The sequence below is a fragment of the Cupriavidus sp. FW305-F7 genome (assembly GCF_058782875.1).
Window position 1 is genome coordinate 228,080 of record NZ_JBYSYC010000001.1, and the last position, 113,587, is coordinate 341,666.

A 113,587-nucleotide genomic window follows, 5' to 3' on the forward strand; every position below is an offset into this window, starting at 1 on the left:
CGCGTATACGCTTACGACTCTCATGCTGGCGGTGTACTTCGGGTACATCCTCACGCTCGCCTTCAACCCGGCGCTGCTCGGACGTCCATTGACGCCGGGACAGCCAATGTCCATCGGCATTCCGATCGGATTCGGCATGTTCGCGATCACCTTCTTCCTCGTCGCCCTGTATGTCCATCGTGCCAACACCGTGCATGACGCGATGATTCACGCGATTCGCGAAGGGGCGGAAAAATGAAGCGACTCTCACTGTTCATTGCATTGTTTTCGGCCACCTTGCCAGCCATCGCCGCCACACCGACGGTCGGCCAGGGGCTGAACGTCATCGCCATCGTGATGTTTCTGGTCTTCGTCGCCTCAACGCTGCTGATTACGCGCTGGGCCGCCAGGAACACCCACAGCGTTGCAGATCACTACGCCGCGGGGGGCAAGATCACCGCCATGCAAAACGGCTGGGCCATCGCCGGCGACTATATGTCCGCCGCGTCCCTGCTCGGCATCTCCGCACTTGTCTTCACCAGCGGCTATGATGGTCTGATCTATTCGATCGGCTTTCTGGCAAGCTGGCCCATTATCCTGTTCCTGATTGCAGAGCCACTGCGCAACCTGGGCCGGTTTACCCTGGCCGACGTGGTCTCCTACCGCTTGCAGCAACGCCCGATCCGCGCGTTCTCGGCGTCGAGCTCGATCGTCATCGTGCTGCTTTACCTGGTTTCGCAAATGGTGGGCGCGGGCAAGCTGGTGGAGCTGCTGTTCGGCTTCAACTACACGGCGGCAGTAGTGCTGGTCGGTGTGCTGATGGTCATCTATGTCTTTTTCGGCGGCATGCTGGCGACGACGTGGATCCAGATCATCAAGGCTGTCCTCCTGCTGGCAGGCGCGGGATTCATGGCGTTCATGGTGCTGGGCCGCTTTGGCTTCAGCCTCAATACCTTGTTCGCCGAGGCTATCGCGGCCCACGGCAAGCACGCCGCGATCATGAGTCCGGGAGGCCTTGTCTCCGATCCGGTCTCGGCCGTCTCCCTCGGGCTCGCGCTAATCTTCGGCACAGCGGGACTACCGCATATCCTGATGCGCTTCTTTACGGTCGCTGACGTCAAGGCGGCGCGCAAGAGCATCCTGTATGCGACCGGCATCGTCGGGAGTGGCTACGCGCTGATCATCATCATCGGCTTCGGCACGATTGCGCTCGTTGCCAACGACCCGCTGTATCACAACGCCTCGGGCGCGGTAATCGGCGGCGTCAACATGGTCGCCGTGCATCTGGCGCATGCCGTAGGTGGCAACGTCTTCCTTGGCTTCATCTGCGCGGTGGCATTCTCTACCATCCTGGCGGTGGTTGCGGGCCTGACGCTGGCTGGCTCATCGGCCATCTCCCATGACCTTTATGCCAAGGTGCTGCGCCAGGGCACGGCGACGGACAAGGACGAAATGCGGGTGTCGCGCATGACGACACTGGTGCTCGGGGTGTTGTCGATCCTGCTGGGCATCCTTTTTGAGAAGCAGACCATCGCTTTCATCGTCAGCCTGACGTTCTCCATCGCCGCCAGTTCTAACTTTCCCGTGCTGCTGCTCTCCATTTACTGGCGCGGGCTGACCACGCGGGGTGCCGTCGTCGGCGGCTCGCTCGGCTTGTTGACTGCGGTGCTGCTGACGGTGCTGAGCCCGACGGTCTGGGTCCAGGTGCTGGGACACGCGAAGGCGATCTATCCCTACGAATATCCGGCGCTGTTCTCGATGCTGGTCGCGTTTGCGGGAATTTACGTCTTCTCTGTGACTGACAAATCCGCTCGCGGCGCGCGGGAGCGCGGTGCCTTCCGCAATCAGCTGGTGGATTGCGAGCTGGGCTTGATCAAGCGTCAATAAGCGGGGGCTGCGGCGGAGTGTCCGGCGCCAGTTCCGCCGGACTCCCATCACCGCGGCGGAGGGCTAGCCGTGCACGCCCGGGCTGATTCGGCATATTCCAATTTATCACTTGATTGGTACAATGGAAGCGGCAACCCCCATCCGGGGCTCTGCACAGGTGAACAAATGGAACGAGGCGCCACCACAGCCAAGCACGGCATACCGGCCAAGCCCGGCAAACGGCTGCTCCCGGAAGAGCGGGAACAGCAGATTGTCCAGAAGGCCATCGAGCATTTCACCCGGAATGGTTTCTCCGGCAGCACCAGGGAGCTGGCGAAGCAGATCGGCGTTACGCAGCCGCTGCTTTACCGCTATTTCGAGAGCAAAGATGCCCTGATTGAGCGCGTCTACAATGAGGTCTTCCAATGGCGGCCAGATTGGGAGCGGCAAATCGCCGACCGGTCTACTCCGCTGGCGCAGCGGCTCTACGCCTTCTACCTCGACTATGCGTCAGTGATCTTGCGCGAGGAGTGGATCAGGATCTTCATTTTCGCCGGCCTGACGCGCGAAGGCATCAACAACAAATACCTCAGCAAGCTTCGCAGCAAGGTCTTCCTGCCCGTGCTGGCCGAAGTCCGGGCAGAGTACGGTATCCCGGAACCGCGCAGCGCCGCCGAGCTTGATGCCGAGGTCGAGATGATCTGGAGTCTGCACGCCGCCATCTTCTATCTGGGCGTGCGCAAATGGGTCTACGGGCTCAAGGTCCCGGCTGACCTGGGCGGCGTTGTGCGCCAGAAGGTCGATATTTTTCTGCAGGGCGCGCCCGCCGTCATGCTGAGCCTTCGGCGTCCGGTCGCCTGATGCCGTCGCATGCCGCATAGCGTAAGCGCATTGCCAGTGCGGATGTCTGAACCGCCTGAACGCCCTCCCGTCAGACCAACGCTTCGTGCAGCCCACCATCAACGAGACGGGAGGCAGGATCTTGTCAACGGCGACAGGCGGCGTGATACGCTTTCCTGAGGGTCCACGCCGATCCCTGCCACCCGGAGTGCTCTGACATGGACAAGCTGCTGGCATTGAGAGTTTTTGTCGAGACTGTCGACGCCAAGGGCTTCTCTTCTGCGGCCAGACGGTTGAGCCTTGCCACCTCGTCCGTGACGCGCATGATGGACAGTCTCGAGGAAGATCTCGGTGCGGTCCTATTGAACCGGTCGACCCGGCAGGTCACGGTATCCGCAGCCGGTGCCGCCTACTACCAGCGCGCGCGAAAGATCCTGGATGCCGTTGCGGAAGCGGACGCCCAGATCGCCGACCGCGGCGACACGCCAGTCGGCCAACTGCGCGTCTCGCTGCCGGTTGCGTTCGGGCGGCGTTGCATCGCGCCTTTTCTGGGCGGTCTGCTGGCACGTTATCCCAAGCTCGAGCTGGAAGTGACGCTGACGGACGAGATCGTGGACTTGCTTAGCGAGCGTATTGACTTGTCCATCCGGCTTGGCAGTGCGGCATCGTTGGATGATGTGGTTGCGCGCCAGATCGGCACGTTCCGCCGCAAGGTAGTAGCCAGCCCGGGCTATCTCCTGCGCCACAGCCTGCCCGCAGCACCACTGGACCTGGCGGGGCACGAGTGCTTGCGGTTCAGCTATGACGTGGGGCAGCAAGTCTGGACCTTTGTCCGTGACGGCGAAGAGATGCAAGTCCCCGTTCGTGGCAACTTCAGAAGCAACAATTCCGAGGTACTGCGCGAGCTAGTGATGTCCGAAGCAGGTATCGCGCTGTTGCCGGACTGGCTTGTCGCAGAAGACATCCAACGCGGAAACCTGACGTCGCTCTTCGATGACTGGTCCGTCAACCCGAACCGCGCCACTTCCGCCATCTCAGCACTCTTCCTGCCCAACCAGCGCGGGTCAAGGCGTATTGGCGCGTTTCTCGACTTTCTTGGCGAGATTCCCGGGCCGACTTATCGGGGCAATACCGCACGGTAGTCCCCCGCCACTGCCAGTGCGAAACACTGGCCATGGTGGCACGGAATCCTGTGATGGTACCCGTACCCGGCGCCTGAACCATCGTGCGCCGTCAAGCACTCATCCGGCAGCCGGGGTACCAACCAACGCAACCTCACCTTGCCGCCCACGCAATGCTTCTTTGCGCGGCAGACCGATTCTCCCCGGATGCACCGGCCCCTACTCTGTGAACCATCTCTTCCGAGATCAGGGCACGCCAGGCATCGCCCTGCCGCCCCGCACTGATCGTACCGACTTGATGGAGATTCACCGTGACCAAGCATCTGATGACCCCCGTTCGCATTGGTAACCATACGCTCTCGCACCGCGTCGCGATGGCGCCGTTGACGCGCTCCCGGGCAGGCCAACCGGGCAACGTTCCAACCGCGATGAATGTCGAGTATTACCGCCAACGCGCCAGCGCAGCACTGATCGTCACGGAAGCAACGCAAATCTCACAGCAAGGCCAGGGCTACGCCTGGACGCCGGGGATCCACTCCGAAGAACAGGTGCAGGGCTGGCGTGCCATCAGTGATGCCGTGCATGAGGGCGGCGGCACCATCTTTCTGCAACTCTGGCACGTCGGTCGCGTATCTCACCCGGTCTTCCAGCCTGATGGTGCGCTGCCCGTGGCACCCAGTGCGCTGCCTGTGCCTGGAAAGACGTTCATTCTGGACGAAAGCGGCAACGGTGTCTGGGGCGACGTACCGGTTCCCCAGCCGTTGACCACCTCGGGCATTCGCGACATCGTGGAGGACTACCGGCGTTCCGCCCGCAACGCCATCAGGGCAGGCATGGACGGGGTCGAGATCCACGCCGGCAACGGTTACCTCCTCGACCAGTTCATCAACTCCAACAGCAACACGCGTACTGACGCCTATGGCGGCAGCATCGAGAACCGGTCTCGTCTGCTGCTCGAAGTCGTCGACGCCGTCATTGCGGAAATCGGGGCTTCGCGGGTTGCCGTGCGGCTGACGCCAATGGGCCGCTTCATGGGCATGGGCGATGACACCCCAGAGGCCACCTTCGGCCACATTGTGCGCGCGCTGAGCGAGCGGCGCATGGCCTACTTGCATCTGGTCGAGCCGGCCATGGTCGGAACCGACAAGGACGATGACACCGATCCGCGCTGGGACGCGATCATTCGGCAACTGCGCACGGAATACCGCGGCGTGCTGATGCTCGCTGGCGGCTACGACCGCGACAGCGCGGAACAGGCGCTTGCCGACGGACGTGCGGACATCATCGCCTTTGGCCGTCCGTTCATTGCCAACCCTGACTTGCCAGCGCGCTTCCGGAACGGCTTGCCGCTGAATACGCCCGACACCGCTTCCTTCTTTGGCGGCGGGGCCAGTGGCTACATCGACTATCCGAGTGCTACCTGAGCCAGGCCTGCGTGGGATGCCTGCCCACGCAGGGAACGCGCGCTACCGGGTATCTTTCAGCTACTGCCCGGGCCGGCGAGTCCGCCCGCCGCCGTGACGCCTCGCGCTCGGCAGGTCGACAACGCCCATGCCGGATATTCCCTGGCGCACTGCGTCGACAAAGAGCCGAAGTCTTGCTGGGAGAAGCGGGCATAGGGATAGATCAAGTACATTGGCAAAGGCTCCGCCTGCCATTGCGGCAGAAGGTGCAGCAGCTCGCACTCTTTGTGAATCTGGCTTCGTGGCGTGCCTGGTGGAAGACATGTGGCGCAAGGCAGACACGCGAACCGTTAAGGCGTCCACGTGGCAAAATTGCTTCACTCGGCCGCCGTGACCAGCTCACTGGTACGACAGTTGCGGAGACATTGGTTCGATGCATCCGGTCCGGAAACACCGGCAGTTATCGACTTGAGAGCGGAACACGGCAGATGAACTCATTGTTTTCCTTCGGCACTGAGACGGGCGTCGGCTTCCAGGTCGCATGGGAGGACGGCGATCGCGTTGTCGGTCGAGGCTGGCTCCTCGGTCCGGAAGGCGAGCCGAAGGCTATGCTGGCTGTGTGGCCCGCAGCCGAGCACCCGCCCCCCTCTACCCTCGCTCGCCTCGCACACGAATACGGCTTGAAGGGTGAGCTGGACGGCAGTTGGGCGGTGCGGCCGCTAGCGCTTGTGCGGGAACATGGTCGGACTGTTTTGCTGCTTGAGGACCCCGGCGGCGAGCCACTTGCCGGGCTACTGGGCGCCCCCATGGAGATAGGTCGTTTTTTGCGCCAGGCGATCAGCATCGCCGCGGCCCTGGACCAGCTCCACCAGCGAGGTCTTATTCACAAGGACCTCAAGCCGGCCCATATCCTGGTGAATGATGCCCTTGGCGAGGCGCGGCTGACAGGCTTCGGCATTGCCACGCGCCTGTCGCGCGAGCGCCAGGGACTGGCGCCACCGGAAGAGATCGCCGGCACGCTGGCCTACATGGCCCCCGAGCAGACCGGACGCATGAACCGGCCAATCGACGCGCGCAGCGACCTGTATTCGCTCGGCGTCACGCTCTACCAAATGCTCACGGGCGCGCTGCCCTTTGCCGCCGACGACCCGATGGATCTGCTGCATAGCCATCTCGCCCGGCGGCCAGTACCGCCGGCGGAGCGGGTACCGTCGATCCCGGCCTTGCTCTCCGCCATCGTGATGAAGCTGCTCGCCAAGACGGCGGAGGAACGCTACCAGGCGGCAGCCGGACTGGAGGCCGATCTACGGCGCAGCCTGACCGCATGGGAAAGCCTGGGACGCGTTGACACCTTCCCGCTTGGCGAGCATGACCTGCCTGATCGGCCGTTGATTCCGGAACGGCTCTACGGACGGGAGCGCGAGATTGAGACCTTGCTCGCTGCCTTCGACAGGGTAGTAACCCAGGGCACGCCGGAGATTGTGCTGGTCTCCGGCTACGCCGGTATCGGGAAGACCTCGGTCGTGCTTGCGTTGCGCAGCGCACTGGCTCTCAGGAATGGCCTCTTTGCCTCGGGCAAGTTCGATCAGTACAAGCGCGACATCCCGTATGCGACGTTGGCACAGGCTTTCCAGAATCTGATCCGCCCACTGCTGGGCAAGAGCGAGGCCGACTTGGCGCCCTGGCGCGCCGCACTGGCGCAGGCGCTGGGCCCGAATGGCGGCCTCATGGTGCCGCTCATACCCGAGCTCGGGCTGATTCTGGGGCCGCAGGCGCCGGTTCCGGAGCTGCCGCCGCGCGACGAGCAGCACCGATTCCAGATGGTTTTCCAGCGCCTGCTTGCCGTCTTTGCCCAACCCGCGCATCCGCTGGCACTCTTTCTCGACGACCTGCAGTGGCTGGACGCGGCAACACTCGATCTGCTCGAGTATCTGGCGACCCAGCCGGAGGTACGCCACGTGCTGCTGATCGGAGCCTATCGGAATGACGACGTCAAGCCCGGACATCCGTTGCTACTGCGATTGTCGGCAATCCGCCAGGCCGGGGGGCGGGTAAATGACATCGCACTTTCCCCCCTTGGGTTCGAAGATGTAAGCAGACTCATCGTCGATGCCTTGCATTGCGCACCTGGGGACGCCGCACCTCTGGCCCGCCTGGTGCAGGAGAAGACTGGCGGTAACCCATTTTTCGCCATCCAGTTCCTTACCGCCCTGACCGAAGAGGGGCTGCTTGTTTTCGATCATCGTGGCGCGCGCTGGTCTTGGGACCTTGAGCAGATTCGGTCCAAGGGCTTCACCGACAATGTGGTCGATCTCATGCTCGCCAAGCTGAGGCGCCTTCCAGCGGCGACCCGTAGCGCCCTGAAGCAGTTGGCGTGTCTCGGTAATGACGCGGCGATCGCTACCCTGGCCATGGTCCAGGATGCCAGCGAGGCGGTGCTGGACGCGGCTCTGTGGCCGGCAGTACGCGCCGGACTTGTGTTGCGTTTGGGAAATACCTACCGATTCCTGCACGATCGTATCCAGGAGGCGGCCTACGCGCTGATTCCTGAAGACGCGCGGCCGGCAGCGCACCTCGCTATTGGCAGACGGCTCGCTGCGGGCACGCCGCCTGAGGCAATAGCAGAGCGTGTCTTCGAGATCGTCGGCCAGCTCAACCGTGGCGCCGACCTTATCACCGCGGCCGAGGAGCGAGAGCAAGTGGCCGAGCTGAATCTGCTCGCCGGCCAGCGCGCCAAGGCGTCCACGGCCTACGCCTCGGCGCTGACCTATCTCACCGCCGGTGCAGCGCTCATGCAGGAGGACGCCTGGAAGCGCCGGCCCAAGTTTGCTTTCGCGCTCGAGTTCCACCTCGCCGAATGCGAATTTCTGACCGGCGCGCCGGCCGCGGCGGACGCGCGCCTGGCCGAGCTTGCGTGCCGTGCCGCCAGCCTCCCCGATCTGGCCTCCGTCACCCAGCTGCGGCTGGAGCTGTTTCTGGCCCTCGGCCAGCGCGAGCGCGCCGTCGAGGTGGGCCTCGACTACCTGTACCGCGCCGGCGTCCAGTGTTCGGCACACCCGACAGATGAGGAGGTTCTGCAGGAATACGACCGGATGTGGCGGCAACTTGGCGACCGCCCGATCGAGGCGCTGCTCGACCTGCCGATGATGACCAATGCGGTCGCGTGCGAGACCATGGATGTCCTGACCGCGCTGATGCTGCCGGCCTGGTACACCGACGTGAACCTGGGCTCCCTCATCATCGGGCGGATGGCAAACCTCAGCCTCGAGCATGGCAACAGCGACGCGTCGTGCCTCGCCTATACCTGGCTCGGCATGCTCCTGGGGCCTCGGTCCGGCGACTACAAGGCGGCATTCCGCTTCGGCCAGCTCGGCCTGAACCTGGTCGAGCAGCGCGGGCTGGACCGCTTCAGGGCCCGCGTCTACCAGGCTTTCGGCGGCCACGTGATGCAATGGACGCAACCCATCCGTGCCGCGCGCAGCCTGGTGCGGCGCGCTTTCGACGTGGCCAGCAAGCTTGGTGACCTTACCTACGCGTCCTTCGCACGCAACAACCTCATTACGCAGTTGCTCGCCTGCGGCGATCCGCTTGCCGAGGTGCAGAATGAAGCTGAGGCCACGATCGGCTTCGCACGCCGCGCGAGCTTCGGTCTCGCCGTCGACCGGGTCACCCCCCAGCTCCAGCTAGCGCGAACTCTGCGCGGACTGACCCCGGTGTTCGGCGTCTTCGATGATGATGATTTCAACGAGGAGCAGTTTGAGCGGTATCTCGATGAGGCTCCGGGCCCCGCCCTCGCCACCTGCTGGTACTGGATCCGAAAACTGCAGGCACGCTTCCTCGCCGACGACCACGCAGCCGCCATAGCGGCGGCGGACAAGGCGGAACGTCTCCTCTGGACATCGCCATCGTTCTTCGAGCAGGCGGAATACCACTTCTACGCAGCGTTGGCGCGGGCCGCATGTTGCGGCACGGCCGCCGCGCCAGAACGGACCCGGCACCTGGAGGCATTGGCCGCCCATCATCGCCAGCTCCTTGTCTGGTCCGAGCATTGTCCGGAGAATTTCGAGAACAGAGCCGCATTGGTTGGCGCGGAAATCGCCCGCCTCGATGGGCGCGAAGTTGATGCAATGCGCCTCTACGAGCAGGCCATCCGCTCCGCGCAGGACAATGATTTCATCCATAACCAGGCACTCGCCAACGAGCTGGCCGCGCGATTCTATGCTGCGCGTGGCTTCGAGAAAATTGCCCGCGTCTATTTGGAGGATGCCCGCCATGGCTATCTCCGCTGGGGCGCCGGCGGCAAGGTGCGGCAACTCGATGCATTGTATCCGCACCTCCGGGGGGAAGAGCGAGCACCCGCACCGACGACGATCGGGGCGCCGGTCGAACACCTGGATCTCGCCACCGTGATTGCCGTGTCGCAAGCCGTGTCCGGCGAGATCGTCCTGGACAAATTACTCGACACACTCATGCGCACCGCGATTGAACAGGCCGGCGCGGTACGGGGACTGCTGATCCTGCCCCGAGGGGCCGAGCAGCGCATCGCAGCAGAGGCTACGACCAGTGGCGATATTGTCACGGTGCAGCTGCGCGACGAGAGCGTGACTGCGACTGCGCTGCCGGTATCGATGCTCCACTATGTCTTGCGCACCCGCGAGAACATCATTCTCGACAATGCCGCGACACAGAACCCGTTTTCCGCCGATCCATACATTCTGCAGCATCATGCCCGATCGATTCTTTGCCTGCCATTGCTCACACAGGCCAAGCTCATCGGGGTGCTCTACCTCGAGAACAACCTCTCGCCACGCGTCTTCGCGCCGAGCCGAACCGCCGTACTGAAGATGCTCGCCTCGCAGGCCGCGATCGCCCTGGAGATTACTTGTTTGTATCGGGATCTCGCACAACGCGAAGCGAAGATCCAGCGCCTGGTTGAGGCCAACATCATCGGGATCTGCATCTGGCACCTGGACGGCCGAATCCTCGAGGCCAATGACGCGTTCCTCCGCATGCTGGGCTACGATCGCGAGGACCTCGCCTCGGCCCCCTTGCGCTGGACGGACCTGACGCCCCCGGATTGGCGCGAGCGTGACGCACGGTTGCTCCAGGACCTTCGGATCAGCGGGACCTTGCCGCCGTTCGAAAAAGAGTTCTTCCGCAAGGATGGAAGCCGCGTGCTCGTCCTGCTAGGGTGCGCGACATTCGAAGAGGGTGGGGACCAAGGTGTCTCCTACATACTTGATCTAACCGAGCGCAAGCGCGCCGAGGAGGCGCTGCACCAGGCACAGGCCGAACTGGCACACGTTACCCGCGTGACGACGTTGAACGCGCTGACCGCGTCGATCGCGCACGAGGTCAACCAGCCACTGGCCGCCATCGTCACCAACGCCAATGCGGCCCTGCGCTGGCTCGCTCGCCAGCCGCCCGATCTCGCCGAGGTGCGAGAGACGTTGGGGCGCATCGTTCAGGATGGCCATCGGGCTGGCGCAGTGATTGGAGGCATGCGTGCGCTGCTTAAGAAGACGGCCGCCGTCACGGCGCGCCTTGACATGAACACCCTTATCGAAGACACGATTGCCCTCATCCAGGGAGAGGTAGGCCGCCATCAAGTCCTGCTCCGGACGGAGCTGGCGCCTGACCTGCCGCCGGTTGTGGGTGACCGGGTGCAGTTGCAGCAGGTGCTCCTGAACCTGATGATGAATAGCATCGAGGCAATGAAAGAGGTGGCAGAGCGGCCGCGGGAACTGCTGATTCGGTCGCGCCTCGACGCATCGGGGGCTGTGCTGGTTGCCGTTCAGGATGCTGGCATCGGGCTGGAGCCGCAAGATCTGGAGCGGGTTTTCCAGACCTTCTTCACTACCAAGGCGGAGGGTCTGGGCATGGGCCTGGCGATCTGCCGGTTGATCGTCGAGGCACACAGAGGGCGGCTGTGGGCGAGCCCCAATGTGCCTTGCGGGGCCGTGTTTCAGTTCACCCTGCCGCCTCAAGACTAGACCGCGGGAGGCTACAGGGGCTCAATGCGGCGCCTCGCAAATGCCGAGTTGCTGTGCCATCAATACAAGCTCGGCAAAGGTGCGCGCCTTCATCTTGCGCATGGCCTGGCCGCGATGAATTTTCACTGTGACCTCGCTGATACTTAGCTCGCTGGCGATCTGCTTATTCAGCAGACCGGCCACCACCATGCGCATGACCTCGGCCTCACGCGGCGTCAGGCTCTGGTAGCTGGCTCGCAGTTCATCCAGCTTACGCATGCCATGGCGGCGATGCTGATCCTTTTGCAAGGCGGCGGCCACGGCATCGAGCAGGTCCTGCTCGCGGAATGGCTTCGCCAGAAAATCCTCAGCACCAGCCTTCATAGCGGCAACGGTCATGGGGATGTCGCCGTAACCAGTCATAAAAATGATTGGGACCTGGATGCCCATTTGGGACAGCCGGGCCTGCAGGTCCAGGCCACTCTGCCCGCGGAGCCTGACGTCGAGCAGAAGGCAAGTGGGCGCGTCCGGGAACGCGAATGCTAGCAGTTCGGCAGCGGATGCGAACAGTGCGACGCGCATCCCGACTGATCGGAAGAGGTTCTCCAACGCGCCGCGAAGCATCGCGTCGTCATCAACGATCAGCACCATCGCTTCATCCCTCGCACTGGTGTCCGCGGTTACGAAGCTGTTGATTGTCAAAGTCTATCTCCAGTGCACTCATCGGTGCGCGGGGTCTGGGCAGGCCCACTCTCGCCACCATGACCTGACCCCGCAAAACTCTCCATTACATCACATAACCGGGATCATGGACTACTTATACCATGGGGTTAGTTCAGTGTGACTGTAGGCGGCTGCCCCGGCGGCCGGCCAGTTTGCAGGCTAACGAACCCGCACGCAGCCCCAATGCCTTCCTACGCCCCAAAGGGTTGGCGAAGCCACTCCCTATTTGCTGTAGCACAGCCTGGCGGCTTCGCGATGAAACCAAGGCAGCGGACGGCTAATACGAATCGACAATAGCGACGGCCGACAGCGCCGACTATTCTTCCCTCAGGTTGCGTTCCGGACACAAACGCCGGTCGCGGCCCTTGTGCCAAGCCGCCCCGACGCGGCTCTGCCCTGGCGGTGATGCCACGGCAGCCTTACTCTCGCCCCCCCAAACAGGAGCAACGCAATGTCGAACCCCAAGCTTGAAGTCCTCACCCCGCAAAACAGCCAGCTGATCTTCATCGACCACCAACCGCAGATGGCGTTCGGCGTCCAGTCGATGGACCGCCAGGCGATGAAGAACAACGTCGTCGGCCTGGCCAAGGCGGCAAAGATCTTCAATATCCCGACGACGATCACCACCGTCGAGAGCGAGTCGTTCTCTGGCTTCACCTATCCGGAACTGCTCGACGTGTTCCCGGACCAGAAGACGCTGGAGCGCACCTCGATGAACTCGTGGGACGACCAGAAGGTGCGCGATGCGCTCAAGGCCAACGGCCGCAACAAGGTGATCGTGGCCGGCCTGTGGACCGAGGTCTGCAACACCACCTTCGCGCTGTGCGCCATGCTCGAAGGCAACTATGAGATCTACATGGTGGCCGACGCTTCGGGCGGCACCAGCAAGGAAGCCCACGACTACGCCATGCAACGCATGGTGCAGGCCGGCGCCGTGCCGGTGACCTGGCAGCAGGTGCTGCTGGAATGGCAACGCGACTGGGCCCACCGCGACACGTATGACGCCGTGATGAAGCTGGTGAAGGAACACTCCGGCGCCTATGGCATGGGTGTCGACTACGCCTACACGATGGTCCACAAGGCCGCCCAGCGCACGGCTACGGGGCACGAATCCATCGCCCCGGTGCCCGCACGCTAAACAGCTGATCAGGAAGAAGATAGTCATCGGCCTACGCACGATTTCCGTGCATAGGCCGATGCAACCAGCGATCTCATTCATCCAGGATTTCGAGCCAACTTTCAGCTAGCCCTAACCATGCAAATAGAACACACCCAGGAACAAGGTCACAACATCGATGCATCGCGCCGGCAACTGCTGGTAGGCAGCACTGTTGGCGCCGCGGCCGCATCGGTGGCGTCGCTTGCCGCACTGACGCCCACGGCCGCGGAAGCCGCGCCGGCCAGCAGCCGCGCCACGAATCAGGGCCACTACGTCACGACCAAAGACGGCACGCGCATCTTCTACAAGGACTGGGGCACGGGCAGCCCGGTGGTGTTCTCGCACGGCTGGCCGCTCAATGCCGACGCCTGGGACGCCCAGATGCTCTTTCTGGTCCAGAAGGGATTCCGGGTGATCGCCCATGACCGTCGCGGCCATGGCCGTTCGGACCAGCCCGCGCAGGGCAACAACATGGACACCTACGCCGACGACCTGGCCGCGCTGCTGGACGCCCTCGACATCAAGGGCGCCACGCTGGTCGGCCACTCCACCGGCGGCGGCGAAGTGGCGCACTACATCGGCCGTCATGGCACGAAGCGCGTGGCCAAGGCGGTGCTGATCGGCGCGGTGCCGCCTATCATGCTCAAGACCGCGGCCAATCCGAACGGCCTGCCGATGGAAGTGTTCGACGGCATCCGCAAGGGCGTGGCGGAAAACCGCTCGCAATTCTACAAGGACCTGACCACGCCGTTCTTCGGCTTCAACCGGCCCGGCGCCAAGGTTTCGCAAGGCACCATCGATGCGTTCTGGGCACAGGGCATGACCGGTGGCCTCCTGGGCCAGTACGCCTGCATCAAGGAATTCTCGGAAGTGGACTACACCGGGGACCTGAAGAAGATCACCGTGCCGACGCTGATCCTGCATGGTGACGACGACCAGATCGTGCCCATCGACAATTCGGCCCGCCTGTCGGCCAAGATCGTCAAGAACGCCACGCTCAAGGTATATCCAGGTGCATCGCATGGCATGTGCGTGATCAACGCCGACCAGGTCAATGCCGACCTGCTGGCCTTCCTGAACGCATAAGCCGAGATGTCCATTACCCGCCGGCACTTCATCGCCTCGGCTGCCGCCCTCGGTGCGGCAGCCTCTTCGGAACTATTCGCCATGTCACCGAACCCGACTCCCGACCTCATTCTCGTAAACGGCAAGTTCGCCACGCTCGACCGTGCCAATCCGCAGGCCGACGCCGTGGCCATCCAGGACGGCCGCTTCGTCGGGGTGGGTACGCGCCAGGACATCATGAAGCTGGCAGGAACGCAGACCAGGGTGATCGACCTGAACGGCCGGCGGGCCATTCCCGGGCTGATTGACAGCCACATGCACATCATCCGCGGCGGCCTGAACTACAACATGGAGTTGCGCTGGGACGGTGTGCGTTCGCTGGCCGATGCGATGCGCATGCTCAAGGATCAAGTGGCACGCACCCCCGCACCGCAATGGGTGCGCGTGGTGGGCGGCTTCACTGAGCACCAGTTCGTGGAAAAGCGCCTGCCGACCATCGACGAACTGAACGCCGTGGCGCCCGACACTCCCCTGTTCATCCTGCACCTCTACGACCGCGCCATTCTGAATGGCGCCGCACTGCGTGCCGTTGGCTACACCAAGGACACGCCGAACCCTCCGGGCGGCGAGATCGTGCGCGATGCACGCGGCAATCCCACCGGCCTGCTGCTGGCCAAGCCCAACGCGACGATCCTCTACGCCACGCTGGCCAAGGGCCCGAAGCTACCGCCCGAGTACCAGAAGAACTCGACGCGCCACTTCATGCGCGAGGTGAATCGCCTGGGCGTGACCGGCGTGATCGATGCGGGCGGCGGCTACCAGAACTATCCCGAGGACTACAGCATCATCGAGGAACTGCACAAGGAAGGCCACCTCACGGTGCGCCTGGCCTACAACCTGTTCACGCAGAAGCCCAAGGAAGAGCTGAGCGACTTCAAGACCTGGACGTCGACCGTGAAGCCAGGCCAGGGCGATGACCTCTATCGCCACAATGGCGCCGGCGAAATGCTGGTCTACACGGCGGCCGACTTCGAGGACTTCCGTGTCGAGCGCCCCGACATGGCGCCGTCGATGGAAGCCGATCTGGAGCCGGTTATCCGCCTGCTGGCCGAAAAGCGCTGGCCGTGGCGCCTGCATGCGACCTATGACCAGACCATCACGCGCGCGCTCGACGTCTACGAGAAGGTCGCCAAGGACATCCCGTTCAACGGCCTGAACTGGTTCTTCGACCACGCCGAGACGATTTCCGACCGCAATATCGACCGCATCGCCGCGCTCGGTGGCGGTATCGCCGTGCAGCACCGCATGGCGTACCAGGGCGAGTACTTTGTCGAGCGCTACGGTGCCAAGGCCGCCGAAGCCACGCCGCCGATCAAGAAGATGCTGGAGAAGGGCGTCAAGGTCGGCGCCGGCACCGATGCCACGCGCGTGGCCTCGTACAACCCGTGGGTCTCGCTGTACTGGCTGACCACGGGCAAGACCGTCGGCGGCATGTCGATGTATCCACAGGCCAACCTGCTCGATCGCGAAACGGCGCTGCGCCTGTGGACCGAGGCCAACACGTGGTTCTCATCCGAAGTGGGCAAGAAGGGCCAGATCAAGGTGGGCCAGCTGGCCGACCTGGCCGTGTTGTCGGCCGACTACTACTCGGTGCCCGGCGACGACATCCAGGACATCACGTCGGTGCTGACCGTGCTCGGCGGCAAGGTGGTCTATGGCGACAGCGAATTCGGCAAGCATTCGCCCGAAATCCCGCCCGCGATGCCCGACTGGTCACCGGCCCGCCATGGCAGCCAGTACCAGCCGCGCCCGCAGGCCCAGGCGCGCGCACTGGCGCTGAACACCGCGTGCGGCTGCGCCAGTTCGTGCGGCGTGCATGGCCATGCACATGCCAATGCGTGGACCTCGAGCGTGCCGACGTCGGACGAAAGCACGTTCTGGGGCGCGCTGGGCTGCTCGTGCTGGGCATTCTGATCTACGTTGACCACATCGGAGAGCGGCCATGACCATCTCGACGCCCCCGCTAGCCACGGCCGGCAACAACACGCACCGGCTGCCCCGCTGGCTGCGCTGGATCGCCCTGCTTTTGCTGTGCGCAGCCTACCTGCAGGGCGGATTGGTCAAGCTGTTCGACTTCTCCAGCGCAGTGACAGAGATGCAGCACTTCGGCCTGTCGCCCGCCGTGCCGCTGGCTGCGGCGACGATTGCGCTGGAGCTTGGTGCGTCGGCAATGATCCTGACCGGCTTCTGGCGCTGGCTAGGCGCACTGGCGCTGGCGGCGTTCACGCTGATGGCCACGTTCCTGGCCAACCGGTTTTGGAGCGCACCGCCCGAGGCGCAGTTCATGATGGCTAACGCGTTCTTCGAACATCTGGGCCTGGTGGGTGGGTTCCTGCTCGTGGCGTGGGATGACCTTCGCACGCGGAGACAACCATGACGCAATCTGCCATCTCGGCGGCCAAGCCTGCATCGGGAGGCACGTTTGCCCCGCTGGCCCAGCGCACGTTTGCGGTACTGTGGGTGGCCACGATCCTCGGTAACATCGGCAGCTTCATGCGGGATGTGGCCAGCGCATGGCTGGCAACCGATCTTTCCACTTCACCGGCAGCGGTCGCCACGATCCAGGCGGCTGCCACGCTGCCCGTCTTCCTGCTAGCGATTCCGGCCGGTGTGCTCTCCGACATCCTCGACCGGCGCCGCTTCCTGATCGTGATCCAGATCGGACTGGCCATGGTCAGCGGCACGCTGATGCTGCTGGCGTGGCGCCAGGCGCTGACGATCGAAATCCTGATTGCGCTGGCGTTCGTCGGCGGTGTGGGTGCGGCGATGATGGGGCCCACGTGGCAGTCGATCGTGCCCGAGCTCGTGCCGCCGAGCACGCTGCGACAGGCCGTGGCGCTGAACTCGCTGGGCGTGAACGTCGCCCGTGCGATTGGACCGGCTACCGGGGGTCTGCTGCTCGCGGCATTCGGCGCGGCTGCCACGTATAGCGCAGACCTGCTCAGCTATGTGTTCGTCATCGCTGCGCTGATCTGGTGGAAGCGTCCCGAAAAGCCAAGCGATCCACTGCGCGAACACTTCTTCAGCGCTTTCAGAGCAGGCTTACGCTTCACGCGCGCGCACAGCAAGCTGCACGTAGTATTGGCGCGCGCCGCCGTGCATTTTGCCTTCGGCAGCGGCGTATGGGCGTTGTTGCCGCTGGTGGCCCGTCAGCTGTTGCATGGCGGCGCCGGCCTCTATGGTGTGTTACTGGGCGCAGTGGGCGCTGGCGCGATCCTTGGCGCGCTGACGATGTCCAGACTGCAGCAGCGGCTCGATGCAGATGGCATGGTGCTGTTGTCCGCGATCGTCACGGCGGTCGTCATGGCGGCGCTGTCGAGCGCACCACCCATATGGCTGGCATTGCCGCTGCTATTGCTGCTTGGCGCGGCATGGATCATGGCGCTGACCACGCTCGGCGGCGCGGCGCAGGCGATCCTGCCGAACTGGGTTCGCGGCCGCGCGCTGGCGGTCTACCAGATGGTGTTCAACGGCGCGCTGGCCGGTGGCAGCCTGGTCTGGGGCTTTGTGGCGCAGGCACTGGGCACACCGCACGCGCTGCTGATCGCCGCGGCGGGGCTGGTCGTTACCGCGCTGATCCTGCACCGCATGCGGCTGCCGGGCGGCGATGAAGACCTCGGTCCCGCACGTCACTGGCCCGAACCGGAGATGGCCGGCGAGATCGCGCAGGACCGTGGTCCGGTGATGATCCTGATCGAATACTGCATCCCGCCCGCCAACCGCGATGCGTTCCTGCATGCGGTCCACAAGCTGTCGGAAGAGCGTTTGCGTGACGGTGCGTTCAGCTGGGGCGTGATGGAAGATCCGGCCAATCCCGAACTGCTGACCGAATGGTTCCTGGTCGAGTCGTGGGCCGAGCACCTGCGCCAGCACCAGCGCGTACCGCATGCCGATGCCGATGTGCAGCGCGACGTAGCCAGCTTCCACGTGGGCGCCGAGCCGCCCCACGTAAGACACCTGCTCGGCCTGGGCTTGCCGCCGGCGTGACGTCGCACCGATTTCCCCCTCTCCAACCTTGTCACATATGAAGCTCTATCTCATCTCCCTTGGCGCCGGCATCCTGGTCGGCATTATCTATGCACTGATGCAGGTCCGCTCGCCTGCGCCGCCCGCAATTGCTTTGATCGGGCTGCTGGGCATGCTGATTGGCGAGCAGGTTGTGCCGCCGGTCAAGCGCATGCTGGCCGGCGAGCCAGTCACCATTGCATGGTTCCGCGGCGAATGCGTCCCGAAGATTACGGGTACACCGCCCAATGCGGACACGGCCGTTGAACCGTCGGCATCCCTCCCCGCGCGTAGCAAGGAAGGGAACCAATAACAGCATGAGTCGCTCCCGAAAGCAGCCCGAAGCACTTGCCAGCCGTACTAACGCAATCGCGCCCCGGCGCATTCACGTCGCCCTGGCAGCGTCTTTGTCCGCGGCCGCGGCACCTGCCGTGGCGGACAACAACGTCGCGATCTATGGTCGGCTGAACACGGCAATCGAGTATGTGACCGTGACCACCGCAACCGACGGCACCAGATTGGGCAATACGGCGCGCCTCACGAATAACCGCTCTGTGTTCGGCATGCGGGGCGAGGAACAGTTGGCCAATGGGATCAAGGCGATCTGGCAAATCGAAAGCGCCCTGTCGGTTGACAACGGCGCTGGGCAAATCGCCGCGCGGGATACCCGGCTCGGCCTTCAGAGCCCGTACGGCACCCTCTTCATGGGCAACTGGGACACGCCATACACAAGTGCAACCAAGAGCTACGACCCGTATTACGCCACCACTGCGGGTTACATGGCGCTGATAGGCAATGGCGCTGCGTCTACCAGCGACAATGTCCAGAACACCAGCTCATTTGATCGACGGCAGAAGAACTCGCTGCACTACCAGTCGCCGACGTGGCACGGCTTGAGCGGCGCCATTGCCTGGGGATTGCCGGAGGAAAAGACCACGGTGCCGCGCAATCCAGCGTTGTATTCCTTTGCCACGGCCTATGGTCACGGCAACCTGAACCTGACGCTTGCCTATGAAATCCACCAGCACTATCAGACCAGCGGACGCAACGACGACGCAATCAAGGCAGGAGTTTCCTACCAGTTCCCATCGACGCGCATCAGTGCCCTGTATGAACGCCTGCACTATCGTACCGCCACCGGAGACCTTACGCGCAATGGCTACTATGTCTCGCTGATACAGGAGTTTGGCCCCGGCAGCATACGCGCCGGCTTCGCCTTTGTCGGCGATGGCACCGGCACAGCTATGGAAACGATTGGATCCGTCCGAAGTGGTTCGGATACCGGCGCATTTCAGGTGACCGTCGGCTATGACTACCCCCTTTCCAAGCGAACCGCGCTATACGCCTACTACAGCCGCATCAACAACCGCAGCAATGCGAACTATGACTTCGCCATCAACAACCTCGGTATCAAGGCTGGCGCAGACCCGCAGACGTTCGCCATTGCGATGCGGCACAGCTTCTGACCGTCCGCTGACCAACCAACGTGAGAGACCGCATTGACACCCACACAGCTTCCTGACGCCGGTCGCCGCGCGGATCTTTCAGGACCGGCGTTCGGCTGCATCCTGGCCTTCGTCGCCGGCTATGTAGACGTGGTCGGGTTCATTTCACTATTCGGCCTGTTTACTGCGCACGTGACAGGAAACTTCGTGATGATCGGCGTCGACATCGCCGGTGATTCTGCGGGCCTGCTCGCAAAACTGCTTGCGCTTCCGACTTTTGCCTTGGCGGTTGCCGCCGCCAGGCTGACCGAGTCACGCATCGTACGGGACAAACAATCGGCACCCTCGCTGTTGCTGTTTGCCGAGGCCTTGGCGCTGGTTCTCTTCATAGTTGCAGGGTTCCACGCCTCTCCCATTTCCGATCCAAGTACGCCTGCAGCCGTCGGCGCCGGCATGCTTGCCGTAGTGGCCATGGGTATTCAGAACTCACTGTCCCGGACGTCCTTGTCAGACCTCGGCCCCACCACGATCATGACCGGAAATACGACGCAAATTATCATCGACCTGGTGGACCTGCCATCCGCATCTGAGGCGGAAGACAAAGCCATACGCGGTCGGCTCAAAAAGATGGTACCGGCGCTCGCGGGTTTCGCATCGGGCGCCGCTCTCGGCGCCCTTGGCTATTCGATGCTTTCGCTCTGGTGTGTAATGCTGCCAGCCGTATTGCTGACGGCGCTCAGTTTCCTGACTTGGCGCAATGGCGCGAACAGCCTGCAGAAGTGAATTGGCAGACGTGTGAATTCGAGACGCCCTCGCCTTCCTCGGTTCACCGCTCTCACATCGCCGCTACCAGTGCCGAACTGAGCAAACAGCATTCCAAAGTCCGCGACCAGGCCGAAGACCCAGCCAGCTGATATGACTCCCGGTGTCAATCGAGATTGGTTTGGTTCAGTTTCACAGTTCCATATTGAGGGGGCCCAATTTCCTGAGGGCGACGTAGCAGTAAGTCTCGACGGTGGATCAGGCTGATATCCGCGGGTTGGCTACCGCATTACAGAGGTCCGCCCAATGAGCCTGCCGCTATCTAATGCCGCAAGTCGGATGAAGTCCGTTGCCTAGCTGGAGCGCGGGTTGCTCGTGGTGCCGGGCTACGCCGCCTTCAGGAAACTGAGATGTTGCTAGGTGCTGGGTTACGTTGCCTCGTTCGGTTCGGCAAGCGACATCGCAAGCCGGCTGATGTCCCAGATGAACCCGCTCAGTTCGCGGGCCACCGCGACCACCGCAATGTTCGGGTTCTTGCCGCGTGTGGCAAGTTTCCGATAGCGCCGGCACAGTCGAGTCTGGGCGTCCCAGGACCGGTCAACGATGGCCTTAGGGATGCCTTCGTGCCGGCGCTGAATCTCGGGGCTCACGCGTGCGGGGTGCCAGTAACTCCAAGCGGCTTCGATCAGTAGCTTTCTTGCATAGCTATTGCCGTTCTTGGTGATGCTGCCCCGCCGTCGTTTTTCTCCCGATGAGTGTTCAGCGGGTGTCACCCCGAGCCAGGCCATCAGTTGGCGCGGATGGACAAAGCGCGAGAGATCGCCCAACTCGGCGAGGATGCCTATCGCCGTGGTGAACTGCACACCGCGCATGGCCTGCAGCCCCAGTACGGCCGGATAGAAGTGCCAGTTGACCACGGCTTCGCGCAAGGCCGCTTCGAGACGGTTGCATTGGGCGAGCCGATCCTCGATGGTCCGTCGATATTCGTCAAAGGCAAGTTGTTGCCACACGGCGTCGAACGCAAAGGCACTGATCCAGCGCCGGTGCGCCGGTCCCCAGTCGGCTCTGCCGGTGTAGCGAACACCGTGCGAGAGCAGAAAAGCTTTCAGCCTTTGTTGGGCCCGCTTCAGATCGTCCTTGGCGCTGACCCAGGCGCGTGACAGATCCCGGAATGCTTCGTCTTCGACGCTGGGCACGTACACGGCCGAGAGGTCACCGGCGCGCAGCGATCGCACGAGCTTGACCGCATCGCGACGATCGGTCTTGACGCGCTCGCCGGGCTTCTTCGGGATCAGCGACGGCGCGCACACCATGCACTCGAATCCCTTCCCTGCAAGCTGCCGGTAAAGGCCATATCCGCATGGGCCCGCCTCGTAGACGATGCGGATCCGGCGCGCTTTGGACTGCAGGCGCTTGCACAGGCGATCGATATCGGCCTTTGAAGTACCGATCTTGCTAAGCAGCTCGACCTCACCCATGCCGATTGCATAGGCGACCGTGATCGAGTCCTTATGGACGTCAAGACCTACATACAAAGTGCTATCGTGTTCCATGCTGGCCTCCGCGCTGGAAATCGCCGGGTGTGGCACTGTCCACACCATGCGGCTCTGGCAGTGATGCTAACCCGCGTTTGATTCCTCGCGGCGGGCCAGCCCTCTTGCCCCCAGGGGAGTCATACTGACTAATACGAACAGACAATGGCCACATCCTGCATCGCCAATTAATCTCTCCTGGCTTTGCAGGATCACGACACGCTGCAACTGACATTGACCTCAATCGGCGTTTGGAAGCCTGTCCGGTCACCTTGCTGTACGGGTCCGGAGTTCGCCCCCAAACAAGTGGTCGGCCATAGCCAGGTCCTGTGTAGCCGGATCAGTGCACTGTGCGACGGACAGTCCTGCGCATCCTGCGCGGGGAAGGGTGACTCATCGGCTGCCCCCTCTGGTTTCGCATCCGTGTACTGATCGCCGGCACGAAGCCCCCCAATCTCCTTCACCAACAAGAAGAATCACGATGAACAGAGACACTCTCACCACGGCTGCGGGCGCACCGGTCACCGACAATCAGAACTCCCAGAGCGGCGCCATTTCGACGCAGCTATGCATGTAATACCTTGGTATGACACGGACAGAATAGCTGGCTGCCTCACTATCGCGGGGGGACTGATTTTCCTGGCCAGCGTGACTTCATCGCAACGTAGCGTGGGACGTGCACCCGAGGAATCGGCGATACCATCGTATGATAGGGTGTGCACAGGTTCGGCGTTACTCTTCCAGCAGAGCAATGCCGGCGCTCAGCGCGTGTTCAAGGAGTCAGTGTGATAGCTCGCCCCACGATCGCAATAGTTGACGACGATGTCGCCGTCCGAAATGCCATGGGGGGGCTGCTGCGTTCGCTCGATTTTGGCGTGCAGTTGTTCGGAGGCGGCCAAGAGCTACTGCGGTGCACTTCGCTGCCTTGCATGTCCTGCGTGATCACGGACGCGCAAATGCCCGGCATGGACGGCTTCGCTTTGATAGAGGCCTTGCGCGCACGCAATCTCGATATGCCTGTCATTTTCATGACAGCATTTGCGCATGAGGGATTCGATCAGCGTGCCAAGGCAATGGGTGCGACGTGCGTTCTTTACAAGCCATTTCAGGACACGGACATGATCCGATGCATTGAAAAAGCAATTCGTCCTCGCAAGACGGACTCTCCTCCATCGTGAGTGTGTCGTGCAGTGGATCGATGAGACGTCCTTACATCACCTTCATCCTCTGCACGCTGCCCGACGCCGTCCCTACGCTATGGTTGCGGTTCCAAGCTGTCTAGGCTGCAGCCGGATGGCAGGCTGCTCATCAGCTTCGGACTCAGAGGGAAGCAGCACGAGACCGAGAGTTTGCGCAAGAAGCACCAGATCGGCGAAACTCCGAGCTCTCATTTTTCGCATTGCCTGGCATCGATGAACTTTGACAGTCACCACGCTGATGCACATGGCGGCGGCAATCTCCTTGTTTGTCAAACCTGATGCGGCATGCGCCATGACCTCACTCTCCCGCGGCGTCAGGGAACGGAAGCAGTCGCGCACTGCAGCCAATCGGCACAAGCGCTCACGCCGCGAGCCCTCCTTCTGTAGTGCCTCCGTGACGGCATCGAGCAGTTCCTGTTCACGGAACGGCTTGGAAAGAAAGTGTTCTGCCCCCGCCTTCATGGCAGCAACCGTCATCGGAATGTCCCCGTAGCCGGTCATGAAGATGATGGGAATATGAATGCCGAGCTCTGCCATGCGGGCTTGCACATCCAAGCCACTTTGCCCCTTCAGGCGCACATCGAGAACCAGGCAACAAGGCGCATCTGGGAAGCCGAAGGCAAAAAGCTCGGCCGCCGATCCGAGCAGCACGGCGTGGATGCCGACTGAACGAAATAGGCTTCCCAGCGCGTTTCGGACCTGCAAGTCATCATCGACAACAAGGACCACCGCGTCGTCCTGCGGCGCTGATTCGGCGCGCATCGGTAATACAGCAGTCACGGTAGGGCCCTCCACGTAGCATCGACATCAGAGGCGCGATCACCCCATGACTCCATGTGGGGAGATACGACGCACCCGACAGCAATGTAGTGTTACGCCAGCCCTTTGGCTTGAACGCGTGTGCGCTCCATTGTCTTTTTGTGCTCAGCGCGGGCCAGATAATGGCTGGCAAGTGCTGGCACCAGGCGTGCCTAGTCCTGCCGACCGCTCCGCCAGTCACCCGGCGTGAGGCCAAGCTTCTTAGAGAAGCTGCGTGTGAGATGGCTCTGATCCGCAAAGCCGCACGACGCGGCAATCCCAGCTATCGGCAAGTCCGTGGTGCGCAGCAGTGCCGCCGCGCGCTCGAGGCGACGCTCCAGCAGCCATTCATGCGGTGTTTTGCCGGTACTCTGCCGAAATGCCCGGGAAAAATGACTTCGGGACAATTGACACGCATCCGCAACCTCGGCAATGGACACGTTTCCGTCGTCCAGCCGCGCCGCGAGGAACTCCTGCGCCCGCGCAAGTATGCGAGGCGAAAGTCGGCCAATGGAGGGAATGCGTCCCCGATTGACACCTCCATAGTGTTCGACCAGGTATGTGCCGATCACGTGTCCGAGTTGATCGATAAACAACCTGCTCGCGCCTTCAGGCCGCGCGAGCGCGGGTAAGAGTGCCTGGGCGAGATGGGCCAGCACGGCGTCCGTCTGCGCCGCGGCATGCCGCAGTTCAAGACCTGCGGGGCAGCCAAGTTCCAGGGCTGTACGCTCCATGAAGGGGCGCGGCAGTTCGATGAGTACGAAATCAAACGTCCCATACATGTCCGCCTTGTAGTCATCCTGGAAGTTCCGCAGATAGATGGAACCTGCCTCGAATGCATGCATGTTCGCCTGATTCGGACGAAAAATGCGTCGACGATGGCCTTCCATCAGAGAGACGCCAACCAGAAACCCTCGTGCTGAAGCTGGGGTCACTACCTGACTCATCCGCTCAATCACGGAACTCTTGCGGTAGAAATTGAGATCGCCGGCGGCAAGCGCCTGATCGTATCGCAATGCCTCCGACAAGCACCCCAATGAGTCGCGCTGAATGGCCGGCTTGGCAGATTCGTGAGTAGATGTGGAGAGTCGCATGGCCAGGTAGTCATGATCGTCGCGCCAAGCCAGACACGACCGGGCGACCTTGCGTTACTGAAAATACCATTGACGCTGGCAGCTCGAAAAGCGCCCGCCTTCCTGCAGTCAGACGACTGCCTGGAGAACATACTATCATCGCCAACTCCGAAGGAATTAAGGCTGCTGATATCGCCCCCCGATCTTCAAGCAGATCGCGACATGCTTGCCGGCCTGGATGCCGAATACGTTACAGACGCGCCAAGCGTGTAGGCCAGTCATACCAGAAGACGATGGAAACTGTGGGCTCATCCGAATAAAGTGCACAAGCCCCAAGTCAACATTTGGCCGCGCTAGCCCGGCACTTGAGACAGACACGGGATGAGCAAACACGGAGATTCCATGAATGGCAACATCTGCTTAAAGACGGCCCAGCTCCAGGCAGCGGCCCATGCCAATGAACAAGACGCGACGTTGTGGCGCTGGTTCTCAGATCAGATGGAAGACCAGATGATGAGCTGCGAACGCAAAAGGGGAGACTGGATCATTTGCGTGGCCGGTCGCGAACTGGCGCGTGACCCGTCCTTCGACCTGGCGGTTCGCGCCGCTCACTTCCTTTGCCGCGCACTGAAAGCCTTGTAGACGAGCCGGTGACGATGTACGCGCTGCGGCTCACAGGGTCGACAATTGGCGCTCTTGCCGCTGCCGGCACCCATTAAGGCCATCGCCTAGTACAACGAGGCAGTACTTTACGGCTGCCGCCGCTACTTCGAAGCTCTCGACGTGGCGTATCGCCGGTGGCCGGTTGCACTTCTTCGGCGGCCACTCTGGCCATCCGGCTTCACCCAGTGCCTTGCATACGCACATGTGATTGGGCGGTCTACGCCGGTCGTCCATTCGTAGGAACCTGCTCTCTATTTGTCGCGCTATATCGCTCGCGCGGCGATTTTCAACAAACGGCTGGTCACCCAGCGACCTTAACAAGGTACGCACTTGCAAGACGATGACGCTCGACGCCGCGGAACTCATGTTGCGCTTCTTCCAAGGGCGATGGACCCACCAGGACAGGGTTCTCTCGCGTCTCGACGAACGGAATTCAATTTTTTTGAATAACTATTGCGGAGATAGGCCGCTCTCTGGGATGTGTCGATCGGTATAGTTCTGCACATGGACAGCGCAACAACGCAGTGTTGCGAATTCGCGCCGGCAACCAAAACTCAAATCGTTGAATCAAATTTTTTGGAGAGAAATCATGTCGAACGCCAAGCTGGAAGTCCTGACCCCGCACAACAGCCAACTGATCATCATCGACCATCAGCCCCAGATGGCCTTTGGCGTGCAGTCGATGGACCGCCAGACCATGAAGAACAACGTCGTGGGCCTGGCCAAGGCGGCCAAGATCTTCGACGTGCCGACCACCATCACCACGGTGGAGAGCGAGTCGTTCTCCGGCTATACCTACCCAGAGATCCTGGACGTGTTCCCCGGCAAGGAAACGCTGGAGCGCACCTCGATGAATTCCTGGGATGACCAGAAGGTGCGCGACGCGCTGGCCGCTGATGGCCGCAAGAAGATCGTCGTGGCAGGCCTGTGGACCGAAGTCTGCAATACCACCTTCGCCCTGAGTGCGATGCTCGAAGGCGACTATGAAATCTACATGGTGGCCGATGCCTCGGGCGGCACGACCAAAGAAGCCCACGACTACGCGATGCAGCGCATGATCCAGGCCGGCGTGGTACCGGTGACTTGGCAGCAGGTGCTGCTCGAATGGCAGCGTGACTGGGCACACCGCGATACCTATGACGCCGTGATGAAGCTCGTCAAGGAACACTCTGGCGCCTACGGCATGGGCGTGGACTATGCCTACACGATGGTCCACAAGGCCGCGCAACGTACTGCAACCACGCACGAGTCGATCGCGCCCGTGCATGCGCCAGTGATTGAGAACTAAACAACTCCAGTCTGCGCCGAAAGCTTTCTGTAGTTTTCGGCGCCATACAACCTTCGGCTGCAACGCCGCCACGGCTCACTGAAAAATGACACACGACAAGAAGATCGCCACAAAGTGGGAAATGGCGGCGTTTGCATTCCTTACCGGCTTTAATGCACACGCCCACACGTCTTCGTCACTGGGCGTTCTCTCAGGCACCCTCGCCGTTTGCGCGCTGATTGCGCGGGCCATGCATAGCTGGGCAGAACAGCCCTTTAACGCGAGCGCCGCTCCCTGGTAAGAAAAGCGCAGTCCTACGGCCACACTTTCATTTCATCCGCCAAAACCCTGCTTCCCGGACGTTTCCCATGGACACCCCATTTCACCAGTTTTCTGACCTGTTCGCCCAGCTCGGCTTGCCATCCAGCAAAGCGGACATCCTTGCGTTCATTGCAAAGCATTCGCCGTTACCGCAAGACATCAATCTTTGGGAAGCACCATTCTGGACGCCGGCCCAGGCAGCCTTGCTGCGCGACGAATTTGACGAGGATGCAGACTGGGCACAGGCCGTGGACCAATTGAATCTTGCGTTGCGCACAACTGCTTGACGGAACGGTGCTGGAGACCTGCTCCAATTCCTGACTGAGGCCAATGCTGTTGCTGCACGGAACCGGTGTATTGACACGAATGCTGCTCCGCTCGCCGCAGGACCCGGCGGCGGTCGAACAGTCGCCGCGCTGTTTGTTTCAGTCTTGTAGCGGTCAAGCAACCCAGGTCCAGGCCACCGACAAGACAAGCGCAACAGCAACGCCTGGTACGGTGGCCCCGACTTCCTTCGTTTCCGAACCCGAAGCCCCATCTGCTTTGCCAAAGGAGAAAGTGAAGAAGACCAGCAAGTAGTAAAGCGCGTCCTCTACCGCAAATGCCATGGCCGAGAGGAAAAATCAGTCGTATCTGTCCCCAGGGACTGCTCAAACTGCGGCAACGCTCCGTATCAGTTCCTTGCCCTGATTCAGCACGTTGCCGATTGCCACGCCTACTTCCCACCACTGGAAGGCTTCGGCGGGGAGGCAATGCTGGTGCATCAACACTGACGCTCCCCGAGGCGTTAGCTCTGGGTCTACCCATGCTGCGGCATTCACGCCAGACAGTACGACAGGCCGGCTGTCATTGACATCGGTTAGACCTCCTTTGGCATCGTCGGTAATGAGGACAAAACCTGCCCCCTCAGGCTGAACGGATACGCCAGGTGCCCAATATGCCAAGGCTGCTAGGAAACAAGGTCCATCTTTGCGACCGGTTTTGGGGTTCTCTGTTCTTCAGGCCTCCGGCCAGTTGGCGCGGAGAAGGAGCTAGGGCAATGCGCCCTGGCGACTGGATTTGCCGAAAAATAAAGTTCGTGGTTGGGCCGCTCGAGTACTACGGCACACGTGCATTGAGCCATGCAGCCTCCGTCATTAAACGCTGGCCAAGTGCCCGGATTCGTCCACGCGCTCGCCGCGCGCACTGCGGTGCGCTGTGAGGCGTCGGCATCCGTTGGATGCCTCGACGAACTCGCCGAAAAATGAAGTCAATCTCATTCTCAGTGAAGTCGCCATAGTTGCGGTAGGCGGTGCGCATTTCTCTTAGATACGCCTCCAGCTCGACCTCCGCCGCCAATGCCAGCGAGTTAGCTAGCAGCGACCGCGAATGCAAGCGCAACCAGCGACGCCGCCAAGGCTTGTAACCCTCGTCGTCCATTTGACCCCCGATACCCGAGCGCCACCTCCATATGCGACCAAGGCGACAGTAGCCATGACCAGATACCTGTGTGGTGCAATATTTGCAATCCATCATAGGCCGCTGCGGCGTGAGCAGCAATCGACAATGCCCGAAAATGGGTCCCACTAACGAGGGGGGCGGGGGAATCTAAAATGTCCACTGAGATGTCGCATGAACCCGACAACCTCGGTCGCTCCATTCAAATCAACTCGTTGTTAGGGCACGCAAGCAATGAGGCCAATCAGGTCCTGATTTCGCAGAACCAGCGGCGCACGTTCGGGAATTGTTCCCGGCAACTCTCAACTATCTCGTTTGACGGCCTGTTCACTCGGCGGTTGTATAAGACGACAGCGGAAATGTAAGTCGACTTTCAGTCGTGGCTGCATCTAAACGTTCCTCAGAACCATATTGCTGCGAGCGTCATGGCGAAGTTCGGGCTGCGTTTCAAGATTGAACGGTCCGCATGCCTAGCAATTTGCTTCGGCTTGCCTTACTCTTAAACAGCTTGGTTGGGTATCTCCGCAACAGCTGCAATCTCCTTCTCTGCGTGGTCGAAAGACCGATTGATAGTGCCCGCTGAGGTTCGCGCCTCACGGGCCTTCTTTTTGCCAGGCTGATTGAGCTTGATGCAAGCTCTACCAATGAATTCGTCAATCGAGTCGCCGGCACATGCAATGCGTTCTCGCGCCGAAGCGTCGAACGAACTCCTTCGATAGCTGCATTTCTTGCGGCATCTCGCCGACGGCGGTGAGTGTGAACCCAAAGCGGGCAAAGAATGCGGGATATTCAGACGTGAGCACCGCAGCCTTGGTGCAGCCATGGGCGCGGGCACGCATCAAGACAGCCCCGACAAGATGAGTGGCAACCTGGTGGCCCCGACACTCCGCTAGAACCGCAACGGATTGGATGATGACCGTCTCGCCATATATTTCACCGCAGGCGCAACCGATTACCTTTTCCCCTAGGACCGCCAGACTGAAGAGGCGGGACAAGTGGTCCATATCGCTGATGGGCAAACCGCAGGAGTGGAGCACCTGCGAGACGGCCTGCATATCTGCAGGGACGGCTGCCCGGATTCGCATGTCTTTTATCATTCTTTTTATCCTGGCCTCCCGACGTGCGTACGACCGATTGAGCGTATCACCTCACAAAGGTGCGCCGTGCATCCGCGCGTCTTCCCGATTTGCTATATCGGCCAGTGTCATACGTCAATGACTGAGGAATATACTGTCACATTTTCTGCCTCTTCATCAAAAGGCGGTCCTGCTAACCACAATAAAAGTCCCCCGAAAGCGCGTCGTGCTAAAGGCTCGCTCTTCTAGACAGTATGTCCTAGTGGAGATAAATTCTTTCACCCGACTGAGTCATCAATGTTCTTCAACGCACATTGCCACTCTTAACTCTGATATAAGTCGGATTAATTTCACATCATAATATCGACGAAGGGCCACATAACAGTTTGCAAGCACTCACTGCGATGAAGAAATAGGAATCTACATTGAGCGCTGCGGAGCCGCGGGTGATGCTCCGGAACGTCTAGTGCGCATCATCGCAAAAATATAGCTGCCAGCCTTACTGGACAAGGAATACAGCCTGATTGGGATGTGCTGAGCACCTATTTATTTGTGGTTTTCGCAGTTATGTATTTTTCATTGCCACTTCCTCAATATCGGGCGCCCCACCCGCCTTACAAATACTTAAACAAATTCATTCCCTGAATCTGCATAAACGACTGCTGCGCCCCCTGCAGCGCTGTCTGCCGCTGGTAATACTCGGTGATCGCCTTCGCGTAATCCAGATCCTGCAGCCCCGACAGCGTCTGCGCATAGGTCAGGTCGCGATTGGACCCCACGTCGTCCAGCGCATCCAGTTCATTCATGCGCGAGCCCACCGATGCGCGCACGGTCAGAACGTTGTCGAGCGAGTTGGAGAACTGGCGCGTGGCGGTGGAGATGACGTTGCCAAGATGGGCCCGATCGCTGTTGTTGGGGGTGGGCTGGCGCAGCGTGTCGATCACCGTCTGCAGGTTGGCGAACATGTCGGTGCCGGCCTTGCTGGCGGGATCCATGGTCATGGTGTCGCCGTCCTTGGGGTCGCCGGTCACGTTGAAGCTGACGCCGGCGACGTCGATATGGGCTGGCGACGTGTAGGCAACGGGGCCCTTCACGACCGGTGCGGGGGTCGTGCCTGCCGACAGGTCGGTGATGGTGTATTCCATCTGGCCGCTGGCATTGGTCGCAAACTTGACCTCCATCGAGAGCCCATAGTTGGGATCGCTGGGGTTCGTGGTCGACACCGTGCCGAACGTGGCGCTGCCGGTGTTGTTGGCATTGCCCTTGACAACATAGCCGGCGCCGCCGGTCACGCTCATGAACACTTCCCGCCCGGTGTTGCCGGCGGGCATCTGGCGCGCCACATCGACCTGCAGCAGTTGCTGGCCGTTGTCGCCGATGTAGGTGCCGGGGCCCGTGCTCTGCGTGAACGGCGCGCTGCCGGAGCGGGTGCCGCCGAACAGGTACTGGCCGTTGCCGTCGTCGGAGTTGGCCAGTCCCGCCAACTGGTTATACAGGCCTTCCAGCGCCGTGGCCAGCGAGCCGCGGTCGGCATCGCTCATGGTGCCGTTGCCGGCCTGGACCAGCAGCGTCTGGATGTTCTGCGTGACGGTGGTCACGGACTGCAGCGCGTTCTCTTCCGCGGCCAGCGCGATATTGGCCTGCTTGCGCGAGGTTGCGTACTGGCCGTTGACGGCCTGTGCCTGGCTCACGCCCAGCGCGCGGGTGGCGCCGACGGGATCGTCGGACGGCGTCAGGATGCTGCGGCCGGTGCCGAGCTGCTGCTGGATATGCAGCAGCGAGCCCTGCTGGTAGTTCATCGAAGCCAGGCCTTGCTGGTACAGGGTGGAGCTTGCAACGCGCATATTGGTTACCTCTTCTGACTCTGCTGACGCTTTTGGGTGCCGCCGCTTACCTGCCGATGCCGATGATGGTGTCGAACAGCGTGCCGGCCGTCTGGATCACCCTGGCATTGGCCTGGTACAGCTGCTGGAAGCGCAGCATCGACACAGTCTCCTCGTCCATGTTGACGCCGGACACCGATTGCTGCGCGGTCTTGATCTGCGTGGTGATGCTGTCCTGCGAGGCCGAGGCGATCTTGACCGACTTGGCGCGCGTGCCGACGTCGTTGACCAGCTGCGCGTAGCCTTCGCTGAAGCTGGACACGCCGCCGATAGTCTTGGCGTTCTGCAGCTTGGCCAGCGCCAGCATGTTGCCGTTGTCCTTGACCGCGCCAGCGTTGCTGACCAGCGTGAAGGTGTCGCCGGCCTTGGGCGTGCCGCCGAAGCTGAAGGTCAGGCCGTTGAGGGTGAAGTCGGTATTGCTGCCGTTGGCTACGCCCACCGGCTGTGGCGCCATCACGGTGCCGCCAACCTTGAAGACGTACTTGTTGAGGCTGCCGTCGAACTCGGCAGTGATATTGGCGGCCGGCAGTGTAAAGCCGGGCGCGACGTTGCTCAGGCTTGCCGTGCCGCTGCCCTTGTTCAAGGCTCCCGCTTCGACGTGTGCCGGCGATGCCGCGGCGATCCTGGCCGGGTCGCTGATCGCCATGTCGAAGCCGGTGGCGGCATTGCGCGTGGGCTGGATCGTGAACGAATCGTTGGTGCCCATCGCCGCATTGATCTCGACGGTGAAGCCGTCGGCGCTGAACTGCAGCGGATAGCTGGCGCCGCCGGCGGGCACCGGCGCGACCACTTGCTGGTTGTCGGAGAGGCGCGTCAGCGTGTAGTTGGTGCCGTCGAACTGCAGCTTGTAGTCGCTGGTGGTCAGGGCCGAGGCATTGGCGATCTTGGCCGTTGCCACCGTGGTTTTCACGGTGTTGTTGGCGTTGGGGATGGCGGTGGCACCACCCAGTGCAAACATGTCGGTGCCAATGGCGCCGTTCAGGTCAATGCCCAGCTCGTGCTGCGCATTGAAGCTCTGGCCGATCGCCAGCGACAGCCGGCCGATGGCGCTCTGCGCCGCGTCCAGGGATTCGGTGCGGAACTGCAGCAGGCCGCCCAGCGAGCCGCCGGTGATCGCGCCCGGCTCGCTCTCGAACACATTGCCGTTGGGCAGGGTATAGGCCACCACGGTACGGTTGGGATCGGCCGCCGAGGCAACCGCCTTCAGCGCGTACGCGTCATTGCCCATCACCAGCGGCTGGCCGTTACCGACGAAGACGTTGTAGGTGCCGCTGTCCTGCACCACCACCTTGGCGCCGACCAGCTTGGTCAGCTCCGCCACGGCCTGGTCGCGCTGGTCCAGCAGATCGTTGGGCGGCTGGCCGCCGGAGGCAGCCTTCAGGCGGGTGATTTCCTGGTTCAGGTTGGCAATCTGCTTGGTATACGCGTTGACCTGCGTGACGGCGGTGCCGACCTGCTCATTGACGCCCGCTTGCAGCTGCTTGAAGTAGTTGCTGGCCGAGCGCACCTGCCCCACCAGCGCCTGTCCGGCCGATAGCATGCCCTGGCGCGCTGCCGGATCGGCGGGGGTGTCGGCCACGGCCTGCACCGCCGCGAAGAACTTCTGCATCAGCGGCGCCAGGCCGCCCTTCTGGTCGGCGAGCAGGTTGTCGATCTGGGCGATCTGGTCCGAGTACGCCGCCAGCGATGCGCTGGCCGAGGTGGCGCCGCGCAGCTGGCCGGTCAGGAACTCGTCATAGACGCGGATCACCGTGGTGGTGTTGGAGCCGAAGCCATAGAAACCCTGGCTGGTGTACTGGCCGCCGGCCGAGGCCACGATGGTGTTCTGGCGCGAATAGCCTTCGGTCGCCGAATTGGCAAAGTTGTGGCCGGTCGTCGTCAGCGCGTTCTGCGCGGTGTTCAGGCCGGAAAGACCAATACTGAAGAGAGACATTGTGCTCTGACCCCGGATGGATGGGACTGCCGCGGCGAGGGCCGGCGGTGGTGGATGTGGAAGTTATCGGCTGGTTGGGGGCGGGACTTTAGGTGTGGAAGTGGCGTTCTCCAGATCCTGCAGGTTTGCTCCCCTTATATGAACACCGCCCGGATGCCAAGGTTTGGGTTAAGTGTTTTGACGTGTTAGGTATCGGCTGCGGTCTTATATCCGGCCTTGTGCGGTGATATGACCGCGGCCTCGATGGAAGTAGCTAGGAACGTCCTAATCTCTCATGGCGGGCTTGGTGGCCCAATGGGGTGGGGCGACGTGCCAGCAGGGCTTCAGCCCAGGCCGGCCGTTTTCTGGATCGGGTCAGCACGATGCGAGCCCCATGGATGAGCAGGCGCCGCAGGTATGGGTCGCCCCGTTTGCTGATCCCGCCCAACTGTACTTTGCCGCCAGAGCCCGACTGTCTTGGCACCAGACCCAAGCTTGCCGCGAAGGCTCTGCCTGAGCGGAAGGCTTGGGCAGAGCCCATGGTCGCCACCAGGGCCGAGGCGGTAATCGGACCAATGCCCGGAATCTCTTCGACGGTCTGCCCCGCGGGATGGCTGCGCAGCCAGTTGGCGATCTCGCGCTCTATTTCCAGGATTTGCTCATCCTCACGCCGGATTTCATCCAGTTGCCGGGCCAAGGCCGACCACAGCACAGGCGGCACGGCGTTCTCAATTTCTTCCCGACGGGCGCGTATTTCGGCCAACCCGGCGTGGCGACCTGCGGTGAAGTGCAGCCCGAATTCGCCCAGCAATCCGCGAAGCTGATTGACTCGCCGTGTACGCGTGTCGACCAGCTCGGAGCGAATCCGGTGCAAGCCCAGCAGAGCCTGCTGGGCCTCAGTCTTTACCGGCACGCTGGGCATCCCCGGTTGGAGTGCAGCCGTCCATATGGCACGCGCATCGGCAGCATCAGTCTTGTTGGTGCGTACGAACGAGCGGACATAGCGCGGATTGAGCATGGTGGCTTGATCCCCAAACTTTGGATCTTGCGCGCCCACCAGTGTGAGCCGCCGCAAGCTTCCAGGGCAAAGTGACCGGCCGGACAGTTGGACAGAAACTGAATCAGCCGGGGCTGGGAGAAGCGTTGGTTATGGATCTGGCCAGTGGAGGGGTCTACCCAATACATCTGGAAAACCGACTTTGCAATATCCAGTCCGTATGTCGTAGCATTCATTCGGGCTCTCCTTACCTCAAGTGATTGGTCGAACTTTCACCTTGGCACATCGATGCCGTCGGTCAAGCGAGAGCCCCTTTGCATTTCCGGCCGAGTGCCTACGCTAGCCCCGAAGGGCGGCGGTGTTCATACCATCTCTCCCGCTTGCGGGAGAGGGGCCGGGGGAGAGGGTAGGCCTGTGCCTCGCGATATCCTCTCTTGCAAGGGACGCTCCTGCCCTCTCCCCCACCCCTCTCCCGCCAGGCGGGAGAGGGGTGCCGCGACCATACGGTGTCAGCTACGGCCGGCGCTAGGGCAACACCCCTGCCCTCAGGCCGCCACCTTCTTCATGATCTTCACCAGCTTGTGCCCGTACGCCGGATCGGTGGCATAGCCCGCGCGCTGCAGGCCATGCGCCGCCTCTTCAGCAGACGCCGCGCTGACCACGCCCGCGTAACGCGGGTTGTTCGTCAGCAGGCGGGCATAGTCGGCACAGGCCTCGTCATACGAGCCATAGGCACGGAACTTCGCCCGCACCTTCTGCGGCTGCCCGTCGACATATTCCGTGGTGGTGATCTCCGCCACGCGCCCCTTCCAGCTGGCGCCGGCCTTGATGCCGAAGACATTGAAGGTGGTAGAGCCGTCGGCGTGCGTGATCTCGCGCTGGCCCCAGCCGGATTCCAGCGCGGCCTGGCCTACGATCAGCCGCGCCGGCACGCCGCTGGCGCGCGCGGCGGCTTCCGCGGGTCCGGCCATGCGGGCGACAAAGGCGCTGACGTGGGCCGGCGCGTCGTCCGGCAGCCGTCCCAGCTTGTCCTCACCCTGGCCGCGGTCCGCGTACCACTGCGGCTGGTACTGGCGCAGGCCGGCCGTGGGATTCCAGTTCTGCCCCGGCACGATGGTACCGAGCGCCGGCAGGTCGGCCTGCTCGCCGGCGTCGGCCGGGACCGCCCCGGCGCCGCGGCTGTCGAGCAGCCTTGCCATCTCGGCATCGGCCGCCTTGCCTGACTCGGCCGGGCTCATGGCGCTCATGCCGGCCGGCATCGCCGTGCCCGTGGCACGCGCCAGCTGGCGCACCATCACATCGGCCAGGCCGATCCCGCGCGACGACATCTGCTGCGCAAGCTGCTGGTCCATCATCGACATATAGAGCTTGCTCTGCTCGTTGTCGAAGAGGCCGTCCTGCGGCGTGGCATCGCGCATGCTCTTGAGCACCATCTGCGTGAACACCGCCTCGAACTGCTTGGCGACGGCTTGCAGCGTATTGGCGTCGGCGCCGCCGCGCGCGCTGTGCTTGAGCGCCTCGAAGCCCTGCGTGTCCAGCGCGAAGCGCTGCGTCAGCTCCGCCGCCTGCGGGGGTCGTGCCGTGTTCATGGTCAGATCACTTCCAGCTCGGCACGCAGCGCCCCGGCCGCGCGCATGGCTTCCAGGATGGTCTGCAGGTCGGCCGGAGTTGCGCCCAGCGCGTTCAGCCCCTTGACCACGGCGGCCAGCGAGGCGCCCGCCTTGACGATCTGCAGCGAGCCGCCCTGCTGCTTCATGTCGATCTGCGACACCGGCGCCACCACCGTCCGCCCTTCGCTAAATGGCGCGGGCTGGCTGATCACGGGTTGCGTGTTGATCACCACCGACAGGTTGCCGTGCGCGACCGCACAGTCTTCCACGGTCACGGCCTGGTTCATCACGATGGAGCCGGTGCGGGCGTTCAGGATCACCTTGGCCGCGGCCTTGGCCGGGGTCACGTCGATGTTCTCTATGCGGGCCAGGAAGCCCACGCGCGCGGCCGCCGACGCCGGCGCACGCACCTGCACCACGCGCCCGTCCAGCGCCGCGGCAACGCCGCCGCCCATGGAGCGGTTGATGGCTTCCACCACGCGCTCGGCGGTGCCGAAATCGGTATCCTTCAGTTCCAGGTTGAGCACGCCGCCATCTGGCTGGAACGGCGCCACCGCGCGCTCCACGATCGCGCCGTTGGCGATGCGCCCCACCGCCAGCTGGTTGATCTGAACCTTGCTGCCGTTGGCCGACGCCCCCGCGCCGCCCACCAGCATATTGCCCTGGGCGATGGCATAGACCTGGCCGTCGGCGCCCTTGAGCGGGGTCATCAGCAGCGTGCCGCCGCGCAGGCTCTTGGCATTGCCCATCGACGACACCACGATGTCCAGCTGGCTGCCGGGCTGCGCGAACGCGGGCAGCGAGGCGGTCACCATCACCGCCGCCACGTTCTTGAGCTGCATGTTCTTGCCGGCCGGCAGCGTGATCCCCAGCTGCGAGAGCATGTTGGTCAGGCTCTGCGTGGTGAACGGCGTCTGCATGGTCTGGTCGCCGGTGTTGTCCAGGCCGACCACCAGGCCGTAGCCCACCAGCGGGTTCTCGCGCACGCCCTGGAACGTGGCCAGGTTCTTCAGGCGTTCGGCCTTGGCAACGGTGGCAAAGGCTCCGAAGGCCACGCCCAGCGCCAGGCTGATCACGCTCAGGCGCAGCAGGCGGGACAGAAAACGGGCGAGCATGGGAGCGGACATGGCGCGGTCAGAACGGAGAAACATTGAGGAAGAAGCGCTGCAGCCAGCCCATGTTCTGCGCTTCGTCGATCACGCCCTTGGCGGTGTATTCGATGCGCGCATCGGCGACCTGCGTCGACAGCACGGCGTTGTCGCCGGTGATCGTGCGCGGATTGACCACGCCGGAGAAGCGGATGAACTCGGCGCCCTGGTTGATGGCCATCTGCTTTTCGCCGGAGACCACCAGGTTGCCGTTGGTCAGCACCTCCAGCACGGTCACGGTGATGGTGCCGTTGAAGGTATTGGCCGCGCTGGCGCCGCCGCTGGCCTTCATGGTGTTGGCGCCGTTGATGCTGGCGTTGCTGCTGCTGTTGAACAGGCCGCTGAGCGCGCGCGGCACGGCGTCGAACGCCAGCGCGGTGTTGCCGGTGCGGCTGGCATTGGTGCCGGAATTCTTGCTGGCGTTGACGTTCTCCGTGATCAGGATCGTCAGGATGTCGCCCACATTGCGCGGACGCCGGTCCTCGAACAGCGGGTTGCCGGCGTAGGACGACTGGTAGATCGAGCCGGAAGCCGGGCCCATCGGCCGCGGCTCTGCGCGCGCGGTGGTGGGCAGTTGCACCAGCGGCTCGCGCGGCATCAGCGCGCAGCCGCCGCTGGCCAGCATTGCCACGCCGGCCAGGCAAACCAGCGCATGCGCGCCTAGGCGGGAAAGCAAGGTGGCCATGTTCACACCAATCAACCCAGTTGCGACAGGCGCTGCAGCATCTGGTCGGATGCCTGCACGGCCTTGCTGTTGATCTCATACGCGCGCTGCGTCTGGATCATGCTGACCAGTTCTTCCACCACGTTCACGTTGGACGCTTCCACGTAGTTCTGCTGCACCACGCCAGCGCCGTTCAGGCCCGGCACGGTGGTGTTGGGCGCGCCCGAGGCATCGGTCTGCACGTACAGGTTCTCGCCCATGCTTTCCAGGCCGGCTGGGTTCATGAAGGTGGCCAGCTGCAGCTGCCCCACCTGCACGTTGGCGCTGGAGCCCGGCTGCGTCACCGACACGGTGCCGTCGCGCGCGATGGTCATCGACAGCGTATTGGCCGGAATGGTGATGGCGGGCTGGATCACGAAGCCGCTGGAGGTCACCAGCTGGCCGTTCTGGTCCACCTGGAACGAGCCGTCGCGCGTGTATGCGGTGGTGCCGTCGGGCAGCGCCACCTGGAAGAAGCCCTGGCCCAGGATGGCCACGTCCTTGGCATTGCCGGTCTGCTGCGGGTTGCCCTGGGTGTGGATGCGCTCGGTGGCCACGGGGCGCACGCCGGTGCCCAGCTGCATGCCGGAAGGCAGCGTGGTCTGGTCCGACGACAGCGCGCCGGGCTGGCGGATGGTCTGGTACATCAGTTCCTCGAACACCGCGCGGCCGCGCTTGAAGCCGTTGGTCGACACGTTGGCCAGGTTGTTCGAGATCACGTCCATCTGCGTCTGCTGCGCATCGAGGCCGGTCTTGGCAATCCAGAGAGAGCGGATCATGGTGGTCCTTGCGTTGGTCCTGGCACGGCGCGCCGTGCCGGTCAGTCATTCAGGTCAGTTGGTCGAGAGCAGCTGGTTGGCGCGCTGCTCGTTGCCGTCGGCGCCCTGGATCATCTTCATCTGCATCTCGAAGCGGCGGGCATTGGCAATCATCTCGACCATGGCTTCGGTCGGGTTGACGTTGCTGCCTTCCAGAGCGCCCGAGATCACGCGCACAGTGGGATCGGCCTCCAGCGGCTGGGCGCCGGGGCGCAGGCGGAACAGGCCGTCATCGCCGCGCGCGATGGCGTCGTTGGGCGGGTTGACCACGCGCAGCCGGCCCACCGGCGCCAGGCCGGCGGAGGCTTCGCCGGGGCCGCGCGCGGTGATGGTGCCGTCGGTGCCGATGGTTACCTGCGAGCCTGGCGGCACCGCCAGCGGACCGCCGTCGCCCATCACCGGCAGGCCGGAGATGGTCTGCACCTGGCCGTCCTGCGCCACCTGCAGCGCGCCGGCACGGGTGTAGGCCTCGGTGCCGTCCGGTGCCTGCACCACCAGCCAGCCATTGCCCTGCAGCGCTACATCCAGCGTGCGGCCGGTGTAGGTCAGCGGACCGGCGCGCATGTCGGCGCCGGGGGTCGAGGCCAGCGTAAAGGCGCGCGTCCCCGCCTCCGGCCCCACCACCGGCACCGCGCGGTACAGGTTGACCTGCGCGCGGAAGGCCGGCGTGGAGACGTTGGCGAGGTTGTTCGATACCGCCGCTTGCTGGTCGAGTATCTGCTTGGCGCCCGACAGGGCAGTGTAGATCATGCGGTCCATGGCGGCGGCTCAGCTCAGCGTGGCGGTCACAGGTTGACCAGGGTCTGCATGACCGTGTCCTGCGCCTTGATGGTCTGCGCATTGGCCTGGTAGTTGCGCTGCGCAACGATCAGGTTGACCAGCTGGCCGGACAGGTCCACGTTGGAAGCTTCCACCGCATTGGAGCGCAGCGTGCCCATGCTGCCGCCGGCCGTACCGACCAGCGCCTGGCCGGAGGCACCGGTGGCCGACCACACGTTGTCGCCCTCCGGCTTCAGGCCTTCGACGTTGCCGAATGCGGCCATCACGATCTGGCCGAGCGGCTTGGTCTGCTCGTTGGAATAGCTGCCGGTGATGGTGCCGTCGCCATTGACCGAGAAGCCCAGCAGGCTGCCCGAGGTGTAGCCGTTCTGGCTGAGCTGCTTGACGTCGTTGTCGGCGCCGAACTGGGTGGTGCCGGTCAGGTCCAGCGCCATCGTCATGGCCTGCGCGCCGTTGGCGGCCGGCTGGGTCAGGGTCACGGCATTGGCCGCGGGCGACTTCAGCGCGCCGGCGTTGTCGAACGCGAGCGTGAGCGGTGCGCCGCCGACCGGGTTGCCGTTGACGTCGGTGACATACATCTTCCAGTCAGTGCCGCCGCCAACAGTGGGCGCGCCCCCTGACTTGGCGAAGTACGCCATCAGCTGCTGCTTGTTGCCCAGCGAGTCATAGACGTTGATCGCCGTGCTGTAGTTGAACATGCTGCTGTCGGGCGCGGGCGTCGTCGCCGGCGGCACGGCTGCCGTCGGGAACGGGTTGGCCGGCACCTTGCTGCGCGAATCCAGCTGGAACTTGGCCGTGATGTTGCTGGTGGCCTTGGGCTCCATCTGCGCGTTGCTGACCACCAGCGGCTGCGGCTGCACACCGGCACCGCCGGCCACGCCGGCGGGATAGCCGGTCACCTGCAGGCCCTGCATATTGGTGATGCGGCCGTCTTCCTGGCGCTGGAACTGGCCGTTGCGCGAGTAGTAGACCGCGCCTTCCGGGCTGGTCAGGCGGAAGAAGCCGTTGCCGTTGGTGATGGCCACGTCCAGCGCACGCCCGGAGGCTTCGATATTGCCCTGGTTGAAGGACTGCACCACCGAGTTCACGCGCACGCCCAGGCCGATCTTGGTGCCCGCGTAGATGTCGGCAAACTGCGCGGCCGATTGCTTGTAGCCAACCGTGTTGGCATTGGCGATGTTGTTGCCAATCACGTCCAGATTGGACGCGGCGGCGTTCAGGCCGCTTACCCCTTGACCGAAACCCATGATTGCTTCCTTTTGACTAGGCTGTCATTGAAGCCGGCCGGCGCCTGTGCGCTGCCGGCACCTGCGTTTTAGAGAATGCGCCGTACGTCGTCGACGTTCGCGGTCTGTCCGTCGCCCAGGTCCACCAGCACGCCGCTGGCGTCGCCGCTGATGCTCTGGACCTTGCCGTAGACCAGCGCCACCGGCTGCACCGAGGTGCCGTTGGCGGTGGCGGTCACCTTGAAGGTGTAGTCGCCGTCGGCCACGGCCGCGCCGGCGTTGTTCTTGCCGTCCCATGCGACGTTGTGCACGCCCGCGGTCTGCCCCTTCATGTCGATGGTGCGCACCACGTTGCCGTCCTTGTCGAGCACGTCGACGGTGACCGCATCCGCGGTCGACGGTAGGTCCAGGCCAAACTTGCCCGGTACGCCGCCTGCCACCGACACCTGCTTGCCCGGCACCATCACGGTATGGCCGATCAGCGCCGCGGAGTCCATGGCGCGGCTGGCGCTGACCTGCGACAGCAACTGCGACAGGGTGGCGTTCATGGTCTGCATGCCGCTGACCGTGCTGATCTGCGCCAGCTGCGAGGTCAGCTGCGCGTTGTCCATCGGGTTGAGCGGGTCCTGGTTGTTCATCTGCGTGACGAGCATGGTCAGGAAGTTGTTCTGCAGCTCGGACGCACTGGCGCTGCCGCTCTTGAGGGCATCGTTGATACCCTGGGTGTTGCTGTTGCTGCCTACCGCGGAGGTGGTTGTCATGTCGGTTCGTTGTCTGCGTGCGGGTGGAGGCGTTGCCGATACAGGCCGGGGCTTGTCACTGGCCGATCGTCAGCGTCTTGAGCATCATGTTCTTGGCGGTGTTGAGCACTTCCACGTTGGCCTGGTAGGAGCGCGAGGCCGAGATCATGTTGACCATCTCTTCCACCGGGTTGACGTTGGGCATCACCACATAGCCCTGGGCATTGGCCATGGGGTGCGTAGGGTTGTGCACCATGCGCGGCGGCGACGGGTCTTCCGACACGCCTCGCACCTGCACGCCGCCGATGTCCGTCTGCCCCGGCGTGGGCGCCATGCCGAACACGACCTGCTTGGCGCGATAGGCCTGGCCGTCGGGGCTGACCACGCTGTCGGCATTGGCCAGGTTGGAGGCGGTCACGTTCATGCGCTGCGACTGCGCGGCCATGGCCGAGCCCGCGACGTCGAAGATGTTCATTGCCGGCATGCGCTCTCTCCCTTACTGCTCGATTTATTGCTGGATCGCGGCCAGCATGGTCTTGATCTTCGAATTCATCACCGTCAGGCCGGACTCGAAGTGCACGGCGTTGTCGGCAAAGGCCACGCGCTCGGTATCCATTTCCACGGTGTTGCCGTCGACGCTGGACTGCAGCGGGATGCGGTAGGCCAGGTCGAATTCCTCGCGCCCCGGGGCCTGCGCGGGCAGATGGCGTATCGAGGTGGTGGACAGCGACATGCCTTCATTGCGGTGGCCGCGTTCGACGCTCTGCGCCAGCGTGCTGGAAAAATCAAAGTCGCGCGCCTTGTAGCCGGGCGTGTCCGCGTGCGCGATGTTGGAGGCAATCACCGACTGCCGCTGGTTGCGCAGGCTCAGCGCTTCCTGCTGGAAACGTAGTGCCGCGTCGAGTCTGTCAATCATCTGGCATCTCCCTGCTCACATGAACGGAGCGAACGACCTTCTTCAGGGTTGCCATCTTAGGCGGCGACCTGTCACGCCAATCGGATGAATAAGGACGGGAAATCCATGCATTTCGGCCTGCCCTCGCGCGAGGGGCTGCCTACAATGGGACCCCGATGACAGATGTAAACGGGCGCGCGGCCAGTCACGGGGCGGTGCGCCAGGCATGCCATCCATGCCGTGCCGTCCTTGCCGGGAAGTCCAGATGAAACAGAATCGCCGCAACGCCCGCAGCCTGGCGCAAGCCCTGCTGGCGGCCTGCCTGCTTGGGCCGGCCGCCGCCGGTGCCGCGCCGGCGCAGGTCATGCCCGTCGCCATGCAGGCGCCGGCCGCGCACGGCCAGCAGCAGGCTGCTTATGCAGGCAACCCCGCTGCCAGCCCCTTTGCCGAAGACCCCGCGCGCGTTGCCGTCGAACGCTTCCTGCTGCAGCAGACCGCCGGCCTGCCGGGCAAGGTCAGCGTGCAGGTGGCGCCGCCTTCGGGCGGCCGCGCGCCGGATTGCCTTGCGCCCGACCCGTTCCTGCCCGCCGGCACGTCGACGTGGGGCCGCGTCTCCGTCGGCGTGCGCTGCGGCGGCGAGCGGCCGTGGGTGCGCTACATGCAGGCGCGCGTGTCGGTGCTGACTGATTACTACGTCGCCGCACGCGCGCTGGGCCCGGGCGAGCCGGTCAGCCAGGCCGATATCGAAGTCCGCCAGGGCGACCTGGGCACGCTGCCACGCGCGGTGATCACCGATCCGGCGCAGCTTGCCGGCGCGGTCACCGCCAACCGTATTGCCGCGGGCTCGCCGATACGCGCCGACCTGCTGCGCAAGGCCATCGCCGTGCGCCAGGGCCAGACCGTCACCGTGGCCGTGGAGGGCGATGCCTTCCAGATCACCAGCGAAGGCAAGGTGCTGGCCGATGCCGCCACCGGCAACACCGTGCAGGTACGCCTGCGCAGCGGCCAGGTGGTCAACGGGCTGGTACGCAGCGGCGACACCGTGGTGCTGCAGTAGCCCACCGTAAGTGCCTTGATCGTGGCCAAAAGACTGGAAACCCGTGGCAAGCGGCATGCGAAAATGCCGCCGAAACCGCTGCGCGGCGAAATCGGGGCGAGCGCCCTAAAGAATTCGCCGGCGCGACCGTAATGCCATAGGAAACCAGCAAGGAACGCCCCGTGAAGATCAACCACACCGCCTCGTCCCGGCCCGCCGACGCCCCCGCGGGCGACGCCGCCGCCCGGCCCCAGGCCGCGCCGGCCAGCGCCGCGGCGCCGTCCGCCGGCCTGAGCGTCAGCCCGCTGGCCGCCCAGGTACGCGACATCAGCGCCCGCCTGATGCAGCCCACGGACGACGATATCGACACCGCCAAGGTCGAAGAGATCCGCCAGGCCATCGCCGAGGGCCGGATCAGGATCGACCCGGGCAAGATTGCCGACGGCCTGCTCGCGACCCTGCGCGAGCTTGGCCAGGCCGAACCCCGCTAGCCCAAATGAACCAGAGCCTGATCCAGTCCCTGCAGCGCGAAACCGAAGGCATCCAGGCCTTCGGCCAACTCCTCGCCGAAGAGCGCGACGCCCTCAAGCGGGGCGACTTCCAGTCCCTGAGCGGACTGCTGACGCGCAAGGTTGAACTGGGCCAGGCCCTGTCCCGCCAGCTCAAGGCCCGCGAAGCCCAGATGGGCACGCTGGGCCTGCGCGCCGGCCCCGAAGGCCAGCTGCTCGGCCGCCAGGTCGACCCGGCCGTGGCCGACGCCTGGCGCCAGCTGATCTTCGCCGCCCGCACCGCGCGCGACGGCAACGCCCTGAACGGCGCCGTCGTCAACGCCCACCTCGACTTCACCCGCGAAGCCATCCAGGCGCTGCGCCAGCATAGTGGCGGGGATGCGGGGTTGTATGGGAAGGATGGGAAGGCTGCGGCTGGAGCGGGTGGGGTGAGTCTGGCAGCGGGTTGAAGCTCTCGCCTGATGTTCCGTTCTTTCCTACCGAAACCCCACCACCAACTCATTGCTGCGCCCCTGCAGCACCGGCACCAGGCTACCCTGCCCCGGCACCCGGAACGCGAATACAAAGCCCTTGGTGGCATCATCCCCGAAGAACGCATCGGTCTTGCCTTCCGCCTGCGGCAGCAGCACGCAGCGCTGGGCATTGCAGAGATAGGCTTGCAGTTCCAGGGGTGGGGTTTTGGCGAAGCTGTAGCGCCAGCGCACCGACGTGATGACCCCTTCTGACTGCGGCAAGACGCCGATGGGCAGGATCGGCGGCGACACAGCACGCTGTCCGCGGCCGTAGAGTGCCGGCCCGTTGACCGATCCGGTCCAGGCGTGGCGGGTGCCGCCCTCGATGGCGGCCCAGGCGCAGGCCGATACGGCAGCCAGCAGGCAGCAAGCGCCGCGCGCGGCGCGGCCCATCCTCTGCATCACAGCAAGCCGCGCAACTGGTTGCGCAGCCGCGTGATCGCCTGGCCGCGGATCTGGCACACGCGCGACTCGGTCACATCGAGCACCGCGCCGATCTCGCGCAGGTTCAGCTCCTGGTCGTAGCACAGCGACAGCACCAGCTTCTCGCGCTCGGGCAGCCGGTCGATGGCGCGGATCAGCGCCTCGCGCATGCCGCTTTCCATCAGCACGGTCAGCGGGTTGCCGTCATCGCTGCCGCCAAGGTGCCGGTCCAGGAAGTCTTCTTCGCCGGAGCGCTCGAAATCCTCGTAGTGCAGTAGCTGGCAACCATAGACCTCATTGAGCAGCAACTGGTATTCGTCCAGCGCCATCTCCATGGCCTCGGCCACTTCGGAGTCGACCGGCGCGCGCCCGAGCTTCTGCTCCAGCCCTCGCTGCGTGCGCTCGATGCGCCGGGTGAACTGGCGCAGGCTGCGCGACTGCCAGTCGTTGGCGCGCACCTCGTCAAGCATGGCGCCGCGGATGCGCTGGCTGGCATAGGTCTCAAAGCGCGCGCCGTGGGTGTCTTCATAGCGCTTGGCGGCATCCAGCAGGCCGATCATGCCGGCCTGGATCAGGTCGTCGATCTGCACGCTGGCAGGCAGCCTGGCGGCCAGTTGCAGAGCGATGCGGCGCACCAGCTGTGCATGCGCCTTGACCACATCGGCCTGTTCGAGCTTTCCCTGGATCGTGTACATGGTGCAATTCTCGTGAATGCTGGATTGCTGGACCGCCACAACGTGGGCGGGGGCTGGCTCAGGGTCTGGTTCGGTGAGATGGCATGACTGGCAGGCTCACGCCATTGCGGCTGCGGGCACGGGGGCGGACGCGTCCGCGCGCAGCGGCCAGGCGCCGATGCCGCCGGCGGTGCGGCGCAGCGCGGTGGTGGCCGGCGCCGCCGGAAACGCCTCGACCACGCAGCGCCCCAGTTGCACGCCGCGCGCCACTAGCGGGTCGGATGGCAACCAGCCCGCGCACAACGCCTCGACGCCCAGGTACTGGCTGGCCGTGCGCGCTAGATTGCGCAGGATTGCCTGCACCGTGGCCTCGCTCGCCGCCATGTTGACGATCAGGTGGAACTGGCGCCAGGCATACAGGTGATGCAGGCGCTTGATGCAGGCGTAGGCGGCGGTGATCGACGCGAGCTCAGGCCGCATTACGATCAGCACATTGTGCGCGCCGCCCGCGAGCGGCGACAGCGCGCCGTCGGCATCGACGCCGGCATCCACCAGCACGCTGCGAAAGCCACTCGCGGCAGCAGCCGACAAGGCGCTGCCCGGCACAGGCCGGCCAGCCGGCAGTACCGACAGCACGCCACCGGGACCGGTGCCTGCAGCAGCTTCCAGCGGCAGGCGGCCTGCGCTGACATCGGCCAGGGTGCCGGCGGGCCTGGCGCCGGACAGCCGCGTGGCGCGCGCCGCGGCAGCGTCTTCGTCGACCAGCAGCACGCGTTCGCCCTGCATGGCCAGCGCGTGCGATAAGCCCAGGGCCACGGTGGTCGCGCCGGCACCGCCTTCGCTGGCGACCACGGCGATACGGCGCGTCGTGCGCGGCGCCAGCATCCGGCGCAGGCTCTCGGCCTGGTCCATGGCGAGGGCGCTCACTGCAGGACCTCCATGGCTTCAGCGGACACGGCGGTGCCGCGGCCCGGATAGTTTTCCAGCACGTCGAGCAATGCCAGCATGCGGCCCATGCCTTCATTGAGCACCGTGCCCGGCACCGGCGCGCCCTGGCGCGCCGTGCGGCCAGCCAGGCGCGCGAGGAAGGCGGGCGCGGCCGCGGTCGGCGCGTGTTCCAGGCGCAGCACCGAGAGGCCCAGTTGCAGCGCGGCCAGCGCGGCGCCGGCGGCGTGGCCGCTTTCGGCGTCCTGGGCGAAGTGGTCGATGGCGTGGCGCAGCGTGCGCAGGCGCGCATCGGCTGCGTCGGTCCACAAGGCCCAGCGCGCCACCTGCGCGGCCTCCTGCGCCAGCGCCGGGTCGCACAGCAGGTAACGGGTATCCAGCAGTTCGCCGGTGGCGCGGTCGGCCAGGCGGGCCACCACCAGGCAGGCATCGATGCCGCCTTCGGGGGTGCCCTTGCCGCGCACCGGGCTGTCCGGTACGCGCACTTCGGCGCTGGCCAGCCAGCGCACGGCTTCACGCTCGCGCACGGTGTCCTCGCCGACGGCGTGGAAGGTCAGCGTGTCGGCCAGCGCATCGAGCTTCCAGGCGGCGCCGGCGCTGACTACGCGCGCGGTCTTGCGAGCGCTGGCCACCCAGCGCTCGCCGGCCTGCTGCCAGCGTGCCAGCATGGCGGCGGACGGTATGGCATCAATCAGGTTGACCACCTTGCGCGCGGCGCTCATGGCGGCGCGCAGGCTGGCGGCATCGGACTCGGCTTCGCCCAGCGGTTGGCCGGCACGGCCGGTCGAGGTCACGGTGGCGGCCAGCGGCATGCCGTCGCGGTCGGCGAACCACAGCGTGTGCTGCATCGGCTGCGGCGTGCGGCGGCCGGGCACGGCCACTTGCAGCGTGGCGGCGCTGGCCAGCACGTATTGCTCGCACTGGCGGGTCACGTCGCGGCAGACCGCTTCGCGCACCTGCTGCGACATGGCGCGCAGGGCCGGGGCGTCGGCGCCGCGCTGTTGCCACAGCGAGCGGGCCAGGTCGAGGCCCAGGCCCGCGCCATTGAGTTCTGCCACGCACTGGCTCAGCGCGTCCGCGCTGTCGCTCAGCGAGCGCAGCACCTCGTCGGCGCCGCCACGCGCGGGCACCTCGTCATCGGTGCCGGCGCTGCGCCGGCGTGCGGCGTCCGCATCGGCAAATACCGAACCGCGGCGCGGCGTCAGGAAGGCGCGCTCCACCAGCGCGGTGCTGTTGGCCAGCTCAAGGTGCTCGGGCACGCGCTGGCCGGTGGAGGCGTAGAACACCGGCAGGCGATGGCGGATCACCACGTCCAGCACCGAGCCCAGGTGGGTGGCTTCGTCCAGCTTGCTGATGATGCAGCCGTCGATGCCGCCGCCATCGGGCGCGGCGTCATGGCGGTAGGCATGCACCACTTCATTGAGGGTATCGCCGTGGCTGGCGCCGTTGAGCAGCAGCACGCGCTGCACCGGCGCGGGCACGCCGGCCAGCATGGCGATCTGTTCCGACAGGCTGCGGTCGCGCTGGCTCATGCCGACGGTGTCGATGATCACCAGGTGCTTGTCCTTCATCGCCGCCAACGCGAAGCGCAGGTCGGCGGCATCCTTCACCGCATGCACCGGCACGCCGAGGATGTCGCCGTAGATGCGCAGCTGTTCGTGCGCGCCGATACGGAAGCTGTCGGTGGTCAGCAGCGCCAGCTTGTCGGCACCGTGGCGCAGCACGAAGCGCGCCGCCAGCTTGGCCGTGGTGGTGGTCTTGCCCACGCCGGTGGGGCCCACCAGCGCCAGCACGCCGCCTTGCGCGAACAGGCTGTCCTCGTCGCCCAGCACCGGCAGCTTGCTGGCCAGTTCGGTGCGGATCCAGCCCATGGCCGCGGGGCGGTCGTAGCCCAGTGGCAGCCGCGCCAGCAGCGTGCGCGCCAGTTGCCCGGAGAAGCCGGCGCCGACCATCCATTCAAACAGGGATTCGCGCAGCGGGTCGCTGGCGGCCACGCCGTGCGCTGCCGCGCTTGCAACCGCGCTTGGGGCAGGGTTGATCCCGGCCAGCTGGCGCTCCAGCATCGCGCGCATCGATTGCAGCTCACCGCGCAGGTCGCTGATGGCGGCGGGCTCAACCACCGGCGCGGGTGGCACGTAGACCTGCGCCGTGGCCTGCACGCTGCCCAGATCCGTATCGCGCATGGCGACAATCTCCACGCCGCCCTCGATGGTGCGGTTGGACAGCACCACGGCGTCCGGACCCATGGCTTCGCGCACCTGGCGCATGGCTTCGCGGCCGTTGGCCGCGACAAACTTGGCTACGCTCATCTATGACTCCTCACGCGCCGATCATGGCGGTGATGCGGATATTGCGGTTGTCCGGCACCTCGGCATGCGACAGCACCCTCAGCTGCGGCATGGTGCGCCGCAGGAAGCGCGCCATCAGCGGGCGCAGCTGCGACGGCACCAGCAGCACCGGGTCCATGCCCATCTGTTCCTGGCGCGTGACCGCGCCCTGGGTCTGCTGCAGCAACGCATCGGCCAGGCCCGGCTCGATCCCGCCACCATTGGTCAGAGCCTGCGACAGCACGCGCTCCAGGCCGGCATCCAGGCCGATCACCTGCAGGTCGGCGTTGTTCGGGAACAGCTGCTGCGTGATGGCGCGGCCCAGCGCCACGCGCACCATCGCGGTCAGCTCGTTCGGGTCGCTGATCTTGGGCGCATGCTCGGCCACCACATCCAGGATGGTGCGCATGTCACGGATGGGCACGCCTTCGTCCAGCAGGTTCTGCAGGATCTTCTGCAGCGCGGTCAGCGAAATGGCCTTCGGCACCAGGTCTTCGGTCAGCTTGGGCGAGTCCTTGGCGATGCGGTCCAGCAGCGCCTGCACTTCCTGGCGGCCCAGCAGCTCGGCGGCGTGCATGTGGATCAGGTGGTTCAGGTGCGTGGCCACCACCGTGCTGGCATCGACCACGGTATAGCCGTAGGACTGCGCCTGCTCCTTGATGCCCGCGTCGATCCAGACGGCCGGCAGGCCGAAGGCGGGGTCGCGCGTGGCCGCGCCCGGCAGCGTGCCGCTGACCTGCCCGGGGTTGATCGCCATCCACTGCCCCGGCATGGCTTCGCCGCGGCCGATCTCCACGCCCTTGAGCGTGATGCGGTAGGCGTTGGGCTTGAGTTCCAGGTTGTCGCGGATATGCACCACCGGCACCAGGAAACCGATCTCCTGCGCCACCTTTTTGCGGATGCTCTTGATGCGGCCCAGCAGCTCACCGTCCTGCGCGCGGTCCACCAGCGTGATCAGGCGGTAGCCCACTTCCATGCCGAGCGGGTCGACTAGCGTGACGTCGTCCCAGCTGGCTTCAGTGGATTCCTGCGCCACCGCCGGGGTGCGCTCCTCGCGCCGCTTGACCTGCTCCTGCGTGGCGGCGCGGCGCGACATATAACGGCCCATCCACACCAGCACGCCCGCCAGCAGCAGGAAGGCAAAATGCGGCATGCCCGGGATGATGCCCATCAGGCCGATGATGCCCGCGGTCAGGTACAGCACGCGCGGGTTGGCGAAAAGCTGGCCGGTGAGCTGCTCGCCCACGTCCTGCTCGTTCGACACGCGCGACACGATCACGCCGGCGGCGGTGGAGATCACCAGCGCCGGGATCTGCGCCACCAGGCCGTCGCCGATGGTCAGCAGCGTGTAGTTGTGCACGGCGGTGCCGAAGTCCAGGTCGTGCTGCACCATGCCCACCACCATGCCGGCGGCAACGTTGATGAACATGATCAGCAGGCCCGCCACGGCATCGCCGCGCACGAATTTGCTGGCGCCGTCCATGGCGCCGTAGAAGTCGGACTCCTGCGCCACTTCGGCGCGGCGCTTCTTGGCGGCGGCTTCGTCGATCAGGCCGGCGTTCAGGTCGGCATCGATCGACATCTGCTTGCCGGGCATCGAATCCAGCATAAAGCGCGCGCCCACTTCGGCGATACGGCCCGCACCCTTGGTGATCACCATGAAGTTGATCACCACCAGGATCGCGAACACCACGATGCCGACTGCGAAGTTGCCGCCCACCAGGAAGTGGCCGAATGCCTCCACCACCTTGCCGGCAGCGTCCGGGCCGGTATGGCCTTCGAGCAGCACCACGCGCGTGGACGCCACGTTCAGCGACAGGCGCAGCAGCGTGGTGAACAGCAGCACCGCCGGGAAGGCGGCAAAGTCCAGCGGCTTCTGCGTGTACATGCTGACCAGCAGCACCATGATCGCCAGCGCGATATTGAAGGTGAACAGGAGGTCCAGCACAAAGGCCGGCAGCGGCAGGATCATCATCCCCAGGATCATGATGATCAGCAGCGGACCGGTCATGGCCTTGAGCTGGCCGGCGGAGCGCAGGCCGGGCAGGTTGAACAGGTTGCTCAGAGCGTTCATTCGCGCATTTCCGGTACGGCGAGTTCATCGGGCACCGGCAGGTCCGCGGGCGCCTGCGGCTGCGGGCCCTGCGAGTAGTGCCAGTGCTTCAGTTGATAGACCCAGGCCAGCACTTCGGCCACGGCGGTATAGAGTCCGGCGGGGATTTCCTGGCCCAGCTCCACGTGGCGGTGCAGCGCACGCGCCAGCGGCGGGGCCGACATCAGCGGCACGCGGTGCTCGGCGGCCAGCTCGCGGATGCGGGCGGCAATATCGCCGGTGCCCTTGGCCACCACGCGCGGCGCGCCCATGCGCCCTTCCTCATAGCGCAGCGCCACGGCAAAGTGGGTGGGGTTGGTCACCACCACGTCGGCCTTGGGCACTTCGGTCATCATGCGGCGGCGCGCCATGGCGCGCTGCTGCTGGCGGATGCGGCCCTTGATATGCGGGTCGCCCTCGCTTTCCTTGAATTCCTGCTTGACCTCTTCCTTGGTCATGCGCAGCTTCTTGAAGTACTCCCAGTACTGCCACGGCACGTCGATGGCCGCCACCACCAGCAGCGACAGCGACACCACCAGGCAGCAATTCATGACCAGGTCGACCATGTGCAGCAGTGCTTCCTGCACCGGCGCATTCATCAGCGCGATGGCCTCGGGCAGGCGCCGCCACAGCACCCAGGCGCCCACGCTGCCCACCAGCAGCGACTTGGCCACGGCCTTGAGCAGCTCCACCAGCGAATGCGCGGAGAACATCCGGCCCAGCCCCGCCAGCGGCGACAGGCGCGAGAACTGCGGCGCGAAGGACTTGCCCGAGAACACCCAGCCCCCCAGCAGCAACGGCGCTGCCAGCGCGGCAACGCCGAACAGGAACAGCAGCGGCAGGAAGGCCAGCAGGCTGTCCCACACCATCATGGAAAAGCGCGACAGCATGCGTGAGGTATCGAACGCCGTTGCCGGCTCGAATCGCAGCGCCCCCTGCATCACCTGGTTCAGGCTGCGGCCCAGATGGCCGCCCAGCGTCCACAGGCCGGTCACGCCGGCAATCAGCATGACGAACGTGGCGAGCTCGCGCGAACGCACCACCTGCCCCTCCTCGCGCGCCTTTTCCAGGCGCCGGGGTGAGGCGGGTTCGGTTTTCTCGAGGTCGCTTTCTTCGGACATCCATGCTCCGTGCGAAGCGGCAGGCCGCTATTCGTCAGCAGGGATTATCGAAGCGGGACAGCCTTCCCATTCATGGGAAAAGGCGGGGGAATTGGGTGTTGTTTGGGAAATCAGGGGCCTGGTGGCGTTAACGGCGCCTGATTGGGAGGACTTTAGGCGTGGATGGGGAGGCGGGCATCGGGAGATGCCCGCGCGAACTACGTCAGGCCGGTCCCCTCACAAAACCAGAGCCATGATAGTCAGTCCGTGCCGTACTTCGGCGACCGCGGCCCATACAGGATGCCGCCAGGCGTACCCGCCGAGAACAGTTGCTGGCTCGTCCTGCCGGCCACCCCATAGGCGGCATCCGACACGCTGCTGATCGCGTGCGCAATGGCCGTCCCGATCAGCGCTCCGATCAACCCACCGCCAGCGTTACCCGACTGATTGTTGGCAGCCGACGCCTGTCCGGTCCAGAGCGTCTTGCCCGTCCTCAGGTCCAGGAGCTTCGCTTCGGCGGCGACAACGGTTGTGCTGCTGACGACCTGGAACTTCGAACCATAGTCGGTCACGGTGATGTACAGCGCGGTGTCCGCGCCGAAGATTTCGCGCAGCTTCGCGGGCGCCACCGCGTGGATGTCGCCCGGTATCGTCAGCCCGTTCTGGCGAAAGGTCTCGTCAACCAGTGCGACCGGCAGCACGTAGTAGCCGGATTCCGCCAGCGGCTGTGTGGCCTGCGACAGCATGGCGTAAGTGGCCTTCACGTCCGGCGAGTTGTTCAGCGGCGGCAGCACCACAATCGAGCGGGGGTGGCTTTCCTTGAAGGCGGCGTAATCCACGTTCTTCGTCGGCGCGGCACAGCCGGCTGCCAGCATGGCGACGCCCAGCAGCATCAGGACGCGATGGAACAGCTTGCTCATTTCTTCTCTCCCTTGCGTTTGACGTTCTTCAGCAGGAAGTCCACATAGGCTCCCGACTCGGGAAACAGCGCCTTCTCGGTCTGGAATTCGCGGACCATTTCGTCATCCTTGCCGATATCGACATACAGCATGCCGAGGTGCGCGTGGTAGCCGGGCGGCGGGGTATTGCCGGCCGCCATGATTTTCTGCAGGTCGCGCTCCAGCACCTCGATCTGGGCTTGCTTCGGTTCGCCCTTGAAGTACTGGTAGACCTGCGGCTGGTAGCCTTCCCACTGATACAGGGGCTTGGCGGGAGCCGCGCAGCCTGTCAACAATGCGCTTGCGACCAGGGCAGGCACCGCCAGGCGCTGCGGCTGGAACAATGTCTTCACGATTTGTCCTTGACTGGGTTTTTGGAATCAGGGGGTGACGGGCTTCCAGGCGCCGCTTTCGATGCCGCTGACCAGATTGGTCACGGCTTCGCGCATGGCGAGGTCGAGCACCTTCCCGTTGAGCGTCGAGTCATAGCTGGACGTGCCGCCAAAGCCGACTACCTCCCGGCTCGACAGCGAGTACTCGCCCGCGCCCTGGGCGGTGAACACGACTTCCGAGGTCGCAATATTGACCACGTTGAGCGCGACCTTGGCATACGCCACCTGCGACTTGCCGCGGCCCAGGATGCCGAACAGTTGCTGGTCGCCGGTTTCCTTGCGGCCGAACTCGGTCACGTCGCCGGTGATCACGTAGTCGGCCCCCTTCAAGCGCTGAGCCTGGCTCTTGATGGCTGCCTCGCGCTTGATCTCGTCCATGTTGTCGCGGTCGAGCACATTGAAGCGGTTGGTCTGTTGCAGGTGCGTGATCAGCACGGTCTTGGCCTGGCCGCCCAGGCGGTCGACGCCGTCGGAGAACACGCCGCGCATGTAGCTCGAACGGTTGTCGAATTTACCGACCGAAATCGGCGTGCGGACGCCGGCGTAGGGACGGCTGGCGCTCTCGACCTTCTGCACCGGCAGCGCCGTGGACGATTCGGTGGCACAGCCGCCGAGCATGGCGAGTAGCCCGGCCGCGGCGACCAGGGATATGGCCGTCACTTTGTTCATGCGATCTTCTCCTTCAGTTGGGTCAACACTACATTCATGCTCTGGCACAGCAGCAAGTCGATACTCCGCCCCGTTCGGGCGGGTGACCGGGCAGCCGGGCGTCACCTCGCTGGTCAGTCTTCGACGGCGCGGGAGCGCAGACGATTCGGCGGCGCCCGCCAGAGGAGGCCAAGGCTAGCCACTGTACCCAGCCCAGTCTGGCGTCGGGATCGGAGGATTCCGAATCGGGTGGCGGACATTTCCGCAGTTCGTCGGGGCAATGTGGCAGCCAGTCCGAGCATGACCTAGGCCGTCGCGCACCCGCAATCCGGCGCCGCAAAGGGCTTCAGCCTAGCGCACGCGAGAAGCTCCACCTACACGCCATCACAATCGTTCACATTCCTTGGGCGCCCAGGGCGCCGGCCCGACAGGAGGTGGAGGTTGACGGCAGCGCCCCGCTGAGGGCGGGGCGCCGATAAACGAAATGCCTTGCCGCGAGGCACGCGCCTGCCCTCACGCCCTGCCCCTATCCCGCAGGCGGGAGAGGGGAGCAAACCGGCGGGAGAGCTCAGCTCACCAGGCTCTCAGAACCCCAGACTGGCCAACAGATCATCCACCTGCGCCTGGTCCGAAACCACGTCCGGCTTGCCCTCCGGACTGATCTGCGGCCCGTTCAGCAGCGTGGCGGCCGGCGCTTCCACGCGGCGCTCGGACGGCACGTTGTCGATCAGCACCTGCAGCAGCTCCTGCTCCAGCGCGCGGATCATGTCCATCATCTTCTTGATGACCTGGCCGGTCAGGTCCTGGAAGTCCTGCGCCATCATGATGTCGAGCAGATGGCTGTTGGTGGCGCGGGCCTGGGCGGGCACCTCGGACAGGAAGGCGCGGGTGTCTAGCACCAGCGAACGGGCGTCGGCCAGCTCCACCGGCTGCTCGAACCAGGCGTCCCAGCGCTTGTCCAGGGTTTCGGCCTGCTGCTCGATACCGGACTGGATCGGCTGCGCCAGCTCGACCGCGTTGAGCGTGCGCTCGGCGGCCTGCTCGGTCATGGCGGCGATGTAGTTCAGCCGGTCGCGCGCATCGGGGATGGCCTGCGCGGCGCGTTCGATCTCCTTGTCCAGGCCGAGCTCGCGCATATTGTCGCGCAGCATCCGCGTCAGGTTGCCGATGCGCAGGATCAGTTGCTCGGCGGAATCATTGCTCAGGGTCGGGGTCATGGAAACGCGCCTCCGCCTCAGCCGCCGAGCTTCTCGAAGATCTTGGTGATCTTCTCGTCCAACGTGGCGGCCGTGAACGGCTTGACCACGTAGCCGTTGGCACCGGCCTGGGCCGCGGCGATGATGTTCTCTTTCTTGGCTTCGGCGGTCACCATCAGCACCGGGATCTTGCCGATACTGGCGTCGGCGCGGATCGCCTGCAGCATGGTCAGGCCGTCCATATTGGGCATGTTCCAGTCCGAGATCACGAACTGAAAGCTGCCATCCTTGGCCTTCTCCAGGCCGGCGGCGCCGTCCTCGGCTTCCTCGACGTTGACGAAACCCAGCTCTTTGAGCAGGTTGCGGATGATCCGGCGCATGGTCGGGAAATCATCCACGACCAGGATCTTGATGCTCTTGTCCACTTTGAGGGCTCCAGAAAATACAGTGTTGGCTTGTTGCCAGGACGAGCGCTGCGCGCCGGCATGCGCGCCCCGCTCGGCCCGATTTCGTTTACACCCGCTGCGCGCGCGTGCCGTATGTGGCCAGGCGTGCCATCACGCGCTGGGTCATCGCCGGCAAGGGCACGACTTCATGCACGCCGCCGGTGGCGATCGCCTCCTTCGGCATGCCAAACACAATGCATGTGTGCTCGTCCTGGGCCAGGTTGTAGGCACCGGCCTCGCGCATGCGCAGCATGCCGCGCGCGCCGTCCTTGCCCATGCCGGTCAGAATCACGCCGATCACGTTCTTGCCGCCATGCTGCGCGGCCGAATCGAACAGCACGTCGACCGACGGGCGGTGGCGGTTGACCGGCGCTTCCTGCGACAGGTGCGCGACATAGTTGGCGCCGCTGCGCGCGAGCAGCAGGTGCGAATCGCCCGGCGCGATGTACGCATGGCCGGGCAGCACGCGCTCGCCGTGCACGGCTTCCTTGACCGTGATGCGGCACAGGCCATCCAGCCGCTGCGCGAACGAGCGCGTGAAGCCGGCCGGCATATGCTGGACGATCATCACCGCGGGGCTGTCGGGCGGCAGCGGCATCAGGAATTCCTTGATGGCCTCGGTGCCGCCGGTGGAGGCGCCCAGGATGATCAGCTTTTCGGTCGACAGCAGCGGGCTGCGCAGCATCGGCACGGGCTCGGCGCCGGCCGCTGTCGGCGCGGCTGGCTGCGCGGCCGCGCGCACGCGGGCGCGCGACGCGGCGCGCAGCTTGTCGGCGATGGTGTGGGTGTATTCCAGCAGCCCGTCGCGGATGCCCAGCTTGGGCTTGGTGACAAAGTCCACCGCGCCCAGCTCCAGCGCGCGCATGGTGATCTCCGAACCGCGCTCGGTCAGCGACGACACCATCAGCACCGGCATCGGCCGCAGCCGCATCAGGCGCTCCAGGAAGTCCAGGCCGTCCATGCGCGGCATTTCGACGTCCAGCGTCAGCACATCCGGGTTCAGGCGCTTGATCAGGTCGCGCGCCACCAGCGGATCGGGCGCGGTGCCGACCACTTCCATGTCGGGCTGGCTGTTGATGATCTCCGTCATCAGGCTGCGGATCAGCGCGGAATCGTCCACGCAGAGCACCTTGATCTTGGCGGCAGTCATGATTGATCGTGCTTGGTTTGGTTTCAGGGAAGCTGGCGCGCAAAGGACTGCCGCGCAAACAGTTCAGGCGATTGCGCCGGCGCCCGGGCCGAGGTGGCAATGGCGCGGGCCAGGGCGCGCTCGTCGCGCGCCACCGAAACCTGGTCGTCCTGCCGCGTCAGGCGGCGTACCAGCGCCAGCCCGCCGACCGGGAAGTAGCTGACACGGCGCGCATGCGGGCCGCGCAGGTCCTGCGCCGCAACGCGGATCTCCTCGGTCTTCAGGTAGCGCAGCACGAAGTCCGCGTTGCGGTCGCCGATATTCAGCGTGGTCATATTGGCCAGCACCGCCCCGCCGCCGAAGACCTTGGCCTCCAGCCGCTCGCGGCGCGCGCCCATCTTGAGCAGTTCGTTGATCAGCACTTCCAGCGCATAGCTGCCGTAGCGCATCGACGCCGACAGCATGCGGTCGGCGCTGCCGTCGTCATCGGGCAGCATGAAGTGGTTCATGCCGCCCACGCCGGCGCTCTCGTCGCGGATGCAGGCCGCCACGCACGAGCCCAGCACGGTGGTCAGCACCACGTCCTCGCGGGTCACGTAGTACTCGTTGGGCAACAGCTTGATGGCCTGCTTGCCGAACTCGCGGTCGAAATATGTGCGCGTGGCAAGGGCTTCGGGCAGATGGGGCGTGCGCATCACGGCCTTCCCGCCCTGGCCGCATCCGGCGCCAGTTCATAAACGGTCTGCCCGCGCAGCTGGAAGGCGCGCGTGACATAAGAGAAGTTCTCCGAGTGGCCGGCAAAGAGCAGCCCGTGCGGCTTGAGCAGCGGCACGAAGCGCTCCAGGATGCGTCCCTGGGTCGGCTTGTCGAAGTAGATCATCACGTTGCGGCAGAAGATGGCGTCGAACTGCTCGCGCATGCCCCAGTCGGGCGCGAGCAGGTTCAGCGGCTCGAACGCGATGGTGGCGGCCAGCTCCGGCTTGACCTTGACCGAACCGGTGCGCGGCCCGGTGCCCTTCAGGAAGAAGCGCTTGAGCCGTTCCGGCGACAGCCGCGCGACCTGCTCCGCGGAATACACGCCGCCGCGGGCCTTGGCCAGCACCTGGGTGTCGATGTCAGTGGCCAGCACCGTGCCGGCACGGTCGCCCAGCGCTTCGGCCAGCGTGATGGCGATCGAGTACGGCTCCTCGCCGGTGGACGCGGCCGAGCACCAGACGCTGTAGGGGCGCCCGGTCTTCCTGGCATGCTCGGCCAGCAGCGGGAAGTGATGGGCCTCGCGGAAGAACGAGGTCAGGTTGGTGGTCAGCGCATTGGTGAAGAACTCCCACTCCGACGAGCGGTCGTCCGCGTCCAGCAGCGCCAGGTACGAGGCGAAGTCCGACAGCTGCAGCGCGCGCAGCCGGCGCACCAGCCGGCTGTAGACCATCTCGCGCTTATGGCTGCCCAGCGAGATGCCCGCGCGCCGGTGGATCAGCGCGCGGATTTTCTCGAAGTCGCGTTCGGTCAGCAGGAAGTCGCGTGCATCGTCGCGCCGCAGGATGGCGCCCGGCGCAAGGACCGACCCGGTCTGGCCGGGAACGCTGGCGGCGGTGCGGAACGGCGTCATGGGATGTGCTTCAGTGGTGCGTGCGCTGGGTCAGGCCAGCTCGGCCTCGACCAGCGCCATCTCCGCGCTGGTCATCAGGCGTTCGATATCGATCAGCACCAGCATGCGGCCGTCGATGGTGCCCAGCCCGGTCAGGTGCTCGGTTGAGATCGACACGCCGAACTCCGGCGCGGGCTTGATCGCATCGCCCGTCAGCGTCAGCACGTCGGACACGCCATCCACCACGATGCCGACCACGCGGCCGGCCACGTTCAGGATGATGACCACGGTCTGGTGGTCGTAGCGCACGTTGCCCAGGCGGAACTTCAGGCGCAGGTCGACGATCGGCACGATCACGCCGCGCAGGTTGGTCACGCCCTTGATGAAGTCCGGCGCGCTGGAGATGCGGGTCACGGTCTCGTAGCTGCGGATCTCCTGCACCTTGAGGATGTCGATGCCGTATTCCTCCGACCCCAGCGTGAAGACCAGGAACTCCTGGCCCGAAGCGTCGCTTCCGGGGGTATCGATGTGTCCGATGCCGGCCATGATGTCTCGTTCTCCTGTGTTTGGACGATGGGTGTTGGCCGCTTATTGCGCCAGCGCCGGTTCCTGCCGGCGCACGCCGGTGCGCTGCAGCGCGCCGACATCGACGATCAGCGCCACGCTGCCGTCGCCAAGGATGGTCGCCGCCGAGATGCATGGCACCTTGCGGTAGTTGGTTTCCAGGTTCTTCAGCACCACCTGGTGCTGGCCGATCAGCTGGTCCACCAGCAGCGCAAAGCGCTTCCCCTCGGCCTGCAGGATCACAGCGATGCCCTGCGTGGGTTCCTGCAGCGCGCCGGCCACGTTGAACACGCGGTGCATTTCCAGCAGCGGCAGGTATTCGCCGCGCACGTGCATGACGCGATCGGAGTTGGCGGCGGTGTGGACATCCTCGGCCTTGGGCTGCAGCGACTCCATCACGCAGTTCAGCGGCAGGATGAAGGTCTCTTCGCCCACCTTGACCGACATGCCGTCCAGGATCGCCAGCGTCAGCGGCAGCACGATGCGGATGGTGGTGCCCAGGCCCGGGCGCGAGCTGATCTGGACGTGGCCGCCCATCTCCTGGATATTGCGCTTGACCACGTCCATGCCAACGCCGCGGCCGGACACGTCGGTGACGACTTCGGCGGTGGAAAAGCCCGGCGCGAAGATCAGCTGCCAGACCTCTTCATCGGTGATGGCCTCGGACACCGGCAGGCCGTTCTGGATGGCCTTGGCCAGGATGCGCTCGCGGTTCAGGCCGCCGCCGTCGTCGCTGACTTCAATGACGATATTGCCGCCATGGTGCTGCGCGGACAGGATCAGCTGGCCGGTCGCGTCCTTGCCGGCGGCCACGCGCTTGTCAGGGGTTTCGATGCCGTGGTCCAGGCTGTTGCGCACCAGGTGGGTGAGCGGATCGATGATGCGTTCGATCAGGCTCTTGTCCAGTTCGGTGGCCTTGCCGAAGGTGACCAGGTCGATCTGCTTGCCAAGCTTGCTGGCCAGGTCGCGCACCAGCCGCGGGAAGCGCGAGAACACGTAGTCCATCGGCATCATGCGGATCGACATCACCGCTTCCTGCAGGTCGCGCGCGTTGCGCTCGAGCTGGCCCATGCCGGAGAACAGGCGGTCGAACAGCACCGGGTCCAGCGCAGAGGCGGTCTGCGCCAGCATCGACTGCGTGATCACCAGCTCGCCCACCAGGTTGATGATCTGGTCGACCTTTTCGGTCGGCACGCGGATCGAGCCTTCGCCGTGCGCGGCGCTCGCCTGCGGCTTGGCCTTCTCGCGCGCGGCGGCGGGCGCTGCCGCCGCTGCTACGGGGGCCGCCGCGACCGGGACGGGCGCCGGGACCGGCGCCTCGACCACCGCTGGGGCGGCGGCAGGTGCCTCGGCTTCGGCTTCGATCACGATCTGGTCCAGATCGATCACGAAGCAGCACACCGCGATGATGTCGTCGGCGCTGCACTGGGTGTTGAGCCACACCACCAGTTCGCCATTCACCTCCTGCTGGCCGGTGATCTCGCCCAGGTTGGCCAGTTCCTCGCGCAGCAGCGCCTGGTCAGAGGCGGAAACCCGGATCAGGCGGATCTTGAGCCCGCCGCCCGTGGCAGCGGCAGCGGGGGTCATTGCGGCAACAGGAGCGGGCGCCGGGGCCGGGGCGGCAGTTGCGCCAGCATCGCCGGCGGCTTCCTGCGCCAGCTGTTGCAGCACGGCGCAGATGCGCGCCAGCGTTTCCGGATCGGGTTCGGTGCCGTTGCGGTAGGCGTTGAGCTGGTCTTGCAACACGTCCTTGGTTTCCAGAAAGGTGTCGATGATGGTCCTGGTCAACGCCAGTTCCTGCCGGCGCGTGCGGTCCAGCAGGTTCTCGAAAATATGGGTGGTCTCGGTCAGCGCCGCGAAGCCGAAGGTGGCGGCCCCGCCCTTGATGGAGTGCGCCGCCCGGAAGATCGCGTTCAAATGCTCGGGATCGGGCGACTCAATGTCCAGGCCGAGCAGCAGCTGCTCCATTTCGACGAGCAGTTCTTCCGCTTCCTCGAAGAAGGTCTGGTAAAACTGTGTGATATCGATATCGACAGACATGGCGTCCTGAGTCACTTGGTTACTGCACTGGCGCTGCCGCAGCGGCTGCGCGTCATGGTTTGCTGCCCGTGGGCGCAGGCGCGGGCGCGGAGGCCGCTGCTAGCCCCGCCTGCATCTCCTGCACAGCCTTGCCGGCCTGCGCCGCCACCGAGACCTCTGCGGCGCTGGCGTTCTCGGCCTCGAAGCGCGCCTGGGCCTTATGGTTGAGCACCACGATGCTGATGCGCCGGTTCACCGGCGCCAGCAGGTCTTCCTTGTCCAGCGGCATGGTTGCGGCCAGGCCCAGCACGCGCAGCACCTTGCCCTCCTGCATGCCGCCGGCGATCAGCTCGCGGCGCGAAGCGTTGGCGCGGTCGCCCGACAGCTCCCAGTTGCTGTAGGTGCGCTCGCCGTTGGAATAGTTGGCCGCATCGGTATGGCCCGACAGGCTGACCTTGTTGGGCAGCTCGTTCAGCACCGGCCCGATCTCGCGCAGGATGGTGCGCATATAGGTCTCGACCGTGGCGCTGCCGGTGCGGAACATGGGCCGGTTCTGCGTATCCAGGATCTGGATGCGCAGCCCCTCGCTGGTGATGTCCAGCAGCAGCTGCGGCCGGAACTGGCGCAGCACTGGGTTGTTCTCAATGATCTGCTCAAGGCGCTGCTTGAGCGCGCGCAGGCGCTGCGCTTCCTGCTGCTCGTTGCGCCGCTGCTCGTCGCTGGGTTCGTTGGCGCGCGCGCGCATGGTGTCGCCGTCCTTGCGCAGCGCGTCCTGGCCGCCGCCCGGGATCACGCTGGGCGTCTGGCTGCTCCTCTCGCCGCCGACGACGGCCACCTTGAGCGGCATGCGGAAGTACTCGGCAATGCCTTCCAGCGTCTTCTTGTTGGCGCTGGAGAGCAGCCACAGCACCAGGAACAGCGCCATCATCGCGGTCATGAAGTCGGCGTAGGCGATCTTCCAGCTGTGGTTGCCATGCGGTTTGGCGTGCGATTTCGCCCGGCGGACGATGATCGGACGCATATCGTGTGCGCTGCTCATGACGGTGCCCCTTGCTGCTTGCGTGCCTTAATTCAGGCTCTTGACTTCACGCACGTGGTCGTCGAGCTCAAGGAACGACGGCCGCACCGTGGAGTACAGCACCTTGCGGCCGAATTCCACCGCCACCAGCGGCGCGTAGCCGTTGAGCGAGGCCAGCAGCACCACCTTGATGCATTCGTAGACCTTGACGTTCTCGGACACCTGCAGCTCGATGCGCGCGGCCAGCGGCGAGACAAAGCCATAGGCCAGCAGGATGCCCAGGAAGGTGCCGACCATGGCGTGCGCGATCAGCGCGCCCAACTCGGCCGGCGGCAGGTCGGCCGAACCCAGCGCATGCACCACGCCCATCACCGCGGCAACGATGCCGAAGGCGGGCAGCGCGTCGCCGACGCGCGACAGCGCATGGGCGGGGATCTCGGCCTCGTGGCGGAAGGTCTCGATCTCGTGGTCCATCAGGGCCTCAATCTCGAAGGCATTCATGTTGCCGTTGACCATCATGCGCAGGTAGTCGGTGAGGAATTCCATCACCACCGGATCCGACAGGATGCGCGGGTACTGGCTGAAGACGCTGCTGGCGGCGGGGTCCGCGATTTCCTTTTCCAGGAACAGGATGCCCTCGCGCCGTGCCTTGGACAGCAGCACGTACAGCAGCGACATGACGTCCAGGTACAGCTCTTTCTTGTACTTGGAACTCTTGAACAGACCCGGCAGCGCCCTGGCGGTGGCCTTGATGGCCTTTGCTGTATTGGTGGCGATAAAGGCACCGAAGGCGGCGCCCCCGATGATTACAAATTCCGCCGGTTGATATAGCGCGCCCATGTGGCCGCCGGTCATGGCGTAACCGCCAAGCACCGCCACAACCACGACGACATAGCCAAGAACTACTAGCACGATCGGATCCCCGTCTAAAAACGCGCGTCAGCCACGCTCATTTGCCCGTTGCACGGGCGCACGGAGAGAATCCGTCCGCCAGCGCAGCAAGCTTGCCAGCCGGCGGACCTTGACCAGGATCAGGTGTTGGTCTGCACGGCGGCGGCGTCTTTCGAGAGCTTCTTCACTTTCCCTGCGCGTGACGGCGGACGGCACAGGCTGCACACAAAGTTCGCGTGCGGCTCATACGCGTGCGTGACAAACTGCCCGCCGCAACACGTGCACCGGGACAGCTGCAGCATGTTGCTCTCGAAGAACCGTACTAACGTCCAGGCACGCGTGAAACTTAAGACAATTTCGCCGCCGAGCAGCGAAACATGCTCAAGGTACAGGCGGTAGGCAGCCACCACCGCGCGAATGCCCACGGTCTCGCCCTCCTGCACCATGAACTGGTAGGCAGAGAAGAACAGCGAGGAATGGATATTCGGCAGCCAGGTGGTGAACCAGTCCGTCGAGAAGGGAAGCATGCCCTTGGGGGGCGAGACGCCGCGCAACTCCTTGTACAGGCGGATGAGCCGGTCACGCGACAGCGTGGTCTCGGCTTCAAGCACCTGCAGGCGCGCACCCAAGCCGATCAGCTCGATCGCAAGCTGGGTCTGGTTGGCATCCTGGAGCACGCTCTTGCGGCTGGGAACGGAGGTGGCCGTGTAACTCCGGGTCGGCTCGGCCTGCAGGAGCGCGGTCAATTGAGCGACTCCACAGGCTGGCGTGCAAGCAGGATCGCGGCGTGGATCTGCTGCATGTCATGGCTCTTGGCCGTGTGGGTGAGAGTGGACAGAAGCGCATGGTCGTCGAAGCGGAACCTGCACAGCACCATGTTGGATGCCGCCAGCTTGACGAGTTGCGCGGAAGTCAGCTTGGCAAGAATATCCGCGATTTCCTTGCTGACCCCGAGCCGGAACATGGCTTCGACCTGGTTTTCGCGCACCAGGCGTTGCGCGAGCAGCAGATAGGCGAGATTAACCTCCCTGATCTCCTGGAGAACTTCACTGCTTTCCAATTTATCCCCGCTACCAAAAACCCGCCGTGGCCGCTTGTCCGGCGCTTACCGATGCCCTCGCGGGCCCGGCGACCAGATCGTTTGTATGCGGCTGGGCGGGTACAACGTACGACTAAGGAACTACGCCCGTGTCCAACTGTAATCAACCCCGTTACAAGTGTTACAGAGTGTAAGTAAGACTGTTACGTTTATATCGGCAATCCACCCGCAATGCCAATCCCTACTTACGCGGGGGGGGGAACCAAATGTCGCATGAAACATACATGAGCGCGCACATTTTGTAACACGTCACATCTCTGACACTTGATCTGGCGCAAGCCAGTCTCGCAAACGTCATATCTGCAAACGCGCGACCAGCGCCCTCGGTAGCCTGCTGGAATCCTCTATTGACGAGTGCCGCCTATTGCGCTTAGCGCGCAAGCACTGTCCGTCATCCCAGTACGAGATTCGTGGCCGGATGCAGCGCGCCGGATGCCAACCGCGCCCTCAGTGCCCAAACATGCGCCGCAGCCACGCCGCCAGCCGGGCGAACACATCGTCGGGCGCTTCGCGGAACAGCGCCGGGCGCATGCGCTCCACCTGCTCCAGCACGCGCGAGGCTTCTTCCGGCCGCACCGAGCCGTATTCCAGGGCCAGGCCCAGCATGCCGCGCAGCTCGCCCACGCGGGCGCGGCCCGCGGCTTCGCTGTCTTCGGTCTGCAGCGCGTACATCAGGTCATAGGCGCGCTGGCGCAGGCTTTCGGCCAGGCGCCATGCGGGCGTGCGCATGCGCTCTTCCAGCACGCGCACGTCTTCGGCCGAAGCCGCCACCTGCGTGGCGAGCGCCTCGGTGAAGGCCGCATCGGCGCCGCATTCCGACAGCACCTGCGCGGCCCATTCGCGCGCATGCGCCAGGCGCTGGTCCGGCGTCCAGTCGGGCTGCACTGCCAGCCCGAAGCCAAAGCGCTGGGCATCGCGCATCAGCGCCGCCAGCGCATTGGGCAACTGCTTGTCGAACACGCGGCGTGCCCAGCCGTATTCACCGCCGGACAGCAGCCGCGAGACCGCGCGCTCGGTGAGCGGGCCGTCATGCTGCAGCAGCCGCGCGCGCAGGAATTCCTGGAAATCGGGCGGCAGGAACTCGCGGTCCAGGCCGGTCGAGACCCCGACGAACTGCTCGAATTCCTTGCGCAGCCGGGCCGCATCGTCATGCGGCAGGGCCAGGTTGATCTCGGTCGTCATAGCCTTGCCATCCGGGCCGCCTCGCGGCCCGTTGCCAGTGGGGATCAGAACGCGCTCCAGTCGCCGTTGTCGGCTGCTGCCAGCGCGGGGCGCGCGGTCCTGCCTGCCACCAGCCGCGCCGGCTGCGCGGCGACAGCATCAGCCGCCTCGGGTGCGGCGGCATGGTCCGCCGCAGGCACAGCGGCGGCCTTCGTGCTGGCAGGCAGGGCCTTGGCGACCCGCTTGCCGGCAGGGATGGCGCGCACCGCGCCGGCGGCACGAGACGCCCTGGCCGGCAGCGCCGTCGCCGCAGGCAGGGGCTGGGCCGCGAACGAACCCGCGCGGGCATCCTCAGCCGCCAGGCGGAACGTCGCCACGGCCGCCTGCAGCCGGCTGGCCTGCTCTTCCAGCGCGCCGGCAGCGGCGGCAGCTTCTTCCACCAGTGCCGCGTTCTGCTGCGTGCCCTGGTCCATCTGCGCCACGGCCTGGTTGACCTGCTCGATGCCCGCGCTCTGCTCCGCCGACGCCGCGCTGATCTCGCCCATGATGTCGGTCACGCGCTTGACCGCCTGCACGATCTCGTCCATGGTCTTGCCAGCCTGGCCCACCAGCGCCGAGCCGTTATCCACGCGCTCCACCGTATCGCCGATCAGCCCCTTGATCTCCTTGGCCGCGTTGGCGCTGCGCTGCGCCAGGCTGCGCACCTCGCCCGCCACCACCGCGAAGCCGCGGCCCTGCTCGCCGGCGCGCGCCGCTTCCACCGCCGCATTCAGCGCCAGGATGTTGGTCTGGAAGGCGATGCCTTCGATCACGCCGATGATGTCGACGATCTTCTTCGACGCATCGTTGATCTCGTCCATGGTCTGCACCACCCGGCCCACCACTTCGCCGCCGCGCAGCGCCGTCTCCGACGCATTCGCCGCCAGCCCGCTGGCCTGGCGCGCGTTGTCCGCGTTCTGGCGCACCGTGCTGGTCAGTTCTTCCATGCTCGACGCCGTTTGCTCCAGCGCTGCCGCCTGCTGCTCGGTGCGCTGCGACAGGTCGTTGTTGCCCGCGGCAATTTCACGCGAGGCGCTGCCGATGGATTCCGCCGACACCTTGAAATCGCGCACCATGCGCGACAGCTGCTGCTGCATCTGCTGCATCGCATAGACCAGGCTGCTCTTGTCGCCTGCGCGCGTGGTCACCGGCGAGGAGAAGTCGCCTTCGGCAATGCGCGCGGCAATCGCGGCCGCATAGGCCGGCTCGCCGCCAAGCTGGCGCGACAGCGCCCGCGCCAGCAGCACGCCCAGCAGCACCGAAAGCGCCAGGCCGCCCAGCACCAGGCCCAGCATCCACAGGCGGGAGGCGTTGTAGACGCTGCGCGCTTCTTCCATGTTGTTGCGGGCGCGGTCGTCGCGGCGCTTGACCATCTGGAACATCACCGCTTCCAGCGCATGGCTGTCCTTGAGCAGGTCGGCGCTCTCGGAGAACACCTGGCTTTCAAATTGCGAGGTATCCAGCGGCTGCTTGCTGACCAGTTCGACGTACTTCTCCATGCGTGCGCGGAAAGCCGGCGACAGCTCCTGGTACTGCTTGACCAGTGCCTTGCCCTCAGGCTTGTCGAAAACGCCCGCGACCTGGCGGATGCGTTCGTCCATCGCGCCGAGCGACTTCACGATCTGCTCCTTCTCGGCCGAACGCTCGCCCATGGTCGATGCCGACAGCAGCGCGATCTGCGCACGGCTGGCATAGACCAGGTTGATATTGGCGTCCTGCACAGCCTTCAGCGCCTGCAGGTCGCCGTTGTAGATCTTGCCGGTCCAGTCGGCCATGCGCCCCATGTTGACCACACCCAGCAGCCCCATCACGGCGCCGATCACGGCAACGACCAGGAATCCGGCAACCAGCCTGGTCGTGACGCGCAGTTGATTGAACCAATGCATAGCAACTCCCCCTTGTAACTGAAGCCTCGGGCGCGGCGTGCCGCACCCTTTTTGTACGCATGCAGGTCGGTGTTCCCGCGCCTGCCTCGTCTTTGATTCGGACTGGCCTGGTTCCGTGGACTAGGCCTGTGCCAGTGACTGGGCCGCGTCGGCACGCGCATGGGCCGGCAGGCGCTGCGGACGCACCTCGGCCTGCATGCTGACGCGGAACGTGGCAATGGCGTCGCGCAAGCGCATGGCTTGCTCTTCGAGCGAGCCCGCGGCGGCGGCAGCTTCTTCCACCAGTGCCGCGTTCTGCTGCGTGCCCTCGTCCATCTGCGCCACGGCCTGGTTGACCTGCTCGATGCCCGCGCTCTGCTCCGCCGACGCCGCGCTGATCTCGCCCATGATGTCGGTCACGCGCTTGACCGCCTGCACGATCTCGTCCATGGTCTTGCCAGCCTGGCCCACCAGCGCCGAGCCGTTATCCACGCGCTCCACCGTATCGCCGATCAGCCCCTTGATCTCCTTGGCCGCGTTGGCGCTGCGCTGCGCCAGGCTGCGCACCTCGCCCGCCACCACCGCGAAGCCGCGGCCCTGCTCGCCGGCGCGCGCCGCTTCCACCGCCGCATTCAGCGCCAGGATGTTGGTCTGGAAGGCGATGCCTTCGATCACGCCGATGATGTCGACGATCTTCTTCGACGCATCGTTGATCTCGTCCATGGTCTGCACCACCCGGCCCACCACTTCGCCGCCGCGCAGCGCCGTCTCCGACGCATTCGCCGCCAGCCCGCTGGCCTGGCGCGCGTTGTCCGCGTTCTGGCGCACCGTGCTGGTCAGTTCTTCCATGCTCGACGCCGTCTGCTCCAGCGCCGCCGCCTGCTGCTCGGTGCGTTGCGACAGGTCGTTGTTGCCCGCGGCCACCTGGCGCGTTGCCGTGGAGATGCTGGCCATGCCCTCCTGGATCTCATGCACCACCGACTGCAGGCTGCGCTGCATGGTCTGCATGGCCTGCGCCAGTGCGCCGATCTCATCCGCGCTGCGGTGCTCGAAGCGGGTGGTCAGGTCACCCGCGCCCATGCGCAGCGCAAAGTCCAGCATGTGGCGCACCGGACGGTGCACGCGCGCCAGCAGCATGGTGCCGGCCGCGAACGACGACGCCAGCGCCAGCGCAAAGCCGCCCCACAGCCACGGGCGCACCGCGGCCACGCCTGCGCCGCCCAGGGCTTCCACCGCAACCAGTGCGGCCAGGAACCACACCATGCCGCCGGCCTGCGCCCACAGGATGCGGCGCTTCAGGTTCAGGCGCAGCAGCCCCTGCACCAGGCCGCGCAGCCCGGTGCGCACCACGGCGCCGTGGCGGATCGCCAGCCCCTCCGCGCGGCCGGCGCGCAAGCGTGCGTAGGCGGCGCCGGCGGCTTCCACCTGCTCGCGCGTCGCCATCGACCGCACCGAGGTGTAGCCGACCACGCTGCCATCGACGCACGTGGGCGTCACGGTGGCGTTGACCCAGTAGAAGTCGCCGTTCTTGCGGCGGTTCTTGACCACGCCCATCCAGGTGCGGCCGGCCTGCAGGTCCTGCCACAGGTCGGCAAACGCTTCGGGCGGCATGTCGGGATGGCGCACCAGGTTGTGCGCCGCACCGAGCAGCTCTTCGGCCGCAAAGCCGCTCGCCTCGATAAAGGTGCGGTTGGCAAAGGTGATCCGGCCCTTGAGGTCCGTGCGCGAGATCAGGTAGTCCGATGGGGAGAGCTTGTATTCGCGCTGCGTAACGGGTTGGTTGTTTCGCATCTATGACAATACTGCAGGCCCGGGCGCGGCAATGTGCTGCACCCTGGGCGGGTTCGGTCCGGCAGGCGGGTGCCGGCCGGACAACGTTGGCGCTGCCGCGGGATCAGGCCACCGCGTCGAGCGCGGCGAGTTCTTCGGTGTTGAGCAGCTTCTCGATGTCGACCAGGATCAGCATGCGTTGCTCGACCGAGCCCAGCCCGCGGATGTAGTCGGTCGCCAGTTCGCCGGAGAAATGCGGCGTGGGCTTGATCTGCTCGGCGGCAAGGGTCAGCACGTCGGACACGCCATCCACCACGATGCCGGTGGTGCGGTCGTTGAGGTCGACGATGATGACGACCGTGTACTGGTCGTAGCTGACGTTCTGCTGGCGGAACTTGATGCGCAGGTCGATGATCGGCACGATGATGCCGCGCAGGTTGATCACGCCCTTGATGTAGTCCGGTGCGTTGGCAATCTGGGTGACCGACTCGTAGCCGCGGATCTCCTGGACCTTCAGGATGTCGACGCCGTATTCTTCCCGGCCCAGCGTGAAGGCCAGGAACTCCTCGCCCGCGCCGTCTGCCTTGTCGATGTGCTTCATCGTCTAGCCCCCCAAAATTGGCTCATGCTGGTTTGCTGGCGCTGCTGCGGCCAAGGCCGCTGGCTGGCACCGGGGCATGACTTCGCCCACCAGTGTTTACGGCAGCAATCCGGCTGACTGAAGGGCGACGCCCGGCTTCCCTTACCCTTCCGAGGTAGGGGGCGCGGTGGACAGCAGCGCCGTCACGGCCTGCATCAGCTGGTCAGGATCGAAGGGCTTGGGCAGGAAACCCGAGGCGCCGGCGGCGCGGGCCTGCTCGCGGATGCTGCCGTCCTGCTCGGTGGTCAGCATCAGGATGGGAATGCACGCATAGCGCTCAGTGGCGCGCAGGCTGCGGATCAGCGTGAGGCCATCCATGCCGGGCATGACCTGGTCGGTGACCAGCATGCCGAAGCTGGCGCCGGCTGCGAGCGCATGTGCCTGATCGCCGTCAGCCGCCTCGGTCACGTCAAACCCTCCTGCGCGCAGGCAGGCGCCGATCATGCGGCGTAGAGAAGGAGAATCGTCGACGACGAGGATGCTGGGCGATGACATGGGCGCCTCCGGTTTGCAGGACTCGATTGATCCGCCAGGATGGACACACGGGCAGCGCAGCCGGCGACGGACGGGCCGGCGCAGGGCTGCGCCGCAAACGCTGGCAGCCTGCCAGACCGGTTATCGGCCGCGTTGCGGGCGAACTTTAGCCGTCAGGCGCCGCCGCCCTGCTCGCGCAAGGCATCGGCAAAACCGGCAGCATCCAGCGGCAGCGACAGCAGGTAACCCTGCACCTCGTCGCACCCCATCTCATTGAGGATTTCCAACTGCGATGCCGATTCAACGCCCTCGGCCACCACCTTCATGCGCAGTTCGTGCGCCAGCGCCACCATCGAGCCGACGATGGCGCGGCCCTGCGCATCGGTGTCGAGCCCGCCGATCAGCGTGCGGTCGATCTTGAGCGTGCCCACGCGCAGGCGTTTGAGATAGCCCAGGCTGGAATAGCCACTGCCAAAATCGTCCAGCGCCACCTGGATGCCGAGCGACTGCAGCTCAGCCAGCGTTTCCAGTGACTTGCCGATATCCTTCATCGCCGCGGTCTCGGTGATCTCCAGCGTGATCGCCGAGGGCGGGATGTCGTGCTGGTGGATCTGCTCGAGCAGGTATTGCGGGAAATTTCGGCTGGCAAAGCGCAGCCCCGAGACATTGATCGCCACCGGCACGGTGGGCACGCCGGCGTCCCGCCACTGGCGCACCTGGCGGCAGACGCTGGTCAGGACCCAGTCGTCGAGCTTGTCGATCTGGCCCGACTGCTCGGCCACGGTGATGAACTCGGCCGGGCTCACCTGGCCCAGCGCGGGATGGCGCCATCGGCATAGCGCTTCCGCCCCCACCAGCGTGCGCCGGCGCGCATCGTACTTGGGCTGGAACTGCAGCGACAGTGCGTCGTCCTGGATCGCCAGCCACAGGTCGCGCCGGATCACGCGGGTGCGGCGCGCGCGTTCGCCGGCGGCGCTGTTGAACAGGCGCACCTGGTTCGAGCCGCTCTGGCGGGCCTCGGCCAGGCTGACGCGCGCGGCCTGCATCAGCGCCTCTGAGGTCTGCGCATCGCGCGGATAGATGGCAATGCCGATGTTCACGCCGATCTGCATCTGCAAGCCGCGCGCGGCGATGAACTCGGCCAGCGAGCCGAGCATGCGCGAGCCCAGTTCCTGCGCGCGGCCATGGTGGACCAGCTCGGGCACGCCCACGGCAAACTCGTCGCGCGCCAGCCGGGCCAGGAAGTCGTGCGGCTCCAGCACCGCCTGCGCCAGCGCGCCGGCGTCCTGGGCCAGGATATCGTCGGCGCGGATCTCGAAGACCTCGTCGACCTCGCGGTAGTCGGCAATATGGATCAGCAACACGGCGCAGCCGGTCTCGGCCAGCCGCGCCTGCGCGATCGCCTGGTCCAGCCAGCGGCCGAAGGCGACGCGGTCAGGCATCGTCGTTGCCACGCTGTACTCGCCCACCGTGCCCTGCCCGCGCGCGGCGGCACGCACGGTAAGACGGCCGGGGCGGCCGGGAATGCGCGCGCCGCGCCGCGCCAGCCGGGGCTCGTGCCCGCGCGGCAGGCCATGCGCCTCGTCCGCCAGCTCATCGGCCAGGCCGGCTTCGTGGTGCGCCGGCAGCAAGCCACGCGACTGCGCGCGGTGGACGGCGAACATCAGCGCGCACAGCGCGGTCAGTCCGCCCGCCAGCCAGGCGGGGTGCGGCAGGCCGGCGGCATCGATGCAGGCGCGCGCCGAGGCCGAGCCCGCGCCACAGGCGCGGCCCAGGTGCGTGCCAGCCGCCGCCACCAGCCCGGCGCCAGCGACGACCGCCATGATCGCCGCACCACGCCACAGCCGCGTACCCTGGCGCAGCCACTGCACCAGCAGCTTGGCAGCCGCGGTGGCGGCCGCGGCGGCAGCGAAGCTGGCCGCCATCTGCGCCGTGTCGTTGGCCGCCGGCACGCTGCCCGACAGCATCACCACCAGCACGGGCACGCTTACGCTCAGCTGCGACAACAGTGCCGCCGACCAGGTCAGCGTGCGCAGCGAGCGGCCACCGGCTGACTGGTCCGCACGCCCGGCACGAACGCCAAGGGCGGCGGCCACGCCCAGCAGGGCAGCCAGCAGCAACAGGACGGAACTCAGGGCAATCATTGGGCTGCGCGATGATGAAGAGAATGCGCGAAGAAGGTCAGGACGCGGGGCAAACCCCGCATCATGGCATCTTGCAGTCGCCGTGTGAACAAGGCAATGGTGGGGACAATAGTCTAGAACGCGCTCCAGTCATCATCGGCCCCGGCAACGGCCAGCGCGGGCCTCGCCGCCGGACGGCCTGCCGGCAGCGCCGCCGGCCGCACCGACATGGTGCGTGCGGTGCGGCCAGCGACAGCCGTCGCGGCCGCGCCTGCCCCCACTCCCGTACCCGTGCCAAGGTTGAACACCGAGACCACGTTCTTGAGCTTCTGCGCCTGTTCTTCCAGCGCCCCGGCTGCGGCGGCGGCCTCTTCCACCAGCGCGGCATTCTGCTGCGTCACCTCGTCCATCTGGGTCACCGCCTGGTTGACCTGCTCGATGCCGCTGGTCTGTTCCTGCGACGCGGCGCCGATCTCGTTCATGATGTCCGTCACGCGGCGCACGGCCTGGACGATCTCGCCCATGGTCTGGCCGGCTTCGGCCACCAGCCGGGTGCCGCTCTCCACGCGCTGGCCCGACTCGCCGATCAACGCCTCGATCTCCTTGGCGGCCGAGGCCGAGCGCTGCGCCAGGCTGCGCACCTCGCCCGCCACCACAGCAAAGCCGCGGCCCTGCTCGCCGGCACGCGCGGCTTCCACCGCCGCATTGAGCGCCAGGATATTGGTCTGGAAGGCAATGCCCTCGATCACGCTGATGATCTCGACCACCTTGCGCGAGGCGCCGTTGATCTCGTTCATGGTGTCGACCACGCGGCCCACCACGTCGCCGCCCTTGAGCGCGATCTGCGAGGCCTCGTTGGCCAGCACGCCAGCCTGGCGCGCGTTGTCGGCATTCTGTCGCACCACCGTGGTCAGCTCTTCCATGCTGGCCGCGGTCTGCTCCAGCGACGAGGCCTGTTCCTCGGTGCGCTGCGACAGGTCCAGGTTGCCGGTGGAAATCTGCTGCGTGGCCGATGCCATCGAATCGGCGCCGGTGCGCACTTCGGCAACGATGCCCGACAGGCTGGCCTGCATCGCGGCCAGCGCCTGCATCATGCGGCCGATCTCGTTCTTCGAGACGCTAGCGATGCGCGAGGTCAGGTCGCCGCGGGCGATGCGCTCGAACACAGCCAGCGCCTCTTGCACCGGCGTGACGATGGCGCGGTTCAGCGTGACCGTGCACAGCACAGCGACCGCCAGGCCCAGCACGATCAGCACGATCGACAGCATGCGGATGCGCGCAAAGCTGGCCTGCGCGGCATCGAAGTTGGCCTGCCCGGCAGTCATCTGGAACTTCTGCAGCTTCTCGTGCACGCCCGACATGCTGCGCTGCAGGTCAGGCAGCACCTTCTTCGCCAGCCGCAGGGCCTCTTCCTGGTTGCCCGCCAGCGAGGCCGCCTGCAGCGGCAGCACGCCCTGCTCCATGAACACCTGGCGCTGCTTGCCCAGTTCCGCGGCGAGCGCCTTTTCCTCAGGATTCTGCGGCAGGCTCATATAGCGCTTCCAGGCAGCCTCCGAAGCCTCAACGAACACCCTGGAGCGGTCCACGTGAACCTTGGGATCGTCCTGCTCGCCCTGCATCACGTTGCGGTCCAGCGCCAGGCGCATGCGCGTGGTGGCCTGCATCGCCTCGCTGAGCGCGACGGTGGAGCCGAGCTGGTTGGCATAAGTCTCCCTGAGGGCATCATTGCTTTGTGAAATACCGTGCAGGCCGGCACCGCCGACCAGCAACAGCAGCAGCGACAGCATTCCCATGGCGCCCCGCAGCAGGGTCTTGATCTGGATATTGTTGTGGAAGGACATGAATGAAAGAAGACTGTGCAACCCGCGGGGCACACCCCTGGCCCCGTTCCGGCAGGATCGACGCCCAGATGATCCGCCCTGCCCGGATAACGGCGCCGCCTCCTGGTACTTGAGGCGCCGCGCCGGTGGCGACGCAATTAATCGGCCATAACCGGCGTGTCGGATATACGCCACGTGGCTTGCCGCGCGATCGCCACGAACGCCCTGGCGAATTTGCCGCCGCCGATTATCGCGATTTGATTTTGGCGGCGGCTGGCTGCCGCCGGGCCGGTTTGCATACGGCCGCACCATTTGCGGGCCTGAGCCGCGAACTGCGGCCGGGCAACACCGACGAGGACGGAAATCCCGGCGACAGACCACGACACCGAAAGTTCACACAATTATCGGCGCCAAGAATTTTCGCAAAAACAGCATCCGATTACTACGGCAGGATTTGCAGCGGGCGGCGACCTCGTTATAATTGTTTTCAGCATTTTCACCCCCGCACACACCCACCGCATTCCACTCCACCGGAAACCGAGGACCCAATGGCGACTTATCAGGAAATCGTTCAGAAAATCAGTGAACTGCAGAAGCAGGCCGAGGAAATCAAGGCACGCGAACAAGCCACGGTGATCGCGGATATTCGCGAGAAAATCGAGCAATATGGCCTGACCGCGGAAGACCTGGGTTTTGGCGCAAAGGTGCCGGCCGGCAAGAAGGCGGTCAACCGCAAGGTGCCGGTACGCTATCGCGACAGCGCCGGCAATACCTGGACCGGCCGCGGCAAGCGCCCGGGCTGGCTGACTCAGGCCCTGGCCCAGGGCAAGGCAGTTGAAGACTTTCTGATCCGCTGAAACACGCGATCCGGCAGATGGCAAAACGCCACGGAATTGATCCGTGGCGTTTTTGTTTTCTGGCCTGCCGCGGCGCCCGTGCAACACCGCGGCACCGCCTGCCCCGGCCGTCAGGCGTCGAACCCCTGCGGATTCATCGACTGCCAGCGCCATGAGTCCTCGCACATGCGGTCGATGTCATGGCGCGCGCGCCAGCCCAGCAGCTGGTTGGCCAGCGCGGGATCGGCGTAGCACGAAGCGATGTCGCCCGGGCGCCGCGCCACGATGTCATGCGGCACCGGCTTGCCGCTGGCACGCTGGTAGGCCTGCACCACTTCCAGCACGCTGTAGCCACGGCCCGTGCCCAGGTTCACGGTCATGCTCTTGCCCTGCGCGCGCAGGTAACCCAGCGCCGCTAGGTGGCCGTCGGCCAGGTCGCAGACGTGGATATAGTCGCGCACGCCGGTGCCGTCCGGCGTCGGGTAGTCGCCGCCGAATACCATCAGCCTTTCACGGCGCCCGCCGGCCACCTGTGCCACATAAGGCATCAGGTTGTTTGGAATACCGCGCGGATCCTCGCCGATCAGCCCGCTTTCATGCGCGCCGACCGGATTGAAATAACGCAGGTAGGCAATGCGCCAGTCCGGATCCGATGTTTCCAGGTCGCGCAGGATTTGCTCGCCCATCAGCTTGGTCTGGCCATACGGATTGGTGGCCGACAGCGGGAAATCTTCCAGGATCGGCACCGCATGCGGATTGCCATAAACCGTGGCCGAAGAACTGAACACCAGCTGTTTCACCCCGGCCGCACCCATTGCCGCGCATACCGTCAGCAGCCCACCAAGGTTGTTGCTGTAATACTCCAGCGGCTGGCTCACGGATTCGCCCACTGCCTTGAGCGCGGCAAAATGAATCACCCCGCTGATGCGGTGTTCGGCAAAGAGCCGGTCCAGCAACGCGCGGTCGCGCACGTCGCCCTGCACAAAATGCGGGGTCTGGCCGGTAATGGTGGCGAGCCGCTCCAGCACCACCGGGCTGCTGTTGCATAGATTATCCAGGCCGATCACGTGGTAGCCGGCATTGAGCAGCGCAACCCAGGTATGCGAGGCGATATAGCCGGTGGCACCGGTCAGGAGCAAGGTTTCAGGCATGGAAAATACGCGTCGGAATTCGATTCAGGGCCGGGCCTTGGCCTGGCGGATTCAAAAAGTTACTCAAGCACAACTTTCAGCAGCGTAAGCCGGTGAAGCAGCTTATTATCCACGATCTGCCGTTGCGCCCAGGTTAGCCGGCGCAGAGCGCGGGCAATGCTAGGCCCGGCTTGCCGGCGCTTCCGCCACCAGCCCTGCCCGCGCCTGCCAGGCTTCATAGGCGGCGCGCAGCCGCCAGCCGGACTCCAGGTCGCGCATGCCCAGGCATTGCGCCACCTCGGCCGGCGCCGTGCCGGCCTCGAAATGCATCGCGGCGCAGGTATTGCGCAGCGTCTGCGGCGACGCGCGTTCGCTGCGGCTGGCCAGCACACCGGCCTCGTCCAGCAGGATCTCCACGCGCCGGTAGACCGAGGCGGCATGCATCGGCCGCCCCGACGGCATGGCGGGAAACACCAGGCCGCCAAGCGTGCCGGAGGCTTCGCGCAATGCCAGCCAGGCCCGCAGCGGCGCATGGGCCAGGCTGAACAGCGGCACGGTATAGGCCCGGCCGTTGTCCGCGCGGACCATGCGCAGCGCCATCCGGCCGGGTGCGCCAGCTTCGATAGCATCGACCCGCAGCGCCCGGGCTTCGCCTACCTTCAGGCCGCCGCCGAGCAGCACCGCCAGCAGGGCCGCATCGCGGGCGCGCTTCCATTGGGTGGGCGATGCCGCGGTATGCGTGTCGCCGGCCAGCATGCCGGCCGGGCCGAGTATCCGCGCCACCAGCAGGTCGCGCTCGCCCGGCAGCAGGAAGGCGGTGGGATCGTTCTCGCCATCGGCCAGATGGGCGCGCACCGCCTGGCTGGCCGGGTTGTGCATGCCCTCGCGCAGCCGCGCCAGGTGATGGAACACCCGTTCGATCAGCCGCGTATAGCGATAGCGGTGCGATTTGTGCAGCTGCTGCGCGTCCAGGAACTCACCGATCTGCTCCGCCGACCAGCTCAGCGGCGGCAGCCCGCGCTCGGCCGACCAGCGCAGCAGCTTGCCCCACATGGCGCGGTACACCACGCTGGTGCCGTGCCGGAAGCCATGCCGTGCCAGCCAGCCGTCGAACGCGCGCTCCGGATGGTCACGCCAGGCGGCCAGGTCGGCATCGAACAAGGCCGCCTGTTCAGGATGGGCAGCGGAGGGCTTAGTGGTCACTGACTCTCCTGCCGGGGGCCGGCGTGCGGGGTTGGGATCCCGCCTATTGTAGACAACCCGTCACTGCGCGGCGGGGGCGCCGGCACCGTTGGCCCCGCATCGCTTGCACAGTGCCCCGGCGCATGCTACCTTTCCATCCACTATGCAACTGGTTGCATAAACCCCGCAGCCAGACCCCGTCAAACGAGACGCCCGCGCATCGACGCCAGCCAAGGAGACCGACGTGACCACCACCAACCTGATTCCCGCCGCTCAGGCCTCACTTGAAGCCTGGCACCAGATGCTGGCCAACGGTTCGATGGCCGGGCTCGACGCCATCGTGGCCGATGAGGTGGTGTTCCGCTCTCCGGTCGCGCACACCCCCTACCCCGGCCGCGCCGCGATTGGGCTGGTGCTGACCACGGTGAACCAGGTGTTCCAGGACTTCCGCTATCACCGCAGCTTTGTCAGCGAGGACGGCCACAGCGTGGTGCTGGAATTCAGCGCGGCCGTGGACGGCAAGGCGCTCAAGGGCATCGACATGATCCGCTTCGACGACGCCGGCCGCATTGCCGAGTTCGAAGTCATGGTGCGCCCGCGCTCTGGCCTGGAGGCGCTGGCCGCCGCCATGGGCGCGCGCCTGGCCAGCCAGAGAGACGTGCTGACCGGCACGGCCTGACGCAACCCTGTTTCGCAGCACCGCTTTTTCGTTTTACCGGATTACCCAGGAGACTTCACCCATGGCCCTTCCCGCCCAACTCCAGAACCGGCTGTCGCTGCCGGTGGTCTGCTCGCCGCTGTTCATCATCTCCAACCCCGACCTGGTCATCGCCCAGTGCAAGGCCGGCGTGGTGGGCTCGTTCCCCGCGCTGAATGCGCGCCCGGCACCCAAGCTGGAAGAATGGCTGGACCGCATCACCACCGAGCTGGCCGAACACGACGCCAAACACCCGGACCGCCCGTCGGCGCCGTTCGCCGTCAACCAGATCGTGCACAAGTCCAACGACCGGCTTGAACATGACCTGGAGCTGTGCGTGCGCTACAAGGTGCCGATCGTGATCACCTCGCTGGGCGCGCGCAAGGAAGTCAACGACGCAGTGCACTCGTACGGCGGCATCGTGCTGCACGACGTGATCAACAACACCTTCGCGCGCAAGGCCATCGAGAAGGGTGCGGACGGACTGGTCGCGGTTGCCGCTGGTGCCGGCGGCCATGCCGGCACGCTGTCGCCGTTCGCGCTGCTGCACGAGATCCGCGAATGGTTCGACGGCCCGCTGCTGCTGTCCGGCTCGATCTCCAGTGGCGACGCGATCCTGGCCGCGCAGGCCGCCGGCGCCGACCTGGCCTATATCGGCTCGGCCTTTATCGCCACACAGGAAGCCAACGCGCAGGACGGCTACAAGCAGATGATCGTCGACAGCAACGCCAACGACATCGTCTACTCCAACCTGTTCACCGGTGTGCACGGCAACTACCTGCGCGGCAGCATCGAGCGCGCCGGCCTGGACCCGAACGCGCTGCCCGAATCGGATCCGTCGAAAATGAATTTCGGCTCCACCAGCGTCAAGGCGTGGAAGGACATCTGGGGCGCCGGCCAGGGCGTGGGCGCGATCAAGCGCGTGGTGCCCGCGGGCGAGCTGGTGCGCCGCTTTGCCGAGGAATATGCGCTGGCACGCCGCCGGCTGGGGTTGGGTGAGGCCATTCAGGCCGGCACGCGTGCCGTCGATCTGGCCTGACGCTGCCAGTCAGCTGGCCTGGCAGGCTGTAGCCGCCGCCCGTGGGGGGCGCGGCTACAGCAGCGGCAGCAGTTCCTCGCCCCAGGCCACCCAGTCCTGCTCGAAGCGGATGCCGCGCTGCAGCAGCGCATAGCGCAACTGTTGCGCGCGGTCCATGTCCGGCGCAGAAAAATCGCGCCGCTCGATCGCCAGGTAAGTCTCCAGCCGGGCCCGGTGCAGCGCGATCAGCCGCCGCATCTCGTCGCCCAGGCCAAGCGGCCCGATCACCGCATCGGCGCGCAGCTTGACCAGGATTTCCTCGCGCTGGTCCAGGCTGGCGCCGGGGGTCAGCACCCAGCGTGCCAGTTCGTCACGGCCGGCCGGCAACACCCGGTAGACCTTCTTGCGGTTCTTGCGATCGCCGGCACCGGTCTCGCCTTCCGCCGCCTCGGCTTCATCCGCGGCAATCCAGCCACTATCAGCCATCCGTCCCAGCTCGCGATAAATCTGCTGGTGCGTGGCATGCCAGAAATAGCCGATGGAACGGTCAAAGCGCCGCGCCAGGTCATAACCGGACGACGGTTTTTCGATCAGGGAAATCAACAAGGCGTGCTGGGTCGACATGCGTCTGGGCAGTGGCCCGTCGGGGGGCGATGAAAAATGGTTGGAAGCGGATGCGGCAGACCCGGAACCGGAACGCGCCGGTAGCCGCACTTCGCCGGGCTGGCGCTATGGTATCGCAATGCCGGCCTTGCGCAGCACCCTCTGCGATGTCGTCATCGGCGTCGCCAGCAGATGCCATACATTCATTAAATTTGTCAGTTTCGAAATTTCCTGGCAGACAGAATTAAAAAACGCTGAATGGCATTTCTGCGCTTGATGCAATACATTCCATACATTGAAATCCAGTGCGAGCGCATATCCGCCCCCGGCCGCACCTTGCAGCAATCCTGGAGTGTGTCCATGACCGGAAGAATTTTGCTTGCCGAAGAGCGCGACGTGGCCTGGGAAGCCGACGCCGGCGAGCTCCCGTTCGGCATCCTGCCGCCCATGCGCGACAAGGCGCCCATTTACTACCGCCTGCCCGATACGCCGGACGGGCACCATATCAAGGAATACGCCAGCGGGCTGCGCCAGCTGGTGCGCTTTGTCGGCGTCGAAGAACAGGTTGTCAAATTCAGCCTGGGCTGACCAGGCACGTAACCGTTTCCCTGTGGTTGTCTCCTCCGAGCCCGTTCCTGCGGGCAGGGACTTGAACCCGTGAATTTCGCGGGTTTTTTCTTGGCCGGCCGAATCAGAGCTGCGGCGCCAGGCAGGCCGCGCCGTCCGGGTTGGCTGTTTCCGCCATGCCGAACACCGCCCTGGCGCCGCATTGCGAGCCGAACATACGCGCCTGGTCGTGGCCAACGCCCACCACTTCATAGGCCTGGTGGCGGATCACCAGCCCGGGGCTGGCCAGATAGCGCTCATAGCGCAGGTAGCCGCGGGCCCGCTGCAGGCGCGTGGGGCCTTCGGCCTCAGCGCCGCACGCCTTGTCGAGTACGCGGTGGTTGGGGTCGTTGTCTTCCGTGCCGGCCAGGTAGGTCACCTGACGCCCGGCGTAGCGCTGGTACAGCGACGGGCCATTGGCTCCCTTTGCGTAGGGCACGATGTCCTGCATGCCATAGCGGTACTTGTCGTAATCCGGGCACGCCGCCTTGTCGTAAGACGCAAACGAGCGGCCGTCCGCGCCGGCCGGGCGCACCGGCGTGAAGTACAGGTAGGACGAGGGGTTGGCCACCACATAGCGCAGGTCGATGCCGCGCGCGCGGATGCGCTCGTCGACATTGTTCAGCACGGCATAGCGATGCACGATCTGCGCACCGCCCGAATGCCCGGCCACGGTCACCCTGGCCACCTGCGGCAGGCGCGCCTTGTCGGTGACGAAGGCCATCAGGTCATCGAGGACCTGCAGTGAACTGACCGTGAACGGCGAGTTGACCGCGTTCTGGCCACTCATCCAGCCCTGCACCGACCATTGCGGCATGCCGTCGAAGCCCTTGCCGTGGTCAGGCGTGCCGGGGAAGTTGGGCGCGACCAGCAGCACCTCGTCCGGATTGCGGCCGCTGGCCTTGAGCAGTGCAGCACCGGCGGCGTAGTAGTCATCGCCGTTGCGCTGCAGGCCGTGCTGCACGAACACCACCTCGCGGATGCGCGACAGGTCTGCGTCGAGCTGATGGTTGGCGTAGACCGGGAAGTCATAGCCCGCGCCCGTGCCCAGGTGCACGCGCTGCCAGTGCGGCTTCGTCTGGGCCGGCGTGGCCGCCGCCTCTATCGCCCTGGCGGCGGAAGGCGTGTCAGGTGCGCTGGCGCAACCGGCCAGCACGGCCATGGCGATGGAGGCGCCGGCCAAAGCCCGGCATGGTTTCCTTGGCACAACGAGAGCAATGGCTTGCAGCATGGGGAAGCGACTCCTGTGGGAATGTTCTGCCGGCGACGGACCCGGACGCGCTGCCCTGGTCAGCCCAGGCGCCTGACCAGCGCCGCCACGTCCGGCCAGGTCACGCGGCGGACCATGACCCGCAGGTCCGGACCGTGGAAGTCATCCTCGAACGCCTCGGATTCCTCGCCGCCCAGCCGCTGGTAGAACTCGCGCGCCTGCGTATTGGCTTCCAGCACATAGAGGAACAGCGGCCGCCCTGGCCAGCGCGCGGCCACGCGCTGCGCGCAGTGGGCCAGCAAGCGCTTGCCCAGGCCCTGACCGTGGAAGGCGGGCAGCACGTGGAGGTTGTCGAGATAGATGCCGAACCGGGGCTCCGCCTCGGGCAGCAGGCAGGCAAAGCCAGCGGCTTCGCCGTCGACCATGGCCAGCGTGACTTCCACGGGGCCGTCGGCGCCGTCGTGCATGCGGGCGCGCCAGGCGGCCAGCCGTTCCGGGTAGGCCTGGTCCCGCAAGTAAGCGGCTGGCAGCATGCCGGGATAGGTGTGCTGCCAGCTGGCGGCGTGCATGGCGGCAAGCCGTTCGGCATCGGCAGCGGTGGCGGGGATCAGCGCAAGATCGGACATGATAGGCGGCACGAATCTGAAGGCCGGGCTCGCCACACACCCGGCGAGGCATCGGGAAGTGCCCATTGTGCCTGCGGCAAGCCCAGGCTTGCAAAATCCGGATGCAGGGATTGCAATTGGCATGCCGGGAACGCAGGATGCAGCACCCGGCACGTGACCCGGCACAATGAAGAGGAAGCCCCCATGTACATGGTCTACTGGTCCGAAGGCGACGGCACCGGACTCAGTCCCCACGCGCAGTCATTCCCCAGCGACGCCATGCGCGAAGCGCTTCGTTTTACCGAAGCGCTGCGCCAGCGCCAGCACGCGGGCGAGCCGGTGAGCTTTGTCACGCTGTGCTTGGAGAATCCCAACTCGGTGGGACGAGCCGGGGCGGCGGATCCGCCGCCCGACTACGAGTGGAAGAAGAGGCGGCCCTGAGGATTCCCAGGCCGCCATGCCCCCTCAGGCCCGCGCGGCCGCAGGCCGCAGCGCGGCGCGCACCACGAAGGCCATCAGCACCGCAAACAGCAGCATCACCGCCAGGAAGTACAGGCCGGCAGCGAGACTGCCGGTGGCGTCCTTGATCACGCCGATGCCATACGGCCCGAAGTAGCCACCGAGATTGGCCAGCGAATTGATCGTAGCGATGCCCACCGCGGCGCTGGCGCCGGTCAGGAACTCGCCCGGCAGCGCCCACACCACCGCCTGGATCGAATAGATCGAGAACGCCGTCAGGCAGATAAACAGGAACTGCAGCACCGGCGACTGCACCCATGCGCTCAGCGCCATGGTTACCGCGGCCATGCCGGACACCACCACAATATGGCCGTAGCGCTCGCGCTTGCGATCCGAATGGCGCGGCACCAGGTAAAGCCCGACCACGGCGAACAGGTAGGGCACGGCCGACAGCATCCCGGTCATCACATCGGTGACGCCGAACTGCTTGATGATGGTCGGCAGCCACAGCGACAGTCCGTAGATGCTCAGCGGGAATGGCAGGAACAGCAGCGACAGCAGCAGCACGCGCTTGTCCTTGAGCGCCTGCAGCGGATTGCCGTGGGATTTCAGCGCATAGGCGGCCTGGTCGGCAGCCAGCTCACGCTCGATCCAGGCGCGGTCGCCCGGCGCCAGCCACGCGGCGCTGGCCGGCGACTCCGGCAGCAGCTTCAGCGTCGGCAGGCACAGCAGTACCGCGGGCAGGCCGCTCAGCACGAACAGCGTCTGCCAGTTGTTCATGCCGAACAGCCCATGCGTGGACAGCACCAGCCCTGCCAGCGGACCCGTGATGATCAGTGCGATCGGCTGCGCCAGCACGAGCAGACCGATGATGCGCGCGCGGTGCCGCATCGGGAACCACTTGGTGAGGAAGTAAAGGATGCCCGGGTAGAGGCCCGCTTCGGCCGCACCCAGCAGGAAGCGCAGCGCATAGAAGCTGTAGGGGCCGCTGGTCAGCGCCATCGCCATGGTAATGACGCCCCACGTGAGCAGGATGCGCGCGAACCAGCGGCGCGCGCCAAAGCGCTCCAGCGCCAGATTGCTCGGCACTTCGCACAGGAAGTAGCCGATGAAGAACAGGCCCGCGCCCAGGCCGTAGGCCGCATCGCTGATGCCGATGGCCGCGTTCATGTGCAGCTTGGCGAAACCCACCACCGAACGGTCGATATACGCGACCACGTAGATCAGCGCAAGGAACGGAATCAGCCGCCGCACCAGCATGCCGATGATGCGGCTTTCCTCTATCGCTTGTGAATCTTCACCCTGTGTCGGGGCGGCGCGCTCCATCGGCGCGGTCTGGGTGCCATGCATGGCAAGTCTCCTCTTATTGTGGCAGGCAGGATCGCGCCGGCTGCGCGGCGGCAGCCGGCGCCGTGGTTCAGTGCGAGTGGCGCGGCACCTCGCGGCCGCGGCAGCCCACCAGGAAGTCGAGGTCGCAGCCCTCGTCCGCCTGCAGTACGTGGTTGACATAGAGCTTGCGATAGCCGCCGTCGGCCGGGGCTTCCAGCGGCTGCACGTCGGCCATGCGGCGCGCGAACTCGGCCTCGTCGATATCCAGGTGCAGGCGCCCGGCCTCGCAGTCGAGTTCGATCCAGTCGCCGTCGCGCACGATGGCCAGCGGGCCGCCGGCGGCGGCCTCGGGCGCCACGTGCAGCACCACGGTGCCGTAGGCGGTGCCGCTCATGCGCGCATCGGAGATGCGCACCATATCCTTGACGCCCTGGCGCAGCAGCTTGGGCGGCAGGCCCATGTTGCCCACCTCGGCCATGCCAGGGTAGCCGCGCGGTCCGCAGCGCTTGAGCACCAGCACCGAATTCTCGTCGACGTCGAGCGCTTCATCGACGATGCGTTCCTTGTAGTGTTCCAGGTTCTCGAACACCACCGCGCGGCCGCGATGGCGCAGCAGCCTCGGCGTTGCCGCCGACGGCTTGAGCACGGCGCCGCGCGGCGACAGGTTGCCGCGCAGGATGCGGATGCTGCCGTCGCGGATCAGCGGCTGGTCGAGCGGGCGGATGACTTCGTCGTTGGTGATGGGCGCGTCCCTGACGTTGTCCCAGATCGCCTTGCCGTTCACGGTCAGCGCCCCGGGGTGCGGCAGCAGGCCGGCCTCGCCCATGCGGCGCAGCACCGCCGGCAGGCCGCCCGCGTAATAGAACTCTTCCATCAGGAAGCGGCCCGACGGCATCAGGTCGACGATGGTCGGCGTGTCGCGCCCCACCTTGCTCCAGTCTTCCAGCTCCAGCGGCACACCGATGCGGCCCGCGATGGCCTTCAGGTGGATCACAGCGTTGGTGGAGCCGCCGATCGCGGCATTGACGCGGATCGCGTTCTCGAAGGCCTGGCGCGTCAGGATCCTGGAGAGCGTCAGGTCCTCGCGCGCCATCTCGACGATGCGGATGCCGGACATGTGGGCCAGCACGTAGCGGCGCGAGTCCACCGCCGGAATCGCGGCATTGTGCGGCAGCGAAGTCCCCAGCGCCTCGGCCATGCAGGCCATGGTCGAAGCCGTGCCCATGGTGTTGCAGGTGCCGGCTGAGCGCGACATGCCGGCCTCTGCCGACAGGAACTGGTGCAGGTTGATCTCGCCCGCCTTGAGCGATTCATGCAGCTGCCACACCGCGGTGCCCGAGCCGATGTCCTTGCCGTCGAGCTTGCCGTTGAGCATCGGCCCGCCGGTGACGACGATGGCCGGCACATCGCAACTGGCCGCGCCCATCAGCAGCGCGGGCGTGGTCTTGTCGCAGCCGGTCAGCAGCACCACCGCATCGATGGGGTTGCCGCGGATGGCTTCCTCGACATCCATCGCGGCCAGGTTGCGCGTCAGCATCGCAGTCGGGCGCAGGTTGGACTCGCCATTGGAGAAAACCGGAAATTCGATCGGAAAGCCGCCGGCTTCATACACGCCGCGCTTGACGTGCTCGGCCAGCTTGCGGAAGTGCGCGTTGCAAGGGGTCAGCTCCGACCACGTATTGCAGATGCCGATCACGGGGCGCCCGTCGAAGGCGTGGTCGGGGATGCCCTGGTTCTTCATCCAGCTGCGGTACATGAATCCGTTCTTGTCCGCGCTGCCGAACCACGCCGTCGAGCGCAGCGGCTTGCGTTGCTTGTCCTTGGAATCCGACATGTTGTTCCTGATGCGATGGCCGCCATGGCTGGCGGCCGGAATGGCAGGGACGACGGATCCAGCGGCGTTGCGTCATGGCGGCGCGGCGCCACGCTGTCTCCGGTCGTTTTTCTTTTGTCGGACGGAGTGTATGCAGCTTGCCGATATGCTACTAATGAAGAGTTCAGCCATTGCCATATCAATTCCGGCATTGGTATTAACCCTAGTCCTTATGCAAGCCCCCGCCAATTCCCCTGCCCCCGACGCCGCGCCGCTCTGGCAAAGCCACACCCGCCTCAAGAGCCGGCAATTGTTGCTGCTGCTGGCGGTCGCCGACGAAGGCAGCATCCATCGTGCCGCCGAGCGGCTGGCAATGACGCAGCCGGCCGCGTCGAAACTACTGCGGGAACTGGAAGAGATGTTGTCGGTGCTACTGTTCGAGCGCCTGCCGCGCGGCATGGCGCCGACCGACTACGGACGGGCGATGATCCGGCATGCGCGCGCGGTGATCGGCAGCCTGAACCAGGCGCGTGAAGAGGTGCTGGCATTGAAGGCGGGGCGGCTCGGCCATGTGGCGATCGGCGCCATCACGTCGCCAGGCGTGCGGCTGCTGCCGCCGGCGATCGCGCAGATCAAGGCGCGCTACCCGGGCCTGCGCGTGTCGGTGGAGATCGACAACAGCAACGTGCTGCTCGACCGCCTGGGGCAGGAAAAGCTGCACATGGTAGTGGCGCGGCTCTTTCCGGAGCACGACAAGGGGCGGCTGCGCTATGAACCGCTGTCGGAAGAGCCGGTGTGCGCGGTGGTCAGACCGGGCCACCCGATGCTGTCGGCGCAGGGCCTGTCGCTGGCCGACACCACCGAGGCCGCGTGGCTGATCCCGCCGGCGGGCACGGTGCTGCGCCACCGCTTCGAGCTGATGTTCCAGCGCGCCAGCCTGGCGCCGCCGGTCAACGTGGTGGAAACCGCCGCGCTGCTGTTCCTGACGCGCATGGTGACGCAATCGGACATGATCGCGGTGCTGACCGCCGATGTGGCGCAGTATTACGCCGCGTTCGGCATGGTGGAGATCCTGCCGATGGAGATGCCCTGCCATATGGACGATTTCGGCCTGATCACGCCGACCGACCGGCTGATGTCGCCGGGCGCGCTGCTGGTGGCCGACGCGCTGCGCGAGAGCGGGCAGCAAATCTACGGCGCTCAGCCCTGAGGCACTGCAGTATCGGCTGCGAGGCTGTAGATTCGGCAGGCGTTGTCGTGGAACATCGCGCGCTGCTCGGCCGGCGTAAAACCGGCGGTGATCACCTTGAAGCCGCTGAAGATCTGGTCGAAGCTGGCGCACAGGCCGTCGACCGGGAAATTGCTGGCGAACATCACGCGCGCGGGTGAGAACAGTCGGATGCAGGCCAGCACGATCCGCGCGTTGGCCGCCGCCGTCCACGGCTGGCCGGCCTGTCCCAGCCCCGAAACCTTGATGACGACGTTCGGGCATTCCGCCAGCATCGCCATCGCGTCTTCCCATGCAGCAAGCGCTGCAGGGCTGCGATCCGCAGGCAGGCCCGCGTGGTTGAGGATGATCGTCGTCGCCGGGAAATCTCGCGCCAGCCGCACCGCTTCCTGCGCATGCCACCACGGCACCTGCAGGTCGAAATGCAGCCCATGGCGCCCGAGTTCGGCAAAGCCGCGGCGCCAGCGCTCGTCTTCCATAAGGCTTGGCATGCGCGCTGCCGACAGCGCATCGGGGGCGCCGCCCGGCTTGTGCCGCACGCTGCGAACCAGCGGAAATTCCGCCTGCCGCGACAGCACGTCGGCCGCGTCATCGTGATGCAACCACGCCTGCGCCACCACCGCATGCGGCGTGCCGTGTTCGGCGGCCACGCGCGAGATGAACGCGGTCTCACCGATCGGATCGCATGGATCCCATTCCGTTTCGACGTAGACGGTCTTGCGCACGTCATGCCCGCCCGCATCGGCAAAGTAGTCCGCCGGGTAGTAGCGGCGCTTCAGCGCGCTGTAATCGCCGTAGCGGAACGGGATCAGGCCGGGGTCGGACAGCCACGGATGATAGTTCGTGACCGGATCCCAGAAATGGTGGTGGGCGTCGACGATGGGGCCGTCGTAGCGCGTGGATGCGTTCACCGCGGCTCCTTGTTTAGTTTGCCGCTGCCAAGATCGATCAGCAGCGTGCAGGCAACGAACACCACCGCGCAGCCCGCAAAGAAGTGCAGCACGGTCTGGTAGCTGCCCAGATGCTGCAGGATCAGCCCGACCAGAATCGGCACCACGATGCCGCCGAGGCTCCCAGCTAAGTTCATGGTGGCACCGACGATGCCGACGCGGTGGGCGGGCGCCAGGATTGCCGGCAGGCTCCAGTACAGGCTGCCCCACATGGTGATGAACGCGGCCAGGCACAGCAGCACCACGGCCTCGACCGGATCGTCGATGCGCGGCAACAGCAGGAACACCGCGCAGATCACCAACCCTGAGACGGTCAGCATGCCCTTGAGCACCAGTGCGCGCGGCAGCCGGCGCATCAGCGCGTCGGCGCCGAAGCCGCTGGCGAGCGACCCCACCGCACCGGACAAGAAGATGAAGAACATGGCCATGCCGATCTGCTTCAGGTCGAAGCCGCGCGCATGCGCCAGGTAGTTAGGGCCCCACGTCAGCAGGCCGAAGAACACCATCGCCCAGCAGGCGCGGCCGATGGTAAGGCCGCACCATGAGCGTGGCGCGATGCGCCTGTCTTGCGCCGCAGCGGCCGCATTGCCCGCGGTGGCGCGGATATGCGCAAGCTCGCCATCATTGACGCCCGGATGCTGTGAAGGTTGGTCACGCAGGTAGCGCCACGACACCCAGCTCATCACCACGGTCACCGCGCCCGCGATAAAGAACGCAGTCCGCCACGAACCGAACGCGACGATCAGGTAGGAAATCACGATGCCGCCGATGGCCGCACCGAGCGGACTTCCCGCGTCGACCAGCACCGCACCACGGCTGCGTTCGCCCGCGGACAGCCACAGCGCATTGAGTTTGGCGCCGGCCGGGAACAGCGGCGCCTCCGCCGCACCCAGTGCCATGCGAGTCGCCATCAGCGAGATGCCGCCGGTGGCAAACGCCGCCAGCGCCTGGAACGCGCCCCACAGCGCGGTGGAACCGGTGATGACCTTGCGCGGCCCGAAGCGGTCGATCAGCCAGCCGCCCGGCACCTGCAGCAGCGCATACGACCAGAAGAAGCTACTCAGCACCAGCCCCTGCATCGTCGGCGACAGGCCGAACTCCTTGCCGATGGTCGGCATGGCGATCGACAGCGAAATGCGATCGAGCAGGTTCATCACCACCAGCACGAACACCACGGCAAAGATGCGCCAGCGCACCCGGCTCGGTGCCTCGGCGCTTGCAATGGCCGCTGGCGGCGAGGCCGCGGCCTCGGGAGTGACGGATGTCGTCATGGTGTCTCCTGTCCTCGGTGTCGGTGGGACAAGCGGCGCGCGGTATCTTCCGCGCTGCCGCGTAGGCTGGTGCGTTTAGCCGATGATGTTGAACTGGCTGAAGTATTCCTCATTCAGCTCCAGGCCCAGCCCCGGCAGGTTGTCGTCGAGCTGCAGGTAGCCGTTGTCCGGCGCCGGATCGCCCTTGAAGATGTAGTAGAACAACTCATTGCCCACCTCCACGTCGTGCACCGGGAAGTACTCCGACATCGGCGAAGCGGTCGAGGCCATGGTCAGGTGGTAGTTATGCATCTGCCCGGCGTGCGGGATCACCGGCACCGACCAGGCCTCGGCCATGGCGTTGATCTTCTGCGCCGCAGTGATGCCGCCGACGCGGTTGGTGTCGTACTGGATCACGTCCACCGCGCGGCGCTCCAGCAGGTCCTTGAAGCCGTAAGAGGTGAATTCATGTTCACCGCCGGAGATCGGGAACGGGCTCACCTTCTTCAGCTCGGCATAGCCTTCGATATCGTCGGCGATCACCGGCTCTTCCAGCCAGCGCGGGTTGAACTCGGCCAGGCGCGGCAGCATGCGGCGCGCGTACTCCAGGGTCCAGCCCATGTAGCACTCCAGCATGATGTCGACGCCGTCGCCGACCAGCTCGCGCAGCAGGCGCACCTGCTCGATGTTCTTCTGCATGCCGGCGGGGCCGTCCTTGGGGCCGTAGCCGAAGCGCATCTTCATCGCGGTGAAGCCCTGGTCGAGGTAGCCCTGCGCTTCGGCCAGAAACGCGTCGCGGTCGTCGTTGTTGTAGAGCTTGGAGGCGTAGCACCAGATCTTCTCCTTGGTGCGCCCGCCCAGCAGCTTGAATACGGGCTTGCCGACCGCCTTGCCCATCAGGTCCCACAGCGCGATATCGACTGCGGAGATTGCCGCCATACCGATGCCCTTGCGGCCCCACGCATGGGTGCGGCGGTACATCTTCTGCCACAGGTATTCGTTGTCGAACGGGTCCTGGCCGATCACCACCGGTGCGAGGTACTGGTCGACGATCTCCTTGGCCACGCGCGGCGCCAGCGCGCAGTTGCCGATGCCGACCAGGCCGGTATCGGTTTCCACTTCCACCACCAGCCAGCCATGGAAGCGGAACGAGCCCATGGCGTCGCCTCGCTCAAAGAGGATGTCGGTGGCGTTGGTGCAGAAATGCGCCTGCGGCGGCACGGTCTTGCCCTTCCATTCAAAGACGCGGGCGCGGACGTTGGTGATCTTCATGTTCAGCTCCTGATGGCGATGTGTTGGCGCGAACGCTCCCCGGCCGCACCGGGGGCGGTCTTGCTGGATTTGGTGTGGTGAAGGTGGTGGCTAGGGCGCGGCGCGCCGCTGCGCACCCATGCGGCAGGCGATCTGGAATGCCTGCAGCGTGGCGCCCGGATCGGCGCGGCCCTGCTGCGTGATGTCGAACGCGGTGCCGTGCGCGGGCGTGGTGATCGGCACCGGCAGCCCGCCCTGCACCGTCACGCCGCGCGAGAAGCCCATCAGCTTGATGCCGATCTGGCCCTGGTCGTGGTACATGGTGACGATGGCATCGAACTGCCGCTGCGACGGCCCGCCCTGCACCTTCAGGAAGATGGTGTCGGCCGGGAACGGACCGTCGGCCGCCACGCCGCGCTCACGCGCCGCGGCCACCGCCGGGGCGATCACGTCGATCTCTTCGCGGCCGAAAGCGCCGTTGTCGCCGTTGTGCGGGTTCAGGCCGCACACCGCGATACGCGGGCGCGCCATGCCGGCGCGGCGCAGGGCGTGGTCGATCAGGTCGATGGCGCCGCCCACGCGTTCCTGCGTGATCATCGCCGGCACGTCCTTGAGCGCCACGTGCGAGGTCACGCGCGAGGTCCACAGCCCGTCCAGAACATTGAACTCGCAGAAGTTGCCGTGGTAGCCAAGCTGCTCGGCAAACCAGTGCAGCTCATCGCTATGCGCCATGCCGGCGGCGTGCAGCGAGCTCTTGTTGAGCGGCCCGAACAGGATCGCGTCGGCCTGGCCCGCTTGCGCCAGCTGCAGTGCCAGCGCCAGCGTGCCCAGGCTGTAGCGCCCGCCCTCGGCACTGGCTTCGCCGCGCGCAAATGCCGGGCGCTCCGGCAGCTGCCAGTGGTACAGGCGCGGCTTGCCATCATCGGCAAAGGCGGGCGCATCGGTCTCGGCCAGCACCAGCTCGACGCCTGCGATCCTCATGCCGTGGCGCCATTCGTCGCGGTCGGCAATCAGCAGGATCTCGGCCTGCGCGGCGGTCGCGGGGTCGGCCAGCAGCCTGGCGATCAATTCGGGGCCGATGCCGGCGGGGTCGCCCAGCACCATGGCGATTCTTGGACGGGAATTCATTGGACTTCCGGGTAGTTATTGGTCGAGCTTGACGCCCAGTTCAGCGATCAGCTTGCCATAGCGCACATACTCGGCACGCGAGAAGGCATCGAACTGCGCCGCGGTCAGCGCGCCGGGCACCGCACCCACATCGGCCAGCCGGCGCACGGTGTCAGGGTCCTTGATCACCGTGGCCAGCGCGCTGCTCAGCTTCTGCAGCGTCGCGGGCGGCGTGCCGGCCGGCGCATAGACACCGTACCACGCACTCATCTGGATGCCGGGCACGCCAGCTTCAGCCAGCGTGGGCACGTTGGGCAGCAGCGCCGAGCGCTGGTCCGCGGTGACCGCCAGCGCGCGCAGCTTGCCGGCCTTGATATGGCTGATGACCGACGGCATGGTCTCGAAGCTCATGTCCACCTGCCCGCCCATCAGGTCCACCAGCGCGCTGCTGCTGCTCTTGTATGGCACGTGCAGCAGCTTGCCCTTGATCTGCCGCGCGAAGGACGCGCCGGCCAGGTGCTGGGTGCTGCCGACCCCGGACGAGCTGTAGCGGAACTTGTCCGGATTGGCCTGGATCTGCGCCACCAGCGCCTTGACGTCGCGCGCCTGCACCTGGTTGTTGACCACCAGCACATTGGGCACCGACGACACCAGCGCCACCGGCGCCAGGTCCTTGAGCGGATCGAACTGCAGCTTGAGCAGGTGCGGGGCAATCGCTTGCGAAGTCACCACGCCCATCAGCAGCGTGTTGCCGTCCGGCGCCGCCTTGGCGGTCAAATCCGCGGCAATGGTGTTGGACGCGCCGGGGCGGTTGTCCACCACGACGGGCTGCTTCAGCTGCGCGGCGAGCTTGTCGGAGACGATGCGCGCCATCACGTCGGTGCCGCCGCCGGGCGCGGCGCCCACCATCAGCCGCACCGGCCGTGTGTCCTGCGCCCAGGCATTGCCCGTTACTGCCGCCACCGTGACCAGGCCGGCGAGTGCGCCGGCGATCCATGTCTTCATTGCTGTCTCCGTCGTTTTGCTGTCCGGCTCTGCGGCACGGATGAGCAGACTATAGGAGCATCAGTGATTCACCACTACTGATGTTTTTTGAACTGGCGATCACCTGGCGTTATACCTCGGCAGCCGCCTGCTGCGCGGTGCGCGGCAATGCCTTCAGGATCGCGACGAGCTGCCGCGCCGACGCGGACAAGGTGCCGCCGCGCCGCGTCACGATGCCAAAAGTCTGCTGCCGCGACTGCAGCCGCACGGGCAGGATGCGCAGCATCTTCTGGCGCTCGAACATCGCAGCCACGCCGGTCGGCAGCAGCGACACCAGCCCGGGGTCGCCCTGCAGCATGGCAACGGTGACCAACGCCGACGAGGTCGAGATCGCATTGGCGGGGAAGCTCATGCCGGCCAGGTCCAGCTCGCGCTGCAGCAGCGCATGCATCGGCATATGGCCGGCATAGGTGATCCAGCGATAACCCGCGAGGTCGGCAAACCCCATCGCCCGCGCGCGCGGCGCCGGATGCGCATGGCCCGCCACGACCGCTACCTGCTCGTCGCCAAGCGGGTGGTAGTGGTAGCGGGCCGGCTCATCACTGACCAGCGAGCGGCCGATCACCAGGTCGAGGTGGCCGTCGTCGAGCAGCCCCAGCAGGCGCAGGCTGGTGTCCTCGATGATCTCCAGCGCCAGCTCCGGCTGCGCCTCGCGCAACTGCGCCAGCGCCGGCACCAGCACCTCCGGCACCGCGCCCATGATCACGCCGATGGCCACGCGCCCGCCGCTGCCCGCGCGGATGCCCGCCACCTCCTCGCACATGGCGCCCAGGTCGGCCACCAGCTGGCGTGCGTGCCGAATCACGCAATGGCCAAAGGCATTGGGACGCATGCCGCGCTTGGAGCGCTCGAACAGCGGCGCTTCCAGCATGCTTTCCAGTTCCTGCAGCGACTTGCTGGCCGCCGACTGGGTCATCGCCATCGCCGCGGCAGCCTGGTGCAGGGAGGAATGCTCGTCCAGCGCGATCAGCAGTTGCAGCTGTTTCATGCGCAACCGGCCGGTCAGGGTGTCGAGGGTGGATTTCATGAAGGGTCTGTGAGTCGCAAAAGCGATCACCAGATGGAAAGGTTTCAATATACAGCCCGCGGGTCGGCTCGTATATTGGCCCGATCCAATTCATAAGCAGCCGGAGGAGACCATGACCCGCACCCCATCCCCCAACGTCTACCGCGGCGTATTCCCGGTAGCGCCCACCATCTTCGACGCCCAAGGCGGCCTCGACCTCGACGGCCAGCGCCGCTGCATCGACTTCATGATCGATGCGGGTTCGCACGGCATCTGCATCCTGGCTAACTTCTCCGAGCAGTTCGTGCTGAGCGACGACGAGCGCAACGTGCTGATGAAGACCGTGCTGGAACACGTGGACGGCCGCGTGCCGGTGATCGTCACCACCACGCATTTCAGCTCGCGCCTGTGCGCCGAGCGCAGCCGCGCGGCGCAGGACGCGGGCGCTGCCATGGTGATGGTGATGCCGCCCTACCACGGCGCCACCATCCGCGTGCCTGAGCGCAGCATTTACGAGTTCTTCGCCACGGTCTCGGATGCCATCGACATTCCCATCATGATCCAGGACGCGCCGGTCAGCGGCACCATCCTGAGCGCGCCGTTCCTGGCGCGCATGGCGCGCGAGATCGGCAATGTGTCGTACTTCAAGATCGAAGTGCCGCAGGCCGCGGCCAAGCTGCGCGAGCTGATCGAACTGGGTGGCGACGCCATCGTCGGCCCCTGGGACGGCGAAGAGGCCATCACGCTGATGGCCGACCTGGAAGCGGGCGCCACCGGCGCCATGACCGGCGCGGGTTTCCCCGACGGCATCCGCCAGATCCTCGATGCCTGGCAGGCCGGCGACGCCGAACTGGCCGCGCAGCGCTACCAGCAGTGGCTGCCGCTGATCAACTACGAGAACCGGCAAGGCTGGCTGGCCACCAGCAAGGTGCTGATGCAGGCAGGCGGCGTGATCGCATCGGACGCGGTGCGCCATCCGCTGCAGCCGATGCACCCGGCCACCCGCGAAGGGCTGCTGAAGATTGCACGCCGGCTCGATCCGCTGGTGCTGCGCTGGGCCCGCTGATCTCATTGAAAGGACAAGGCATGACTCTCTCAGGCGAACTCCTGATCGGCCGCCGCGCGGAACGCGGCGGCAACGGCACCATCCGCGCCATCGACGCGGCCACCGGTGCCACCCTCGAACCGGCATTCGGCGGCGCCACGGCTGCGCAGCTCGACCGGGCCTGCGCACTGGCGTGGCAGGCATTCGACGCCTACCGTGAGACCGCGCCCGAGCGGCGCGCCGATTTCCTCGAGGCCATCGCCGCCAATATCCTGGCGCTGGGCGATGCCCTGATCGAACGCTGCACCAGCGAATCCGGCCTGCCGCGCGCCCGCATCGAAGGCGAGCGCGGCCGCACCGTGGGGCAGTTGCGCATGTTCGCAAGCCTGCTGCGCCAGGGCGACTTCCTTGAACTGCGCGTCGACCCCGCGCAACCTGAACGCAAGCCGCTGCCGCGCGTCGACCTGCGCCTGCGCCATATCCCGCTGGGGCCGGTGGCGGTATTTGGCGCCAGCAACTTCCCGCTGGCGTTCTCGGTGGCCGGCGGCGATACCGCCTCGGCCCTGGCCGCGGGTTGCCCGGTCGTCGTCAAGGCACATCCGGCACACCCCGGCACATCGGAGCTGGTCGGCCGCGCCATCCGCAAGGCCGTTGACGACATGGACCTGCCCGAAGGCACTTTCTCGCTGCTGTTCGATGCCGGGCTGGAGGTCGGGCAAGGGCTAGTGGCCGACCCGCGCATCAAGGCCGTCGGCTTCACCGGCTCACGCGCCGGCGGCATGGCGCTGATGGCGATCGCGGCCGCACGGTCCGAGCCGATCCCCGTGTTTGCCGAGATGAGCAGCATCAACCCGGTGTTGCTGTTCCCGCACGCACTGGCCAATCGCGCCGAAGCCATCGGCACGGCGTTCGCTGATTCCCTGACGCTGGGCGCGGGGCAGTTCTGCACCAACCCTGGCCTGGTGCTGGCGGTTGCGGGGGATGACCTGGATCGCTTCCTGCATGCCGCGGCTGCGCGGCTGGGTGTGCTGCCGGCTGCGACCATGCTGACGCCCGGCATCCATCGAGCCTATTGCGCCGGCGTCGATACGCTCGCCAGCCATGCGCAAGTGCAGACCGTTGCGCGTGGCGCGGCGGGATCGGCTGCGCAGGGACAGGCCGCGCTGTTCGCCACCGACGCCGGTGCCTTCCTGGCCGACGAAGCGCTGCGCCACGAAGTCTTCGGCGCCGCCTCGCTGGTGGTGCGCTGCCGCGACCTCACCGAGATGCGGCGCGTCATCGACGCCCTGGAGGGGCAGCTGACCGCCGCCCTCCATATCGACGATGCCGACCACGACGCCGCCCGCACCTTGCTGCCAGCGCTGGAGCGCCTGGCGGGACGCATCCTGGTCAATGGCTTCGGCACGGGCGTGGAGGTCGGGCATGCGATGGTGCATGGCGGACCCTGGCCGGCTACGTCCGACGGCCGCAGCACCTCGGTCGGCAGCCTGGCCATCGCGCGCTTCCTGCGCCCGGTCAGCTACCAGGACATGCCGCCCGGCCTGCTGCCCGCATCGCTGCGCCCGGACAGCCCGCAACGCCACGCGTGGCGCCTCGACGGCAAGCTGCAAGGCATGCCCGGCTGAGGCTCACCTCGACAACGCCCGCAACGCATCGATCAGCAGGCTCATCGATGCCGTCGGCGGGCGGCCCCGCCGCGTGACGATGCCATAGGGCCCGAGCTTGCGCGGCAGGGGCAGCGGCAGTACCGCCAGCGCGCCAAGCCGGCCGTAGTAGGCGGCGACCGACTCCGGCAGCACCGCAATCAGTTCGCTGTCCGCCAGCAATGACGTGGTCATCAGCACCGCCGCCGTCTCGATGGTCGACGGCGGCGCCGGCACGCCGGCATCCTCGAACGAGCGGTCGATCAGCGCGCGCATCGGGCTGGGGCGCGGCTGCATGATCCACGGGTAGCCCGTCAGTTCCTCGAACGACAGCTTGCGGCGCCGCGCCAGCGGGTGCTGCGGCCCGACCACGATGGCCAGGCCCTCGTCGCCCAGCTGCTCGAATTCCAGCCCGCTGCTGTCCCAGCCATCCGGCACGCGCCCCAGCACGATATCGAGCTGGTCGCGCTCAAGCTGCGGCATCAGCACATCGCTGGTCTCCACGTGCACCGCCACTTCCAGCCGCGGATGATCGCGATTGAGCCGCCGGATCACATCGGCAAGCAGCCCCGGCGTGGGCGCCATCACCGCCCCGACCCGCACGCGCCCGATCTTGCCGGACTCCAGCGCCACCAGTTCATCGCGCAGCCCGCCCATGTCGGCAAACACCAGCCGGGCATAGCGCGTGGCCGCCAGCCCGAAGCGCGTGGCCCGCAGCCCGCGCGCATGGCGCTCGAACAGCGGCACGCCGAGCAGGTCTTCCATGTCCTGCAGCATCTTGCTGACCGCGGGCTGCGTCAGCGTCAGCGCCTCGGCGGCCTGGCGCAGCGAACCGCGCTCCTCCACCGCCAGCAGCAGGCGCAGGTGCTGCATTTTCAGGCGGCCGTGGAGGGTGCTGACGGGTGGGATCATGGGTGGGACGAAGCGTAGAGACGCGTGAGGGCAGGCTTTCGCCTGCGATCACAAATTCTTATCGCTTCGCCTCGTATGGTCAAGCCGGATATATCACTGTCACGCCGACGGCGGCCGGCATCGGATTACTCCTTCGGCGATTCCAGCGTGACTTTCGAGGGGGTGATTTCGCCGACATCCTCCCACGCCTTTGTGTCGAAGCTGAATCTGGCGACGGCGCAGGTCGGCATGTCGGTAATCTCGTCCGACAAGCGATGCGCGAAGTCGGTGAACTCGGGGTTGTGACCGAACAGCATCACGCAATCGAGCTTCTTGTCGAGCGCACGAACGACGGCCAGCAACTCCTCCGCGCTGGTGGCGTACAGCTGGTCATCGAGCGCGATGTCCTTGCGTGCATAGCCGAGCTCGTCGGCGATCAGTTGCGCTGTCGTCAGCGCACGCAGGGCCGGACTCGACAGGAGCAGGTCGGGCTTCAGCTTGCGCTCGGCCAGGCGCTTGCCCATTTCCGGGGCGTCTTGCCGGCCCCGGTCATTCAGGGGGCGCTCACGGTCGGGCAAGGAGGGATCATCTTTACTTGACTTGGCATGCCGGACGAGAAACAGGGTCTTCATGTTTCCTCCTGATCCAAAGGAATGATGTCGATTGCGCGCGTCAGGAGACCTGCACACGGCGACTGGCCTCGCCGCCACGCCCGCCCTATAGTGGACTTGGATGGGCGCGATTGCAACGCGATGCACGTCAACGCACCACCTGTCGGAGGACTGCGCCATGCGGAGCAATTCAGAAGCCATCGAGGTTGTGATCCCCGCCGGCGGCGTGGACCTGCAAGGCATACTCACGTTGCCACCTGGCGCAGTCGCATTGGTATTGTTTGCGCACGGCACGGGCAGTTCCCGGCTTAGCCCGCGCAATCGATATGTGGCCGCGGAGCTCAATCGCTGCGGCATGGCAACGCTGCTGATGGACCTGCTCCTGCCCGAGGAAGACCAGGTGCAGGCCATCCGCTTCGACGTCGAGCTCCTGGCGACACGGCTGGCGCAGGCGACCAGCTGGGTGGCGCGGCAGCAAGCCGTGCCACAGCGGTTCGGCTACTTCGGCGCCAGCGTTGGTGGCGCCGCGTCGATCCGTGCCGCGTGCCAGTCGCCCATCCCAATACACGCCGTCGTTTCGCGCGGGGGCCGGGTCGACCTGGCGGGCCCCGACGCCCTTGCCAAGCTGCTTGCGCCCACCATGCTGATCATCGGCGGGCTGGATCTGAGCGTGCTGGAACGCAATGAGTCGGCCTATGCCCAGCTGACATGCACCAAGAAGCTGGTGATCGTGCCCGGCGCTTCCCATTTGTTCGAGGAGCCCGGCGCACTGGAATCGGTCGCTCGCCTGGCGGCGCAGTGGTTCGAGCGTTATCTCGGCAAAGACTCGCCCTGACCAGGGCCTGCAACCTGCCCCTGGCGCCGAAGGTACAATGCCCGGGCCCGGCCTGACGGCCACCCGGGCAATGTCACTTTCGCAAACCTCTCAGGGAACAGGACACCAGCCATGCGCGACCCCAGCCGGGCGTTCCTCCTCGGTCCGCTGCTCAAAGGCGTCTCGCGTTCGTTCTATCTGACGCTGCGCGTGCTGCCTGTCCATATGCGCGATCCGGTCGGCCTGGCCTATCTGCTGGCGCGCGCCGCCGACACGATTGCCGATACCTCGCTGATCCCGCCACAACGGCGGCTGACGCTGCTGTTGTCGTTGCGCGACCAGGTCAACGGTGCCACAGCAGACTCAGCGCTGGCCGACAGCATCGCAACCGAGGTGGCAGGCCGGCAGGAACAGTCGGATGAGCGCATCCTGCTCCAGTCACTGGGCCCCGCGCTGGCGCTGCTGGCGCAGCTGGAGCCGGACGACCAGCAAGCGGTACGGCAGATCGTGTCGACCCTGACCGAGGGCATGGAATTCGACCTGCGAACGTTCCCCGACGAACACGCCGGCCGCATCGTCGCGCTTGGCGAACCGGAAGCGCTTGACCGTTACACGTACCTGGTCGCCGGATGCGTCGGCGAATTCTGGACCAGCATGACTGCCGCCCATGTGCCCGGCGCAATCCGCGTGCCCGACGCCATGCTGCGCCGCGGGGTCCGCTTCGGGAAGGCCTTGCAGATGACCAATGTCCTGCGGGACTGCGGCAAGGACCTGCGCATCGGGCGCTGCTATCTTCCGGCGACGATGCTGCACCAGCATGGCTTGAGCCCGCAGGATCTCCTGCTCCCGGACGCCTCGCTGCGCGCGCGGGCCTTGATGCTCGAACTCGTGCACGACACGCTGGACCACTTTCACGAGGCGATGGCCTACACGCTTGCCATTCCCCCGCACTTTATCCGGCTGCGGCTGGCTTGCCTGTGGCCCGTCCTTATCGGCATGGAGACCCTGCTGCTCCTGGTGCGCAACGACGACTGGCTGGACCCGGCAAAGACATCCCGGCTGCAGCGCAGCAAGGTATATCGGATCATTGCGTGTTCGCTGCCGATGGTGCCGTCGAACAGCCTGTTGCGCATCTGGTTTGCGCGCCAGATGCGCAACATCGATGCTGTCATTCGCTGATTCAATGGCCGGTGAATACCGTCAGCACCCCCGTATAGCCATAGAGGTGATCCCTTGCGATCTCGCCGCCGGCAAAGAAACCAGCCAGCGGCAGGTCGCCAAGCGCGCGGCGTACGGTTTGCAACTCGGCATGCGGCGCGCCGAAATGCGGCCCGCCCCGGCCTGAGCAACTGATGTAGAGCGCGCCACGTGCGCGGCTGCCGCCGCGTTCGATCTCTGTGCGAATCTCGGTGGCGACGCGCACCAGGTCCGCGCGCGCCGCGTCGGCATTGCGCATGCAGAAAGCCAGCCGCATGCCGGGCTCGACCATGTCGGCCAGCGCCAGCATGCGATGCTGCACGTCCAGGCCGATCAGGTGGCGCACCAGCGTGTCCGAGCCGAACCTGCCGGGCAGCACCGGAGCATCGTCGGCGGCTGAATTCAAGCCGGCCAGCGTTCCGGACAGCGCCTCCGCCATGGTCTCCACCTGGGCGTCGCGCTCGACGCCCAGGTCATGCAGGATGCAATCCAGGGCCGGCTTGCCGTCCAGCTCGAACAGGAGGTTGTGATCGCTGCGCGTCACGGCGCGCACCGGCCCGATCGGCTGGCAGCCCTGCGTGACGCGGGAGACCAGTTCGATTTCGGGGCCGAACAGCACGCCCGACAACCCACCGGAAAACACGCCATCGGCAATATGCAAGGTACGGTTGCGGGCCGACGACAAGCCGCCGAACAGGTAACCGGTGGCCGTGCGTGCGCTCAGCTCATGCAACAGGTCCTGCACATCCGGCGTACTGCCCTCGGCATGCACCAGCGCGGTATGGGGAACGAAGCCGGAAGACGCCGACGGCAAGGGCTGGCGCCCCGAAAACAACTGGAAGGCATCGCGCGGAAAAGGCGCCGCCATCAGCACCATGGCCGGCTCGTCGAAATACTCCTTGCCGCTGGCGGATACGCCCAGGCCGACCGTGCCGACCCAGGACACGCCGGGCCAGTTCTGCTGCAGCGCGGCAAGGATGGCCTCGGCGGCCAGCGCGTAGTAGTCGCTCAGGTAGCACCAGCCGAGCGTGAGCGGCGGCGCGTTGTCTGCCTTCGCCTGGCGCAGGAAATCCTGCGTGTCCAGCTGGCGCTGGCAGTCTGCCAGCGCGACCTGCCACTCGACGTGGGCCGCGTCAGCGTGAACGAAGGAAAGGTCATGCATGGTGGGTTCCTCCGTATTCAGGCTGGCGACATCCATTGGACCCTGGCCGGCAAGGGGTGTTCAGCCCCTGTTCTGGCGGCCGGTCGGCTGCCGCAGCCGCTCCTGCACAATCTCCTTCTGTAACGCCAGCGCCGCTCCTGTGAGCGAGGCCGTTATTCCGCTTTCGCCCCCGAATCCCGCGCGACCTTGGCCCACTTGTCGGTCTCGGCGCGGATAAAGGCAGCAAGCTGCGTTGGCGTCATGTCGCCGGCGGTCACGCCCTGCTCGTCAAACCGCTTCTGCACCTCCGGCGCCTTCAGCAGCTTGCCCAGCTCCGCCGAGACACGCTGCTCGATCGCCGCGGGCGTGCCGCGCGGCGCCATCAGCGCGAACCACGTGGTGACTTCGTAGCCCCTGACGCCGCTTTCCGCCAGCGTCGGCACGCCGGGATAGGCGGCGGAACGCTTCGCGGTGGTGACCGCCAGCGCCCGCACTTTGCCGCTGCGCACGTGTTGCGACGCCGACGGGCTGGTCTCGATCGCCATTTGGATCTGGCCTGCGATCAGGTCGGTCATCATCGGCGCGCCGCCCTTATACGGCACATGCGCAATGTCGGTGCCGGTCAGCGCGCGAAACAGCTCGCCGGACAGGTGCTCGGTGCTGCCGATGCCGGCCGAGCCGTAGTTGACCTTGCCGGGATGCGCCTTGATATAGGCGATCAGGTCGGACACGGACTTCACCGGGATCGCAGGATTGACCACCAGAACATTGGGCGTCAGCGCCACCAGGCCCACCGGATCGAGGTCGCGCGTGAACTCGTAGGGCAGGCTTTTGTGGATGGCCGGCGCCATGGTGTGGGCGACGGTGGCCAGCAGGAAGGTGTAGCCGTCGGCCGGCGCGCGCACCACGTTGGCCGCGCCGAGGGTGCCGCCGGCGCCGGGGCGGTTGTCCACCACCACCGGCTGCTGCAGCGCCTCGCCCAGCTTCTGGCCGATGGTGCGGGCGAGGATGTCAGTGGTGCCGCCGCTGGCGAAGGGCACTACCAGGGTGATCGGCTTGGTTGGCCAGTTGTCCGCGGCGAACGCGGCGGGCGCGCCCAGCACAGCGGTACCGGCGAGGCCGGCCACCACGGCGCGGCGCATGCGCGAAACGGTTGTCATGCAGTCTCCTTTGCGGGAAGTCATGTTGTTATGGAATGGCGGCTGCGTAGCGTTGCTTCCGCCCGTTTCTGACCGGTGCGACTCTACGCAGCCGCTGGCAAGCGCGCCATCGGGCGGGCGTTAAGGGGTCTTCAGGATTCGTGAACTGCGGCAGGTTTTCCGCTACCATGCGGGCAAATTGCGGCAACGGGGACGCGACATGGAACTGAGGCAACTGCGCTACTTCGTCAGCGTGATCGAGCATGGCAGCATGGGCAAGGCGGCGCTGGAGCTGGGCGTGGTCACGTCCGCGCTGAGCCAGCAGATCAGCCGGCTGGAGAGCGAGCTGTCGACGCGGCTGCTGCAGCGCACCTCCACCGGCGTGGTCGCCACCGATGCCGGGCTGGCCTTCTGGCGCCAGGCCCAGCTAGCGCTGCGCCATATCGACGATGCCGCGCTGGCCGCGCGGCAGGCGCGCCTGTCGGGCCATGTCAGCGTGGGCCTGCCGCCCAGCACCGCCGCGGTGCTGGCGCTGCCCTTCATGCAGGCCATGCGCGAGCGCTACCCCGACGTGCGGCTGCGCATGGTGGAGAGCCTGTCCGGCTACCTCGGCACGATGCTGAGCGCGCGCCAGATCGACCTGGCGGTGCTGTTCAGCGAGGAGCCCGCACAGCGCTGGAGCGTGCTGCCGCTGCTTGATGAGCGCCTGTTCGTGATCGGCGCCGAGGGGCTGGCCGGCATGCCGCGCGGCGAGCAGACCTCGGTGGCGGCACTGGGCAAGCTGCCGCTGATCCTGCCCAGCGGCTCGCATGGACTGCGCGCGCTGGTCGCCGCCTGCTTTCGCCAGGCGAAGCGCGAGCCCCAGGTGGTGGCGGAGATCGACGGGCTGGCGATCCTGATGGATGCCGTGCGCGGTGGCCTGGGCGCCACCATCCAGCCGGGTGCGGCGCTGGCGCGCAGCCATGGCACGCCCTACCGCAGCATACTGGTCACCGACGACGGCGCCACGCGGCCCAACCTGCTGGTCAGCCTGTCCGACGATGAACTGTCGCCGGCGGGCCTGGCCGCGCGCGTGGTGCTGGCCGACGTCGCCACCACGCTGGTGCGCGAGGGGCGCTGGCCCGGCGCCACGTTGCGCCCACGCTGAGCCCGCGTCGCCCTGGCCGGGCTTCACGAAAACTGAAGCCCCCTTGCCGCGCCCCTGCTGGCGCCCGCCCGCCTTGCCCGCCAAGATGGCACCTGCAAGGAGACAATCCCTATGGTCGACGTATTGGTAATTGGCGGCGGCAACGCGGCCCTGTGCGCAGCGCTGATGGCGCGCGAAGCCGGGGCCTCGGTGCTGCTGCTCGAATCCGCGCCGCGCGCCTGGCGCGGCGGCAACTCCCAGCACACGCGCAACCTGCGCTGCATGCACGACGCGCCGCAAGACGTGCTGGTCGATGCCTATCCCGAGGAAGAGTACTGGCAGGACCTGCTCAAGGTCACCGGCGGCATCACCGACGAACACCTGGCGCGGCTGGTGATCCGCGCGTCATCGACGTGCCGGCCTTGGATGCGCAGGCACGGCGTGCGCTTCCAGCCGCCGCTGTCGGGTGCGCTGCACGTGGCGCGCACCAACGCCTTCTTCATGGGTGGCGGCAAGGCGCTGGTCAACGCGTACTACCGCAGCGCCGAAGCGATGGGCGTGCAGGTCCGCTATGAAACCCCGGTGGATACAATCGAGCTGGACGGCGACCGCTTCGTCGCCGCGCGCAGCGGCAGCCAGCGCTTCACGGCGCGCACCTGCGTGCTGGCCGCGGGCGGCTTCGAATCCAACCGCGAATGGCTGCGCGAAGCCTGGGGCCAGAACGAACGTGGCGAATGGCCCGCCGACAACTTCCTGATCCGCGGCACGCGCTTCAACCAGGGCGTGCTGCTGCGGCACATGATCGACGCCGGCGCCGATACCATCGGCGACCCGTCGCAATCGCACTGCGTTGCCATCGACGCGCGCGCGCCGCTGTACGACGGCGGCATCTGCACGCGCATCGATTGCGTGTCGCTGGGCATCGTGGTCAATTGCGACGCCGTGCGCTTCTACGACGAGGGCGAGGACTTCTGGCCCAAGCGCTACGCCATCTGGGGCCGGCTGGTGGCGCAGCAGCCCGGGCAGATCGGCTATTCGATCATCGACAGCCAGGCCATCGGCCGCTTCATGCCGCCGGTGTTTCCCGGCGAGAAGGCCGACACGCTGCCCGAACTCGCACGCAAGCTGGGGCTGCCGGAAGCGCAGTTCGTGCGCACGGTGCAGGACTACAACGCGGCGTGCCGCGTCGGCACCTTCGACCATACCGCGCTGGACGACTGCCACACCGAAGGCCTGGCACCGGCCAAGACGCATTGGGCCAGGCCGCTCGACCAGACGCCGTTCTACGGCTACGCGCTGCGGCCGGGCATCACCTTCACTTACCTGGGGCTCAAGGTCAACGACTGCGCCCAGGTGCACTTTGGCGGCAAGCCAAGCGGGAATCTGTTCGTGGCAGGAGAAATGATGGCCGGCAACGTGCTCGGCAAGGGATACACCGCCGGTGTCGGCATGTCGATCGGCACGGCCTTCGGGCGCATCGCGGGCACGCAGGCTGCATTGGCGGCGGGCATCAACACGGGAGCCGTCCATGCAGAAGCTTGAGGCCCTGGCACGCGAGGCCGCGCAACTGGCCGGGCAGGACGCTGCCACGTCCGCGCCGCAACCCCGCATCATCCGCGTGCTGCCGTTAACCGACAATGAGGCCGAAGTCGCCCGGCAGATGCAGATCTGCAATGCCTGCCGCTACTGCGAAGGCTTCTGCGCGGTGTTCCCGGCCATGACCCGCCGGCTGGAGTTCGGCAAGGCCGACGTCAACTACCTGGCCAACCTGTGCCACAACTGCGGCGCCTGCTACCACGCCTGCCAGTACGCGCCGCCGCATGATTTCGGCGTCAATGTGCCGCAGGCGATGGCAAAGGTGCGGCTGGAAACCTATAGCGAGTATGCATGGCCCGCGCCGCTGGGCAAGCTGTACCAGCGCAACGGGCTCACGGTGTCGGTGGCGCTGGCCTTCGGGCTGGCGTTGTTCCTGGTGCTGGCCGCCACGCTGGGCGGCGAGCTGTGGCAGACGCATGCGCGCGGCAACTTCTATGCGGTATTCCCGCACAACACGCTGGCGGCGCTGTTCGGCGGGGTGTTCGCCTTTACCGTGCTTGCGCTTGGCCTGGGCGTGCGCCGATTCTGGCGCGATGTGTCGGCCGGTACGGCATCGGCACCCGCCGTGGCAGAGGCGGCCCGGAACGTGCTGGCGCTCACCTACCTCGATGGCGGCCACGGCGATGGCTGCAACGAGGCCAGCGACCGCTTCACGCTGGCGCGGCGGCGCTTCCACCATTTCACGTTCTACGGCTTCATGCTGTGCTTTGCATCGACAGTGGTGGCGACCGGCTACCACTATCTGCTGGGCTGGCATGCGCCCTATCCGGTCATGAGCCTGCCAGTGCTGCTGGGCACCGCCGGCGGCGTGGGCCTGCTGGTGGGCCCGGCCGGCTTGATGTGGCTGAACCTGCGCCGGCACCCGATGCATGGGGATGCCCGGCAGCGGCCGATGGACCGCGGCTTTATCGTGCTGCTGCTGCTGACCAGCGCCACCGGGCTGGGGTTGCTGGCCGGGCGCGGCACGGCGGCGATGCCGCTGCTGCTGGCGGTCCACCTTGGCGTGGTGATGGCGTTGTTTGCGACGCTGCCGTATGGCAAGTTCGCACACGGCATCTATCGCAGTGCGGCGCTGCTCAAGGCCGCGATCGAGAAGCGGCAGAAGAACAAGCTGCAGCTTGGCAGCGACTGAGTGGCAGCCATGCCCGCACAAGCCGTCCCCGCCCACGCATAAACAAAAAGCCGGTCCCCGACAGGGAACCGGCTTTTCTTTGGCGCAGCCAGGATGTGAATCAATCCACCGTAGCGCCCGAAGCCTTCACCACCTTCGCCCACTTGGCCGTTTCCGACTTCATGAACGCGGCCAGCTGGGCCGGCTTTTCCGGGTTGGGTTCGGCGCCCTGGTCGGCCATCTGCTTCTTCACTTCCGGCATGGCCAGGATCTTCACCACTTCGGCGTTCAGGCGGTCGACGATGGGCTGCGGCGTGCCACCGGTGGCGTACAGCGCAAACCACGAGGTGGCTTCATAGCCCGGCACGCCCGATTCGGCCACGGTCGGCACGTTGGGCAGCGCCGGCGATCGCTTGGCCGAGGTCACGGCGATGGCGCGCAGCTTGCCGGCCTTCACGTGCGGGTAGGACGACGGCATGTTGTCGAACATCAGGCCGATCTGGTTGCCCAGCAGGTCGTTCACGGCCGGGGCGCTGCCCTTATACGGGATGTGCTGGATATGCAGGCCGGTCATCGAGTTAAACAGCTCGCCCGACAGGTGCATCGACGAGCCGCTGCCCGACGAACCGTACGACAGCTTGTCCGGGTTGGCCTTGACGTAGGTGATCAGTTCTTTGACGTTGTTGACCGGCACCTTGGGATTCACCACCACCAGGTTCGGCACCATGGCCACGCGCGTGATCGGCGCGAAGTCCTTGACCGGGTCGTACGGCAGCTTGGAGTACAGCGACTGGTTGATCGCGTGCGTGCCGATGGTGCCCATGAACAGCGTGTAGCCGTCGCCCGGGGCCTTGGCCGCCAGCGAGGCGCCGATGTTGCCGCCTGCGCCCGGACGGTTGTCGATCACCACCGGCTGGCCGAGCGCCTTGCCCAGCTGCAGGCCGACGATGCGGGCCAGGATGTCGGTGGTGCCGCCGGCCGAGAACGGCACGATCAGGGTGATCGGCTTGGTCGGGTAGCCGCCCTGCGCATGGGCCGCACCGGCAAAGCCGGCGATGGTGGTGGCCAGCGCCACGCCAGCGGCAAGCAGGCGGCGGCGCGTGGTGGAAGTCTGGGAATCTTGTCTCATCGGTAATGCTCCGGTGCTATATCGTTCCGGCGGTGATTGGGTACCGCGGGAGGTTGTGCTGAATGGCGTGATTGCCGTTCCCGAACGGATGGCGCGCACATGCGCGCATCCGGTGGGCGGCCCGGCCAGGGGCCGCCATGCGTGACGCTTGGTTAACGTCTCTTCTTGTTGAATGCTTAAATGCTGGATGCCGAGGCGCGGTGCTTACACCGGCGCAACGCCCAGCGTGGTGCCGCCGCACACGTACAGCACCTGACCGGTGACGAAGCCGCTGTCGGGCGACAGGAAGAACAGCGCGGCACGCGCAACGTCTTCCGGCGTGCCCATGCGCTTAACGGTGATGCTGGCCAGGATGCGCCTGGTCTGTTCAGCACCTTCGGGGTTGCTCTTGCGGAACAGCTCGGTGGCGATCGGGCCCGGAGCCACGGCGTTGACGGTGACGCCGTCGCCGCCCAGCTCCATCGCCAGCGTGCGGGTCATGCCGATCAGGCCGGCTTTGGTAGCGGAGTACACCACGCGCTCGGCCTTGCCCAGCGCGGCGCGCGAGGCCATGTTGACGATGCGGCCAAAACCGGCGGCGCGCATCGCGGGCAGGCACGCCTGCGTCAGCAGCAGCGTGGCTTGCAGGTGCAGGCCGGTCACGTAGTCCAGGTCGGCAACGGTGGCGGTGTCGGCGGTGCCGGGGCGCGTGGCGCCGGCGTTGTTCACCAGGCGCGTGACGGTGAAGCGCGAGGTCACCTGCGCGGCCACGGCGCGGGTCGCCTCGGCATCGGTCAGGTCGGCCTGGAAGAAAGTCATGTTCGGGTGCGACCAGGCCGGTTCGGCATAGTCGACATTGACCACCTGGGTCACGCCATCGGCCAGCAGCATTTCACAGATGGCGCGGCCGATACCGGAACTGCCGCCGGTCACGAGCGTGGCTACGGGAAGGGACATCTCTTGCTCACTCCAAGAACTACCGCTAACTCGCTCCCTCTCCCGCTTGCGGGAGAGGGAGTACACCCTCAGCTTTCCAACTGGCTTGACTTAGACCCGCTCGATCACCATCGCAATACCCTGGCCCACGCCAATGCACATCGTGCACAGCGCGAAGCGGCCGCCGGTGCGGTGCAGCTGGTACATCGCGGTGGTGACCAGGCGCGCGCCGCTCATGCCCAGCGGGTGGCCCAGCGCGATCGCGCCGCCGTTCGGGTTGACGCGCTTGTCGTCGTCGGCCACGCCCAGTTCACGCAGCACGGCCAGGCCTTGCGCGGCGAACGCTTCGTTCAGCTCGATCACGTCGATCTGGTCCATGGTCATGCCCAGCTGCTTGAGCAGCTTCTGCGACGCCGGTGCCGGGCCGATGCCCATCACGCGCGGCGCCACGCCGGCGGTGGCCATGCCGACGATGCGGGCGCGCGGGGTCAGGCCGTGTTGCTTGATACCGGCTTCACTCGCCAGCAGCAGCGCACAGGCGCCGTCGTTCACGCCCGAGGCATTGCCAGCGGTCACGGTGCCGTCAGGACGGACCACGCCGCGCAGCTTGGCCAGCGCTTCCATGCTGGTGGCGCGCGGGTGCTCGTCGCGCTCGACCACGATCGGGTCGCCCTTCTTCTGGGCGATGGTGACCGGGGTGATTTCCTGCGCCAGCGTGCCGTCGGCCTGCGCGCGCGAGGCCTTTTCCTGGCTGCGCAGGGCCATCAGGTCCTGGTCTTCGCGGCTGATCTTGTAGTCGGTGGCGACGTTCTCGGCGGTCTCGGGCATCGAGTCCACGCCGTAGGCCGCGCGCATGGCCGGGTTGATAAAGCGCCAGCCGATGGTGGTGTCGAAGATCTGCGCATCGCGCGAGAAGGCGCTGGTGGCCTTGCCCATCACGAACGGGGCGCGGCTCATGCTTTCCACGCCGCCGGCGATCATCAGGGTGGCTTCGCCGGCCTTGATGGCGCGCGCGGCGGTGCCGGTGGCGTCCATGCCGGAGCCGCACAGGCGGTTGAGGGTCGCACCCGGCACCTCTTGCGGCAGGCCAGCCAGCAGCGCCGACATGCGCGCCACGTTGCGGTTGTCTTCGCCGGCCTGGTTGGCGTTGCCGTAGATCACGTCATCGATCGCCTTCCAGTCCAGGTTCGGATTACGGGCCATCAGCGCCTTCAGCGGCACCGCGCCGAGGTCGTCCGGGCGCACCGCGGACAGGCTGCCGCCGTAGCGGCCGATGGGGGTGCGGATGGCGTCGCAGATAAAGGCTTCGGTCATGGTGTGTCTCTCTCGTTTTGGTGTGTGGTGATGCCGGCGCTCAGGCGGCCAGCTTCAGGGGAACGCCGGTAATGCGCTGCAGTTCATCGAAGCTCAGCCCTTCGACCAGGTCGCGCGCGACCAGCCCGTCGGCGGTCACGTCGATGGTCGCAAGGTCAGTGTAGATGCGGGTCACGCAGCCGATGCCGGTCAGCGGATAGGTGCACTGCGGCACGATCTTGCTCTCGCCCTGCTTGGTCTGGTGCTCCATCATCACGAACACTTGCTTGGCGCCAATGGCCAGGTCCATCGCGCCGCCCACGGCGGGGATGGCGCCGGGCGCGCCGGTGTGCCAGTTGGCCAGGTCGCCCTTCTCCGATACCTGGAACGCGCCCAGCACGCAGAAGTCGAGGTGGCCGCCACGCATCATCGCAAACGAATCGGCGTGGTGGAAGTAGGAACCGCCCGGCTTGATCGTCACCGGCTGCTTGCCGGCGTTGATCAGGTCGCCGTCTTCCTCACCCGGCGCGGGCGCGGAGCCCATGCCGAGCAGGCCGTTCTCGCTGTGCAGCAGGATTTCCTTGTCTGCGGGCAGGTGGTTGCCGACAAGCGTCGGCAGGCCGATGCCGAGGTTGACCACGGCACCTTCGGGAATGTCTTTGGCCACGCGGGCGGCCATCTGATCGCGGGTCAGGCGTTGCATGCTGTTTCTCCTGTGTTCGCGCTCAGGCGACCTTGACGACGCGCTTGACGAAGAGGCCCGGCGTCACGATGTGTTCGGGGTCCATCTCGCCCAGCTCGACCACGCGGCTGACCTGCACGATGGCGCAATTGGCGGCCATCGCCATGATCGGGCCGAAGTTGCGCGCGGTCTTGCGGTAGGTAAGGTTGCCCCAGCGGTCGGCCGTGTCAGCCTTGATCAGCGCGAAGTCGGCGTGGATCGGGGTTTCGAACACATAGCCCTGGCCGTCGATGATGCGCGTTTCCTTGCCTTCGGCCAGCGGCGTGCCGTACGCGGTGCGCGTGAAGAAGCCGCCGATGCCGGCACCGGCGGCGCGGATGCGTTCGGCCAGGTTGCCCTGGGGCACCAGTTCCAGCTCGATCTCGCCCGCGTGGTAGAGCGAATCGAAGACGTACGAATCCGCCTGGCGCGGGAACGAGCAGACGATCTTGCGCACGCGCTTGGTCTTGAGCAGCGCGGCCAGCCCGGTGTCGCCGTTGCCGGCGTTGTTGTTGACGATGGTGAGGTCTCGCGCGCCCTGCTCGATCAGCGCGTCGATCAGTTCCGCAGGCATGCCTGCAAGGCCAAAGCCGCCAATCAGGATGGTGGCGCCGTCGTGGATGCCGGCGACTGCCGCTTCCACCGTGTCGTATAGCTTGTTGATCACTTGCGTTCCAGGTCGGAAGATCCGCCAGGCTACCGGAGCGGGCCGCAAGACGCGGCGCATGAAAGGCTGTCTCCGGTAATCCTGCCGGAAGGAGTTTCGTCGCGGCGGGCGGCGGGGCGCTACCCATTTGAACGAGTCCAGCAGTCTGCGTGTGGCCTTTGTGGTGTGGACCGGTTGTTCGTTAACCGATTTGTTCGATATACGAACTTGAATTCGCAGAATGAACAGGTTACACCTGCGCGTCGACGACGGTCAAGCCGACCGGGCGGTCGGCCAACCAGATTGTGCGATAAGCGCGCGCGGGTGACGGGCACGCCCCGTATGTAGGAAGGGGCCGACATCACAATCGGCTCGCACTCGATATGGCCCGGGGGCCGCGCGGGCTATTGTGGAATCAGGCAAGGCAAGACCCGCACAGCAGCCACCGGACCACCCGGCTGAGCAGGGCAGCCTGGCAACAAACAAGAACGAGGAGCCCGATCATGGCCACCGTCCACGTCCCGTTTACATCCACGCCCCATGCAGCGGCGCTTGCGCGCATCCTGCATGTCACGCAGCAGGCGTGGGGACTGAAACCCCGCAAGGATCGACTGCAATCCCCCGTGCCTGCCCCGGCAGGCACCGACATGCCATCCCGCCCGCCGCCGCTGTCACGCCGTGCGCGCCTGGCGCGGGCAGCCGCCCGCGCGTTTGAAGCGCAAGTGATGGCGATTCGTTGCCGCCAGGTATTCGTCGCCTGACGGGGAAGTCACGCCGCACTACGCGGGTGTCGCCACACCCGTCAACAGTACCCGGCTGCCGCCAACCCCAGGGCGCACCTCCAACCGCACGTCGATGCGCTCACGCAGCTCGGTGACGTGCGAAATGATACCGACCAGCCGCCCTGCCTGCTGCAGGTCCAGCAGCGTACGGATGGCGAAGTCCAGGCTCTCGGGATCGAGCGTGCCAAAGCCTTCGTCGACAAACAGCGTATCGAGCTGGATGCCGCCCGCGCGCGACTGCACCACGTCGGCCAGGCCCAGCGCCAGCGACAACGACGCGAGAAAGCCCTCGCCACCTGACAGCGTATTGGCCGGCCGCGCCGCGCCGGTATCGTGGTCGAACACTTCGATATCCAGTCCGCCTGCACTGCGCTGGTCGGCCTGCTCGCGCACGCGCTGCAGCACATAACGGCCGCGGCTCATCGCCAGCAAACGCGCGGACGCGGCTTCCAGCACCTCATCGAGCAGCGTGGCCAGCACGAAGCGCTGGAACGTCATGCGGCGCGGGTTATCGCCGTTGGCGACTTCGGCCAGCCGGCCCAGCACCGCGTAGCGTGCCTCGATGTCGCGCCCTTGCGCATCGAGCTGCTGCAGGCGCAGCTGGCACTGCAGCAGCGTGTCGCGCGAACGGCCGCGCTCGGCCTGTTGCCGGACCAGGGCTTCCACCGCGGCTGTCGACGCATCCCGCGTTGCGCGCAGGCCGTCCAGGTCCGGCGCGTCCAGCGTTTGCGCGGCGGCCTCGGCGCGTTCGCGCCGGTCGGCGGCTGTGGCCAGTTGGGTATCGAAGGCGCGCAGCGTCGCGTCGAGCGCCTGCATGGCATCGTCGCCAAGACAGGCGGCGGCGTGGGCCGGCTCATTGGCAAAGCCTTGTTGCGCGAGCGCCTGCGCAAGCGCGGATTCGGCCTCGGCCAGGCGGTGGGCCGCCTGCGCCTGTGCCTGCTGTGCCGAAACCAGTCCGGCCTGGGCCCCTGCTGCGTCCGCCGCAGCCTGGCGCTCGGCCGCCTGCGCAGCGGCCAGCGCCTGTTCCAGCGCGGCGAGCATGGCCTGCGCCTGGCGCAGGGCCTCGCCCAGCGCCACGGGGTCGCGTGAATCCTCAGGGACCTGCGCGCTGGCGGCCTGCCATTCGCCACGGCAGTGGGCCAGCGCCTGGGCAGCGGCCTCGGCGGCGGCGGCGGCATCGCGGCTGGCGGCTTCCGCCGCTGCGAGCGCCGTTCGGCAACTGACAATGGCGACTTCGCATTGCGCAAGGCTTGCCGCTGCTTGCCGGCCTTCGGCCAATGCCGCTTCCAGCGCAGTGATCTCCGCCTTCAGTTTGCGGGCGGACTCGTCGCCGACCTCGCCCAGCGCCTGCGCCAGTTCGTCCAGCCGCTCGCGCGCCTGGGCAATGGCGGCTTGTGCCGCCTGGTGCTGGCCGGCGCTGCGCACCGCATGGGATTCGGCCTCGAGCGCGGCGTGGCGGGCCTGCTCCAGCGCCTGGTCCGACAGCGGCGCCGCCACATGCTGCGCCGGTGCCGGGTGCGCAGTGCTGCCGCAGACCGGGCAGGCATCGCCCGCTGCCAGGGTTGCAGCCAGCCGCGCGGCCTGTCCGGCGCGCCACGCGGCTTCCGCTTCGGCCAGTGCGGCGCGGCACTGCTCTCGCTGGCGCAGGGCCAGCTGTTCGGCAGCGGCGGCAGTGGCCGCCTGTGCGTTCGCGACATCCAGCGCCCGGGCAGCTTGCTGATGACGGTCAAGCTGCCGCGCACGTTCCTGCAATGCGGCCAGCTGCAACGCCGTGGCCTGTGCCTGCGCTGCGGCAATCTGGCCTTGCGCCAGCGCGGACTCCGCGGCAACGGCATCGGCTTGCCGCGTGGCAAGCTGTGCGGCGGCGCGTTCGCGCGCGGTGGCGGCTGCCACCTGCCTGGCTTCGGCCGCCTGCAGCGCGGCCAGCTGCGCACCCAGCTGCTGTGCGCGCGGCAGCATGTCTGCCAGCTGCGAAACCCGCCGCTGCGCGGACTGGCGCGCTTCGGCGCGTGCCGTTTCGGCCTGCAATGCGGCAGCCGCCTGCGTGGCCTGTTGCGCGGCGCGGGCCGCCTGCTCGCCGGCCCGCGTCAAGGCAACGGCGCTGGCGGCCTGGTCGCGCTGCGCGGCTTGCCATGCCTGTAGGGCCGGCCTGACACGCGCAGCGCGCTGGGCGGCGTGCAGGCGCGCGCGCTCATCCTCCATGGCTGGCTGGCGCGCCAGCAGCGCCGCGTGCGCGGCCTGCGCCAGCTGGCGTTCCTGCAATCGCGCCGCCACCTGCTCGCCGGCACCCAACGCCGCCTGCGCTGTGGCCAGCGTGGCGCGCGCGCCCTGTTCCTGCCCTTGCAGCGCCTGCAACTCGGCCTGCAATGCCTCGATTCCCTCGGCCAGCGCCTGCGCCGATTCCACGCCAACTTGGCGCAGCGCTTCGTCGCGCTGGATGGCGATGCGCTCGGCATCGCGGCGGATGCCGGCGGCCTCGGCCTTCAGCAGCTCTTCCACGCGCCGGTACAGCTCGGTGCGGAACAGGCGCTCAAGAATGGCCTGGCGCGC

102 protein-coding genes and 2 pseudogenes (2 of these 104 cut by a window edge) are annotated in these 113,587 nt (G+C 65.9%); 36 read left to right on the top strand and 68 right to left on the bottom strand.

All coding sequences use genetic code 11. The annotated features are described in order from the left end of the window. The 6 genes from AC3WL8_RS01045 to AC3WL8_RS01070 all read left to right on the top strand — a co-directional run. Window positions 1-238, top strand: partial view of a DUF485 domain-containing protein gene (locus AC3WL8_RS01045; RefSeq protein ID WP_211979587.1) — the 3' portion only. The gene continues 125 nt to the left of window position 1, outside the view; the window shows 238 of its 363 coding nt (coding positions 126-363); its start codon lies beyond the left edge, outside the window; it ends in the stop codon at window positions 236-238. Then, the gene (locus AC3WL8_RS01050) at window positions 235-1,866 is read left to right on the top strand and encodes a cation acetate symporter (RefSeq protein WP_211979586.1); all 1,632 of its coding nucleotides are present in this window, start codon (window positions 235-237) and stop codon (window positions 1,864-1,866) included. The genes AC3WL8_RS01045 and AC3WL8_RS01050 overlap by 4 nt, the downstream gene beginning before the upstream one ends. Before the next feature lie 165 nt (window positions 1,867-2,031). Continuing rightward, a complete protein-coding gene (locus tag AC3WL8_RS01055; protein WP_211979585.1) occupies window positions 2,032-2,706 on the top strand; it encodes a TetR/AcrR family transcriptional regulator in 675 nt (224 codons plus the stop codon). Window positions 2,707-2,903: 197 nt separating this feature from the next. Further along, window positions 2,904-3,827: a LysR family transcriptional regulator gene (locus tag AC3WL8_RS01060; RefSeq protein ID WP_211979584.1), complete on the top strand. Its 924-nt coding sequence runs from the start codon at window positions 2,904-2,906 to the stop codon at window positions 3,825-3,827. Window positions 3,828-4,117: 290 nt separating this feature from the next. Further along, window positions 4,118-5,230, top strand: coding sequence for an alkene reductase (locus AC3WL8_RS01065; protein ID WP_211979583.1), 1,113 nt, complete (start codon window positions 4,118-4,120; stop codon window positions 5,228-5,230). Between the two features lie 467 nt (window positions 5,231-5,697). Continuing rightward, window positions 5,698-11,202 (top strand): trifunctional serine/threonine-protein kinase/ATP-binding protein/sensor histidine kinase, encoded by a 5,505-nt coding sequence (locus AC3WL8_RS01070; protein ID WP_211979582.1) that lies wholly within the window; start codon window positions 5,698-5,700, stop codon window positions 11,200-11,202. Window positions 11,203-11,223: 21 nt separating this feature from the next. On the opposite strand, the gene AC3WL8_RS01075 is transcribed toward AC3WL8_RS01070, so the two are convergent. Next, entirely contained in the window at window positions 11,224-11,832 is a 609-nt protein-coding gene (locus AC3WL8_RS01075) for a response regulator transcription factor (protein ID WP_211982239.1), read from the bottom strand. A 523-nt stretch (window positions 11,833-12,355) separates the two neighbouring features. Here AC3WL8_RS01075 and AC3WL8_RS01080 point away from each other — a divergent pair. The 8 genes from AC3WL8_RS01080 (at window position 12,356) to AC3WL8_RS01115 (ending at window position 20,421) form a co-directional block, all read left to right on the top strand. Beyond that, the gene (locus AC3WL8_RS01080) at window positions 12,356-13,042 is read left to right on the top strand and encodes a hydrolase (protein ID WP_013951984.1); all 687 of its coding nucleotides are present in this window, start codon (window positions 12,356-12,358) and stop codon (window positions 13,040-13,042) included. Between the two features lie 117 nt (window positions 13,043-13,159). Continuing rightward, entirely contained in the window at window positions 13,160-14,149 is a 990-nt protein-coding gene (locus tag AC3WL8_RS01085) for an alpha/beta fold hydrolase (RefSeq protein WP_013951983.1), read from the top strand. 6 nt (window positions 14,150-14,155) lie between these two features. Then, the gene (locus tag AC3WL8_RS01090; protein WP_371827365.1) at window positions 14,156-16,102 is read left to right on the top strand and encodes an amidohydrolase; all 1,947 of its coding nucleotides are present in this window, start codon (window positions 14,156-14,158) and stop codon (window positions 16,100-16,102) included. A 28-nt stretch (window positions 16,103-16,130) separates the two neighbouring features. Then, window positions 16,131-16,565, top strand: a complete 435-nt coding sequence (locus AC3WL8_RS01095) for a DoxX family protein (RefSeq protein ID WP_013951981.1) — start codon at window positions 16,131-16,133, stop codon at window positions 16,563-16,565. Then, window positions 16,562-18,175: an MFS transporter gene (locus AC3WL8_RS01100; RefSeq protein ID WP_211979580.1), complete on the top strand. Its 1,614-nt coding sequence runs from the start codon at window positions 16,562-16,564 to the stop codon at window positions 18,173-18,175. The genes AC3WL8_RS01095 and AC3WL8_RS01100 overlap by 4 nt, the downstream gene beginning before the upstream one ends. 37 nt (window positions 18,176-18,212) lie before the next feature. Further along, on the top strand, window positions 18,213-18,506 hold the full coding sequence (locus tag AC3WL8_RS01105; protein ID WP_013951979.1) for a XapX domain-containing protein: 294 nt from the start codon (window positions 18,213-18,215) through the stop codon (window positions 18,504-18,506). Between the two features lie 4 nt (window positions 18,507-18,510). After that, window positions 18,511-19,659, top strand: a complete 1,149-nt coding sequence (locus tag AC3WL8_RS01110) for a porin (protein WP_013951978.1) — start codon at window positions 18,511-18,513, stop codon at window positions 19,657-19,659. A 33-nt stretch (window positions 19,660-19,692) separates the two neighbouring features. After that, a complete protein-coding gene (locus AC3WL8_RS01115) occupies window positions 19,693-20,421 on the top strand; it encodes a YoaK family protein (protein ID WP_211979579.1) in 729 nt (242 codons plus the stop codon). Between the two features lie 407 nt (window positions 20,422-20,828). On the opposite strand, the gene AC3WL8_RS01120 is transcribed toward AC3WL8_RS01115, so the two are convergent. Beyond that, on the bottom strand, window positions 20,829-21,953 hold the full coding sequence (locus AC3WL8_RS01120) for an IS110 family RNA-guided transposase (RefSeq protein WP_211979578.1): 1,125 nt from the start codon (window positions 21,951-21,953) through the stop codon (window positions 20,829-20,831). A gap of 764 nt (window positions 21,954-22,717) precedes the next feature. Here AC3WL8_RS01120 and AC3WL8_RS01125 point away from each other — a divergent pair. Then, window positions 22,718-23,110, top strand: a complete 393-nt coding sequence (locus AC3WL8_RS01125) for a response regulator transcription factor (protein WP_041228523.1) — start codon at window positions 22,718-22,720, stop codon at window positions 23,108-23,110. 72 nt (window positions 23,111-23,182) lie between these two features. Here AC3WL8_RS01125 and AC3WL8_RS01130 read toward each other — a convergent pair whose 3' ends face one another. Both AC3WL8_RS01130 and AC3WL8_RS01135 read right to left on the bottom strand, forming a co-directional pair. Continuing rightward, the gene (locus AC3WL8_RS01130) at window positions 23,183-23,893 is read right to left on the bottom strand and encodes a response regulator transcription factor (protein ID WP_211982237.1); all 711 of its coding nucleotides are present in this window, start codon (window positions 23,891-23,893) and stop codon (window positions 23,183-23,185) included. Between the two features lie 209 nt (window positions 23,894-24,102). Next, window positions 24,103-25,023 carry an AraC family transcriptional regulator gene (locus AC3WL8_RS01135; protein ID WP_041228522.1) on the bottom strand — a complete coding sequence of 307 codons (921 nt, stop codon included), beginning with the start codon at window positions 25,021-25,023 and terminating at the stop codon, window positions 24,103-24,105. A 381-nt stretch (window positions 25,024-25,404) separates the two neighbouring features. On the opposite strand from AC3WL8_RS01135, the gene AC3WL8_RS01140 reads away from it, so the two are divergent. The 3 genes from AC3WL8_RS01140 to AC3WL8_RS01150 all read left to right on the top strand — a co-directional run bounded on the left by AC3WL8_RS01140 (window position 25,405) and on the right by AC3WL8_RS01150 (window position 27,540). Further along, window positions 25,405-25,644: a hypothetical protein gene (locus tag AC3WL8_RS01140; protein ID WP_013951973.1), complete on the top strand. Its 240-nt coding sequence runs from the start codon at window positions 25,405-25,407 to the stop codon at window positions 25,642-25,644. Window positions 25,645-26,254: 610 nt separating this feature from the next. Continuing rightward, the gene (locus AC3WL8_RS01145; protein ID WP_013951972.1) at window positions 26,255-26,953 is read left to right on the top strand and encodes a hydrolase; all 699 of its coding nucleotides are present in this window, start codon (window positions 26,255-26,257) and stop codon (window positions 26,951-26,953) included. A gap of 347 nt (window positions 26,954-27,300) precedes the next feature. After that, a complete protein-coding gene (locus AC3WL8_RS01150) occupies window positions 27,301-27,540 on the top strand; it encodes a DUF2789 domain-containing protein (protein WP_013951971.1) in 240 nt (79 codons plus the stop codon). A 363-nt stretch (window positions 27,541-27,903) separates the two neighbouring features. On the opposite strand, the pseudogene AC3WL8_RS01155 reads toward AC3WL8_RS01150, so the two are convergent. The 14 genes and pseudogenes from AC3WL8_RS01155 to flgB all read right to left on the bottom strand — a co-directional run. Next, a pseudogene (locus AC3WL8_RS01155) lies at window positions 27,904-28,209 on the bottom strand (SOS response-associated peptidase family protein); the annotation flags it as partial. Window positions 28,210-29,343: 1,134 nt separating this feature from the next. Continuing rightward, window positions 29,344-29,787: a GNAT family N-acetyltransferase gene (locus AC3WL8_RS01160; RefSeq protein ID WP_041228519.1), complete on the bottom strand. Its 444-nt coding sequence runs from the start codon at window positions 29,785-29,787 to the stop codon at window positions 29,344-29,346. Window positions 29,788-30,380: 593 nt separating this feature from the next. After that, window positions 30,381-31,610, bottom strand: a complete 1,230-nt coding sequence (flgL, locus tag AC3WL8_RS01165; RefSeq protein WP_013951966.1) for a flagellar hook-associated protein FlgL — start codon at window positions 31,608-31,610, stop codon at window positions 30,381-30,383. Window positions 31,611-31,656: 46 nt separating this feature from the next. Then, a complete protein-coding gene (gene flgK / locus AC3WL8_RS01170; RefSeq protein WP_211979577.1) occupies window positions 31,657-33,582 on the bottom strand; it encodes a flagellar hook-associated protein FlgK in 1,926 nt (641 codons plus the stop codon). 256 nt (window positions 33,583-33,838) lie between these two features. Further along, window positions 33,839-34,794 (bottom strand): annotated as a pseudogene (locus AC3WL8_RS01175) (IS110 family RNA-guided transposase); the annotation flags it as partial. A 309-nt stretch (window positions 34,795-35,103) separates the two neighbouring features. Continuing rightward, the gene (gene flgJ, locus AC3WL8_RS01180) at window positions 35,104-36,147 is read right to left on the bottom strand and encodes a flagellar assembly peptidoglycan hydrolase FlgJ (RefSeq protein WP_211979576.1); all 1,044 of its coding nucleotides are present in this window, start codon (window positions 36,145-36,147) and stop codon (window positions 35,104-35,106) included. Window positions 36,148-36,149: 2 nt separating this feature from the next. Continuing rightward, window positions 36,150-37,319, bottom strand: coding sequence for a flagellar basal body P-ring protein FlgI (locus tag AC3WL8_RS01185; RefSeq protein ID WP_013951962.1), 1,170 nt, complete (start codon window positions 37,317-37,319; stop codon window positions 36,150-36,152). Beyond that, the gene (gene flgH / locus AC3WL8_RS01190; protein ID WP_153954580.1) at window positions 37,303-38,001 is read right to left on the bottom strand and encodes a flagellar basal body L-ring protein FlgH; all 699 of its coding nucleotides are present in this window, start codon (window positions 37,999-38,001) and stop codon (window positions 37,303-37,305) included. The genes AC3WL8_RS01185 and flgH overlap by 17 nt, the downstream gene beginning before the upstream one ends. An 11-nt stretch (window positions 38,002-38,012) precedes the next feature. Next, on the bottom strand, window positions 38,013-38,798 hold the full coding sequence (gene flgG / locus AC3WL8_RS01195) for a flagellar basal-body rod protein FlgG (RefSeq protein WP_010812663.1): 786 nt from the start codon (window positions 38,796-38,798) through the stop codon (window positions 38,013-38,015). A gap of 54 nt (window positions 38,799-38,852) precedes the next feature. Further along, entirely contained in the window at window positions 38,853-39,596 is a 744-nt protein-coding gene (locus AC3WL8_RS01200) for a flagellar basal body rod protein FlgF (protein WP_013951960.1), read from the bottom strand. A gap of 26 nt (window positions 39,597-39,622) precedes the next feature. Beyond that, a complete protein-coding gene (flgE, locus tag AC3WL8_RS01205) occupies window positions 39,623-40,864 on the bottom strand; it encodes a flagellar hook protein FlgE (protein ID WP_013951959.1) in 1,242 nt (413 codons plus the stop codon). Window positions 40,865-40,932: 68 nt separating this feature from the next. Further along, a complete protein-coding gene (flgD, locus tag AC3WL8_RS01210) occupies window positions 40,933-41,604 on the bottom strand; it encodes a flagellar hook assembly protein FlgD (protein WP_013951958.1) in 672 nt (223 codons plus the stop codon). A 55-nt stretch (window positions 41,605-41,659) separates the two neighbouring features. After that, entirely contained in the window at window positions 41,660-42,067 is a 408-nt protein-coding gene (gene flgC, locus AC3WL8_RS01215; protein WP_010812667.1) for a flagellar basal body rod protein FlgC, read from the bottom strand. 24 nt (window positions 42,068-42,091) lie between these two features. Then, window positions 42,092-42,499, bottom strand: coding sequence for a flagellar basal body rod protein FlgB (flgB, locus tag AC3WL8_RS01220; RefSeq protein ID WP_013951957.1), 408 nt, complete (start codon window positions 42,497-42,499; stop codon window positions 42,092-42,094). Window positions 42,500-42,743: 244 nt separating this feature from the next. Here flgB and flgA point away from each other — a divergent pair, with 244 nt between their 5' ends. The 3 genes from flgA (at window position 42,744) to AC3WL8_RS01235 (ending at window position 44,472) form a co-directional block, all read left to right on the top strand. Then, window positions 42,744-43,535 (top strand): flagellar basal body P-ring formation chaperone FlgA, encoded by a 792-nt coding sequence (flgA, locus tag AC3WL8_RS01225; RefSeq protein ID WP_492377770.1) that lies wholly within the window; start codon window positions 42,744-42,746, stop codon window positions 43,533-43,535. A gap of 161 nt (window positions 43,536-43,696) precedes the next feature. Next, complete coding sequence (gene flgM, locus AC3WL8_RS01230) at window positions 43,697-44,005, top strand: flagellar biosynthesis anti-sigma factor FlgM (protein WP_013951955.1); 309 nt, start codon at window positions 43,697-43,699, stop codon at window positions 44,003-44,005. A 5-nt stretch (window positions 44,006-44,010) separates the two neighbouring features. Then, the gene (locus AC3WL8_RS01235) at window positions 44,011-44,472 is read left to right on the top strand and encodes a flagellar protein FlgN (protein WP_013951954.1); all 462 of its coding nucleotides are present in this window, start codon (window positions 44,011-44,013) and stop codon (window positions 44,470-44,472) included. A 27-nt stretch (window positions 44,473-44,499) separates the two neighbouring features. Here the strand turns inward: AC3WL8_RS01235 and AC3WL8_RS01240 are convergent, their stop codons facing one another. The 27 genes from AC3WL8_RS01240 to AC3WL8_RS01370 form a co-directional block, all read right to left on the bottom strand. After that, entirely contained in the window at window positions 44,500-44,937 is a 438-nt protein-coding gene (locus tag AC3WL8_RS01240; protein WP_041228771.1) for a flagellar protein FlhE, read from the bottom strand. Continuing rightward, complete coding sequence (locus tag AC3WL8_RS01245; protein ID WP_013951952.1) at window positions 44,937-45,653, bottom strand: RNA polymerase sigma factor FliA; 717 nt, start codon at window positions 45,651-45,653, stop codon at window positions 44,937-44,939. The genes AC3WL8_RS01240 and AC3WL8_RS01245 overlap by 1 nt, the downstream gene beginning before the upstream one ends. A gap of 96 nt (window positions 45,654-45,749) precedes the next feature. Continuing rightward, a complete protein-coding gene (locus AC3WL8_RS01250; protein WP_492377795.1) occupies window positions 45,750-46,544 on the bottom strand; it encodes a MinD/ParA family ATP-binding protein in 795 nt (264 codons plus the stop codon). An 11-nt stretch (window positions 46,545-46,555) separates the two neighbouring features. Further along, the gene (flhF, locus tag AC3WL8_RS01255) at window positions 46,556-48,886 is read right to left on the bottom strand and encodes a flagellar biosynthesis GTPase FlhF (RefSeq protein ID WP_492377771.1); all 2,331 of its coding nucleotides are present in this window, start codon (window positions 48,884-48,886) and stop codon (window positions 46,556-46,558) included. Window positions 48,887-48,896: 10 nt separating this feature from the next. Then, window positions 48,897-50,978 (bottom strand): flagellar biosynthesis protein FlhA, encoded by a 2,082-nt coding sequence (gene flhA / locus AC3WL8_RS01260; protein WP_492377772.1) that lies wholly within the window; start codon window positions 50,976-50,978, stop codon window positions 48,897-48,899. Beyond that, window positions 50,975-52,117 (bottom strand): flagellar biosynthesis protein FlhB, encoded by a 1,143-nt coding sequence (gene flhB / locus AC3WL8_RS01265; protein ID WP_013951948.1) that lies wholly within the window; start codon window positions 52,115-52,117, stop codon window positions 50,975-50,977. The genes flhA and flhB overlap by 4 nt, the downstream gene beginning before the upstream one ends. A gap of 239 nt (window positions 52,118-52,356) precedes the next feature. Then, window positions 52,357-53,016: a DUF799 domain-containing protein gene (locus tag AC3WL8_RS01270; RefSeq protein WP_492377773.1), complete on the bottom strand. Its 660-nt coding sequence runs from the start codon at window positions 53,014-53,016 to the stop codon at window positions 52,357-52,359. Continuing rightward, a complete protein-coding gene (locus tag AC3WL8_RS01275) occupies window positions 53,013-53,387 on the bottom strand; it encodes a DUF4810 domain-containing protein (RefSeq protein ID WP_211979570.1) in 375 nt (124 codons plus the stop codon). The genes AC3WL8_RS01270 and AC3WL8_RS01275 overlap by 4 nt, the downstream gene beginning before the upstream one ends. Window positions 53,388-53,414: 27 nt before the next feature. Then, window positions 53,415-54,095 (bottom strand): CsgG/HfaB family protein, encoded by a 681-nt coding sequence (locus tag AC3WL8_RS01280; protein WP_211979569.1) that lies wholly within the window; start codon window positions 54,093-54,095, stop codon window positions 53,415-53,417. A 563-nt stretch (window positions 54,096-54,658) separates the two neighbouring features. Beyond that, window positions 54,659-55,291: a protein phosphatase CheZ gene (gene cheZ / locus AC3WL8_RS01285; protein WP_013951944.1), complete on the bottom strand. Its 633-nt coding sequence runs from the start codon at window positions 55,289-55,291 to the stop codon at window positions 54,659-54,661. Between the two features lie 17 nt (window positions 55,292-55,308). After that, complete coding sequence (gene cheY, locus AC3WL8_RS01290) at window positions 55,309-55,695, bottom strand: chemotaxis response regulator CheY (protein WP_492377774.1); 387 nt, start codon at window positions 55,693-55,695, stop codon at window positions 55,309-55,311. 88 nt (window positions 55,696-55,783) lie between these two features. After that, window positions 55,784-56,866 carry a protein-glutamate methylesterase/protein-glutamine glutaminase gene (locus AC3WL8_RS01295; RefSeq protein WP_013951943.1) on the bottom strand — a complete coding sequence of 361 codons (1,083 nt, stop codon included), beginning with the start codon at window positions 56,864-56,866 and terminating at the stop codon, window positions 55,784-55,786. Between the two features lie 23 nt (window positions 56,867-56,889). Beyond that, window positions 56,890-57,540 (bottom strand): chemoreceptor glutamine deamidase CheD, encoded by a 651-nt coding sequence (gene cheD / locus AC3WL8_RS01300; protein WP_013951942.1) that lies wholly within the window; start codon window positions 57,538-57,540, stop codon window positions 56,890-56,892. Further along, a complete protein-coding gene (locus AC3WL8_RS01305; protein ID WP_492377775.1) occupies window positions 57,540-58,451 on the bottom strand; it encodes a CheR family methyltransferase in 912 nt (303 codons plus the stop codon). The genes cheD and AC3WL8_RS01305 overlap by 1 nt, the downstream gene beginning before the upstream one ends. 30 nt (window positions 58,452-58,481) lie before the next feature. Beyond that, complete coding sequence (locus AC3WL8_RS01310; protein ID WP_010812708.1) at window positions 58,482-58,976, bottom strand: chemotaxis protein CheW; 495 nt, start codon at window positions 58,974-58,976, stop codon at window positions 58,482-58,484. Between the two features lie 42 nt (window positions 58,977-59,018). Continuing rightward, window positions 59,019-61,034: a chemotaxis protein CheA gene (gene cheA, locus AC3WL8_RS01315; protein ID WP_013951940.1), complete on the bottom strand. Its 2,016-nt coding sequence runs from the start codon at window positions 61,032-61,034 to the stop codon at window positions 59,019-59,021. 52 nt (window positions 61,035-61,086) lie between these two features. Beyond that, window positions 61,087-62,052: a flagellar motor protein MotB gene (gene motB / locus AC3WL8_RS01320; RefSeq protein WP_013951939.1), complete on the bottom strand. Its 966-nt coding sequence runs from the start codon at window positions 62,050-62,052 to the stop codon at window positions 61,087-61,089. 27 nt (window positions 62,053-62,079) lie between these two features. Then, complete coding sequence (motA, locus tag AC3WL8_RS01325; protein WP_013951938.1) at window positions 62,080-62,943, bottom strand: flagellar motor stator protein MotA; 864 nt, start codon at window positions 62,941-62,943, stop codon at window positions 62,080-62,082. A 119-nt stretch (window positions 62,944-63,062) separates the two neighbouring features. Next, the gene (gene flhC / locus AC3WL8_RS01330; RefSeq protein WP_013951937.1) at window positions 63,063-63,668 is read right to left on the bottom strand and encodes a flagellar transcriptional regulator FlhC; all 606 of its coding nucleotides are present in this window, start codon (window positions 63,666-63,668) and stop codon (window positions 63,063-63,065) included. Beyond that, complete coding sequence (gene flhD, locus AC3WL8_RS01335) at window positions 63,665-63,982, bottom strand: flagellar transcriptional regulator FlhD (protein ID WP_010812713.1); 318 nt, start codon at window positions 63,980-63,982, stop codon at window positions 63,665-63,667. The genes flhC and flhD overlap by 4 nt, the downstream gene beginning before the upstream one ends. Before the next feature lie 486 nt (window positions 63,983-64,468). Next, complete coding sequence (locus AC3WL8_RS01340; RefSeq protein WP_316155191.1) at window positions 64,469-65,203, bottom strand: DUF4088 domain-containing protein; 735 nt, start codon at window positions 65,201-65,203, stop codon at window positions 64,469-64,471. Window positions 65,204-65,247: 44 nt separating this feature from the next. Next, window positions 65,248-67,107 (bottom strand): methyl-accepting chemotaxis protein, encoded by a 1,860-nt coding sequence (locus AC3WL8_RS01345; RefSeq protein WP_211979566.1) that lies wholly within the window; start codon window positions 67,105-67,107, stop codon window positions 65,248-65,250. A 120-nt stretch (window positions 67,108-67,227) separates the two neighbouring features. Beyond that, window positions 67,228-68,877: a methyl-accepting chemotaxis protein gene (locus tag AC3WL8_RS01350; RefSeq protein WP_492377776.1), complete on the bottom strand. Its 1,650-nt coding sequence runs from the start codon at window positions 68,875-68,877 to the stop codon at window positions 67,228-67,230. Window positions 68,878-68,980: 103 nt separating this feature from the next. Next, window positions 68,981-69,457: a chemotaxis protein CheW gene (locus tag AC3WL8_RS01355; RefSeq protein WP_013951933.1), complete on the bottom strand. Its 477-nt coding sequence runs from the start codon at window positions 69,455-69,457 to the stop codon at window positions 68,981-68,983. 141 nt (window positions 69,458-69,598) lie between these two features. Beyond that, window positions 69,599-69,991: a response regulator gene (locus AC3WL8_RS01360; RefSeq protein WP_013951932.1), complete on the bottom strand. Its 393-nt coding sequence runs from the start codon at window positions 69,989-69,991 to the stop codon at window positions 69,599-69,601. A gap of 152 nt (window positions 69,992-70,143) precedes the next feature. Further along, window positions 70,144-72,114: a putative bifunctional diguanylate cyclase/phosphodiesterase gene (locus AC3WL8_RS01365; protein ID WP_013951931.1), complete on the bottom strand. Its 1,971-nt coding sequence runs from the start codon at window positions 72,112-72,114 to the stop codon at window positions 70,144-70,146. Between the two features lie 113 nt (window positions 72,115-72,227). Beyond that, window positions 72,228-73,934 (bottom strand): methyl-accepting chemotaxis protein, encoded by a 1,707-nt coding sequence (locus AC3WL8_RS01370; protein WP_211979565.1) that lies wholly within the window; start codon window positions 73,932-73,934, stop codon window positions 72,228-72,230. Between the two features lie 527 nt (window positions 73,935-74,461). On the opposite strand from AC3WL8_RS01370, the gene AC3WL8_RS01375 reads away from it, so the two are divergent. Further along, the gene (locus AC3WL8_RS01375; protein ID WP_010809859.1) at window positions 74,462-74,770 is read left to right on the top strand and encodes an H-NS histone family protein; all 309 of its coding nucleotides are present in this window, start codon (window positions 74,462-74,464) and stop codon (window positions 74,768-74,770) included. 110 nt (window positions 74,771-74,880) lie between these two features. Here AC3WL8_RS01375 and galE read toward each other — a convergent pair whose 3' ends face one another. Together galE and AC3WL8_RS01385 are read right to left on the bottom strand one after the other, a co-directional pair. Further along, on the bottom strand, window positions 74,881-75,900 hold the full coding sequence (galE, locus tag AC3WL8_RS01380; protein ID WP_013951929.1) for a UDP-glucose 4-epimerase GalE: 1,020 nt from the start codon (window positions 75,898-75,900) through the stop codon (window positions 74,881-74,883). Between the two features lie 159 nt (window positions 75,901-76,059). After that, the gene (locus AC3WL8_RS01385) at window positions 76,060-77,082 is read right to left on the bottom strand and encodes a tyrosine-type recombinase/integrase (protein ID WP_013951928.1); all 1,023 of its coding nucleotides are present in this window, start codon (window positions 77,080-77,082) and stop codon (window positions 76,060-76,062) included. 223 nt (window positions 77,083-77,305) lie between these two features. On the opposite strand from AC3WL8_RS01385, the gene AC3WL8_RS01390 reads away from it, so the two are divergent. Both AC3WL8_RS01390 and AC3WL8_RS01395 read left to right on the top strand, forming a co-directional pair. After that, the gene (locus AC3WL8_RS01390) at window positions 77,306-77,740 is read left to right on the top strand and encodes a nuclear transport factor 2 family protein (protein WP_013951927.1); all 435 of its coding nucleotides are present in this window, start codon (window positions 77,306-77,308) and stop codon (window positions 77,738-77,740) included. Window positions 77,741-77,801: 61 nt separating this feature from the next. Then, entirely contained in the window at window positions 77,802-78,797 is a 996-nt protein-coding gene (locus AC3WL8_RS01395) for an NAD(P)H-dependent flavin oxidoreductase (RefSeq protein ID WP_492377777.1), read from the top strand. Between the two features lie 54 nt (window positions 78,798-78,851). On the opposite strand, the gene AC3WL8_RS01400 is transcribed toward AC3WL8_RS01395, so the two are convergent. Then, window positions 78,852-79,400 (bottom strand): PadR family transcriptional regulator, encoded by a 549-nt coding sequence (locus AC3WL8_RS01400; RefSeq protein ID WP_013951925.1) that lies wholly within the window; start codon window positions 79,398-79,400, stop codon window positions 78,852-78,854. Between AC3WL8_RS01400 and AC3WL8_RS01405 the strand changes: the two genes are divergently transcribed. Together AC3WL8_RS01405 and AC3WL8_RS01410 are read left to right on the top strand one after the other, a co-directional pair. Further along, window positions 79,399-79,656, top strand: coding sequence for a hypothetical protein (locus tag AC3WL8_RS01405; protein ID WP_148271640.1), 258 nt, complete (start codon window positions 79,399-79,401; stop codon window positions 79,654-79,656). The genes AC3WL8_RS01400 and AC3WL8_RS01405 overlap by 2 nt on opposite strands. Before the next feature lie 83 nt (window positions 79,657-79,739). Beyond that, window positions 79,740-79,967 (top strand): hypothetical protein, encoded by a 228-nt coding sequence (locus AC3WL8_RS01410; protein ID WP_013951924.1) that lies wholly within the window; start codon window positions 79,740-79,742, stop codon window positions 79,965-79,967. Between the two features lie 103 nt (window positions 79,968-80,070). Here the strand turns inward: AC3WL8_RS01410 and AC3WL8_RS01415 are convergent, their stop codons facing one another. Together AC3WL8_RS01415 and AC3WL8_RS01420 are read right to left on the bottom strand one after the other, a co-directional pair. Continuing rightward, on the bottom strand, window positions 80,071-81,216 hold the full coding sequence (locus AC3WL8_RS01415; protein ID WP_492377778.1) for a hypothetical protein: 1,146 nt from the start codon (window positions 81,214-81,216) through the stop codon (window positions 80,071-80,073). Window positions 81,217-81,275: 59 nt separating this feature from the next. Beyond that, the gene (locus tag AC3WL8_RS01420) at window positions 81,276-81,821 is read right to left on the bottom strand and encodes a GNAT family N-acetyltransferase (protein WP_013951922.1); all 546 of its coding nucleotides are present in this window, start codon (window positions 81,819-81,821) and stop codon (window positions 81,276-81,278) included. Between the two features lie 183 nt (window positions 81,822-82,004). On the opposite strand from AC3WL8_RS01420, the gene AC3WL8_RS01425 reads away from it, so the two are divergent. Further along, window positions 82,005-82,241 carry a hypothetical protein gene (locus tag AC3WL8_RS01425; protein WP_492377779.1) on the top strand — a complete coding sequence of 79 codons (237 nt, stop codon included), beginning with the start codon at window positions 82,005-82,007 and terminating at the stop codon, window positions 82,239-82,241. A 24-nt stretch (window positions 82,242-82,265) separates the two neighbouring features. Here the strand turns inward: AC3WL8_RS01425 and AC3WL8_RS01430 are convergent, their stop codons facing one another. Next, window positions 82,266-83,609, bottom strand: a complete 1,344-nt coding sequence (locus tag AC3WL8_RS01430) for an MFS transporter (protein ID WP_492377780.1) — start codon at window positions 83,607-83,609, stop codon at window positions 82,266-82,268. 67 nt (window positions 83,610-83,676) lie between these two features. Beyond that, window positions 83,677-85,422 (bottom strand): IlvD/Edd family dehydratase, encoded by a 1,746-nt coding sequence (locus AC3WL8_RS01435; RefSeq protein ID WP_013951919.1) that lies wholly within the window; start codon window positions 85,420-85,422, stop codon window positions 83,677-83,679. 211 nt (window positions 85,423-85,633) lie between these two features. Between AC3WL8_RS01435 and AC3WL8_RS01440 the strand changes: the two genes are divergently transcribed. Then, a complete protein-coding gene (locus AC3WL8_RS01440) occupies window positions 85,634-86,611 on the top strand; it encodes a LysR substrate-binding domain-containing protein (RefSeq protein WP_041228517.1) in 978 nt (325 codons plus the stop codon). Here AC3WL8_RS01440 and AC3WL8_RS01445 read toward each other — a convergent pair. From AC3WL8_RS01445 to AC3WL8_RS01470, 6 genes are all read right to left on the bottom strand, one after another. Next, window positions 86,602-87,540, bottom strand: a complete 939-nt coding sequence (locus AC3WL8_RS01445; protein ID WP_492377781.1) for an amidohydrolase family protein — start codon at window positions 87,538-87,540, stop codon at window positions 86,602-86,604. The genes AC3WL8_RS01440 and AC3WL8_RS01445 overlap by 10 nt on opposite strands. After that, window positions 87,537-88,850, bottom strand: coding sequence for an MFS transporter (locus AC3WL8_RS01450; RefSeq protein WP_492377782.1), 1,314 nt, complete (start codon window positions 88,848-88,850; stop codon window positions 87,537-87,539). The genes AC3WL8_RS01445 and AC3WL8_RS01450 overlap by 4 nt, the downstream gene beginning before the upstream one ends. A 75-nt stretch (window positions 88,851-88,925) precedes the next feature. After that, window positions 88,926-90,101 carry an L-rhamnonate dehydratase gene (locus AC3WL8_RS01455; protein WP_492377783.1) on the bottom strand — a complete coding sequence of 392 codons (1,176 nt, stop codon included), beginning with the start codon at window positions 90,099-90,101 and terminating at the stop codon, window positions 88,926-88,928. Window positions 90,102-90,191: 90 nt separating this feature from the next. Then, complete coding sequence (locus tag AC3WL8_RS01460; protein WP_492377784.1) at window positions 90,192-91,208, bottom strand: 4-hydroxythreonine-4-phosphate dehydrogenase PdxA; 1,017 nt, start codon at window positions 91,206-91,208, stop codon at window positions 90,192-90,194. A 15-nt stretch (window positions 91,209-91,223) separates the two neighbouring features. Beyond that, window positions 91,224-92,192, bottom strand: a complete 969-nt coding sequence (locus AC3WL8_RS01465) for a Bug family tripartite tricarboxylate transporter substrate binding protein (RefSeq protein WP_153954566.1) — start codon at window positions 92,190-92,192, stop codon at window positions 91,224-91,226. 109 nt (window positions 92,193-92,301) lie between these two features. Then, window positions 92,302-93,258 (bottom strand): LysR substrate-binding domain-containing protein, encoded by a 957-nt coding sequence (locus tag AC3WL8_RS01470; protein ID WP_013951912.1) that lies wholly within the window; start codon window positions 93,256-93,258, stop codon window positions 92,302-92,304. Between the two features lie 112 nt (window positions 93,259-93,370). Here AC3WL8_RS01470 and AC3WL8_RS01475 point away from each other — a divergent pair, with 112 nt between their 5' ends. Further along, the gene (locus AC3WL8_RS01475) at window positions 93,371-94,303 is read left to right on the top strand and encodes a dihydrodipicolinate synthase family protein (protein WP_013951911.1); all 933 of its coding nucleotides are present in this window, start codon (window positions 93,371-93,373) and stop codon (window positions 94,301-94,303) included. A 20-nt stretch (window positions 94,304-94,323) separates the two neighbouring features. Then, window positions 94,324-95,907 (top strand): aldehyde dehydrogenase (NADP(+)), encoded by a 1,584-nt coding sequence (locus tag AC3WL8_RS01480; RefSeq protein ID WP_492377785.1) that lies wholly within the window; start codon window positions 94,324-94,326, stop codon window positions 95,905-95,907. Between the two features lie 3 nt (window positions 95,908-95,910). Here AC3WL8_RS01480 and AC3WL8_RS01485 read toward each other — a convergent pair whose 3' ends face one another. Further along, window positions 95,911-96,837 (bottom strand): LysR family transcriptional regulator, encoded by a 927-nt coding sequence (locus AC3WL8_RS01485; RefSeq protein ID WP_013951909.1) that lies wholly within the window; start codon window positions 96,835-96,837, stop codon window positions 95,911-95,913. A gap of 125 nt (window positions 96,838-96,962) precedes the next feature. Then, window positions 96,963-97,448 carry a SixA phosphatase family protein gene (locus AC3WL8_RS01490; protein ID WP_013951908.1) on the bottom strand — a complete coding sequence of 162 codons (486 nt, stop codon included), beginning with the start codon at window positions 97,446-97,448 and terminating at the stop codon, window positions 96,963-96,965. A 157-nt stretch (window positions 97,449-97,605) separates the two neighbouring features. Here AC3WL8_RS01490 and AC3WL8_RS01495 point away from each other — a divergent pair, with 157 nt between their 5' ends. Together AC3WL8_RS01495 and AC3WL8_RS01500 are read left to right on the top strand one after the other, a co-directional pair. Further along, on the top strand, window positions 97,606-98,262 hold the full coding sequence (locus AC3WL8_RS01495; protein WP_013951907.1) for a dienelactone hydrolase family protein: 657 nt from the start codon (window positions 97,606-97,608) through the stop codon (window positions 98,260-98,262). 111 nt (window positions 98,263-98,373) lie between these two features. Next, on the top strand, window positions 98,374-99,420 hold the full coding sequence (locus tag AC3WL8_RS01500; protein ID WP_013951906.1) for a phytoene/squalene synthase family protein: 1,047 nt from the start codon (window positions 98,374-98,376) through the stop codon (window positions 99,418-99,420). A gap of 1 nt (window position 99,421) precedes the next feature. Here the strand turns inward: AC3WL8_RS01500 and AC3WL8_RS01505 are convergent, their stop codons facing one another. Together AC3WL8_RS01505 and AC3WL8_RS01510 are read right to left on the bottom strand one after the other, a co-directional pair. Continuing rightward, window positions 99,422-100,600, bottom strand: coding sequence for an FIST signal transduction protein (locus AC3WL8_RS01505; protein ID WP_041228516.1), 1,179 nt, complete (start codon window positions 100,598-100,600; stop codon window positions 99,422-99,424). Window positions 100,601-100,752: 152 nt separating this feature from the next. Then, on the bottom strand, window positions 100,753-101,739 hold the full coding sequence (locus AC3WL8_RS01510) for a Bug family tripartite tricarboxylate transporter substrate binding protein (protein ID WP_211979558.1): 987 nt from the start codon (window positions 101,737-101,739) through the stop codon (window positions 100,753-100,755). Window positions 101,740-101,938: 199 nt separating this feature from the next. On the opposite strand from AC3WL8_RS01510, the gene AC3WL8_RS01515 reads away from it, so the two are divergent. The 3 genes from AC3WL8_RS01515 (at window position 101,939) to tcuB (ending at window position 105,572) form a co-directional block, all read left to right on the top strand. Next, on the top strand, window positions 101,939-102,865 hold the full coding sequence (locus tag AC3WL8_RS01515; protein ID WP_013951903.1) for a LysR family transcriptional regulator: 927 nt from the start codon (window positions 101,939-101,941) through the stop codon (window positions 102,863-102,865). A 111-nt stretch (window positions 102,866-102,976) separates the two neighbouring features. Next, window positions 102,977-104,386 carry an FAD-dependent tricarballylate dehydrogenase TcuA gene (tcuA, locus tag AC3WL8_RS01520; protein ID WP_211979557.1) on the top strand — a complete coding sequence of 470 codons (1,410 nt, stop codon included), beginning with the start codon at window positions 102,977-102,979 and terminating at the stop codon, window positions 104,384-104,386. Beyond that, window positions 104,373-105,572 carry a tricarballylate utilization 4Fe-4S protein TcuB gene (gene tcuB / locus AC3WL8_RS01525; protein ID WP_211979556.1) on the top strand — a complete coding sequence of 400 codons (1,200 nt, stop codon included), beginning with the start codon at window positions 104,373-104,375 and terminating at the stop codon, window positions 105,570-105,572. Before tcuA ends, tcuB begins: the two co-directional genes overlap by 14 nt. Before the next feature lie 100 nt (window positions 105,573-105,672). Here the strand turns inward: tcuB and AC3WL8_RS01530 are convergent, their stop codons facing one another. The 5 genes from AC3WL8_RS01530 to AC3WL8_RS01550 all read right to left on the bottom strand — a co-directional run bounded on the left by AC3WL8_RS01530 (window position 105,673) and on the right by AC3WL8_RS01550 (window position 110,276). After that, on the bottom strand, window positions 105,673-106,680 hold the full coding sequence (locus AC3WL8_RS01530) for a Bug family tripartite tricarboxylate transporter substrate binding protein (RefSeq protein WP_013951900.1): 1,008 nt from the start codon (window positions 106,678-106,680) through the stop codon (window positions 105,673-105,675). A 204-nt stretch (window positions 106,681-106,884) separates the two neighbouring features. Then, window positions 106,885-107,616 carry an SDR family NAD(P)-dependent oxidoreductase gene (locus AC3WL8_RS01535; RefSeq protein ID WP_211979555.1) on the bottom strand — a complete coding sequence of 244 codons (732 nt, stop codon included), beginning with the start codon at window positions 107,614-107,616 and terminating at the stop codon, window positions 106,885-106,887. Window positions 107,617-107,706: 90 nt separating this feature from the next. Then, window positions 107,707-108,909, bottom strand: a complete 1,203-nt coding sequence (gene pcaF, locus AC3WL8_RS01540) for a 3-oxoadipyl-CoA thiolase (RefSeq protein ID WP_013951898.1) — start codon at window positions 108,907-108,909, stop codon at window positions 107,707-107,709. A gap of 40 nt (window positions 108,910-108,949) precedes the next feature. Then, window positions 108,950-109,591 carry a 3-oxoacid CoA-transferase subunit B gene (locus AC3WL8_RS01545; protein ID WP_013951897.1) on the bottom strand — a complete coding sequence of 214 codons (642 nt, stop codon included), beginning with the start codon at window positions 109,589-109,591 and terminating at the stop codon, window positions 108,950-108,952. A gap of 22 nt (window positions 109,592-109,613) precedes the next feature. After that, a complete protein-coding gene (locus AC3WL8_RS01550) occupies window positions 109,614-110,276 on the bottom strand; it encodes a 3-oxoacid CoA-transferase subunit A (protein WP_041228515.1) in 663 nt (220 codons plus the stop codon). Window positions 110,277-110,758: 482 nt separating this feature from the next. Here AC3WL8_RS01550 and AC3WL8_RS01555 point away from each other — a divergent pair, with 482 nt between their 5' ends. Further along, on the top strand, window positions 110,759-111,016 hold the full coding sequence (locus AC3WL8_RS01555; protein WP_013951895.1) for a hypothetical protein: 258 nt from the start codon (window positions 110,759-110,761) through the stop codon (window positions 111,014-111,016). Between the two features lie 18 nt (window positions 111,017-111,034). Here the strand turns inward: AC3WL8_RS01555 and AC3WL8_RS01560 are convergent, their stop codons facing one another. After that, window positions 111,035-113,587 carry the 3' portion of an AAA family ATPase gene (locus AC3WL8_RS01560; protein WP_492377786.1) on the bottom strand. It continues 510 nt past the right edge of the window, so 2,553 of the gene's 3,063 nt are visible here — the last part of the coding sequence; its start codon lies off the right edge, out of view; the stop codon is at window positions 111,035-111,037.

Excerpts from the sequence above, each read along its gene's own strand:
- AC3WL8_RS01310 (WP_010812708.1), bottom strand. The coding sequence starts at position 58,976 with ATGGCCGGCATCGGACACATCGATACCCCCGGAAGCGACGCTTCGGGC.
- AC3WL8_RS01490 (WP_013951908.1), bottom strand. The coding sequence starts at position 97,448 with ATGAAGACCCTGTTTCTCGTCCGGCATGCCAAGTCAAGTAAAGATGAT.
- flgL (WP_013951966.1), bottom strand. The coding sequence starts at position 31,610 with ATGCGCGTTGCAAGCTCCACCCTGTACCAGCAAGGCCTGGCTTCGATG.
- flgB (WP_013951957.1), bottom strand. The coding sequence starts at position 42,499 with ATGATTGACAGACTCGACGCGGCACTACGTTTCCAGCAGGAAGCGCTG.
- AC3WL8_RS01545 (WP_013951897.1), bottom strand. The coding sequence starts at position 109,591 with ATGCAACGCCTGACCCGCGATCAGATGGCCGCCCGCGTGGCCAAAGAC.
- motB (WP_013951939.1), bottom strand. The coding sequence starts at position 62,052 with ATGAGCAGCGCACACGATATGCGTCCGATCATCGTCCGCCGGGCGAAA.
- pcaF (WP_013951898.1), bottom strand. The coding sequence starts at position 108,909 with ATGACCGAAGCCTTTATCTGCGACGCCATCCGCACCCCCATCGGCCGC.
- AC3WL8_RS01405 (WP_148271640.1), top strand. The coding sequence starts at position 79,399 with ATGCGTCTGGGCAGTGGCCCGTCGGGGGGCGATGAAAAATGGTTGGAA.
- AC3WL8_RS01370 (WP_211979565.1), bottom strand. The coding sequence starts at position 73,934 with ATGTCCTTCCACAACAATATCCAGATCAAGACCCTGCTGCGGGGCGCC.
- AC3WL8_RS01105 (WP_013951979.1), top strand. The coding sequence starts at position 18,213 with ATGAAGCTCTATCTCATCTCCCTTGGCGCCGGCATCCTGGTCGGCATT.
- AC3WL8_RS01250 (WP_492377795.1), bottom strand. The coding sequence starts at position 46,544 with ATGGACCAGGCCGAGAGCCTGCGCCGGATGCTGGCGCCGCGCACGACG.
- AC3WL8_RS01110 (WP_013951978.1), top strand. The coding sequence starts at position 18,511 with ATGAGTCGCTCCCGAAAGCAGCCCGAAGCACTTGCCAGCCGTACTAAC.
- AC3WL8_RS01130 (WP_211982237.1), bottom strand. The coding sequence starts at position 23,893 with ATGCGCGCCGAATCAGCGCCGCAGGACGACGCGGTGGTCCTTGTTGTC.
- flgE (WP_013951959.1), bottom strand. The coding sequence starts at position 40,864 with ATGGGTTTCGGTCAAGGGGTAAGCGGCCTGAACGCCGCCGCGTCCAAT.
- tcuA (WP_211979557.1), top strand. The coding sequence starts at position 102,977 with ATGGTCGACGTATTGGTAATTGGCGGCGGCAACGCGGCCCTGTGCGCA.
- AC3WL8_RS01450 (WP_492377782.1), bottom strand. The coding sequence starts at position 88,850 with ATGACGACATCCGTCACTCCCGAGGCCGCGGCCTCGCCGCCAGCGGCC.
- AC3WL8_RS01400 (WP_013951925.1), bottom strand. The coding sequence starts at position 79,400 with ATGTCGACCCAGCACGCCTTGTTGATTTCCCTGATCGAAAAACCGTCG.
- AC3WL8_RS01415 (WP_492377778.1), bottom strand. The coding sequence starts at position 81,216 with ATGCTGCAAGCCATTGCTCTCGTTGTGCCAAGGAAACCATGCCGGGCT.
- AC3WL8_RS01160 (WP_041228519.1), bottom strand. The coding sequence starts at position 29,787 with ATGATAAAAGACATGCGAATCCGGGCAGCCGTCCCTGCAGATATGCAG.
- AC3WL8_RS01150 (WP_013951971.1), top strand. The coding sequence starts at position 27,301 with ATGGACACCCCATTTCACCAGTTTTCTGACCTGTTCGCCCAGCTCGGC.
- flgD (WP_013951958.1), bottom strand. The coding sequence starts at position 41,604 with ATGACAACCACCTCCGCGGTAGGCAGCAACAGCAACACCCAGGGTATC.
- AC3WL8_RS01515 (WP_013951903.1), top strand. The coding sequence starts at position 101,939 with ATGGAACTGAGGCAACTGCGCTACTTCGTCAGCGTGATCGAGCATGGC.
- flhB (WP_013951948.1), bottom strand. The coding sequence starts at position 52,117 with ATGTCCGAAGAAAGCGACCTCGAGAAAACCGAACCCGCCTCACCCCGG.
- galE (WP_013951929.1), bottom strand. The coding sequence starts at position 75,900 with ATGCCTGAAACCTTGCTCCTGACCGGTGCCACCGGCTATATCGCCTCG.
- flgJ (WP_211979576.1), bottom strand. The coding sequence starts at position 36,147 with ATGAACACGGCACGACCCCCGCAGGCGGCGGAGCTGACGCAGCGCTTC.
- AC3WL8_RS01485 (WP_013951909.1), bottom strand. The coding sequence starts at position 96,837 with ATGATCCCACCCGTCAGCACCCTCCACGGCCGCCTGAAAATGCAGCAC.
- AC3WL8_RS01425 (WP_492377779.1), top strand. The coding sequence starts at position 82,005 with ATGTACATGGTCTACTGGTCCGAAGGCGACGGCACCGGACTCAGTCCC.
- AC3WL8_RS01090 (WP_371827365.1), top strand. The coding sequence starts at position 14,156 with ATGTCCATTACCCGCCGGCACTTCATCGCCTCGGCTGCCGCCCTCGGT.
- AC3WL8_RS01345 (WP_211979566.1), bottom strand. The coding sequence starts at position 67,107 with ATGCATTGGTTCAATCAACTGCGCGTCACGACCAGGCTGGTTGCCGGA.
- AC3WL8_RS01050 (WP_211979586.1), top strand. The coding sequence starts at position 235 with ATGAAGCGACTCTCACTGTTCATTGCATTGTTTTCGGCCACCTTGCCA.
- AC3WL8_RS01340 (WP_316155191.1), bottom strand. The coding sequence starts at position 65,203 with ATGACGACCGAGATCAACCTGGCCCTGCCGCATGACGATGCGGCCCGG.
- AC3WL8_RS01500 (WP_013951906.1), top strand. The coding sequence starts at position 98,374 with ATGCGCGACCCCAGCCGGGCGTTCCTCCTCGGTCCGCTGCTCAAAGGC.
- cheZ (WP_013951944.1), bottom strand. The coding sequence starts at position 55,291 with ATGACCCCGACCCTGAGCAATGATTCCGCCGAGCAACTGATCCTGCGC.
- AC3WL8_RS01355 (WP_013951933.1), bottom strand. The coding sequence starts at position 69,457 with ATGAAGCACATCGACAAGGCAGACGGCGCGGGCGAGGAGTTCCTGGCC.
- AC3WL8_RS01135 (WP_041228522.1), bottom strand. The coding sequence starts at position 25,023 with ATGCGACTCTCCACATCTACTCACGAATCTGCCAAGCCGGCCATTCAG.
- flgA (WP_492377770.1), top strand. The coding sequence starts at position 42,744 with ATGAAACAGAATCGCCGCAACGCCCGCAGCCTGGCGCAAGCCCTGCTG.
- AC3WL8_RS01430 (WP_492377780.1), bottom strand. The coding sequence starts at position 83,609 with ATGCATGGCACCCAGACCGCGCCGATGGAGCGCGCCGCCCCGACACAG.
- AC3WL8_RS01465 (WP_153954566.1), bottom strand. The coding sequence starts at position 92,192 with ATGAAGACATGGATCGCCGGCGCACTCGCCGGCCTGGTCACGGTGGCG.
- AC3WL8_RS01080 (WP_013951984.1), top strand. The coding sequence starts at position 12,356 with ATGTCGAACCCCAAGCTTGAAGTCCTCACCCCGCAAAACAGCCAGCTG.
- AC3WL8_RS01360 (WP_013951932.1), bottom strand. The coding sequence starts at position 69,991 with ATGTCATCGCCCAGCATCCTCGTCGTCGACGATTCTCCTTCTCTACGC.
- AC3WL8_RS01375 (WP_010809859.1), top strand. The coding sequence starts at position 74,462 with ATGGCGACTTATCAGGAAATCGTTCAGAAAATCAGTGAACTGCAGAAG.
- AC3WL8_RS01240 (WP_041228771.1), bottom strand. The coding sequence starts at position 44,937 with ATGCAGAGGATGGGCCGCGCCGCGCGCGGCGCTTGCTGCCTGCTGGCT.
- AC3WL8_RS01395 (WP_492377777.1), top strand. The coding sequence starts at position 77,802 with ATGGCCCTTCCCGCCCAACTCCAGAACCGGCTGTCGCTGCCGGTGGTC.
- AC3WL8_RS01350 (WP_492377776.1), bottom strand. The coding sequence starts at position 68,877 with ATGCGAAACAACCAACCCGTTACGCAGCGCGAATACAAGCTCTCCCCA.
- AC3WL8_RS01305 (WP_492377775.1), bottom strand. The coding sequence starts at position 58,451 with ATGACGCCGTTCCGCACCGCCGCCAGCGTTCCCGGCCAGACCGGGTCG.
- flgC (WP_010812667.1), bottom strand. The coding sequence starts at position 42,067 with ATGCCGGCAATGAACATCTTCGACGTCGCGGGCTCGGCCATGGCCGCG.
- AC3WL8_RS01075 (WP_211982239.1), bottom strand. The coding sequence starts at position 11,832 with ATGGTGCTGATCGTTGATGACGACGCGATGCTTCGCGGCGCGTTGGAG.
- AC3WL8_RS01140 (WP_013951973.1), top strand. The coding sequence starts at position 25,405 with ATGAATGGCAACATCTGCTTAAAGACGGCCCAGCTCCAGGCAGCGGCC.
- AC3WL8_RS01145 (WP_013951972.1), top strand. The coding sequence starts at position 26,255 with ATGTCGAACGCCAAGCTGGAAGTCCTGACCCCGCACAACAGCCAACTG.
- AC3WL8_RS01510 (WP_211979558.1), bottom strand. The coding sequence starts at position 101,739 with ATGACAACCGTTTCGCGCATGCGCCGCGCCGTGGTGGCCGGCCTCGCC.
- flhF (WP_492377771.1), bottom strand. The coding sequence starts at position 48,886 with ATGAGCGTAGCCAAGTTTGTCGCGGCCAACGGCCGCGAAGCCATGCGC.
- AC3WL8_RS01420 (WP_013951922.1), bottom strand. The coding sequence starts at position 81,821 with ATGTCCGATCTTGCGCTGATCCCCGCCACCGCTGCCGATGCCGAACGG.
- AC3WL8_RS01055 (WP_211979585.1), top strand. The coding sequence starts at position 2,032 with ATGGAACGAGGCGCCACCACAGCCAAGCACGGCATACCGGCCAAGCCC.
- cheD (WP_013951942.1), bottom strand. The coding sequence starts at position 57,540 with ATGCGCACGCCCCATCTGCCCGAAGCCCTTGCCACGCGCACATATTTC.
- AC3WL8_RS01555 (WP_013951895.1), top strand. The coding sequence starts at position 110,759 with ATGGCCACCGTCCACGTCCCGTTTACATCCACGCCCCATGCAGCGGCG.
- AC3WL8_RS01470 (WP_013951912.1), bottom strand. The coding sequence starts at position 93,258 with ATGAAATCCACCCTCGACACCCTGACCGGCCGGTTGCGCATGAAACAG.
- AC3WL8_RS01505 (WP_041228516.1), bottom strand. The coding sequence starts at position 100,600 with ATGCATGACCTTTCCTTCGTTCACGCTGACGCGGCCCACGTCGAGTGG.
- AC3WL8_RS01070 (WP_211979582.1), top strand. The coding sequence starts at position 5,698 with ATGAACTCATTGTTTTCCTTCGGCACTGAGACGGGCGTCGGCTTCCAG.
- AC3WL8_RS01435 (WP_013951919.1), bottom strand. The coding sequence starts at position 85,422 with ATGTCGGATTCCAAGGACAAGCAACGCAAGCCGCTGCGCTCGACGGCG.
- AC3WL8_RS01095 (WP_013951981.1), top strand. The coding sequence starts at position 16,131 with ATGACCATCTCGACGCCCCCGCTAGCCACGGCCGGCAACAACACGCAC.
- cheA (WP_013951940.1), bottom strand. The coding sequence starts at position 61,034 with ATGTCTGTCGATATCGATATCACACAGTTTTACCAGACCTTCTTCGAG.
- flhA (WP_492377772.1), bottom strand. The coding sequence starts at position 50,978 with ATGAACGCTCTGAGCAACCTGTTCAACCTGCCCGGCCTGCGCTCCGCC.
- AC3WL8_RS01535 (WP_211979555.1), bottom strand. The coding sequence starts at position 107,616 with ATGTCCCTTCCCGTAGCCACGCTCGTGACCGGCGGCAGTTCCGGTATC.
- AC3WL8_RS01455 (WP_492377783.1), bottom strand. The coding sequence starts at position 90,101 with ATGAAGATCACCAACGTCCGCGCCCGCGTCTTTGAATGGAAGGGCAAG.
- AC3WL8_RS01085 (WP_013951983.1), top strand. The coding sequence starts at position 13,160 with ATGCAAATAGAACACACCCAGGAACAAGGTCACAACATCGATGCATCG.
- flgG (WP_010812663.1), bottom strand. The coding sequence starts at position 38,798 with ATGATCCGCTCTCTCTGGATTGCCAAGACCGGCCTCGATGCGCAGCAG.
- AC3WL8_RS01530 (WP_013951900.1), bottom strand. The coding sequence starts at position 106,680 with ATGAGACAAGATTCCCAGACTTCCACCACGCGCCGCCGCCTGCTTGCC.
- flgK (WP_211979577.1), bottom strand. The coding sequence starts at position 33,582 with ATGTCTCTCTTCAGTATTGGTCTTTCCGGCCTGAACACCGCGCAGAAC.
- AC3WL8_RS01410 (WP_013951924.1), top strand. The coding sequence starts at position 79,740 with ATGACCGGAAGAATTTTGCTTGCCGAAGAGCGCGACGTGGCCTGGGAA.
- AC3WL8_RS01480 (WP_492377785.1), top strand. The coding sequence starts at position 94,324 with ATGACTCTCTCAGGCGAACTCCTGATCGGCCGCCGCGCGGAACGCGGC.
- flgH (WP_153954580.1), bottom strand. The coding sequence starts at position 38,001 with ATGGCCACCTTGCTTTCCCGCCTAGGCGCGCATGCGCTGGTTTGCCTG.
- AC3WL8_RS01460 (WP_492377784.1), bottom strand. The coding sequence starts at position 91,208 with ATGAATTCCCGTCCAAGAATCGCCATGGTGCTGGGCGACCCCGCCGGC.
- AC3WL8_RS01120 (WP_211979578.1), bottom strand. The coding sequence starts at position 21,953 with ATGGAACACGATAGCACTTTGTATGTAGGTCTTGACGTCCATAAGGAC.
- AC3WL8_RS01495 (WP_013951907.1), top strand. The coding sequence starts at position 97,606 with ATGCGGAGCAATTCAGAAGCCATCGAGGTTGTGATCCCCGCCGGCGGC.
- AC3WL8_RS01270 (WP_492377773.1), bottom strand. The coding sequence starts at position 53,016 with ATGAGCAAGCTGTTCCATCGCGTCCTGATGCTGCTGGGCGTCGCCATG.
- AC3WL8_RS01185 (WP_013951962.1), bottom strand. The coding sequence starts at position 37,319 with ATGTTTCTCCGTTCTGACCGCGCCATGTCCGCTCCCATGCTCGCCCGT.
- AC3WL8_RS01440 (WP_041228517.1), top strand. The coding sequence starts at position 85,634 with ATGCAAGCCCCCGCCAATTCCCCTGCCCCCGACGCCGCGCCGCTCTGG.
- AC3WL8_RS01060 (WP_211979584.1), top strand. The coding sequence starts at position 2,904 with ATGGACAAGCTGCTGGCATTGAGAGTTTTTGTCGAGACTGTCGACGCC.
- AC3WL8_RS01100 (WP_211979580.1), top strand. The coding sequence starts at position 16,562 with ATGACGCAATCTGCCATCTCGGCGGCCAAGCCTGCATCGGGAGGCACG.
- tcuB (WP_211979556.1), top strand. The coding sequence starts at position 104,373 with ATGCAGAAGCTTGAGGCCCTGGCACGCGAGGCCGCGCAACTGGCCGGG.
- AC3WL8_RS01200 (WP_013951960.1), bottom strand. The coding sequence starts at position 39,596 with ATGGACCGCATGATCTACACTGCCCTGTCGGGCGCCAAGCAGATACTC.
- AC3WL8_RS01280 (WP_211979569.1), bottom strand. The coding sequence starts at position 54,095 with ATGAACAAAGTGACGGCCATATCCCTGGTCGCCGCGGCCGGGCTACTC.
- AC3WL8_RS01295 (WP_013951943.1), bottom strand. The coding sequence starts at position 56,866 with ATGACTGCCGCCAAGATCAAGGTGCTCTGCGTGGACGATTCCGCGCTG.
- AC3WL8_RS01365 (WP_013951931.1), bottom strand. The coding sequence starts at position 72,114 with ATGATTGCCCTGAGTTCCGTCCTGTTGCTGCTGGCTGCCCTGCTGGGC.
- AC3WL8_RS01235 (WP_013951954.1), top strand. The coding sequence starts at position 44,011 with ATGAACCAGAGCCTGATCCAGTCCCTGCAGCGCGAAACCGAAGGCATC.
- AC3WL8_RS01245 (WP_013951952.1), bottom strand. The coding sequence starts at position 45,653 with ATGTACACGATCCAGGGAAAGCTCGAACAGGCCGATGTGGTCAAGGCG.
- AC3WL8_RS01475 (WP_013951911.1), top strand. The coding sequence starts at position 93,371 with ATGACCCGCACCCCATCCCCCAACGTCTACCGCGGCGTATTCCCGGTA.